Origin of the sequence: Streptomyces sp. NPDC048002 (assembly GCF_040653275.1) — a bacterium.
Classification (GTDB): Bacteria; Actinomycetota; Actinomycetes; order Streptomycetales; family Streptomycetaceae; genus Streptomyces.
The window spans coordinates 1-111910 of the sequence record NZ_JBEZNL010000026.1; the positions used below are offsets into that span (position 1 = coordinate 1).

Here is a 111910-nt window from a genome sequence, read left to right on the forward strand (position 1 = left end):
CATCAGCAGCAGCCGGCTGTCCTGGGCCAGCGCGCGGGCCAGGGCGACCCGCTGGCGCATCCCGCCCGACAGCTCGTGCACCCGCTTGCCGTACGAGCCCTTCAACCGGACCAGTTCCAGCAGGCGTTCGGCTTCCGGGCGCCGCTCGGTCTTGGGAACGCCCCTGAGTTTGAGGGCGAGTTCGATGTTCTTGCCCGCGGTCAGCCACGGGAACAGCGCGTGCTCCTGGAACATCAGCGCCGGGCGTCCGTCGGTGCTGATGGTGCCCGCGCTGGGCTGGTCCAGACCGGCGACCAGGTTGAGCAGTGTGGACTTTCCGCAGCCGGAGGCTCCCAGGAGGGTGACGAACTCGCCGGGGGCGACGTCGAGGGAGATGTCGTCGAGGACGAGCTGCTGTCCGGCGGGGCCGGCGAAGGACTTCGAGACGTGCTCGATACGCGCGGCGAACGTCGTCGCCGTCCCGTCCTCGGCAGCCTTGGCGATCGTGGTGGCCATGGTCGTCACCTCCTGGGAACTCAACGGTTTGCTACTTGGCGCCGAGACCGGCGTCGTCGACCTCGTCCTTGCCCTCGGCCTTGAGGACCTTGTTCAGCGGGGCGAGGTCGTAGATGCCGTTCAGGTCGGGCTCCTCCAGCAGACCGGCCTTCACCGCGTGCGCCGCCTCGGTGTCGAGGGTCGCGGCCAGCGGGTCGTCGAGGAAGGTGATCGACTCCCAGGCCGGGGCGATGACCTCGGCGGGCAGCGCCTTGCCGGACAGCTTCTCCAGGGCCTTGTTGGCGGACGCCCTGGCCTCGTCCGGGTTGGCGTTGATCCACTCGTTGGTCTTCACCGAGCCGCGCAGCACGGCCTCGACGACGTCCGGGTGCTCCTTGAGGAACGACTGGGACACGATGATGTTCGTGATCACGAACTTCTTGTCGGGCCACAGGTCACGCTCGTCCAGCAGCACCTTCGCGCCCTCGGCGACCAGCTTGGAGGCGGTCGGCTCCGGCACCCAGGCGCCGTCGATCGAACCGGCCTTGTAGGCGTCCGGGGTGATCTTGTTGTCGGTGCGGATCACGGAGACGTCGCCCTTGCCGCTCTCGGCGTCGACCTTCCAGCCCTGCTCCGCCGCCCAGTTGAGGAAGGCCACGTCCTGGGTGTTGCCCAGCTGGGGAGTGGCGATCTTCTTGCCCTTGACGTCCTTCAGGGACTTGATCTTCTCCGGGTTCACCACCAGCTTCACGCCGCCCGAGGCGGAGCCGGAGATGATCCTCAGGTTCTCGCCGTTGGCCTTGGTGTAGCCGTTGATGGAGGGGGAGGGGCCGATCCAGCCGATGTCGATGGAACCGGAGTTGAGTGCCTCGATCTCGGAGGGACCGGCGTTGAACGTGGAGGACTTGATCGTGGTGCCGCCGAGCTCCTTCTGCAGGAGGCCCTCCTGCACGCCCACCAGGGCCGTGGCGTGCGTGAGGTTCGGGAAGTAGCCGATCCGGACCTCGTCGGTGGAGAGCTTCTCGGCGTCCGCGGCGACCTTGGCCGGCTGGTCGTCGTCGTTGGAGTCGGAACCGTAGCCGCAAGCGGTGAGCAGGAGCGGGAGGGCCGCTATGGCGGCGAGGGCGCGCAGGGTCTTGAGCGGTCTTGCGGCAGACACGGAGGTGTCCTCTCAGGGTTCGGTGGATCGTGAGTGCGCGAGCGGGCGCCCGCGCCTCCGGACATGGCCGTGGGGAGGTGCGGGGTGCCGCTGCGTGATGCGAAGAAGGGACCGGCAGGCGGGCGAAGTGCCTCAGACGGGGCGACAGATGGCGCTCGACGTGCGACGGAAGTCGATGTGGCGACGGGACGTCAGAAGGAGCGGGGACCGCTGCCCGCGGACGATCGATCTCATGGCCACCCCCACCGATTCCTAGTTTTCCTACCTGGTTGCTAGGGATCGTGGCAGAAGGTGACGCCGACCCCAAGGGCCCTTTCATATGATGGACGAACTGATCTCACATGTCGGGATCAGGTGGCTGCGGGCGGCCCTTGTGGCTGGTGGGGCGGCCAGTACGGCTCCACCGTCACGCGCGGCGGCGCACGGAAGGACAGCGGGCCGAGGAGCGGATCGTCGGGCCCAGACGCGGGGCATGCGGGTGCCGCCGCATCCGCACACCGGGCTCCAGACGGTGAGCTGGCTCTTCAGCGGTGAGATCGAGCACCGCGACAGCCTGGGCACCCACGCCTTCGTACGGCCCGGCGAGATGAACCTCATGACGGGCGGGCACGGCATCGCCCACTCCGAGGTCTCGACCCCGGACACCACCGTCCTGCACGGCGTCCAGCTGTGGGTCGCCCTGCCCGAGGAGCACCGCGCCACCGCACGCGACTTCCAGCACCACGTGCCCGAACCGCTCCGGACCGACGGCGCCGAGATCCGGGTCTTCCTCGGCTCCCTCGCCTCGGTCACCTCGCCGGTGCGGACCTTCACCCCGCTGCTCGGCGCCGAGATCGTCCTCGCGCCGCGCGCCTCCCTCACCCTCCCCGTCGACCCGGACTTCGAGCACGGGCTCCTCGTGGACAGCGGCGACGTAGGCCTGTCCGGCACCACGCTGCGCCCGGCCGAGCTGGGCTACGTCGGGCCCGGGTCGGCCGTGCTCACCCTGGCGAACGAGTCGGACGCCCCGGCCCGGACGGTTCTGCTGGGCGGGGTCCCGTTCCGGGAGGAGATCGTCATGTGGTGGAACTTCGTCGGCCGCGGCCACGACGACATCGCGCGGGCCCGCGCGGAATGGGAGGCGGCCTCCGACCGCTTCGGCGAGGTCGACGGCTTCGCCGACGAGCGCATCCCGGCCCCCGCCCTGCCGAACGCCGTCATCCGGCCGCGCCGCAACCCTCCGCCGCGCTGACCGGCACCGCCCCGGAATAGAGCGGATCAAGGCCGCGTTGGCGCGTACGGTTGATGATTCAACCTCCAAGGACTCAGGATCCGACGCCGAGGGGTGAGGAATGACGACGAACGGCTTCGACGGCCACTTCGCCAACGAGTACCCGGCGCACGACGGAGTGGCGCCCGACCGCTGGGCCAGCGCGCTGCACCTGTTCGACAACGGTGCCGGGGTGGCGCACGAGGAGACCGCCCTGGAGCGCTGGGAGCGGGCCGGGCTCCTCTTCGACGCCAAGGACTACATCGGCGCCGCCCGCCTCCTCGCCGACGTCGTCGAGGAGGCCCCGGAGCAGACCGGCCCCCGGCTGCTGCTGGCGCGCGCCTACTACCACTCCGCGCAACTGCGCCGTGCCGAGGAGCAGCTGCGCCTGATCATCGACCGGGACCCGGTGGAGCACTACGCCCACCTGATGCTCGGCCGCACCCTGGAGCGCCAGGGCCGCCGTGACGAGGCGGCCCCCTGGCTGCGGATGGCCGCCGCGTTCTCCGGGGAACTGCCCGGCGAGCGCTGAGCGGGCAGGGTTGGGCGCGCGCCCGTACGAAGCGAGCGCGCGCTCAGCCGACCGGGTGGCCCGCGCCGTCCGTTTGTCCTGCCTGGCTGGAGAACTTGTTGAGGAACACGTTGTACCGGCCGTCGGGACGGAGCGTCAGCGTCGCCCCGTCCTGCCAGGTGCCGTTCTCCTCCCACCACTGGGAGCCGGCCGGGTCACCCTGGTTCTGGTGCACGTTGTGCATCCCGAGGTCGCCCTCGGGATCCTCGTCGAAGGGCTCCCCGAAGACGAGCACATGCTGCCCGTCCACCAGGATCGCCTCCAGCGCGGCGGCCGCGTCGACATTGGACCCCGCCTGCCAGGGCCGCGACCCGAACAGGTCCAGGAGGTCGGTCAGCCAGGCCGGTGGGCGGCGCTGGAACAGGACCCCGGAGCGGTCGACCAGGGCCGGATGCCGCAGGTAGTCCAGCGCTCCGGAGTCCGGCCCGGACACCAGGTCGTGGTAGCCCTGGACCAGGGCCGGGACCGGCCCGAGATCGACCGCGTCCAGGGCGAGCGTCTTCCACTGCACGCCCACATTCGACTTGTGGCTGTCGACGTCGATCGCGCAGTGGTAGCGCCCGGCGGGGGCGTCGACCTCCAGGTTGACGTGGAACCAGCGGCCCTGGCTGTCCGGCCGGTCCCGGAAGTGACGGTAGAGGGTTCCGGAGAGCACGCCGTAGCGTTCGAAAGGCATGCGGCCAGTGAAGCACCGGCCCGCCCGCCGCTCCCGCTCCGCCGGGCCGGACGGCCTCCAGGTCGCCCGATCGGCCAGGGCCTCCCCTTCGGACCGAACGTTCCGGCGCCGACCGGCGTCGAAGCGGTGACCGTGTCGAAGGGACTCCCACGATGACTGCCGTACCCCCGCGCGCCCGTGCCGCCGCCCTCCTCGCCAGTGCGCTTCTGATGACGACGGCGGGGTGCGACGACGACGGCGACGCCCCGTCGGCGACGATCGACAGGGCGTGGCAGGAGCCCGCCGCCTACACCTACACCCTGGAGTCGAGCGGGGGCGAACGCTCGCTGATCGGCACGTTCCGGGTGACGGTCCGCGACGGCGTGGTGGCCGAGGCGGAGGGCCTGGACGACAGCGCGCGCCGCCTGGTCGACCGCTCGCCCGACCAGGTCCCCACGATCGGCGACCTGCTGGACGAAGTGGAGCGGGCCAGGGAGGAGAACGCGGACCAGGCGGAGGTCGCCCACGCGGCCGACGGCCACCCCGAGCGCATCACCCTGGACTGGATGGAGAACGCGATCGACGACGAGGCGCTGTACGTCATCAGTGACTACACACCGGGCGCCGGGTGAGGCGCGGCCGGTCAACGCGCCGTCGGAGCGGGGCCGATGCCCCGCAGCTCCCGGACCGTCCCGCCCAACTTCTCCCGCAGCGGCCCCAGTTGCTCCCGCTCTGCACCGACCACCCAACGCGTGCCGACCAGATACGTCCCCCCGTAGACACTCGCCGAGTCCAGCCAGGTCTCCTTGAGGCGCTCCTCGGGGAACGTGGTGATCAGGAAGTCGGCCTCTTCGGTACGGCACACCCCCTGCCGCAACTCGTCGGCGTCGATGCGGATCTCGGCCTCGCAGCCGGTCAGGCCGGCGATCACCTCGACCTTCGCGGGGGCGACGACTCCGGCGGCCGGTGCGGCGGACACCTTCGACGCCTTCGGGGCGTCGGCCCGGTCGTCCGCGCCGTCGCCCCCGCAACCGGCGACGAGCGGTACGAGAGCCAGGAGCCCGACGGCCACCGCGTGCCGCGTCGACACCTCGTGGCCGGCGGATCTCCTCCGTCGCTGCTCGGGCATGCCACTCCACCCTGTCGTACTGCTCACTGTCGGCGGGGAGTACGGATACGGATCCGATGCCGTTCAGCGGCCGGGGAAACCCGTACCGTGAAAGTCGGTTGAGCTGCCGTCCGTCGTGCAGCAGGCTCTGCGGGCATGGAGTACTTCTGCTACCACCGCGACCGGCCCGGCTCCATGAGCCTGCGCGAGGCACTCCTGGAGGTCCACTGGTCCTACATGGACCGGTACGCGGAGCGGATGATCGCCCGCGGTCCGACCTTCGCCGACGACGGCGAGACCGCGAGCGGCAGCGTGCACATCCTCGACCTGCCCGATCCCGCCGCGGCCCGCGCGTTCGCCTTCGACGAGCCCAACCACCGGGCGGGCGTCTACCGGGACGTGCTGCTGCGGCGGTGGCGCAACCTGCTCGGACGCACCATGTGGGAGTTCCCCGGTGGCAGGACCGGCGGCAACCGCTACCTGGTCATCGGTCTCGGCGAGGGTCCCGCCGCCGACCTGACCCCGCCGGCCGAGCACACCGAACTCATCGCGTACGGGCCCCTGTTGTCCGACGACGGGGCCGCCTGGCTCGGCACCGCGGCACTGCTGCGCGCCCCCGACCCCGAAACGGCGCGGGCCGTGCTCACGGAGGACCGCTATGCCGCGATCGAGGTCCACGACTGGCAGTTCGGGGGCCGCGAGGAGTAGCCGTACGCGCGGCCCCGTCCCGTCACTCCGGATTCCGTACGACGTCCGCGACCCGGGCCTCCACGTCGCCGCGCGCCGCTCCCTGCTCCTTGGCGTACTCCGCGACGGAGGTATGCGCCTCCCGGGCCAGGTCGCGCCAGGCCCGCCAGGCCGTGTCGTACGTCTGCGTCTGCGTCTGCGACCAGCCGCCGACCTCGGCCGGGGGGCCGTACTGGGCACGCAGCTCCTCGACCCGGCGGTGCGCCAGGTCCGCGGCGCGCTGCTTCTCGATCAGTTCCTCGAAGGTATGGGGCACCCCACGAGCGTAAGAAGTCCGGCCGTGGCGCGCACGGCGAGGGCGCGGCGGCAGCCGGCTCACCGGAGTCGGAAGGCGCCGGGCGGAGCGCTACGATCACCGCCCATGGACTGGCTCGAACGCACCCGGAAGCTCAGGCAGTGGGCGAGGAACGGCACCCGGGCCCCGCACAAACCGCTGCTGCTCCTGTACGCGCTCGGCCGCTACCAGGAGGACGCCGCGGGCGATCTGCGGTACAGCGCGGTGGAGGCGGACCTCCAACGCCTGCTCACCGAGTACGGGCCGCCTCATCGGACGAGTCCCGCCTACCCGTTCCACCATCTGGTCAGCGACGGGGTGTGGGAGGTGCGCACGGACCGGGGGCCCGGCAGCCCCGGCACCGGTCTGCGCGAGTTGCGGGACTCCGGTGCCGCCGGGCGCCTCGCCCCCGACCTGAGAGCGGCCCTCGACCGTGACCCCGGCCTGCTCGGCCGGATGGCACGCGTTCTGCTCGACCAGCACTTCCCGCCCTCGCTGCACGGCGAGTTGTGCGAAGCGGTGGGTCTCGATCCCGACCCGGAGCCCCTCGCCACCGCACCCCCGTCGTCGGCCGCGCGACGACAACGCGACCGCCGCATGCGCGAGTCGGTGCTGACGGCCTACGAGTACCGGTGCGCCTTCTGCGGCTACGACGGCCGCTTCGGGGCGGTCCCGGTCGGACTTGAGGCCGCGCACGTGCGCTGGTGGGCGTTCGGCGGACCCGACGAGGTCGACAACGGACTGTGCCTGTGCTCCCTGCACCACAAGCTGTTCGACAAGGGCGTCCTGGGTGTCGGCGACGGCCGGCGCATCCTGGTGTCGCAGCGCTTCGTCGGCCACAGCGCGGCAGCCCGGGAGCAGGTCACGGCACTCGCCGGCCGCCCCCTGCTGGGCCCGCAGCCCGGCACCCGCCCCGTCGCGGACAGCCACCGGGACTGGCACACGGCCCAGGTCTTCCAGGGCAGCCCGCGCCCCGCCGCCCGCGCTGAGTGACGGAGAGGCCCGCTCGTTCCTCGTCAGGCCCCGGGAACGGCGCACCGGGGCCCCGGTGCCACGGCCGCCCGGATCCGGTACAGCACGCTCGGCCGCAACGGCCCCTCGGGCACCTCCGGATCGTCGAAGTCGTCGGCGGGATCGCGGGTCATCCCGATACGCCGCATGACGGCCCGCGAACGGAGGTTGGCGGCCGCGGTCACCGCGAGGACCTCGGTCAGGCCGAGGTGGCCGAGCCCGAAGGAGACCACGGCTCGGCCCGCCTCACTGGCGTACCCGTGCCCCCACGCCGACCGGGCCAGCCGCCAGCCGGCCTCCACGCCCGTGAACGGCATGCCCTCGTCCACGGGATCCAGCCCGGCGAAGCCGATGAACTCGCCGCTGTCCCGCACCTCCAGCGCCCACCACCCCCACCCCCGTCGCTCCAGGTCGGCCTCGGAGCGGGCGGCCGAGGCGTCGCTCCGCTCACGGGTGAGCAGCTCCGGGAAGTACCGGCGGACCTCGGGGTCGGCGTTGAGCGCGGCCCACGGCGCCAGATCGGACGCGCGCCACCGACGCAGCAACAGCCGGTCGGTTCGCAACTCGGCCGTCACCGGCACGCTCCCGGGCAGTACGGGCGGACGAAGGACTCCATGGTCGCGAGCATGCCGTACGTGCCTCGGTCGGCGACAACGGATTGTGGGCGGTGATCGAAAAGGGGTCGCGCGCCCGCCCACCCCGACGGATACCGTCCTGCCATGGTTCCTTCAGCCGAAACCGCGCCCACCCGGTCCCCCGTCACCGCGGACGACGTCGACCTCGCCGTACGGCTCGCCGTCGCCGCGCTTCGTGAGGCGCCGCCGGACGCCTGGGAGGCCAAGGCCGGTTCGCTGGAGTGGGACTGCTGGGAGACCGTCGAGCACCTCAGCGACGACCTGTTCGCCTACGCCGCCCAACTGGGCCCCGGAACGCCCCCCTTGGACGGCGAGGTGCCCTTCGTCTGGGAGAGCAGGCGGCCCGGAGGACCGGCCAACGCCGTCCACGCCGACCGCCAGGCGGGCGCGGCCGGACTGCTCCAGGTCCTGGAGGCGTGCGGCGCGCTGCTGGTCGCCATGGTGCGCACGACGCCGCCGCGGACCAGCGCGCACCATGTCTTCGGCGCCTCCGACCCCGAGGGCTTCGCCGCGATGGGGATCGTGGAGACGCTGGTGCACACGCACGACCTGGCGGAGGGACTCGGACTGACCTGGAGCCCGCCCGCCGGTCTCTGCTCACGGGTGCTCGCCCGGCTGTTCCCCGAAGCGCCCGCTTCCACGGACCCCTGGCCCACCCTCCTGTGGGCCACCGGACGCGCCGAACTCGCCGGGCACGGCCGCCTCACGACATGGCGCTGGGACGGCACGCCCCGGCCCTAGTTGGACGTATCTCCGCTGCTCACCTAGCGTTCGGCGCATGACAGAGCGACGCGCGATCCTCAGCGGTTCCCCCTTCGAGGAGCAGATCGGCTACGCCCGTGCGGTGGTGGACGGCGACTGGGTGCACGTGTCCGGGACCACCGGGTTCGACTACACCACGATGACCATCTCCGACGACGTGGCGGAACAGGCCGAGCAGTGCCTGCGCAACATCGGGGCCGCGCTGACCGAGGCGGGGTGCACCTTCGCCGACGTGGTCCGGGTCCGCTATCTCCTGCCCGAACGCGCGGACTTCGAGCCGTGCTGGCCGGTCCTGCGACGCCGCTTCGGCGACGTCCGCCCGGCCGCCACGATGCTCGTCTGCGGTCTGGCCGACCCCCGTATGAAGATCGAGATCGAGGTGTACGCACGACGACCGGCCGTCGATCAGGGCTAGTTGTGCGCGCGGCCCGTCCGATGCTGTACAGTGGATCTTGAGCCGCTCGCCGGAAACGACGAGCCTCGACCATGCGTTGGTGGTCCAAGGAAAGACGCCCCGCTTCCTGCGGGGAAATGCAGGTGCAAGGCCTGCCCGGCGCTCAAGAACAAGGCCCGCCCCCGACTCGGGGGCGGGCCTTGTGCGTTGCTCAAGCCTGGCGATGCAGGGGGCGGCCGTCTCAGCACACGGACGTTGGCGTGCCCGTCAGTTGTCGTCGCGGTCGGGCAGGGGGGAGTAGGCGGTCGCCCCTGGCGTTCTGCCCTCGGGCGGGTAGTCGCAGTCGATGCTGGAGATCTCGTAGTCGTCGCCCTCGCTCTGCTCCTGGTCGACGACCACAGCGGCCGTGCAGACCCGGCCGTGCTCGTCGGTGAACGTGACGATCTCGCTGTAGTCCGTGGGCGGACTGCATCCCGCCAGCAGCAGGACCGCCGCTCCCGCGGCCACCACCGTGCCGAGCCCCCACAGCCGTCTCATCCCGTGCCCCTCCCTGTCAGCTCGCGGCCCCCGTCAGTCGGGGCCGGGCGGGCCCACTTCGCCCGCCGGTCGGTGGGACGCCTCCTCGGCATCGGACAGTTCCTGCCGGATGCGTTCCCAGATCCGGTCGGGGGGCACGGTCGGCAGGTCCGACACCGACACGGCGGAGGCGGTCGTCACCACCCGCGTGATCCGGGCGAGTTCCTGCCGGCACGCCACGCACCGCGCGATGTGCCGCAGGGCGGCGTCGTGCTCGGCCGATGCCTCACCGCCCAGCGCCAGCTCCGCGAGCCGCGCGTGCTCGACGTGGGTCACCGTCCCCTCCGATCTCCTGTCAGGCAGGTCCCCTCTCCGGGCCCCGCGTGCCTCGCTCCCCAGTACGGGCGGCTCCTCAGCGCTCGACCGGCCGCGCCGTGACGAGGAGCTTCGACAGGCAGCCGCCCCGGTCGGGGACCAGGGGAGGGCCGCAGGCGGCAAGGGTGAGGACGGGGGCGCCGGTCGGGCTGAACACGGCAGGCGAGAGCCGCGCCTCGGGCACGGTGGTACGCGAGACGACCCGGTGGACGACGGGGTCCGCTCCCGCGCGCCGAACCTCGACGCGATCGCCGGGCCGTACGTCGGACAGGGCCGCGAACCCGCCCGGGGCGCCGGTCGCGGTGGCCGCGTGCCCGACCAGCACGGCCGAGCCCGACGGGCTGCCCGGGGCCGGGCCGAAGCGGTACCACCCGGCCGTCCCGGAGTCGTCGGGCACGGCGAGGGCTCCTTCCCCGGTGACGCCCACCGGGGAGACCCGGGCGTCCAGGCCGACCGCGTCGACCAGGATCCGTACGGGAGGAGGCGCCGACGGTGCCGCGGCGGCACCCCGGTCCGGGGCGCCGGCGGGCCGCGCGGCCCGCCCGGACGACGGAGGTGCCGCGAGCAGGGCCACCGCCGTCGCGGCCAGGGCCACGGTCACTCCCACGGCAGCGGCGGCCGCGAGGGTCGGACCCTCGCCGCGCGTTGGCGTGTCAGGCACGGCGGTCCGACAGTCGGCGCGCCACCAGGAACGTCAGCGTCACCGCACCGGCCGTGCCGGCCCAGGCGAGCCACTCGACGGGTGAGTTGGTGCCCAGGGCGGCTGGACCGCCACCCGCGTGGAGCGCCTTCGGGGAGGCGTCCGTGCCGCTGAACGTCTGCGTCTTCAGGGCCAGGTTGTCGTCCTCGGCGCTGCCCCAGGCGTAGACGACGTTGCTGGTGCCGTCCTTGAGGTTCAGATCGGCCGGTCCGATCGCCACGGTGTCGGTGCCGGCGAGCACGACGTCGGCGGAAACGGTGCCGGCGGCGACCTCGGTGGTGTCCTCCTTGGGGTTCTCCAGATCCTTGAACACCGCCTGTCCGTCCGCCCGGACGTCCACGGCGGGCGCGGCCGCCACATGGCGCACGGTCAGCCGGGACTTCCCGGCGTCGACCTTCGCCACGTCGTTGACGAACGCGGTCAGCTCGGGTGTGCCGTCGGCGGAGAGGTGGGCCGCCACGGTCGCGTTGGCGCCCGCGGGTACCTCGATCCGCTTCTCGACGGCGGGGGTGCCGTCGGGGCCCTCGCCGGCCTTGAAGACCTGGATGTCGTAGGTCCCCGCGTCGAGGGCCTGCGGTTCGGTGACCGAGCCCGGCTTGAAGTCGGTGAGCAGCTCGTCGCCGTTGGCGTAGACGTCCACGGTCAGGCCGGGCACGCCGTGGAAGACGGAGACCATGGCCTCGTCGTCCTCGGCGGCGGGGACCGCCAGTGCGGGCGCGGCCGTGCCGAGCGCCAGCGCGCAGGCGCCGGCCGTGGCCGCGAGGGTCAGGGTGGGCCGGGGGATCATGGTGATCATCCCTTCGAGGAGACCGCCCGCCGGACGCGGGGGTCATTCGTTCTTCCCGCGCGACGGCGCCGACGGATGCGCGACCGAGGCGCCGACGGTTGAGCCGACCGATGCGCGGACCGACGAGCCGACCGATGAGCCGGCCCGGGTCAGGCGGCCGCGGTGTCGACGCGGGACTGCTCCAGCGCGAGACGCAGCCGGTGCAGGCCGCGGCGGGCGTGGCTCTTGACGGTGCCCAGCGGCATGCCGGTCCGCTCCGCGATCTGGGTCTGGGTCAGGTCCTCGTAGAAGGCCAGGCCCAGCACCTCACGCTGCTGGCGCGGCAGCCGGGCGAGTTCGTCGAGCAGGACGATCCGGTCGAGGACGTCGTCGGGCGCGGAGACCTCGGGCCGCGGGCCGTCGGCCCGGTGGGCGGCGGCGTCGACCAGGTTCAGGCGCCGCGTCCGGGCGGCGAGCGCGTCAACGATCTTGCGGCGGGTGATGCCGACCAGCCAGGCCCCGAGCGGACCCCGCTCGGGGTGGAAACCGGCCCGGCCGCGCCAGGCGCCGATGAACACCTGCTGGGTGACGTCCTCCGCCTCGTGGGTGTCTCCCAGCGAGCGGGTGGCCATCGTGTGGACGAGCGCACCCCAGCGCCGGTAGATCGCCGCGAAGGCCTCCTCGTCGGCCGCGCGCAGGCCCCGGGCCAGTTCGTCCTCGTAGAGGGTCTCCGACAGCGGGGCGTTCACCTGCGGTCGCACCGGTGCGGTCGTAGTGGTGTGCGTGTTCATGGCCGGTTCCTCCTGCCATCGAAGTGCGGCGGGGACGGAAGGCCGTCCGGCGACGTCTGGGGTCCAGTCTTGGAAGCTGAAACGACGCAGACAACATGCGTCGGTTGTGCATCGCTTCACCGCCGTACACTGGGCGACATGGACACGTACCGGGTCGATGACCAGGACACGGACACGCAGGTCAGGCTCACGACGGGCGAGGTCGCCAGACGGCTCGGCGTGGCGCCGACCACCGTCCGCTCCTGGGACCGCCGCTACCGGCTCGGACCCGACGCGCACACCGGCGGCAAGCACCGCCGCTGGACGGCGGCCGACGTCGCCCGGCTGGAGCGCATGTGCGCCCTGACCGCGACCGGACTGGCCCCGGCCGAGGCCGCGCGGCTGGCCCTGATCGGAGAGCGGCCCGACCCCGCCCGGACCCGCCGCGAAACGGCTCCGCCGCGGCCCGTCCGGGACATCGGAGGTGGTCTGCAACTCGGGGACTCGCGCCAGGAGGCCAAGGGAGTCGCCCGCGCCGCCCTGCGCCTCGACGCGGTGGCGCTGGACGAACTGCTCGCGGCCGCGATCGAGGAACACGGGCTCATCGACGCCTGGACCGAGGTCGTCGTGCCCACGCTCCAGGCGGTCGGCCGCAAGTGGGAGCGGTCCGGCGAGCGGTACGTCGAGGTCGAGCACTTCCTGTCCTGGCACATCTCCGGGGTGCTGCGGCGGGTGGCGCCTCCCACGGTCGCCGACCGCCCGGGGGCGGTGACGCTGCTCGCCTGTGTACCGGGGGAGAACCACACCCTCCCGCTGGAGGTCCTCTCCGCCGCCCTCGCCCAACGCGGCATCCCGGTGCGGATGTTCGGCGGCGCCGTGCCCGTAGAGTCCCTGGTGGCCGCGGTGCGCAGGACCGGCCCGGCCGCGGTGGGCCTGTGGGCCCAGTCCCGCACCACGGCGAGCCGGCCGCTGGCCCAGCACGTCGCGGCCATGGAGTGGGGCGTGCGCGGTGCCCGCCGGAAACCGGTGGTGATGGCGCTCGGCCCCGGCTGGGCGGGCCAGACCGTGGCCGGACTGCGCCGCCCGACCGGCCTCGCCGAGGCCGTCGCCGCGGTGGAGGCACTGGTGCATCCGTGAGCGCGCGGTCCGCCGAAGGACCAGTGCGGGGCGGACACGGCGCCGGTGACCGCCGGTGGCGGAGGCGAGAGCGACGGAGCGGGGCGTGGACATCGACGGCGCGCGCGTGCTGGTGGCCGGAGCCACCGGCGAACTGGGCACGGCCCTGACCGACGAACTGATCCGGCGCGGAGCGCGCCCGGCCCTCGTCGGCCGCGGCCCGGACCGGCTGGCCGAGGCGGCCCGGCAGCGTCCCGGCGTTCCCACGGCGGTCTTCGACGCGTACGACCCGGAGTCCTGCGCGCGCACGGTGCACCGTGCCGCGGCCGAACTCGGGGGCCTCGACGCCGTCGTCACCGTGTTCGGGACCGTCGCCTTCGGCGCGGCGGACGAAACCGGCGACGAGGTGGCCGAGCACCTGATGGCGGTCAACTTCCTCGCGCCCGCCGCGTTCTTCCGCGCCGCGCTGGGCGTGCTGCCCCCGGGGTCGGTGATCGCCGCCGTCACCGGTGTGGTGGCCGAGCGGCCCCAGCCGGGGATGGCCGACTACAGCGCCTCCAAGGCGGCGCTCGGCGCCTGGCTGCACGCGGTGCGGCGGGAGGCGCGCGGGGCCGGGATCAGGGTCCTGGAGATCCGGCCCGGCCACCTGAACACCGGGTTCGCGCGGCGCGCCGTCGCCGGATCGCCACCGCCGCTGCCACCGGGAGGCGATCCGCTGCGGGTCATGGGGGCGGTCGTGGACGCGCTGGCCGACGACGCGGAACTGGTGCTGACCGCGCCGGACGGAACGCCCGTCGCCGAGCGGCGGGCGCGCTGAGCCCGCCGTCTCATGGCGGCCCGTCCCCGAGCCCGCCGTCTCATGGCGGCCCGTCCCCGAGCCTTCGCTCCTGTCGGCGGACCTCCGCCAGATCGCCGAGCCGGTCGAGCTGCCGCACCGCCTGGACCGTGCGGTGGTTGCGCGCGAGACGGCCTCGGTGCCGGTCGACGAAGGTCCAGTACCCCATCGTGTAAGGGCAGGCACGCTCACCGGTCCGGTCGCCGGGCCGGTGCGGACACGGACCGCACAGGTCGCTCATGCGGTTGAGGTAGGCGCCGCCGGTGGTGTACGGCTTCGTCGTCATCCGGCCGCCGTCGGCGTACTGGGACATGCCGATGACGTTGGGCACCATCACCCAGTCGTAGCCGTCGACGAAGTTGCGGTGGAACCAGTCCGTGACGGCGGCCGGGTCCCAGCCGCGCTGGAGGGCGTAGCTGCCCAGGACCAGCAGCCGCGGGATGTGGTGGGTCCAGCCGGTGTCCCGGACCTGGGCCAGGACGGTGCTCAGACAGCGGGCCCGGACGTCGTCCGCGTCGAGTTCGTCCCACCACGCGGGCAGCGGAGCGGTGTGGCCCAGTGCGTTGCTGTGCCGGTACTCCTCGCCGAAGTACCAGTACAGATGCCACACGTACTCGCGCCAGCCGGCGATCTGCCGGACGAAGCCCTCCACGCTGTTCAGCGGCGCCCGTCCGGCGCGCCACTCGGACTCCGCCCGTTCGACGCACTCGGAGGGGTCGAGCAGGCCGAGATTGAGCGCGGCGGAGAGCAGGCTGTGGCTCATGACGGGATCGGCGGCGAGCACCGCGTCCTCGTAGGGGCCGAACGTGCTCAGCCGGTGCTCCACGAAGCGCTTGAGCGCGGCCCTCGCCTCGGTCCGTGTCGCCGGGAAGAGGCGAGGTCCGTCCCGGCCGGTGAAGGAGACGTCGCCGTCCTTCTCCCAGCGGTCGAGGTCGTGGCGTACCTCCTCGTCGATCTCGTCCTCCTGCGGCCGGTAGGGGCGCGGGACGGGCAGGACGGGCGAGTCGCGGGGCGGGGGCCGCCGGTTGTCGTGGTCGAGGTTCCAGCGGCCGCCGGCCGGTTCGTCGCCGTCCATGAGCAGGTCGTGTCCGCGCCGCACCCAGCGGTAGAAGTCCTCCTGGCGCAGCCGCTGCCCGCCCCGCCCGTCCGCCCACGCGGCGAAGTCACCGACGGGCACCAGGAATCCGCGCGCGGCTCCGACGGTCACCCGGGGCAGGGAGCGCACCAGCCGCAGCGCGGCGTACGACGTGGGGTGATGGACCGTCAGCGCGTCCTTGCCCGCTCCACGGGCCAGACCCTCGCGGTAGGTGTCGGCGCGCACGTAGGTGACGCGGTCCCCGAGTTCCGCCGCCCGGTGCCGCATGGCGGAGAGCACGAGATGCGCCTTGGCGCGGTGGAAGCGGCGGCGCCGGAACACCGAGCGCGCCTCGATCATCAGCAGCGGCGTGTCGCGGGAGGGTCCGCCGTCGTCTGAGGGCCGCAGGAAGTGCGGCCCCAACTGGTCGCCGAAGAGCCAGTGCATGGCGTGGTCCTCCGTCAGCTCCGTCAGTCCCGTCAGCTCCGGCCGCGCGCCCGCTTGAACCGCTCCAGGCCGTCGCCGAGGTCGATCAGGCGCTTGGGGTAGTCGGCCCGCTCGTCCTCGGGCAGCCGCCACGGTTCGTGTACGGCGCCGCCCTTCACCTCGCCCAGCTCCGGCACCCAGCGCCGCACGTACGCGCCCTGCGGGTCGAACCGTTTGCCCTGGACGACCGGGTTGAGGACCCGGTTGGGCCGGGTGTCGGTGCCGGTGCCCGCGACCCACTGCCAGTTGAGCTGGTTGTTGACGACGTCACCGTCCACCAGCAGGTCCAGGAAGTGCCGGGCGCCGATCCGCCAGTCGACGTAGAGCGTCTTGCTGAGGAAGCTCGCAGCCAGCAGGCGGGCCCGGTTGTGCATCCAGCCCTCGTGCAGCAACTGCCGCATGGCCGCGTCGACGACCGGATAGCCGGTCCGTCCCTCCCGCCACGCGGCGATGTCCTCGGCCGCGTCCTCCTCGGACCGCCAACGGTCCTGCCGGGAGCGGTAGTCGGCCGCGGACGCGTCCGGCCGGGCGGCCAGTACCTGGTGGTGGAAGTCCCGCCAGCACAACTGCCGTACGAACGCCTCCCCGCCCGGGCCCGCGTGGGCGTGCCGGGCCCGGTGGACCAGCTCGACCGGTGAGAGCGTGCCGAAGTGCAGATGGGGCGAGAGCCGTGAGGTCGCGTCGCCCGCCATGTCGTCGTGCCGGTCCTCGTACTCCGCCAGGTGGCCGCGCGCCCACCGGGAGAGCCGCTCGCGGCCCGCGCTCTCCCCGCCGGTGGCGAGTCCCGGCGAGATGCCGTCCGACTCCTCGCGGACGGGCACCGGTTCGGAGTCCACCGAGTCGGGGACGCGCACGGTGCGCGGCGCCGGGCAGATGTCCCGCAGCCGCTCCTGCGACCAGCGCCGGAAGTACGGGGTGAAGACGGCGTAGTGGTCGGAACCGGCCGGGGTGACCGCGCCCGGGGCGACGGCGGTGGTCACCGTGTCGTGGACCCGCAGTTCCACGCCCTGCCGGCGCAGCCCCTCGCGCAGCCGCTCCTCCCGGCGGTGGGCGTATCCGGTGACCCCGGCGGCCATGTGCACCTCCGTCGCGCCGCACTCGGCGGCGACGGCGCGCACCTGGCGTACGACCGGGCCCGAGCGCACGACGAGCCGTCCGCCCCGGTCGCGCAGCGCCCCGTCGAGGTCGTTGAGGCAGTCGGCGAGGAAGGCGGCCCGGTTGGGCGCGTCGAACCCGGTCGCGTGGATCCCGGTGTCACGGACGAACAGCGGCACCACTTCGTCCGCCGACCGCAGCGCCGCGCGCAGCGGCGGATGGTCGTGCACGCGCAGGTCGGAGGTGAACAGGACGACCGCGACGGTCATGGGGGACTCCCTGAAGGGGCGATGCGGTAGCGAAACCTTCTATTGACGCACTCTTCGGATGTCGTGCGGCGGCCGGATGCGGGAGTCGCCCGCCGAACCCCCGCGCGGGCTCATGCCCTTGGCGGCGGCCTGGGTGATGTTGCGGGCCATGCCGCCGAAGACGATCGCGTGGAAGGGGGAGACGGCCCACCAGTAGGCGTGGCCGAGGAGACCGCGCGGGTGGAACAGCGCGCGCTGGCGGTAGCGGGTGCCGCCCCGGTCGTCGTCCTCCGCGTACATCTCCAGCCAGGCCAGGCCCGGCAGCCGCATCTCCGCCCGCAGACGGAGCAGATGCCCGGGTTCGATCTCCTCGACCCGCCAGAAGTCCAGCGAGTCGCCGACCCGCAGGCGTTCGGCGTCGCGCCGGCCCCGGCGCAGCCCGACACCGCCCACGAACCGGTCCAGCCAGCCGCGCACCGCCCAGGCGAGGGGGAAGGAGTACCAGCCGTTGTCCCCGCCGATGCCCTCGATCACCTTCCACAGCGCGGCGCGGGGCGCTTCGACCGGCAGGTGCCGTTCGTCCTCGTAGAGGCTGCCGCCGGCCCAGTCCGGGTCGGTGGGCAGCGGGTCGCTGGGCGCGCCGGGGACGGCGGCGGAGGACCAGCGGGTGGCGACCTGCGCGTCCCGTACCCGGCGCAGGGCCATGGCGAGGGCGTCGTCGAAGGGGAGCGGGCGGCCCGGCAGGTCGGGTACGTACCGGGCGATGTCGTGCTCGCGGCACACCACCTCGTGCCGCAGCGACTCCGTCAGCGGCCGGGCGAGGGAGGCGGGCACCGGCGTGACGAGTCCGACCCAGTGGCTGGACAGGCGGGGGGTGAGCACCGGGACCGGCACGATCACCCGGCGTCGCAGCCCGGCGACGGCGGCGTAACGGCACATCATCTCCCGGTAGGTGAGGACGTCCGGCCCGCCGATGTCGAACGTGCGGTCGACCTCGGGCGGGAGGTCGGCGCAGCCGACGAGGTAACGCAGCACGTCCCGCACGCCGATGGGCTGGGTGCGGGTGTGCACCCAGCTCGGGGTGACCATGACGGGCAGCCGTTCGGTCAGGTAGCGCAGCATCTCGAACGAGGCCGAGCCCGAGCCGATGACCACGGCGGCCCGCAGGACGGCGGCGGGCACCGGCGAGTCCAGGAAGATCCGCCCCACCTCGGCCCGGGAGCGCAGATGCGGTGAGAGGGAGTCCTCGGGGACGCCCTCGGGGGTGAGCCCGCCGAGGTAGACGATCCGGCGTACACCCGCGGCGTGCGCCTGCTCGGCGAAGACGCGGGCCGCGCGGCGGTCGGTCTCCTCGAAGTCCGTGCCGCTGCCCAGGGCGTGGACCAGGTAGTACGCGACCTCGACCCCACGCATGGCCGCCGCCACCGACTCCGCGTCCGTGACGTCGCCCTTGACCGTCTCGGCGTCGCCCGCCCAGGGGTGGTCGCGCAGTTTCCCGGGGGAGCGGGCCAGGCAGCGCACCTGGTGCCCGGCCTCCAGCAGTTCCGGTACCAGGCGCCCGCCGATGTATCCGGACGCCCCTGTCACCAGGCATCGCAGCGGCCGGCCGGCGCGCTGTCCGTCCGTACCCGTACTCATGAGCCTCCTCCACGCGGTCGGTCGGAATCGGTTTCGGTCCGGGGGCGGGGCGGCGGATGGCGCCGTCCCGACGTGTCTACTTCCGAGCGGGGGCCGCCGGTGGATGCGGGTCGGCGGGCTCGCGTGACCGTCCGGCCGCGACGCCGTCCGCGGATGTGCGGCACGCCGGGTAGCGGCCGTTCACCGGGTCGGTGCCGCGGGGTCGGCCGCCTGGTCGGCCCGGCCTCCCGCGCCGAGCAGTCCGGTGGCGGTGAACGGCTCCGCCGCGGCGAGGCGCGGCAGTTCGCGGCGCGACAGCAGGGTGACGACCGGCGGCATCGCGCCCCGTACCAGCTGGGTGGCCCGCAGCCAGCCGGGCACGTACACGGCGGGTCGGCGGCGCTCCACGGCCCCGACCAGACGGTCGGCCACGTACGACACGGGGTAGACCTTGCGGGCCGGTGGCGGCATGTGGCCGCGCAGTTCCCGCAGTACGGCGAACTCGTCGGCGTCGCGGACCATGTCGGTGTCGGTCCAGTTGATGTAGGCGATCCCCACGCCCACGTGCCGGTGGGCGACCTCGGCGCGCAGCGCGTGGGCGAAGGACTCGACGCCCGCCTTGGAGGCGCAGTAGGCGCTCATCATCGGCGCGGCCCCGATCGAGGCGAGCGAGGCGACCTGGAGGAAGTAGCCGCGGGCGTCGAGCAGGTCGGCCAGGAAGGTCCGCGCGGTGACGGCGCTGCCCACGAGGTTCACCTCGACGACCCGGCGCCACACCGCGAGATCGGCCTCCGCGAAGGGTCCGCCCTCGGCCACCCCGGCGTTGGCGACGACGACCGAGGGCGGCCCGAACCGGGCCCGGATCTCGGCGGCGGCGCGGAGCATGGCGCGTTCGTCGGTGACGTCGGCCTCCCAGCAGGCGGACTCGCCCGGCAGGGAGTCCCGGACCTCGGCGAGGGTGCGCTCCTCGCGGCCGAGCAGGGCGACCTTGGCGCCGCGCCTCGACAGCTCCCGGGCGAGCCCGGCCCCGAGGCCGCGCGCCGCGCCGGTCACGACGGCGGTACGGGAGTGCAGGGGGCTGCGGGTGACCGGCATGGGAGTTCCTCTCCACGAATGCGCTGGCCCGGCCCACGCTAGACGCGGACCGGGCCGTCGGCACTCCGGCGGGGGCCGGACCCCGGCTAGACCCGGTCGCCGACCGCCGACTCCGTGCTCGTGCGGCTCGGGGTACCGGCGCCCTTCTTCTCGCGCGCGAGGGCGCTGGGCCACCACGCCCGCGGGCCGACGTCGATCACCAGGGCGGGCACCAGCAGGGAGCGGACCACCAGGGTGTCCAGGAGCACCCCGAAGGCGACGATGAACGCGATCTGCACCAGGAAGGCCAGCGGGATGACCATCAGTGCCGCGAACGTCGCGGCGAGGACCACACCGGCCGAGGTGATCACCCCGCCGGTGGTGGTCAGCCCGCGCAGCACGCCCTGCCGGTTGCCGAGCACGAGGGCCTCCTCCCGCACCCGGGACATCAGGAAGATGTTGTAGTCCACGCCGAGCGCCACCAGGAACACGAAGCCGTACAGCGGTACCGAGGCGTCCGTGCCGCTGAAGCCCAGCAGGTGCTCGAAGACCAGAGCCGAGACGCCGAGCGTGGCGAGGAAGTTCAGCGCGACGGTCGCCACCAGCAGCACCGGGACCAGGACGGACCGCAGCAGGAGCATCAGGATCAGCAGGATGATGGCCAGCACGATCGGCACGATGACCGTGACGTCCCGGGAGGCGGTCTCCTGGGTGTCGTACTGCTGGGCCGTGTAACCGCCGACCAGGGCGTCCGCCCCGCTCACGGCGTGCACCCGGTCACGCAGCCGCTGCACGGTCTCCTTGGCGGCGTCGCTGTCCGCCGCGGCCTCCAGCGTCGCGTCGATACGGACCCGCCCGTCCACGACCAGCGGCTCCGCGCCGCCCGGCTGTCCGGAGGCGGAGACCGCGGCCGCCGAGGCGACCCCCGGCGTGTCCTCGGCCGCCTCGGTCACCTCGGCGGCGCGGTCGGCGTCGGCGATGACGACGGCCGGGTTTCCGGACCCGCCGGGGAAGTGCTCGCCTAGGGTCCGCTGAGCGGAGACCGACGGCGCGTCGTTGACGAAGATCTCGTCGAGCGGCACGCCCTTGGAGGACAGCGCGGGCGAGAAGGCCGCGAAGGCGGCGAGCACCAGGGCGGTCACGATCCAGGTCCGGCGCGGCCGGCGGTCCACCAGCGCGGCGACCCGGCGCCACACCCCGCTGCCGCCCTCCTCGGCGGGCTTCGCCCGGGACGGCCAGTAGGCGGCACGGCCCAGCAGCGCCAGCACCGCGGGCAGGAAGGTGAGCGTGGACAGGACGGCGCAGGCGATGCCGATCGCGCCGACCGGGCCCAGGGCGCGGTTGTTGGTGAGGTCGCTGGCGAGCAGCGCGAGCAGACCGAGGGCCACGGTGGCGGCGCTCGCGGTGATCGCGCCGAAGGAGCGGCGTACGGCGGCCAGGGCGGCCGCGGCCCGGTCGCCGCTCGCGGCGAGTTCCTCGCGGAAGCGCGCGGCGAGCAGCAGGGCGTAGTCGGTGGCCGCGCCGATCACCAGGATCGACAGGATGCCCTGGACCTGGCCGTCCACCCGGACGACGTCCCGGTCGGCCAGCCAGTAGACCACCGCGCAGGCCAGGCCCAGCGCGAAGACCGAACCCAGGATGATCAGGAAGGGCAGCAGCACGCTGCGGTAGACGAGCAGCAGGATGAGCAGGACCGCGCCCAGCGCCACGCCCAGCAGCAGGCCGTCGATGCCCGCGAACGCGTCGGAGAGGTCGGCCTGGCTCGCCGCCGGTCCCGCGAGCTGTGCCTCGGTACCGGTCACGCCCTCGGCCGCGGTGCGGATCTCGTCGAGCGCGGTGGGCAGTTCCTCGCCGAGGTCCGGACGCAGCTGGACGACGGCCTGCATCGCCAGGCCGTCCTCGGAGAGCAGGGCGGGGGAGGGCTCGCCGACGAGCCCCGGGTCCCCGGCGAGCGCCGCGACGGCGCGGGTCGCCTCGGCCCGCTGCTCCTCGCTGACGCGCTCCCCGTCGGCCGTCCAGACGACGATCGCGGGCAGGGTCTCGGACTGGTCGAACGCCTCCCGCGCCTTGAGCACTTGCGTGGACTCCGCGCTCTGCGGCAGGAAGGCGGCCTGGTCGTTGGTGGCGACCTCGCCGAGCTTGCCCGCGTAGGGGCCGAGTGTGCCGCCGACGCCGAGCCAGACGAGCAACAGGACGAGGGGCACCAGCCACCGGCCCCAGCGCGCTGCGATGTTCATGGACGTCCCAAGCTTCGGTGAAATGTGTCAATGACAAAGTATCTCAATCATCGAGCGACTTTATACTGGGGGTCATGAGCGCCCCCGGTACGCCCTCGCCGTCTCTTCTGGGAGAAGACCCGACAGGGTTGCAGTCCTTCGCCGTTCTGTTGCGCCGGATGAACGGCGAGTTCAACCGGATCGCCCAGGAGTTCGCGCAGGCGCACGGCCTGCATCTGACCGACGTCCAGGCGCTCATCGCGATCCTGGACGCCGACCCCGAGGACGGCCCCATGACGCCCGGCCGGCTGCGCCGGCAGCTCAACCTCACCTCCGGCGCCATGACCGCCTGCGTCGACCGGCTGGAACGGGCCGGACATGTGCGGCGGGTCCGGGCCGACGACGACCGCCGGGTGGTGCACCTCCACTACGCGGCGGCGGGCAAGCTCCTGGCCAGGGACTACTTCCGCCCGCTCGCCCACAGCACCGACCGGGCGCGCGGTCACTTCACGCACGAGGAACTGACGGTCGTCGTGCGCTTCCTGGCCGAGATGAACCGGGAGCTGGGCCTGCTCCGGCGGCTCCCCGAGGAGTAGGGCACCGAAGAAGAAGCCGAAACGCATCCGAATGCCCCGCACAGGTCGAAATGGGGGCATGAAGCTACGAGACGAACTCCCAGTCGACCACCACCTGGCGACCGTCTACCGCTACGGCGCCGGGTTCTGCGGTCTGGTGCTGCTCACCTTCGCCTGCCTCGGCTTCGCCGACGCCCTCAGCCCCTTCGACACCTCGGGCGACACCATCGTCGGCATGACCACCAACGTCGCGCTCAGCGTCGTCTCCGCCGTCGTGGGCGTCGCCCTGCTCGCCGGAGCCGTCATCGGCGGCAACTTCGCCTCCACCCTCAACATGGTGGTCGGCACGCTGTTCGTCCTGAGCGGCTTCGCCCACCTCTTCGTGCTGGACCGCCCCGCCAACTTCCTCGACTTCGGCATGACCAACGTGATCTTCAGCTTCGTCATGGGGCTGCTCATCGCGACCTTCGGCATGTACGGCCGGGTCTCCAGCAAGCTCCCGCCCGACAACCCCTACTGGCAGCGCAGGCACCCCGAACAGGCGGCCCGCCGGCCCCGGCCTGCGACCGCGCTCCCGTCAGCGGCGCCGGCGACCCCCGCCCTGGCCGAGTCGACGCCCGCCCCCGGCACCGCGCGCCGCCTCGGCAAGTGAGCGACGACCGCCTCACCGCCACCGACCGGCCCCGTGCCGAGGGACACTCGACGGTGCGGGCGCCGTGCGGCGCCGGCCGAGAAGGAGGCCACCGCTCCATGAGGCTGCTGCCGGATCTGGACCGGATCCGCGACCGGACGGGCGAGGCGATCTTCTCCCGCGTGGCGGGGCCCGAGGGCCCCGCCAACCGCGCGCGCATCCACGGAGCACCGGGACCGCGCTGGTTCGGCCCCGACCGGCCGGTGCGCCGGGTCCACGGGGACGCGTCGATGTTCACCGGCGGACTCGCCGCGCTGCTCCTGCAGTCCCTGCACCCCGCCGCCATGGCCGCCGTGTCGGCGCACTCCGGATTCCGCGGCGACCCCTGGGGACGGCTCCAGCGCACCAGCACCTTCCTCGCCGTCACCACGTACGGCCCCGCCGACAGCGCCCGGCGGGCCTGCGACCGGGTGCGGGCGGTGCACGAGGCGGTGCGCGGCACCACCGCCGACGGCCTGCCCTACCGGGCCTCGGACCCGCACCTGCTGTGCTGGGTGCACATCGCCGAGGTCGACTGCTTCCTGCGGGCCCACCAGCGCTACGGCGCCCGTCCCCTCGACGACGCCGGCCGCGACGGCTACGTCGCCGACATGGCCCGCATCGCGTCCGCCCTCGGCGTGCCCGACCCGCCGCGGGACCACGCGGCCCTCGTACGCCGGCTGGCCTCCTACCGCGACGAACTGCGCGGCACGCCCGAGGCCCGCGCCACCGCGCGCTTCCTCCTGCTGCGGCCCCCCGTCCCCTGGGCGGCCCGGCTGCCCTACGGGGTCCTGGCCGCGAACGCCGTCTCACTGCTGCCCGGTTGGGCCTCCCGGGAACTGGGCCTGCCCCGCGTCCCGCTCACCGAGGAGCTGTGCGTGCGACCGCTGGGCACGGCGGTGACCGCGGGCATCCGCTGGGCGATGGCACCCACCCGCCGGCGGGTACAAGCGGGTGACGTCACCGGGCCACCGCAGTAGCCGGACCCTGGTGAGGTAATGCATCCGCGGGGAACACGGCCGACGAAGACCGGGGGAGCCGTCGAGGTGCTGGAGAGGTGATCGTGTGTCCGCAGCGCGGGACTCCACGGATGTACTGGTGGTCGGAGCGGGAGTCGCGGGCCTGGCCTGCGCCCGGGACCTGCTCGACGCCGGAGTGGGCGTACGGGTCCTGGAGGCGTCCGACGACGTCGGAGGGCGGATGCGCGCCGACCGGGTCGACGGGTTCGTGGTGGACCGGGGGTTCCAGGTCTTCAACACCTCCTACCCGCAGGTCCGGCGCCGGATGGTGCTCCGGGACCTGAGGCTGCGCCCCTTCACTCCGGGCGTGCTGGTGCACGACCCGTCGGGCAGGCTGCGGTTCAGCGACCCCACCCGCCGCCCCGGCACCCTTCCCGACCTGCTCCCGGGACGCCTGGCGGGCGCCCGTGACATGGCGGCGCTGGGCGCGCTGTGCGCCCGGGACATGCTGGTCCCGACCCGCCTGCTCAAGCGCTCGGCGGACACCACCACCCGGACGGCGCTCGCCCAGGCCGGCATCTCCGAGGCGCTCGTGGAACGGTTCTTCCGGCCGTTCCTGTCGGGGGTGTTCCTGGAGGACGAACTGGTCACCTCCGGCCGGTTCTTCCACCTGGTCTGGCGGAGCATGCTGCGCGGCACCCTGTGCCTGCCGACGGACGGCGTCGGAGCGGTCCCGCACGCCCTGGCCACCGCGCTGCCCGCGGACACCGTCCGGCTGGAGACCCCCGTGGCCGGGCTCACCGACACGGGACTCCTCACCGCCGCCGGAGCGGAACTGCCCGCCCGCGCGGTGGTGGTGGCGACGGGACCCGGTCCGGTCGCCGAACTGCTGCCCGAGGTCGACCTCCCGGACTACCGGGTCGTGACGACGTACTCCCACGTCGCCCCCCGGTCCCCGCTGGGCGAGCCGACGCTGCTCGTGGACAGCCGGCGCCGCTTCCTCAACACCGTCGTCCTCAGCGACGTCGTACCGTCCTACGCCCCGGCGGGCCACGCGCTGATCGCCACCTCGGTCCTGGGGCACGACACCGAGGGCCGGGAGCGACAGGTGCGCGAGGCGCTGGGCGAGGCGTACGGCACGGGCACCGAGCACTGGGACCTGCTGACCGTCCGCACGGTCGTGGACGCCCTGCCCGCGATGGCCCCGCCCCTGCCGCTCAGCCGCACCACCCGGGTCGCCCCCGGCCGCTACGTCTGCGGTGACCACCGGGCCACCGGCTCGGTGCAGGGCGCGATGGCCTCCGGGGCGCGCGCCGCCCGCGAGGTGCTCCAGGACCTGCGGCGCTGAGGTCCGGTTCCGCCGGGTGCATCCGGCGGCCCCCTCCGCGGCGAACCACCCAGCGCGGGAGGGACAGGGCTCTCGTTCCGTGACGCCCCCGAGCCGGGGCGGGAGCCCGCCTCCTCCGGGGGGTGTCAGCGGGGGACCGACCGGACCTCGGCCCCGTCCGGCAGGGTCCCGACCACCTCCGGCAGACCGCCCCCGGAGTTGCGGGCGGCGAGGAACGGGCCGTCCGCGACCGCCTCCAGCGGTCCCGTCGCCTCGACCCGGACGACCGAGCGGCTGCCCGCCGCCAGGACGTACGGCTTGCCGGACGGTGACCGCCAGTCGATGTCGGCCACCACGTCCTGACCGAACCGGCTGCACTCGGCGGTGTCCTCCCGGACACCGGCCGACCGGGCGGCGCCCCCGCCCGGCCCCAGGAAGAGGTACTCCACGCGTCCCGGTCCCCGCCAGGTGTCGGCGCGGGCGCACACCCAGGTGGCGCCGCCCGCCCGCTCGGGCAGCTTCTGCTGGGCGAACACCCAGTGGTTCACCGCGCGAACGCCGTGTCCGCGCAGCCCGTCGAGCCGGCACGCGGACCGGGACCACCCCGCCAGGGCGTCCGGGCCGGTCGCCTCCCGGGGCGGGCGCGGCCGCTCGCCCGGTACGGGGGGCGGCATGTACGTCAGGTGCGCGGGCGACAGGCCGCCGAGGTCGGTCAGCAGGAACGCGTGGTCCTCCACGATGCGCGGCGAGGAACTCAGCTGCACCACGGGCCAGGTCCGGCAGTCGTCCCCGGGCGGCGGCACCGGGACCGGGTCGGTGAGGCCGCTCGCGGAACGGCCCAGCGCGACCGGCTCGGAGTCCGACGCGAGCAGGTCACGCGTGGCCGCCCCGGCGATCCAGGGGGCCAGCAGCAGCCGTACCGACCGCTCGCCGCGGGAGACGACGACCGCGGCGGCGGTCGTCACGTCCGCGCCGTCGGTCAGCGCGGAGACCAGTTCGGCGGTGCCCCCGCCGCGCGGCGGCTCGCTGTACCGCACGGTCGTCAGACCGTCGTGCAGGACGACCACGGCGCGCCCGTCGACGTCCCCGGCGTACAGCAGCCTGGGAGCCCGGCCGGTACCGCTCGCCGCCGCTCCCGGCTCCACCGAACGCCGCCCGGACCAGGAGGGATCCGCCCATGCCCGCAGCGCGCGCTCCAGCAGGGGCCGGTCCTCGGTCCTGCCGCCGCGCGCGGGCCAGGCCGTGAAGTCGACCCGCGCGGTGTCCGCCCAGGCGTCGGCGGGGGTCCGCACGAGCGCGTCGGCGTCGACCGCGGCGGCGGGCCCGGACCGGTCCCCGCCCGCGGTGGGGTGACGTCCGCCGTCCGGGAGGGAGAGCGCGACGCCCCCGGCGCACGCGGCGAGCACCACCGCGGTGATCGCGGTGCGTACCCGGTTCCGGCGGCGCAGCAGATCCGTCGGCCGGGCGTGCAGCAGGCACGGGTCGAACTCCGGCGCGAGCAGCGCGGTGGCCGGCACCTGGGCGGGCGGCACTCCGGAGCCGGCGACGCCTTCCGGCCCGGCGGGGTCTCCCCGCTCGACGAGGTGCCGCGCGGACCGGACGGCCGCCTCGGGATCCGTCACCCCGGCCGCCCGCAGCACCCGCGCCGCGCCGTCGTCGGGCAGCTCCTCCAGCACCAGGAGCGCGAAAGCCGCCCGCACCGGCCAGTCCGCCTCGGCCAGAGCGCGGTCCAGCACCATCTCCTCGGTGCCCCCGGACTGCGGGAAGACCCGCAGTCCCCACACGGCCGGCAGCAGCGGGAGCCCCGCCCGCCGGTCCCACGGCCGGGGAATCCGGCCGGGCCGGGCGTCCTGGGCCAGCGCGGCCCGCAACACCCGGGTGCGCAGGGCGCCGTACTCGGCCGAGGCGCCCTGTCCGGTGCCGCCCGGTCCGCGCTGGCCGGGCAGGACCAGCCTGCGGCGGGGCAGGGCCCGCTGCACGACACCGTGGGCGGCGAGGACCCGCCGGTGGCGGCCCAGGCCGCGGGGGAGAGTGACGTAGACCAGACGGACCAGCCGGGCGTAGTGCTCCATGAGCGCGGCCTCGGCGTGCTCCACATCGAGCGCGCGCGGGCGGCTGCCGGGGAGTGCGGGCCGACGCAGGGACATGTGGGTTCGCTCTTCCGGGGGATCGGGTGTGCTGTTCATACGGTCAAACGAGTGATCTTCGATGCCGTCACCCCCTTGTCGGAGGGCCGGCGCACGCGAGCAGGGATGACCCGGCCGGATAGGGGTAACCGGCCGGGACGAGGACCTTGCCGTGCGGCTAGGGCCTGGAACAGGCCCTAGGTCGCCGACCGACTCAGGAGGCAGTCGTGCCAGGCATGTTGGACAGGATCAAGCGGTTCAGCCGGACCCCGCAGGGGCGTCGTGCCGTCGAGGAGGTCCGCCGCGCCTCGGCCGACCCGCGGCGCCGTGCCCAGGCCCAGCGCCTGTTCGGCAAGTTGCGCGGAAGGCGCTGACGGCCCTGTGCCGTCGGATCGCTGATGTCCTGTCAAGGGGTGGGAGAACTCCCGGCTCACCCGGCCGGTTGCACCGGCCGGGCCCTTTGGTGGACGGTGGAACGGCCCTGTACTCGATCAGCAGGAAGGGGGATGGGCGCGCACCCCGCGCTCCCCTGCCTGTGATTCCTTCACCCACACCCGCCTCCGGGCCCGCGCCGGCCGTACAGCCGGGCGCGGCCTGGAACGGCGCACCCTGTCCGATCCTGGTGCTGGACCGTGACGCCGGCATCGTCGAACTCAACGACGCCGCCCGCAGACTGCTGGCCCATCCCGCCGACGGAGCCGAGGCCGGGCGTACCGGCGCGGCCGGACCCGGGCGCACCGCCCCCGAGTGGCTGTCCGCCGCGCACCTGAGGCTGCAGCGGCCCGGCGCCGAGGCCCGGCCCGCGAACCCCGTGGCCGGCGCGGTCGCCGAACGCTCCTTCAAGGCACACCCGACGCCCCGCCCCGGCGGGGAGGTCATGTGGTGGCTCATGGAGGACACCGATCTGCGGCTCGCCGAGCGGGCCCTGGAGGGCGCGCGGGCACGGTCCGCCGTCCTGACGGAGATCTCCACCGCCCTGCTCTCCTCGCTGAACGTCGACCGCTGCCTGGAGGTCACCGCGCGGATGGCCGCCGACCACCTCGCGGACGCGGCCGTCGTGGTCGCGCCGGCCCAGGGCCGCCGGTACCCGCTCACCCACGCCGAGCGCCACGGACCGGTCACCGGGAGCGTGCTGGAGATCGACCCCGACGTGGTCCCCGGACTCACCGAGGCGCTCCAGGGGTTCCCCCCGGTCCCCGCCCGGTGGATCAGCCCGGACGCCATTCCCGACTGGGCCGTCCCGCCCGGGTTCGCCGGCCCCATCGGCTCCGTGATCGTCACCCCGCTGCCGGGCCACGGATTCCCGGCCGGGGCGCTGATCCTGCTGCGGTCGGGCAGCCACCCCGCCTTCGACGAGGGCGAGGAGGTCTTCGCGCGGCTCTTCTCCGCCCGCGCCGGAGCCGCGCTCTCCGCGGCCCGTCTCTACACCGAGCAGTCCGCCATCACGACCGCGCTGATGCGCGAACTCCTCCCGCCGACCCTGCGCCATGTGCACGGCGTGGGATACGCGGGCCGGTACCGCGCCTCCCGCGACCACGAACGCGTCGGCGGCGACTTCTACGACGTCCATCCCGGCGCCGACCCGGCCCAGGAGTCGTTCGCGGTGCTCGGTGACGTCTCCGGCAAGGGTCTTGAGGCCGCCGTGCTCACCGGCAAGATCCGCAGCGTCCTCCAGGCGCTGCTGCCGCTCTCCCGCGACCACCAGAAGGTCCTCGGCCTCCTCAACGACGCCCTCCTCAACTCCCACAGCGCCCGTTTCGCCACCCTGACCCTGGCGTCCGCACGCCAGCGGGCGGGGCTGGTCCACCTCCGGCTGACCAGCGCCGGTCATCTGCCGCCGCTGATCGTGCGCCGCGACGGGACGGTCGAGGAGGCCGACACGCGGGGCCAGTTGATCGGCGCGATCCCCGACGTCACCGCGCACACCGCGCGGGTCGCCCTGGCCCCCGGCGAGACCTGCCTGCTCTACACCGACGGCATCACCGAGGCGCGCGGCGGCCCGCTGGGCGACGAGATGTACGGCGAACGCCGGCTGCGCACGGCGCTGCGGGACTGCGCGCGCATGCCCCCCGAGGCGGTGGTCGAGCGCGTGCACATGCTGGCCGACCAGTGGCTGGGCGGCCGGCACCACGACGACATGGCGACCCTCGCCATCACCCACCCGGCGAGCAGCCGGAGCCCGCTGACCCTGGTCGCGGGCGGCACCACCCGCTCCGGCACCGCCGGACACGGGAGCAGGGAGAGCACAGCATGACGGAAACGGCAGTCGCGGACCAGGAGATCCTGGCGCTGCGGGACAGACTGTGGGCGGCGGCGCTGGACGCCGACGAGGCCGGCGCGGTGGACGTCGTCACCTCGGCCGCCCGGGACGGATGGTCCCCGGAGTCCCTTCTCCTGGACGTCGTCGCCGGGGTGCAGCGCAGGGTCGGCGAGGAGTGGGCCGGCAACCGGATCACCGTGGCCGACGAGCACGCGGTCACCGCCGTCAACGACCGGGCCGTGGCGGCGCTGTCCCGCCGCCTGCCCCGCCCGGGCGGCGACCGGCCCCGGGTCACCGTCGCCTGCGTCGACGGGGAGTGGCACGCCCTGCCCGCCCGACTGGTGGCGGAGACCCTGCGCTGGCGCGGCCGGGACGTGGACTTCCTCGGCGCCCACGTGCCGACCGCCCACCTCATCAGCCATCTGCACGCGAACCGGCCCGAGGCGGTGCTGCTCTCCGCGTCGATCCCCACCCATCTGCCCGCGGCCCACGCCGCCCTGACGGCGATTCAGTCGATCGGGGTGCCGGTCGTCGTCGGCGGGGCCGCGTTCGGTCCGGACGGCCGACAGGCCCGGGTGCTGCACGCGGACGCCTGGGCCGGGGACGCGCGCGGCGCGGCCGAACTCCTCGACGCCGGAGTGGAGCCCTCGTACGCCTCCGCCGCCGCCCGCCAGCAGATCGACGACCTGCCGCATCTCACCGACCAGGAGTACACCCTCATCACCCGCAACCGGCCCGCCCTGGTGAAACAGACGCTGCACGGTCTGGAGGAGAGATATCCGCCCATGCGGTCGTACAGCCCCGACCAGTACGACCGCACCGCCGAGGACATCGGGCACGTGCTCGACTTCCTCGCCACGGCCCTGTACTTCGACGACCGGGACATCTTCCAGCGGTTCGTCACCTGGACCGGGCAGATCCTGACCGTGCGACGGGTGCCCGCGGCCTCGCTGGGTCTGGCGCTGAGCGTGCTCGCGGCCCAGCTGCACGAATTCCCGCGGGCCGAGAGCTTCCTGAGCGAAGCCGCCCGGTCCTTCGACACGCTGCCCGACCTGCCCGCATCCGGTACAGGAACACTCGCATGAGCACGCACACCTCCCTGAGCGTCGCCACCCGCGCCACAGGCCCGCACGCCCTCGTCGTCGCGGTCGGGGGCGACCTCGACTACGACACCGGTGACACCTTCCTCACTCTCGTGGCCTGCGCGCTCGACACCCACGCCAGGGAGCACGGACCGACCCTGCGCCACCTCCATCTGGACTGTGCCGACCTGGGTCTGGTCGACTCCGTGGGCCTGTCCGCGCTGCTGATGCTGCGCCGGCGCACCCACCCCGCCGGGATCGCCCTGCACCTGGACAACCGTCCCCTGCAACTGGCCCGTCTGCTGGACATCACCGGGACCGGCGGGTATCTCACCGAGTCCCGGGCCCCGAGCGCGCCGGGCGAGGGCTGGGAGGCGGACGGTCCCGGCAGCGCGACCGTGACCTGACGGCGCCCGTGACCGGGTCCGTCGCCGCTGCGGGCCCCGTTGTCAGTGGCGTACACCAGAATGCGGCGCAGCAAGATCAACACCCCACCCGTTCGGCGTGGTCGGTGTCCCCCGCCCCCGCTTGGAAAGGCCGTGCACATGCCGCTCACCCAGCCTTCCGTGCCGGACACCACCCGCTCATCCGGCCTTCCGGGCCGTCCGCGCCGCCGCACCGGCCCGGTCACGGGCCCGGTGGCCGACGTGCTGCACGTCGTGTCGGACCCCCGCACCCCGGTGTTCGTCACCGCGTACACGGGCGGGCGGCTCCGCTACGGCTACTGGCGGCAGGCCGACCCGGCGGCGGGCACCGGCGGCTGCTACGTCGCCCTGCCGACGGACGTGTGCGAGGAGCTGCGCGCGGCCGGCCGTATCGTCCTCGGCACCCCCGTCACCGATCCGGGCAAGACGACCTACCGGGTCGGCGTCCCGCTCGAAACGGCGCGGACGGTGCGGCCGGCGACGACGCGGACGGCGGGTCAAGCGGCCCGCGTGCCGGGTCGGGCCGCCTGATCCGGTCGGCCCGACCACACCTGACCCGCCCTGACCCGGCCGCATTCGCGATGAGCAACCTTCGGTTGCGTATCGAGGCCGAGTGCTCTACCGTTACATGCAACCAAAGGTTGCGCACGGCTGGAGAGCGGCATGGAGTACGGCAGCATCGAGCGGGAGATCCACATCGCGGCCACGCCCGAGGTGGTCTACGAAGTCGTCAGCAAGCCCGAACACCTGCGTGAGTGGTGGCCGGACGAAGCCGACCTCGTCCCCGAGCCCGGCGCGACCGGGACGATCACCTTCGGCGACCCGGCCACGCCCGAGGGGCACCTGGTGCCCGTCACCGTGATCGAGGCCGACCCGCCCCGCCGCTTCACCTTCCGCTGGGTGTACGACGCGGACCAGGGCGCCGCGCCCGACAACTCGCTGCTGGTGACCTTCGAACTCGTGCCCTCCGGCACCGGCACCCTGCTCCGCTTCTCGGAGACGGGATTCCGGGAGAAGGGCTGGGAGGCCGCCGTACTGGAGGAGCAGTACCGCGACCACGTCAACGGCTGGAACCACTTCCTGCCCCGCCTGGTCACCTACGTCGACAAGCTGGTGTCGACCCGATGAGCGTCACCGTCGACGACGAGCTGTGGTCGGCCGTGGGGGACCCCACCCGGCGGCGGATGCTCGACCTGCTGCTGGCCGAGGGCGGGGGAACGGCGACCACACTCAGCGGCCGCCTCCCCGTGACGCGGCAGGCGGTCGCCAAGCACCTCGGGGTGCTGCACCGGGTCGGCCTGGTCCACGCCACGCCGTCCGGACGCGAGCGCCGCTACGAGGTGGACGAGACGCAACTCGCCCGCGCGGTGGCCCAGTTGTCGGCCGTCGGGGCCACCTGGGACGCCCGGTTGCAGCGCATCAAGCGGATCGCCGAGGCGATTCAACGCAGTCAGGAGAGCTGACCGGCGGCGCCCGCACCCGGGCGCCCGGTCCGAGAGAGAGGGAACGAGATGGTGGACATCCTGCACAGGATCGGCGTCACATCGCCCCCGGGCGAGGTCTACACCGCCCTGACGACGATCGACGGACTGGCCGGCTGGTGGACGCGGGACACCGAGGGTGACAGCGAAGTCGGCGGAGTGATCCGCTTCCGCTTCCTGCCCGGCGGGTTCGACATGAAGGTGCTGGAGGCCGCGCCGGCCGAGCGGGTGGTCTGGGAAGTGGTCGACGGACCCGAGGAGTGGATCGGCACCCGGGTCGTCTTCGACCTGAAGCAGGAGGACGACTTCACGATCGTGCTCTTCCGGCACGAGGGCTGGCGGGAGCAGGTGGAGTTCATGAACCACTGCTCCACGAAGTGGGCGATCTACCTGATGAGCCTGAAGAAGCTCGTCGAGACGGGCAAGGGCGAGCCCTCGCCGGACGACGTGATGATCAGCAACTGGCACTAGCGGAGGACGGATCGGGCCGACCCCTCGTCAAGGGGTCGGCCCGGTACGTCATTCGGCGCGGTGCCTCACTCGGCACGGATGTCGTCCACGTGCACGACACCGGTGGTCGCCGCGTCGGAGCCGTGCCCCAGGTACAGATTGAACGTCGCCACCTCGGCCAGGTGCGCGGCGTCGAGCACAGCCCCCGCGTGGGAGGTGTCCCAGGGCGCGGGCGCGAACTCCGCGAAGGGCGCGGTGATCTCCTTGCCCTCGGTGTCGGACAGGGGGGTGTTGTACTCGAAGTACACCCCGTCCGCGACGATCTGGAGCGTCGCGCCGTTCCCCGAGCCGTCCCCGCGCAGCCACAGCTTCAGTGCCCCGAAGGCCGACCAGTCCGCGTCGACGGGCTTGCCGATGCCGGTGTAGGAGGCCCCGGAGAAGTCGTACGCGTAGGCCAGCCCGTAGGTCCCCGCCGCCTTGTGCTCGGTCGACAGGGTGGTGGTGTTGGCGTTGACGTGGCTGTACGCCTCGCTCAGGGTCACGTCGTCCCCGGCGTACCCCTCGAAGTCGTCGACCCACCCGGCCGGCGGCGCGGCCACCTCGCCGAGGAGCACCACGGCCGAGTCGGTGAGGGTCTCGCCGCCGACCCGCGCGGTGACGGTCAGGGTGACGGAGCGGTTGTCCAGCGAGAGCGGGTCGATCCGCCACACGGCCGAGTGGAAGCCGTCGGCGTCGAGCCGCAGCGGCTTCGCCGCCCCGCCGTTCACGGAGTAACTGACCTTGGCTGACTTCGCGTTGGTGAGCCGCACCCGTACCGTCGTCTCGGTCGTCGTCACGCGCTGCCGGTCGGTGGGCGTGACCAGGTGCAGGAAGGGGTCGTTCCGCACGGCGCCGGTGCGGGCGGTGAACACCCCGCTCAGGTCCTTCGCGAAGACGGAGTACGGGTCGGCGTGGAAGTCGACGAAGTCGGGCAGCATGGTGTGCCCGGTGTACGGGACGTAGGCGCGGGTGCTGCCGCCGAAGTTGGCCCAGGTGAGCATGGATGTCACCTGGCGGGCCAGGGGGTCGGCCTCGATGGCGGCGAGCAGCTGCGTGAACCACTGCGGGTTGCGGCCCTCGGTGCCGGACTCGCCGAACTCGGTGAAGGCGACGGCCTTGCCTCGCTCGTTCGCCTGCTCCACCACCATGGCGAGGTCCGTGACCAGCCCGTCCAGGTACGACTCCGAACCCGCCGAACTGTCGTACGAGTCGTAGCCGAGGACGTCGACGAACTCGTCGCCCGGGTAGGTCCGCAGGTAGCCGGTCGGGTCGCCGCCGAAGGCGGAGTTGGGAGAGTACGAGTACAGCAGGTTGTGCACCTGGCGGGTGTCGCGCAGGTACTCGACGGTGTAGCGGAACACCTCGATGTACTCGGCGGAGGTGGTGTGCCCGGCGCCCCACCAGAACCAGCCGCCGTTGTTCTCGTGGAAGGGCCGGAAGACGACCGGGATCGGGGTGCCGTCGGGGCGGCGGGCGCCCTTGACGGCCGCCGCGATGCGGTCGAGGAAGGCGTTGAAGTCCGCGTGCTTCGAACCGCCGGGCAGGATCTGGCGGACGACCCGGCCGGAGGTGTCGTAGAAGGTCCCGCCGGTCACGAAGTTCGGCAGGTGGGCGCTGAGGGTGTTGATGCCGCCGCGGGCGTCGCCCTTCTGGAGGGACCAGGTGAGCGCCGCGATGTTCTTCTTCACGGAGGCGTCCTCGGCCCCGGGGTTCTCCTTGCCCTCCAGGATCAGGGTGTCCCAGCCGAAGAGGGCGGGGTAGTCGCCGACGGCCGCTCTGGTGTCGGACGCCTTCCCGTCGGGCGTGGTGAAGGTGAATCCGTGGGTGAGGTCGTGCTGGTGGCCGAAGAGGATGCCCCGGCCCTGCTGACGCTTGAGGAAGGCGAACAGGGAGCGGGTGGCGGGGGTGGCTCGGTCGTCCACGAGCCGCACCGGCGTCGGCCGTCCCGCCGGGACCGAGGAGGGCGCGGCCGCCGCGGTCCCGGGCAGCGCGGCGGCCGAGGCCAGTGCCACCGCGGCACCGATGAGGACGAATTCACGACGGTTCGGGGGAGTGGTGGGCATGGGTGCGCGGCTCCTTCGCATGCGAGACAACGTTGTCAACGGGCTCTCTGCGGCTCGGCCCGGGTGGCGTGATGAGGTGCGGCATGTGTCGTGCGTGAGAGATGGAAGCATCAACCGGTTAAGTGGTCAATGTTGTCGGCGTAATTTGCATCAAGCTGGTGTTCAAAGGGTGTCGATGCCTTCTGTGACTCCCTGGCTGACAAGCCAGGAGCTAAATCGGTTTACCATGGAGGGGTTTCGAGCGGGAAGGGTGGGGCGGGTTGCCCGGGTGGGCCAGACGCCGCCCCGGCGCCGCGCCTTCGGCCGCCCGTGTCCTCTTTTCTGAGAGTCTGTCAGTGAATGTGCCCTTTCGTGGCACGGGATCCATCTGTGAAGGGGTGCACTTGAACGCGGTGAACCGGAGCCGGGTGACGAGGACCGCCGCAGGTTTCTCGGCCGTGGCGCTTCTGCTGCTGACGGCCTGCGAGGTGCCGGGCGTGTACCGGCCCGCCCGGCCGGCCACGGGCGGGCCGTACACGTTCTACGTGAGCCCCGACGGTGACGACGCCAACGACGGGATGTCGGCGGCCAAGCCCTGGCGGACCCTCGACCACGCCAACGGCGTCGGCTTCCGGCCCGGTGACCGACTGCGCCTGGAGGGAGGCGCGCGGTTCCGCGGCAGCATCACCCTGGAGGGGGACGAGGCGGGCAACGCCCGGAACCCGGTCGTGATCGAGTCCTACGGCACCGGCCGCGCCACGATCGCCCCGCGGGGTCGGTCCGCCATCACCGTCCACGACACCGCCGGGGTGGAGATCAGGAACCTCTCGCTGGTCGGCGACCGCAAGGCCCTGCGTGAGGGGGTGGGCATCTCCGTCCGCACCGCTCTGCGTGGCACCGACCGGCTCTCCCACATCCGCATCGCGAACGTGGAGGCGAGCGGCTTCCAGAACGGCATCAGCCTGGGCGCGGAGAAGGGCGCGGTGTCGGGCTTCAGCGACGTGCGGATCTCCGACGTCTCGGTGCACCACAACCTCGAAAGCGGACTCGCCTTCTACGGCCCCGTCTTCGACGGGGAGCGCCCCGCCTACGCGCACGAGGGACTGCGCATCGAGCGGGTGAAGGCGTATGCCAACGCCGGTGACCCGCAGAGCGCCGATCGCAACACCGGCAGCGGCATCACGCTCGGGAGCGTCCGGGACGCCCGGGTCACGCACTCGGTGGCGCACGACAACGGCTCCCGTTCGGCCGCCGACGCGGAGGAGGGCCCGGAGGGCATCTGGGTCTACGACTCCACCGGGGTGGTGCTGGAGCACAACAGGTCGTACCGCAACCGCACCGGTTCGCGTGTCGACGGCGGTGGCTTCGGTCTCGACAACAACGTGTCCTCCTCCGTCGTGCAGTACAACATCGCGTACGGCAACGACGGCCCCGGTTTCCTGGTCTACTCCGGGCAGCCGACCGGCGCCCACCGGGACAACGTCGTCCGCTTCAACATGAGCTGGGACGACGCGCGCAAGCTGCCCGAGTACGGCGGCATCGTCGCCTACGGCACCCGGCTGGCCGATCTGGCGATCCACCACAACACGGTCGTCATGCGGACCGCCGACCTCCCCTCGGCGGCGGAGGCGAGGATGCGGCCCCCGGCGATGCGCCTGCGGGACGGCATGCGGGGCGTGCGAGTCGAGAACAACATCCTCGCCACCGACGGCGGGCCGCTGGTCGCCGGAGAGTCGGCGTACGCCCCCGACCGGATCCGGCTCCAGGGCAACAACTACTACAGCACCGGTCCCTGGACGCTGGAGTGGGGTCCGGAGCGCTTCGGCTCACTGGACACGTGGCGCGCGGGTTCCGGGCAGGAAGTGCACGCGGGCAGGCCGACGGGCAGCGACGACGACCTGTGTCTGAGCGGTCTGGTGGTCCGGGTCCCGGACTGGGCCGACGCCCGGAACCTGGCCCCCCGTTGTGCGGGCCGCACCACCGTCGCCCTCGGCCCGCCGGCCTCTTCCCTCGGCCTCGGCGGCAGCGACTACTTCGGCAACCGGATCCCGACCACGCCCTTCGTCGGAGCCGCGCGGCCCGGCACCGGACTCCGCACGGCTTCGCCCTGTGCCGCGGACCGCGGGTCCCGAACACAGGGCGAAGTGGTGTGCGACGGCGCGGCTATGAGCCGACCGCCGGCGACACCGGTGCCGTCGGCGAGGTGAGGTGGGCCGCGTGACCGGTGGGTGAGGCGAGGTGGGCCGCGTGACCGGTGGGTGAGGCGATCGTGGTGCGCAGCGGCTCCGTCGACTGCGGGGCGGGCAGCCGGTCCGACGGCGTCGGCCGGCCGAGCGCCTTCACGGTCCAGCCGGCGGCCCGCCACGCCTCGTGCCCGAGGGCATTGCGGGCGTCGAGGACGAGCCGCTTCGCCACCACCCCGGCCAGGTCGGACGGGTCCACGTCACGGTAGTGGTCCCACTCCGTCAGGAGCAGCACGAGGTCGGCCCCGGCACAGGTGGCGCGCAGATCCGCACCGCAGTCCAGGTACGGGTGGGCCAGCCGGGCGTTCGCCGAGCCCACCGGATCGTGGACGCGGACCTCGGCGCCCTCCCGGTGCAGTGCCGCGGCCACGGCCAGCGCCGGGGAGTCGCGCACGTCGTCGCTGTCCGGCTTGAAGGTGGCGCCCAGCACGGCGATCCGGCGGCCGGTGAACCCACCGCCGGCCATCTGGCGGGCCAGCGCGACGGTCCGGGTCCGCTGCCGTTCGTTGATCTCGTCGACTCGTTGCAGAAGGTCGACCACCGGAGGGACACCCAACTCCTGGGCGCGCGCCGCGAACGCCCGGATGTCCTTGGGCAGGCACCCGCCGCCGAAGCCCAGTCCTGCCCGCAGGAACCGCCGGCCGATACGGGTGTCGTGGCCGAGCGCGTCGGCGAGGGTGACGACGTCCGCGCCCACCGCGTCGCAGATCTCGGCCATCGCGTTGATGAAGGAGATCTTCGTGGCGAGGAAGGAGTTGGCCGCGACCTTCACCAGCTCGGCGGTGCTCGGGTCGGTACTGATGTACGGCACGCCCGCCGCCAGCATGGGGGCGTACACCTCGCGCAGGGCGGCGTCCGCTTCCGGACCGGTCGCGCCCACGACGATGCGATCCGGGCGCAGGGTGTCCTCGACCGCGAAGCCCTCCCGCAGGAACTCGGGGTTCCAGGCTGTCTCCACCCGGACCCCGTCCGGCACGAGGGCCGCGATGCGAGCGGACAGGCGGGCGGTCGTGCCCACAGGCACGGTGGACTTCCCGACCATCAGGCAGTCCGTCGTCAGATGGGGCGCGAGTCCGTCGACGACTGCGTCCACGTAGCGCAGATCGGCGGCTTTCGAGCCGGCGCGCTGCGGTGTGCCCACGCACACGAAGTGGACCTCACCGTGTTCGGCGGCCTCACGCAGATCGGTCGTGAAGCGCAGGCGACCGGAGGAGAGGGCGCGGGTCAGTACGTCGCCGAAGCCCGGTTCGTGGAAGGGAGGTCTGCCCTCGGCGAGGGCCCCGACCTTCTCGGCGTCGACGTCCACGCCGAGCACGTCGTGCCCGATGTCCGCCATGCACGCGGCGTGCACAGCTCCGAGGTATCCCGTACCGATGACGGTCAACCGCATGCGGTGTTCTCCTGTCTTGGGGCAGAGAGGGAGCGGACCGGCTCACGGGCACCCGTCAGGGGGCGTAGCCGTGCGGGTTCCGCTGCTGGAAGTTCCAGGCGTCGCGGCACATCGCGGCCAGGTCGCGTCGGGCGGTCCAGCCCCAGCTCGCCGCGGCCTTCGCCGGGTCGGCGACGAGTTCGGCGACGTCGCCGGGGCGCCGCCCGGTGACGCGGTAGGGGACGGACCGGCCGGTGACCTCCTCGAAGGTCCGCACGAGGTCGAGGACGGACGCGCCGCGGCCGGTGCCGAGGTTGAAGACCCGCATACCGGGCTCGTCGTCGATGTGGTCGAGGGCGGCCCGGTGACCGTCGGCGACGTCCACGACATGGAGGTAGTCGCGGATGCCCGTGCCGTCGGGGGTCGGGTAGTCGTCGCCGAAGACGCTGAGTTCGTCCCGCCGGCCCACGGCGATCTGGGTGAGGAACGGCATGATGTTGTTCGGCACACCGCGCGGGTCCTCACCGAGTTCCCCGTCGGGGTGCGCCCCGGCGGGGTTGAAGTACCGCAGCGCCAGCACCCGGAGTTCGGGGACGTGCCGGCACAGGTCCGCGAGGATCCGCTCGCAGGTCCACTTGGTGGTGGCGTACGGATTGGTGGGCGCGGCCGGGGAGTCCTCGGTCAGGGGGACGGTCGTGGCGTCGCCGTAGATCGAGCAGGACGAGGAGAAGACCAGCCGGTGCACCCCGTGGTCCCGCATCGCCGACACCAGGGTCGTGGTGCCCCCGACGTTGATGTCGTAGTAGGTGACGGGGATCCGGACCGACTCGCCGACGGCCTTCTTCGCGGCGAAGTGGATCACCGCGTCGATCGGGTGGGCGGCGAAGACGGCGTCGAGCGCCCGGCGGTCCCGTACGTCGGCGACATGGGCCGCGGCGACCGGACGGCCGGCGGTCTTCGCGACGCGTTCGAGGACCTCGGGGCAGCTGTTGGAATGGTCGTCGACCACGACGACCTCGTGGCCGGCGCGGAGGAGTTCGACACAGGTGTGGCTGCCGATGAAGCCGGCGCCACCGGTGACCAGGATCGTCCGGGGCACGGGGAACCTCATTTCTCGATCGGCCGCGAGGGCCGTCACCAGGCGTAGAAGCCGGTGAGATAGGTGGGGAAGACGAAGATCGCGAGGCCCAGCGGGAGCAGCGCCAGCACCCCGGCCGTCAGCGGCAGCGCCGCGGTGCCCAGGGCGCGGAGGACGGAGGCGCCCGTGGCGCGCCTGGTCTCGCGGATGTGCAGGGCGCCGACGGCGAGCGTCACGGCGGCGTAGGAGGCGGCGCCGAGGATGCACAGGAAGACGTAGCCGACGGCGGGACCGCGGAACTGGCCCACGAGGGACGAGCACGACAGGAAGAGCGTGATCAGCAGGTACGGGGCGACCGTGCGCAGCGGCAGCGGTTCGAGCCCGGCGCGCTTCTTCGGCGTGACCTTGAAGGTGACCTGACGCGGGCGGAGTTTCTGGAGGACCGCGGCCAGCACGCCCCACGCCACGTACGGCCAGCGGGAGAGCCCGAACAGCCAGATCTCCCAGCTGAGGATCGGGGCGTCCTTGGGGCGCAGCAGACCGCGTCGGCGGCACAGCAGCGTGAGCAGGATCAGCCAGACCGACATGCTCCAGAAGTGTCCGAGGAACTCCAGGTAGTTGACGTCGATCCAGGGCGCGCCCGTGACGGCGGCGATCGGCGGCAGGAGGATGCCCATGATCGTGGCCACCGCCAGGAGCGGGTAGTACAGCAGCGCCGCCGCGAAGCGGATGCGCAGCTTCGGGGACATCCGGGAGAGGTGCCGCGGCAGCATGCCCAGCAGCATGACGGCCAGGCTGCGGGACCACTGGAACTCCTGCGTGATCATCGCGCCGAAGGTGAGCGGGCCCTCCCCGTGCGCCTCGGCGTCGATGGCGAACGCGCCCTGCCAGCCGGCCGAGTTGAGCAGGAAGGTGGTCGAGAAGTCCTCGGCCAGTTCGGGCCCGAGACCGCCGATGTCGCGGAGGGCCTGGGTGCGCACGGCGTAGTGCGAGCCGATGCAGACGGGGGCGAGCCCGGCGGAGTGGCCGAGCTGCACCGGGCCGTGGAACATCCCCTCCCGGTGGAGCCGGCCGCGCGCCGCCCAGGACTCGGCGGCGTTGGAGTCGCAGATGCTGGGCGCGGCCACGTAGCCGACGGCGGGGTCGGCGAAGGGGCGGACGACCTCGGTGAGATAGCCGTGCGTCGGCACGTGATCGCAGTCGAGCTGGGCGACGACGTCGTAGCGGGCGTAGCCCCAGTGGTCGTAGAAGAAGGCGAGGTTGCCCTCCTTGCAGCGGGTGCGCCGGGGCCACTCGGCCCGGTGGTAGTCGGCGCGGCCGCGGCGGCAGGAGACGTTGACGCCGTGGCCGCGGCACCAGTCGAGGATCTCCTGGGTGGGGTCCTCGTCGCACAGCCACACGTCGTAGGCGTGCGGGAAGTCCTGGTCGAGCATCGCCTCCAGGGTGGTACGGGCGATGTCCCAGCCCTCGGAGGGGGCGCGGGTGACCACGAAGGCGGTGCGCAGCGCGGGTACCGCGACGGCGGGGTCGAAACGGCGGATGCGCAGCAGCGCCACGAGGAAGTGGACCGGGAGGTAGGTCAGATACAGCAGCAGGGCGCTGTTGATGACCAGACCGAGCCAGCCGATGCGGTGCGAGGGTTGGAGCCACCAGACCCAGAACCACACCAGACAGGCGGCCCAGCCCAGGGAGAGCAGCACCACCAGCACGCGGTCGAGGCGTGAGAAGGCGCGCGGGAAGCAGGAGGGGCGGACGGTGAGGCCGCGCGGGGGCCGCGCGAGGACCGGGCCGTCCGGGCCGATGGACGCGACGGCGCCCCCGGACAGGTAGCGGATCTGTTCGCCGAGGGTGCCCCAGTCCTTGGCGGCGCCGGGAGCGGGGGCGGGGTGCTGAGGGCTCTGGACGGTGGCGGTCCCGTGGACGGGACCCTGCTCCAACGAGGTCATGGCGGAGGCTTCTCCAGGCGGCGCGGGCGTCGGGCCGTCAGGCGCGGGGGCGGGAGGCGGGGAGGGGGCCGGGGCCGGGGGTGGTGGCGGCCCCGGCGGGGATCAGCTTCCTGAGCCGGAGGGCCGCGCGGTCACGGACGCGACACCGGTGGCCGCGGTGGCCGGGCCGGGGATGGTCTGCGGGGCGCCCGTCGGGGCCGCGGCGGGCAGCGGGATGGTCTCTTCCTGGCCGCCACGGATCGCGGCGGCCGAGACGCCGAGCCGGTCCGGGCCGGCGCCGAAGTGGGCGATGGTCCGGCGCAGGCCCTCGGTGATGCCGATCTCCGGCTGCCAGTCCAGTGCCTCGCGGGCGCGGGTGATCACCGGACGGCGGCGGACCGGGTCGTCCACGGGCAGCGGATGGTGGTGCACCTCGGAGGAGGAGCCGGTCATCTCGCGCACCATGTCGGCTAGCTCGCCGACGGTGTGCTCGACCGGATTGCCGAGGTTGAAGGGGCCCAGCTCGCGGGAGTCGAGGAGGGCGACGAGTCCGCGGACCAGATCGTCCACGTAGCAGAAGCTGCGGGTCTGGGTGCCGTCGCCGTAGATGGTGAGCGGTTCGCCGGTGAGGGCCTGGGTGATGAAGCTGGACACCACCCGGCCGTCGTGGGGCCGCATCCGCGGACCGTAGGTGTTGAAGATCCGGGCGATGCCGACGTCGACGCCGTGAGTGCGGCGGTACGCGGCGGAGACCGCCTCGGCGTAGCGCTTGGCCTCGTCGTAGACGCTGCGCGGCCCGATGGAGTTGACGTTGCCCCAGTACCCCTCCTCCTGGGGGTGGACCAGCGGGTCGCCGTAGATCTCGCTGGTGGAGGCGAGGACGAAGCGGGCGTTGTGGCGCAGGGCCAGGCGCAGGGCGTTCTCGGTGCCGCGGCTGCCCACGGCGAGGGTCTCCAGCGGCTGACGCAGATAGTCCGGAGGGGAGGCAGGGGACGCGAGGTGGGCCACGGCGTCGACGTGGCCGGTCACCTCCAGCGACACGCTGACATCGGCGTGCTGGAACTCGAAGTCGGGGTCGGACAGCAGAGGTGCGATGTTCTCGGGGTCGCCCGTCGAGAAATTGTCGAGGCACACCACCGAGTCACCGCGGCGCAACAGCGCCTCGCACAGGTGAGACCCAAGGAAACCACCGCCACCGGTCACGGCAACGCGCATCTGTTTCTCCAGGAATGGGGAGGCGAAAGGGCCTGACGGCCGACTTCGCCGGAAGGCGGACCGAGCGCGCTCGGAATTTGTATGACGAGGTTATGGGCGTACTTGGTGAATTCTGTGGAGGTGAATCGATGACTGGGCTGTTCGGCCGCTGGTGTGCCGGGTGCGGGGATGGCTGTGCCGGCCAGTTCTGGAACTCGCCCATGCCGAATGGGCCACCTCTTCCGGTGTCACACGTATGTGTGAAAGGCGGGCGGGTGCGGCTGCGGCCCCGGGAATGCCTCGGCGGGGTGCCGTGTTGAGAGGCATGTCTGGCATGTTCGAGTCAATGGGCTCGCATGGCGGAGGAAGGGAGTCCCCCATGGCACGCGGTACGGCACGGCCCGTGGTGAAGCTCAGGTCGACGGCGGGCACCGGCGTCACCTATGGCACCCGCAAGAGCCGCCTCAACGACCCCGACCGGTTGGTCCTGCGCAAGTACGACCCGGTCGCCGGCACCCACGTCCTCTTCCGAGAGGAACGCTGACGCCCGCCTCCCGCCAACCGGCGGTGGAGGCCGTGAAGAAAGGACATCGCATGAAGCCCGGAATCCATCCCGTCTCCCGTCCGGTCGTCTTCCGGGACCGTGCGGCGGGGTACGCCCTGCTGACCCGGTCCACCCTCGACGCCCGACGGACGGTCGAGTGGGAGGACGGCGCCACCTATCCGGTGGTCGACGTCGAGATCTCGTCGGCGAGCCACCCGTTCTACACGGGGACCTCGCGCGTCGTGGACACCGCGGGCCGCGTGGAGCGCTTCGAACGGCGCTACGGCCGGACGGGCACCGCCCGCGCCTGACGGCGGCCCCGCCGTGATGTCGAAAGGAGACCCGGATGAAGGTGCGCAAGTCGTTGCGCTCGCTGAAGGCCAGGCCCGGCGCCCAGGTGGTGCGCCGACGGGGCGTGACCTTCGTGATCAACAAGAAGGAGCCGCGGTTCAAGGCCCGCCAGGGCTGACCCTCCGGTTCCGGCGGCCCGGTGCCCGCGCTCGCCGCGGGTGCCGGGCCGTTCAGCCGTCGAGGCGCTCGGTGTACGCCTCGGCGGTGGGCGCCGGGAGCCGGGCGGTCGCGCCCGCCGACCAGAAGCCGGCCGTGCCGGGGACGGCCGTCACGTCGTTGACGGCCGGAGTGGGTGCGGTACCGCTCGGGCCGCGGACCACCGTCCAGCCGTCGCCCTCGCGGCGCAGATAGGCGCAGACGCTCTGGTCCTGGAAGTCCGAGCCGGAGATCCACGCGGCGCGGCCCTCGGCGTCGCCCGCGATGCCGGTCAGGCTGCCGAGCGTGAAGCCCGCATCGACCCGCGTCCAGGCACTGCCGTCCCAGCGGCTCAGCGAGGGGTTGCCGGGGCGGCCGGGCGGCCCCCCGATACCCGCCTCGGTGCCCACCGCCCAGACGCAGTCGGCCTGTTCCGGGTGGACGTCGGCGATGCCCAGGCGCAGTCCCGGAACCGCCGGCAGCACCGTCCACGCGCCGTCCCACCGCGCCACCAGGCCGGACCAGCCGCCGCCGTTGGACTGGTCCCCGCAGACCCACACCTCACCGGGCGACCGCGTCACGACCCGGTAGAGGTGCACGCCCGCCACGGGCAGCGGGTCCAGCCACCGCCATCGCCCCCCGGACCGGCGCAACAGCCCGACCGCTCCCTCCCGGCTCCCGCAGGCCCACACCCGCCGGTCCGGCCCCACCGCCACCGCGGTCAGCCGCACGCCCGGCTCGGCCCACCCGGGAAACGTGACCTCGTGCCAGGCGGTCCCGTTCCAGCGCAGCAACGGGCTGGACTCCTCGGCCTGCTCGCCCACGCTCCATGCGGCGGCCGGCCCGGCGGCGGCCACATCATGCAGCCGGGTGTGACGGAGGTGGGACAGGTCCGACTTCGTCCAGCCTTCGCCGTCCCACACCATGGCCAGCGGACGCGACCCCGCCGCCCCCGCGAACTCCTCCTCGCCGACGGCCCACGCCCGTGACGGCCCGAGCGCGGAGATCCTGCGCAGCAGGGCGGGCGGCGTGCTCCCGGGGGCCGGCACCGGCCGCCAGCCCTGGGCGCCCGGTCCCGGGGCAAGGGGCGTGCCGGCCCGCGTGGGGGGAGTCACGGCCCGCGCCGGGGGAGTGACGAGTCCGGACGGATCCGGACCCAGGCCGAGCGCGGCGAGTGTGCCGACGGCCCCGGCCACGAAGCGCCTACGTCTCACGGGCAGGTCCTCCCAGAGGAATCCGGTGCAGGGGAGGGACCACCGTGGAGCAGACCGGCAGAGAGGTCTAGATAGGCGCGTCACAAAGGACGCGGTGACGGACCCTTCAGGACAGCGGGACCCTTCAGGACAGCGGGACCCTTCAGGACAGCGGGACCCTTCAGGACGGCGGGACCCTTCAGGGCAGCGGTGACGAGCGCCTGAGGAAGCCGTGACGGGTGCCTCCGGACAGGGCGTGGCACGCGCGGCGCGACCTGCGTTCAGGTCTGTTCCGGCTGCTCGCCCCGGCGGCGGACCATCTCGTTGATCCAGGCCGGTGCGAACGGGGACGTGCAGCCCCGGGGAGTCGGGTAGTCCTTCAGTACCTCCAGGCGCTCCCCGATGGCGAGGGCGCGGGCCCGGTGCTCGGCGTGCTCGATGCCGATCTGGGCCAGGCAGTGGTTCATCGCCCATTGGAGCCGGTCCGGGGCGTCCTTCAGCTCCGCCTCGATGACGTCGAGCAGTCCGGGCAGGTCCAGGCCCTCGGGCCGCTTCGCCACGCGCTCCGTGGTCAGCGCCCAGCCGGCGCTCGCGACCACCGGGTCCGGATCGGCCGTCCAGGTCACCCGCACCTCCTCGGCGTGCGGATTCTTCTTCACCACGTAGTTCACGAGCCAGTCGTGCACCTTCGGCGCGCGGGCCTGACGCAGCATGCCGTCCAGCTCGTCCCGCTCGAACGCCCTGGGCCGGCAGATCAGCAGCGCCAGCAGCCGGGCCGCGGTGTCGTCCGTCTCCCAGAGCCCACGGGCCAGGTCCTGCTGGGTCTTCAGGCGTTTGGCGACGGCACGCAGCTTGCCCAGGTTCACCCCGTGGTCGTCCCCGTGCCGCTCGTTCGCCGCGCGGGCCCTGGGGTCCTCCAGCGCGGCCAGCTCGGTCATCACCTCGGCGACCGTCGTCCCGGCACTGTTCGTCGCGGCCACCTCGGCCTCCTGTCGTCGCTCGCGTGGTCCTGAAGTGCGGGCATCACCCTACGCCGGACCCGGCGTCCGTCACCCCCCAGGCGCTGGCGAGTTCCACCGCCGCGCCGGTCGACGCCGGGGCGGCCTCAAGGGACTGGCTCACGGGCTGTCACCTCACCGGTGCCCGTACCCGAAGCGTGGACCCGTACAAACGCACATGCGAGGTAAGTGGTTGCAGCGTGCAGATCATGCGATGTGACAAGGGTGTTTTGCCTCGCACCTGCGGCATTATCATCGGGACATGCCGCGTCCGTTGAGGACCTGAGGGAGTGGACCCGTGATGACCCGTTCCATGCGCCGGACACGTCGGACACTGCAGGTGGCCGGGGCAGGCGCCGCAGCGCTGCTGGCCCTGAGCGCGTGCTCGTCGTCCGACTCCGACTCCTCCGCGAAGTCGGACGCCACGGCGTCGGACTCCGCTTCGGACAAGCTCTCCGGTGAGGTGACCGTCTTCGCGGCCGCCTCCCTCAAGGAGAGCTTCGAGACGCTGGGCGAGCAGTTCGAGCAGGAGCACCCGGGCACGAAGGTCACCTTCAGCTTCGGCGGCAGCGACGCGCTCGCCGCGAGCATCACCGGCGGCGCCCCGGCCGACGTGTTCGCCTCGGCCAGCCCCAAGACGATGAAGATCGTCACGGACGCGGGCGACGCCGCGGGCACCCCCACCACCTTCGTCCGCAACGAGCTGGAGATCGCGACCCTGCCGGGCAACCCCGACCAGGTCGCCTCCCTGAAGGACCTTACCGACGAGGACCTGAAGGTCGTGCTCTGCGACGAGGCGGTCCCGTGCGGTGCCGCCGCCCGGAAGGCCCTCGACGCGAGCGAGTTGAAGCTCACGCCGGTCTCCTACGAGGAGGACGTCAAGTCCGCCCTCAACAAGGTGGTGCTGAAGGAGGCCGACGCCGCCGTCGTGTACAAGACCGATGTGAAGGCCGCCGGTGACAAGGTGGAGGGCGTGGAGTTCCCCGAGTCCGCCGACGCCATCAACGACTACCCGATCACCCTGCTGAAGGAGTCGCAGAACGCCGAGGCCGCCGAGGCGTTCATCGCCCTCGTCCAGTCCGCCGAGGGTCGGAAGGCGCTGACCGAGGCCGGATTCCTCGCACCGTGACCTCTCCTTTCCCTTCCCCTTCCCCTTCTCCGTCGCCCTCCCCGCCCCCGTCCCCGGACAAGGCCGGCGCCGCCCTGAATGGTGGTCCGCGGCGCCGCCGCCGCGCCGGGCGCCGCGGATCCGTTCCGCTGCCGCTGCTGCTGCCCGCGCTGATCGGGCTGGCCTTCCTGGTCGTCCCGCTGGTCGCCCTGCTGATCCGGGCGCCCTGGAGCAGCATGCCCGAGCTGCTGACCAGCACCGAGGTGTGGCAGGCCCTCCAGCTCTCCCTCGTCTGCGCCACGGCGGCGACCGCGGTGAGCCTGGTCCTCGGGGTGCCGCTGGCCTGGCTGCTGGCCCGCGTAGAGTTCCCGGGCCGCGGTCTCGTACGGGCCCTGGTCACCCTCCCGCTGGTCCTGCCGCCCGTGGTCGGAGGCGTGGCGCTGCTGATGGCCCTCGGCCGCAACGGAGTCGTGGGGCAGTGGCTCGACGACTGGTTCGGCGTGACCCTGCCCTTCACCACGGCCGGTGTGGTGGTGGCGGAGGCGTTCGTCGCCATGCCGTTCCTCGTCATCAGCGTGGAGGGCACCCTGCGCGCCGCCGACCCGCGCTACGAGGAGGCCGCCATGACCCTCGGCGCCTCCCGCTTCACCGCGTTCCGCCGGGTCACCCTGCCCCTGATCGCCCCCGGTGTCGCCGCCGGCGCCGTCCTCGCCTGGGCACGCGCGCTGGGGGAGTTCGGGGCGACCATCACCTTCGCCGGCAACTTCCCCGGCCGCACCCAGACCATGCCGCTCGCCGTCTACCTCGCCCTGCAGAGCGACCCGGAGGCGGCCATCGCCCTCAGCCTGGTCCTGCTCGCCGTGTCCGTCGCGGTGCTGGCGGGGCTGCGTGACCGTTGGATGACCGCCTCATGACCGAGCCCCCGCAGACCGCCGCCGCCCACCCCCGGGACGGCGAGGGACTCGACGCCCGGCTCCTCGTCGACCGGGGTTCCTTCCGGCTCGACGTGTCCCTGCGCGCGGCACCCGGCGATGTCGTCGCCCTCCTCGGCCCCAACGGCGCGGGCAAGACGACCGCGCTCCGGGCGCTGGCCGGTCTCGTTCCGCTGTCCGACGGGCATCTGCGGCTGGACGGCACCGACCTGGAGGGGCTGCCCACCGAAGCCCGCCCGGTCGGCGTCGTCTTCCAGGACTACCTGCTCTTCCCGCACCTCTCGGCCCTGGACAACGTGGCCTTCGGGCCGCGCTGTCACGGAGCGGGCCGCGCCGAGGCCCGCGCCGAGGCCGCCGGCTGGCTGGGACGCATGGGGCTCGCGGAACACGCCGCGAGCAAGCCGCGCAGGCTCTCCGGCGGCCAGGCCCAGCGCGTCGCCCTCGCGCGGGCGCTCGCCACCCGTCCGCGGCTGCTGCTGCTCGACGAGCCGCTCGCCGCCCTCGACGCCCGCACCCGTCTCGAAGTGCGCGCCCAACTCCGCCGTCATCTGGCCGACTTCGAGGCGGTCGCCGTACTCGTCACGCACGACCCGCTCGACGCGATGGTCCTCGCCGACCATCTGGTGGTCATCGAGGACGGGCGCAGCGTCCAGGAGGGAACGCCCTCCGACATCGCCCGTCACCCGCGCACCGACTACATCGCCCACCTGGTCGGGCTCAACCTCTACCGGGGCGAGGCGACGGGGCATGCCGTCCGGGTCGGCGGTGGGCCGGTGATCACCACCACCGAGGAGCTGACCGGGCCGGTCTTCGTGGCTTTCGCGCCGAGCGCCGTCACCCTCCACCGCGACCGCCCCAGTGGCACCAGCGCCCGCAACCTCTGGCGCTGCGAGGTGACCGGCCTGGAGACCCACGGCGACCAGATCCGCGCCGCCCTCGGCGGTGAACTGGCCCTCGCCGCCGACCTGACCACCATCGCCGCCGCCGAACTCGACCTGCATCCCGGTGCCGAGGTCTGGGCGACCGTGAAGGCGGCCCAGACCCACGCCTACCCCGCCTGAACCCGTATGGGGCGGCTCAGGCACCCGCCGCGGGCGCGGTGAGCAGGGAGTCGTCCTCGGGGCGGGCCCCGGGCAGCCGATGGCGGGCGGCCACCAGCGCGGTGTCGATGTCACGGGTCCCGGTGGACACGCACAGGGTGTAGGCCACGTCGTCCATGCGCCTGCGTACCTCCGGGCTGCCCGCCTGGGCGTGCAGCGCGTTCAGGGTCTCGTACTGCTCGATCAGGTTCCTCAGCACGGCGGGGTGTGCCATCAGCACGGAGAGCCTCCTGGTCGTCACTGTTCGCTGGCGTCACTCACCGACGCATGTGCCCCGTCCTCCCGCGCGCATGCGTCGGAATCCGAGGGGCCGAACGAGGGGTGGCCGGATTCGAACGACGGGGCCAGGCACGTCCACGGCCTGCCGGGAATCGTTCCGCCGACGGACAAGATCGGCTCACGTACGGCCAGTAACGGACATATGGGGGTACATGGTTGCCGGGTGCGCTGAGATGAGCCGAGCAAAGTTGCCGATGGTGAACTCCGGGGGCGGGCATGGACGGGAACGCCGAGGCGGCACTCCCCACCGAGGAGCGGTTCCGAGGGCTGCTGGACGCGGCGCCGGACGCGATGGTGATCGTGGACGACGCCGGCATCATCAACCTGGTCAACGTGCAGACGGAGACCCTCTTCGGCTACCGGCGCGAGGAACTCCTGGGCCGCGCCGTGGAGATGCTGGTGCCGGACCGCTTCCGCGCCCACCACGCGCTGCACCGCTCGGGCTACTCCGACACCCGCCAGGTGCGCCCGATGGGCGCCGGACTCGATCTGTACGGGCTGCGCAAGGACGGCACCGAGTTCCCGGTGGAGATCAGCCTCAGTCCCCTGGAGACCGCGGAGGGGCTCTTCGTCTCGGCCGCGGTCCGGGACGTCAGCGAGCGCAAGGCGGCCGAGGAGCGGTTCCGGGGGCTGCTGGAGGCGGCGCCGGACGCGATGGTGATCGTCGACGACGCCGGGACCATCAAGCTCGTCAACGCGCAGACGGAGACCCTGTTCGGGCACCGGCGCGACGAACTCCTCGGCCGTCCGGTCGAGATGCTCATCCCCGGCCGCTTCCGCGCCCACCACTCCCTGCACCGCGCCGACTACTCCAGCGCCCGCCAGGTACGTCCGATGGGCGCCGGGCTGCAACTGCACGGGTTGCGCAAGGACGGCACCGAGTTCCCGGTGGAGATCAGCCTCAGCCCCCTGGAGACCGCGGACGGTGTCCTCGTCTCCGCCGCCGTGCGCGACGTGAGCGAACGCAAGGCGGCCGAGGCCCGGATCAACGAACTCGCCGCGTTCGTGGAGTCCTCGCAGGACGCCATCCTGGCCGCGACCCTCGACGGGCACATCACCTACTGGAACGCCGCGGCGCAGCGGCTGTACGGCCATACCGCCGCCGAGGTGATGGGCCGCCATGTCAGCCTGCTCGCGCCGCCCGGGCACGCCGCCGAGGTCGAGCTGCTGCTCGACGGGCTGCGCAAGGGCGAGAAGGTCGAGCACTTCGAGACCCTGCGCGTGACCAGGGCGGGCCGCCTGCTCGACGTCGACGTCACCCTCTGGCCCACCCACGCCCCCGACGGCACGGTGATCGGCGCCTGCGCCATCGTGCGGGACATCAGCGACCGCAAGCGGGCCGAGGCGGAGCTGACCGCGCTGTACGAGCAGCAGCGGCATGTCGCGCTCACCCTCCAGCGCAGCCTGATGGGCACGCCGCCCGCGGTCCCCGGCCTGGTGACCGCCAGCCGCTACCGGCCGGCCACCCAGGGCGCCGGGGTGGGCGGAGACTGGTTCGACCTCATCCCGCTCGGCGCCGGCCGGGTCGGGGTGCTCATCGGCGACGTCATGGGCCGGGGCATCGAAGCGGCGGCCGTCATGGGCCAGTTGCGTTCCGCGGCGCACGCCCTGGCCAAGACGGGCATGCAGCCCCGCCAGCTGATGCAGGCGCTGGACAGCTGTGTCGCCGACCTGGACGTGCCCGACCAACTCGTCACCTGCTGCTACCTGGTGATCGCCGCCGACGACGGCGAGGTCACCGTCTGCTCCGCCGGACACCTCCCCATCCTCATAGCCACCCCGGGGGAGGGGGTGCGCAGCCTCCCGGCGCCCGTCAACACCCCGCTCGGGGTGGGCGGGGTGCTCTTCCAGCAGTCCCAGGCCCTGATTCCGCCCGGGGCGACGCTCGTCCTCTACACCGACGGGCTCATCGAGACGCCGGGCAGTGACATCGGGGACCAGCTCGGCGTGCTGACCACCGCGCTCGACGGGCTGTTCGGCGCCGAGGCACCGGGCCTGGAGGCCGTCGCCGACCATGTCCTCGCCGCACTGCTGCCGGACGCGGACGGCTACAACGACGACGTGACGCTTCTGCTCACCCAGTTGCCCGCGGCTCCGCTGGCGAGCGTCACCACCCATCTGCCCGCCGTCCCCACCTCGGTGCACGAGGGCCGGTCCTTCCTCGGCAAGGCCCTCTCCTCCTGGGGCTGCACCGAAACCGCCGACGACGCGAGGCTGTTGCTCTCCGAGGTGCTCACCAACGCCGTCCAGCACGCCCAGGGCCCCATCGGCGTCAGGCTGCACCGCACCAGCACCGACCTCACGGTCGAGGTGAGCGACCGCAGCTCCCAGCTTCCCAAGCCCCGCCCGGCCGGCGAGGACGAGGAATCCGGACGCGGACTGATCCTCGTCCAGACCCTCACCCACAGCTGGGGGGTTCGACCCACGGACGAGGGCAAGACCATCTGGTTCACGCTGAAGCTGTGAACCGCGCGGTCGTGCCGGACTCGTCCGCCGGGCGTCACGGCTGTGGCACCCGGCGGACGGCGTCCCGTCAGCTCTCGGGCATCAGCACGGTGTCGATGATGTACACGTTGGCGTTGGCGGTCTTCACGTTGCCGCAGACCACCTTCGCCGAGTCGTTGACCGTGTACGACTCGTCCGAGCCCGCGGTGGTCACCTCCGACTTCTCCAGGGTCTCGAACGTGCCCTTCTCCAGGTCCGCGGGGGCCAGCTTCTGGCCCACCACGTGGTAGGTGAGGATCTTCGTCAGCTGGGCCTTGTCGTTGAGGACGGCGTCCAGGGTCTCCTTGGGGATCTTCGCGAACGCGTCGTTGGTCGGCGCGAACACCGTGATGTTCTCCGCGTTGTTGAGCGTGTCGACCAGACCGGCCTTCTTGACCGCCGTCACCAGGGTCGACAGCGCGGGGTTGTTGGACGCGGCCGTGGCCACGGGGTCCTGGGCCATGCCGTCGAACGAGCCGGCGCCGTCCTCGGGCACCGAGGAACAGGCGGGGCCGAAGGGCTCGTCCGCCGGGGACGCGCTGGAACCGGCCATGCTGTCGTCCGACGCGGTCGCCGAGGCGGACGCCTTGCCGGTGGACTCCGCCCCCGCGGAGTCGCCGCCGTCGTCCGAGCAGGCGCTGAGCGCCAGCGGAAGCACGGCGGCCACGGACACGGTCATCGCGATACGGCGGATACGGGTGTTCATGGTGTTTCTCCTGTGGGTTGACGCAGCGGACGCTGCGGGTCTGTGGGTGGGGGAAAGTGGCTTCGGGGGTCCGGCCTCGGGGTCCGGGCTCGGGAGTTCGGGGGCCCGGGTCCGGGCCCGGGTTCGGGGGTGCGGTTCAGTCCACGGACACCACGACCGAGTGGCGGCCGGTGGCCCCGTCGGGGACCGTGCGGGCCCGTCGCGCGGTCTGCACCGCTCCGGTGCGGTCCGTGGCGCGCACGGTGAGGGTGTGGCTGCCCCTGGTGGCCTGCCAGGGGAAGGACCACTGGCGCCAGGTGTCGCGGGAGTTCTCGGCGGCGAGCCGTGCCTCCTGCCAGGGGCCGTCGTCGACGCGCACCTCGACCTTGTCGATCCCGCGGTGCTGGGCCCAGGCGACCCCGGCGACCATGACGGTGCCCGCGGCGGGGCGCGCGAACGGCTTGGGGGTGTCGATGCGGGACTGTGTCTTCACCGGCGCCCTGCGCGCCCAGGAGCGCTTGACCCAGTAGGCGTCGTAGGCGTCGAACGTGGTGAGTTCGAGGTCCTCGATCCATTTGCAGGCCGAGACATATCCGTACAGGCCCGGCACCACCATGCGGACCGGGAACCCGTGTTCAAAGGGGAGCGGCTCGCCGTTCATGCCGTAGGCGAGCAGCGCGTCACGGCCGTCCATGACGTCCTCGACCGGGCTGCCGATCGTCATGCCGTCCACCGAGCGGGCCACCAGCTGATCGGCGGGACCCCGCCGTGAGGGTGGGCGGACGCCGCACTCGGCCAGCAGATCGGCCAGGCGCACCCCGAGCCAGCGGGCGGTGCCGACGTACGGGCCGCCCACCTCGTTGGAGACACAGGTCAGCGTGATGTCGCGTTCGACCGACTCCCGCCGGAGCAGGTCGTCGAAGGTGAGCGTGACCGGACGCGTGACGCCCCGGCCGTGGATGCGCAGCCGCCAGGCGTCGACGTCCACCTTGGGCACCACCAGAGCGGTGTCCACCCGGTAGAAGTCCTCGTTCGGCGTCGTGAAGGAGCTGACCCCGGCGATCCGCAGCCGCGCGCCCTTGGGTACGGCCGGGGCGGGGGAGCCGGGCGACGGGAGGACCAGGTCCGCGCGGGAGGCCACCGCGTCCCGGCCGCTCGCCCCCTTCAGAGCCCGCCCGAGCGCACCCGCTCCGGCCGCCGCGAGAGCGACCGCGCCCGCCACCAGGACGAACCCGCGCCGGTCCCGGCCCCCGTCCGGTGCGGCGGGGCCGTCTGCCACCGGCTCCTCGGAGCCGAGGCGCCCGGCGAGCAGGAACAGCACCGCCGCCCCGACGAGCGCTCCGACGGCCGAGGGGAGCGCGTCGGTGAGCCCCACCGAGTCCGGCCTGCCGGTCGCCGCCAGCGCGCCGACCGCACCGAAGAGCAGCACACCGGCGGATCCCGCCCGCCGGTGACGCAGGGCGAGAACGCCCAGACCGAGAGCGAACAGCGCGAGTACGGCGAGGATCCCGGATTGCAGCACCAATTTGTCGTCGCTGCCGAAATTCCTGATCGCCCAGTCCTTCACCGCGGCCGGGGTGCGATCGATCGCGGCACCGCCGACCGCCACCACCGGACCGGATTGCGGTCGCACCCCCGCCGACACCAGCTCGGCGACGGCGAGCGCCGTGAATCCCGCCAGCGCGCCGCTGAGCGCGCCCAGCAGGACCCTCGCCCAACTCCTGGGATTCCGTGGCTTCTTCTCGTGATCCGTCACGTGGGGAATCCGGCACCGTCCCCGGGCCGGATTGGTCGATCACCCGAACGGACGGAATCGGATTCCCGACCAATCCGCACCCGCAACGGCAACGGATGAAAACTCTGTCTCCGCAGGCCATCCGATCCCGGTGTTCGCGACGAATCACAGATGAGAGCACAAGGGACTGATGCGTTATGCGACGCGCGTACGGCAGCGCCTTCGGACTGCAAACGACCTGTCTGAGCCGGGTGCGCGGGGATGTCCGCGAGCAGCTGGTCCAGTGGGGCCGGACCGACATCGCCGACGATGCCGCTCTGGTCACCAGTGAACTGCTGACCAACGCCCGCCTGCACGGCATGCCCCCGGTACGCCTCGCGCTGACCCTCCGGGGCGGGGCCGGCGACCGCGACCGGCGCCTGCGGATCGAGGTCACCGACGACGGGCCCGCCTTCAACACCGACCTCGTCCGGGCCCGGTGGCGGCACCCCTCGGCGGATCTGTGCGGGGGAGGCCGCGGGCTCCTCCTCGTCGACGCCCTCTGCACGGGCTGGGGCGACCGGCCGCTCGACCGGGGCCACACCGTCTGGGCCGAGCTGCCGTGCGGAGCGGGCCGGTGATCACCTTCGGCCCGGCACGGTGACCACAGGCGGGCCCCGGGCATCCCGGGGTGCATCCGCCCGTACGTCCGCGCAGGAAGATCCCCGCCGGGCCAATCCGCTCCCGGCGCGGCCTCGGATTACCCCCGAGATCCGCAGCCACGGACCACAGGGAGGACTCGCATGTCAGGTGTGCCAGGGAGCGTGCGCCGGGAGAGCCAGGACGGGCCGGCCGACGACCGGCCGGCCGACGACCGGCCGCGCGCCGCCGTGATAGGCAGCGGCGTGGCCGGACTGACCGCGGCGTACGTGCTCGGCCGGACCCACCACGTCACCCTCTACGAGGCCGACGACCGGCTCGGCGGTCACGCGCACACCCACGACCTCACGTCCTCCGACGGGTCCGGCCATCGGGTCGACTCCGGTTTCATCGTGCACAACCGGCGCACCTACCCCCACCTGCTGCGCCTCTTCGACGAACTCGGGGTCCCCACCCAGGAGTCGGAGATGAGCATGTCCGTACGCTGCGAGGGCTGCGGACTGGAGTACGCGGGCGCCCGCGGACCCGCCGGTCTGTTCGCCCGGCCCCGCAACGCCCTGCGCGGCACCTACCTGCGCATGCTCAGGGAAGTGCCCGCCTTCCACCGCGCCGCCCGCCGGGAGTTGGAGGCGCCGACCGGCACCGCCGCCACCCTCGGCGACTTCCTCGACCGGGAGGGCTTCAGCCCCTACTTCCGCACCCACTTCATGACCCCGGTCGTCTCGGCCGTCTGGTCCTGCGACACGACGACCGCCCTGGACTACCCGGCCGTCTACCTGTTCCGCTTCCTGAAGCACCACGGGATGCTCTCGGTGCAGGGATCCCCGACCTGGCGCACCGTCACGGGAGGTTCCCGCACCTACGTGGACCGCGTCGCCGCCCGCCTCGACGCGGTACGGCGAGCCGCCCCGGTCCGCGCGCTGCGGCGGCACCCCGACGGCGCCGACGTCACCACCGAGGACGGCACCACCGCGTCCTACGCCTCCGTCGTCGTCGCCACCCACCCCGACCAGGCCCTGAACCTCCTCGCGGACGCCACCCCGGCGGAGAAGGAACTGCTCGGCGCGTTCCGCTACTCCCGCAACACCACCCTGCTGCACACCGACACCGGCCTGCTGCCCCGCGCGCGGGGCGCCCGCGCCTCCTGGAACTACCTGATGCCGTCCTGCGACGCGGGCGCCGACCGGGTCCGCGTCAGCTACGACATGAACCGGCTCCAGCGCCTCGACGCCCCGGAGACCTTCGTCGTCTCCCTCGGCGCCGAGGACCGGGTGGCACCGGACAAGGTGCTGGCCCGCATGGTCTACGAACACCCCGTGTACACGCCCGCGTCGGTCGCCGCCCAGCAGCGGCTGCCCGAACTCAACACCTCCGTCACCGCGTTCGCCGGCGCCTACCACGGCTGGGGGTTCCACGAGGACGGCTGCCGCTCCGGCGTGGCGGCCGCGGCCGCGCTGGGGGTGCGCTGGTGACCCCGCCCGCCCTGTACCCCTGCACGATCCGCCATGTGCGCACCGTGCCGAAGCGGTACGCGCTGCGGCACCGCACGTACATGTGGCTGCTCGACCCGGACCGCCCGCCCCGGCTGCCGCGCCCGCTGCGGCCCCTGGCGCGGTTCGAGGCCCGCGACCACTTCGGCGGCGGCCACCCGACGATCCGCGCCGGACTCGACGCCTTCCTCGCCTCCCGAGGGGTGCACCTGGCGGGCGGCCCCGTCGTGATGCTCACCCACGCGCGCGTCCTCGGCCACGTCTTCAACCCGCTCACCCTGTACTGGTGCCACGACCCCGACGGCGTCCGGCGCTGCGTCGTCGCCGAGGTCCACAACACCTACGGCGGACGCCACTGCTACCTGCTGGTCCCGGACGCCTCCGGCACCGCCCGCACCGCCAAGGAGTTCTACGTCTCGCCCTTCTTCCCCGTCGACGGCCGCTACCGCATGCGCCTGCCGCCGCCCGACGACCGGCTCGACCTCAGCGTGCACCTGGAACGCGAGGGCGGCAGGCCCTTCACCGCGACCGTGCACGGCACGCGACGGGACGTGACCCGCGGGACGCTGCTGGGGCTCGCCCTGCGCCACCCCTGGTCCACCCTCGCCGTGTCCGCGGCCATCCGCTTCCACGGCATCCGCCTCTATCTGCGCGGGCTGCCCGTCCAGCCCCGCCCCGCACACCGTCCCCAGGACGCCATGACCTCCCCGGAGAACGTGACATGACGACAGTCGAGCCCCGGTCCACCGACGCGGTGCCGTTCGTGACGCGGGCCGTGGACCCGGCCCGCTGGCCCGACGTGGCCGCGCCCCCCGCGGCGTCCCGGGCCCGGACCGCTCTCACCGAGGCCGTCATACGCCGGGCCCTGCACCGCCTGCCGCTGCACGTCAGGTTCCCCGACGGCAGCGCCCTCGGCCGGGGCGGACCCGCCCTGGACGTCCATGACGCGCGGTCCTGGTACGGCCGCATCGGCAGCCGGGGCCTGATCGGCTTCGGGGAGTCCTACATGGCGGGCGAGTGGGACGCCCCCGACCCGGTCGCCGCCCTGACCGTGCTCGCCGGACACGCCGCCGAGCTGGTGCCGCGGCCGCTGCAGCGGCTCCGGTCGGTGTGGGCGCAGCGCCAGCCGTGGGAGCAGCGCAACACACCCGACGGCTCCCGGGACAACATCAGCCACCACTACGACCTGTCGAACGAGCTGTTCGCCCTCTTCCTCGACGACACCCTCAGCTACTCCGCCGCCCTCTTCCGGGGCTTCCCCGCCACCTGGGACCTGCTCCCCGCCGCCCAGCACCGCAAGATCGACCGGCTGCTGGACCTCGCGGAGGTGGAGGCGGGGACGAGGGTGCTGGAGATCGGCACCGGCTGGGGCGAACTCGCGCTCCGGGCCGCCGCGCGCGGCGCCCACGTCACCTCCCTGACCCTCTCGCGCGAACAGCGCGACCTCGCCCGCCGACGGATCGCGGCGGCCGGCCTCACCGACCGCGTCGACGTCGAACTGTGCGACTACCGGGAGGCCCGGGGGACCTACGACGCGATCGTCAGCGTCGAGATGGTCGAGGCCGTCGGCGCCGAGTTCTGGCCCGACTACTTCCGCACCCTCGACGACCGGCTCGCCCCGGGCGGCCGGGCCGCCCTCCAGGCCATCACCATGCCCCACGAACGGATGCTGGCCAGCCGCACCACGTACACCTGGATCCAGAAGTACATCTTCCCCGGCGGGCTGCTGCCCTCCGTCGAGGCGGTCGCCGACACCGTACGGCTGCACACCGGGCTGACCGTCGCCCGCCGGGACGCCTACGGCGCGCACTACGCCGAGACGCTCCGGCTGTGGCGCGAACGGTTCACCGCACGCGCGGACGAGGTGGAGGCGCTCGGCTTCGACGAGACCTTCCGCCGGATGTGGACCTTCTACCTCGCCTACTCCGAGGCCGGATTCCGCTCCGGCTACCTCGACGTCCAGCAGTACCTGCTCACCAAGGAGCGTTCCCCCCGATGACCACCACCCGACGCCCCGGCGCGGCGCACCGGCTCGCCGAACTCGCCGAGACCGCCCTCGGCGGACCGCTCCCGGTGGGGCTGGCCGCCTGGGACGGCAGCCGGACCGGACCGCCCGAGGGCCCCGCGGTCGTCGTACGGACCCGCCGCGCCCTGCGCCGCCTGCTCTGGGAACCCGGCGAACTGGGCCTGGCCCAGGCCTACGTCACGGGCGACCTCGACATCGAGGGCGACCTCGGCGAGGGGCTGCGCACCCTGTGGGCCACCGCCCGCGAGCGAGGGGCCCGGCCACCCCGGCTCACCGCCGCCGACCGCGCGCGGGCCGTCCGCACCGCCGCCCTGCTCGGCGCCGTCGGCCCGCGCCCCGCCCCGCCGGCCTCCCAGGCACGGCTCCGCGGCGGCCTGCACAGCAAGGCCCGCGACCGGGCCGCGATCAGCCACCACTACGACCTGTCGAACGCCTTCTACCGGCTGCTCCTCGACGAGACCATGGCCTACTCGTGCGGCTACTGGGCGAGCGACAAGCCCGAGTTCACCCCGGCCGACGCGCAGCGCGCCAAACTGGAACTGATCTGCCGCAAGCTCGCCCTGATGCCCGGCGCCCGGCTGCTCGACATCGGCTGCGGCTGGGGCTCCCTCACCCTGTACGCGGCCGAACGGCACGGGGTGCAGGTCACCGCCGTCACCCTGGCCCGCGAACAGGCCGAGTACGTCCGCGAGCAGGTGCGCGCACGCGGCCTGAACGACCGGGTCGACGTCGAGTGCCGCGACTACCGGGACATCGACGGCGGCCTCTACGACGCGGTCGCCACGGTGGAGATGGGCGAGCACGTCGGGGACGCCGAGTACCCGGCGTTCGCCGCCGCCCTGCACCGGCTGGTCCGGCCCCGGGGCCGGGTGCTCGTGCAGCAGATGTCCCGCGGGGCCACCGCGCCCGGGGGCGGGGCGTTCATCGAGGCGTACATCGCGCCCGACATGCACATGCGGCCGCTCGGGGACACGGTGGCCCTGCTGGAGGGGGGCGGTCTGGAGGTGCGGTCGGTGGAGTCGCTGCGCGAGCACTACGTGCGCACGGTCACGGCCTGGCACCGGACCCTCGAAGAGCGCTGGGCGGACGTCGTGGCGCTGGTCGGCGAGGAGACCGCCCGGGTGTGGCGGCTGTACCTGGTCGGTGGCGCGCTGGCCTTCGAGGAGCGCCGGATGGGCGTCGACCAGATCCTCGCCGTGCGGCCCACGGCGGACGGGCGGGGCGGAATGCCCGCGAGCCCGCACCAGGACTGGTATGACGGGCTGGACCGGCTGTGAACGGCTACCCCTGGGCCGAGTTCGGGGTCGGTCTCGCCTGGTCGGCGGCGGCCGCGCTGGCCGTCATGCTGATCACCTTCGGCGTCGCCGTGCGCAAGGGCCTGCACCGGATCGTCGACGTCGCGTGGGGCCTCGGCTTCACCGCCGTCGCCGTGGTGACGTTCGTGGTCTCGGCGGACAGCGGTGACACCGGCCGCCGCCTGCTGGTGACCGCGCTGACGGCCGTCTGGGGCGTACGGCTCGCCGCGCACATCGCCCGCCGCGGACGCGGACACGGCGAGGACCCGCGCTACGAGGCGATGCTGTCCAGGGCACCGGGCAGCAGGAACCTTTACGCACTGCGGATGGTCTACCTGCTCCAGGGCGCGCTGGTGTGGCTGGTGTCGCTGCCGGTCCAGGCCGCGCAGTACATCCCCGGAGAACTGGGGGCGGTCGCGGCGGCCGGCGCCTGCGTCTGGGCGGTGGGCCTGGCCTTCGAGGCGGTGGGCGACTTCCAACTGGCCCGCTTCAAGGCCGATCCCGCCAACCGGGGCCGGATCATGGACCGCGGGCTCTGGCGCTACACCCGGCACCCCAACTACTTCGGCGACTTCTGTGTGTGGTGGGGACTGTTCCTGATCACCTGCGACTCGCTCGCCGCGGCGTCGGTGAGCCTGGTGTCCCCGGTGGTGATGACCCTGCTGCTGACCAAGGGCAGCGGGCAGCGGCTGCTGGAACGCCACATGTCCGACCGCCCGGGATACGCCGCGTACGTGGCCCGCACGAGCGGCTTCTTCCCCCGGCCGCCCCGGCGGACGGAATCGTCCGGCTGATGCGCGACGGAAACCCCGCCCGGCGATCGCCGGGCGGGGTTTCCGTCGCGATGACCGCACGCTCAGGCGGGGAGGGGCAGCTGGGCCACCGGCGTGGACGTGGGCTGCTCGGAGCCGCCCGCCGGCTCCACCGTCACGCCCATGCCGGACGCGTCGTCGACCGGGCCCTCCATCAGGACGGCCTGGTCAGCGCGGCCGGGATCCATCAGTCCGGCGGGCCGCATCGTGCCGTCGTCCTCGAACCACAGCTGGTACACCTTGCCCTCGGGCGGCGACGCCATCCCGGAGGCCAGGAACACGGCCCTGTCCTGCCCGCGGGAGACGACCACCGTGCCGGTGGCCCCGCCCGCCAGCTCCGCGGCCCGGGTCCGGGCGTCCGGCGCGGACAGCACGGCCGCGATCTCGCCCGCGCCCTGCTCGGCTCGGCGCGCCCGCTCCACGGCGTCCTCGGCGCGCTGGTGCTGCCACACCGCCGTACCCCCGAACGCGGCCGCAGCGGCGAGGCAGGCGGCCAGCGCCCACCGGGACAGCGGGCGGGCCCGCCGAACCGTACGGCCCGAGCGGCGCAGCGGCGTCGCGCCGGGTGTCTCCTGGCGTACGCCGGTGACCCGCCGCAGCACCCGCTCCCGCAGCTCCGGGCGGGGCGTCACGGAGACGGCGAGGCCCAGCCGGGCGGCCGTGGCCGACAGCTCGGCGGCCTCCTGCGCGCACGCCTCGCACCCGGACAGATGCCGCTCGAACGCCTCGCGCTCCTCGTCGGACAGCGCGTGCAGGGCGTAGGCGCCCGTCATGGTGTGCAGATCTGCGCCGATCACGCGGTCACCCCCAGGCAGTCGCGCAGCCGGATGAGTCCGTCGCGCAGGCGGGTCTTGACGGTGCCCAGCGGAAGCGCCAGCGCCTCCGCCACTTCTCGGTAGGTCAGGCCGCGGTAGTAGGCCAGGGTGACCGCCTGCCGCTGGATCTCGGTCAGGGTGCGCAGACAGCGCCGTACCTGCTCCCGTTCCAGACGGGCCTCCACCTGCTCGGTCACCTCGTCGTACTCGGGGGTCCGCTCCAGCAGGGCCGCCTTGTGGTCCCGCGCCGCCGCGGCCTCCACCGACCTGACCCGGTCCACGGCACGGCGGTGCGCGAGGGTCAGGATCCAGTTGATCGCCGTCCCCCGGTCGGGCCGGTACCGGGGAGCGGTGCGCCAGACCTCCACCAGGACCTCCTGGGTCACCTCCTCGGACTGGGCCTGGTCGCGCAGGACGGCGCGCACCACTCCCAGCACCGGACCGGCCACGGTGTCGTACACCGAGGCGAACGCCTGCTCGTCACCGAGGGCCACGCGGCCCACCAGTTCCTGCAGGTCGGGTCCGGCGGAAGGGTTTCTGCCGATATGTACGGCTTCTTTCACGGGGGTCCTCCGTGGTCGGGACTTCTCCGGACGTAATCCGGTCCCCGACCGGCCGCGGATTGGTCTCGGTGACAATGAAATCGCAGGTGGGGCCCGAGAGCCCGGCCCGCCGACCGTGCGCTGTACAGTCGGCCGACCGATCCGGCGGCCGGACGGCCACGAATCACCGGTGCGAGGACGCCACCGCACCGGACGAGGAGCACGCATGACGCGGCACACGGAAGAGAGCATCCCGGACACCTCCGGCCCGGCCGGCACCGCGCTCGTCACACGCAGGGCCCCGGCCGCCCCGCGCGCCGCCGTACTGTTCCTGCACGGCGGGCGCGCCGACAGCCGCGCCCCGTCCCGGCCGTGGCATCCGGCACCGCTGCGGATGCGGCCCTTCGTCCGCGCCGCCTCCTCGGCCCTGCGCGCCGAGGACGTCCTGGTCGGCGAGGTCCGCTACCGCGTCCGCGGCTGGAACGGCGCCGACGCCGACCCCCTGCACGACGCCCGGCGCGCGCTGGAGGAACTAACCCGGATCGCCGGGGACGTCCCGGTCGTCCTCGTCGGCCACTCCATGGGCGGCCGCACCGCCCTGCGGGCCGCGCGGGCACCCCAGGTCAGGGCGATCCTGGCCCTGGCACCGTGGTGCCCCGAGGGCGAACCGGTGGCCCACCTCCGGGACAAGGACGTCACCGTGCTGCACGGCGACCGCGACCGGGTCACCGACCCGCACGCGTCCGCCGCCTTCGTACGTCACGCCCGTGCGGCGGGGGCCCGCGCGGACTTCGTCACGATGACGGGCGGCGACCACGCGATGCTCCGCCGCGGCCGTGACTGGCACCGCGACGTCACCGCGATCACCCTCGCCCTGCTCCCGCCCCGCCCGACGGCTGCCTGATCCCACCGCCGGGGAAGGCCGGCGGCGAATCGCGCGGACGGCCGGTGGTCGGTGGCGAGCGGTGTGGACGGCCGGTGGTCGGTGGCGAGCGGTGTGGACGGCCGGTGGTCGGTGGCGAGCCGTGCGGGCGCCGCGCGCGGAGAATGGGGGTATGCCGTCGCTGGAGTCCGCCGCCCGGTTCGCCGAGGAACAGGTCGGCCCGGCGCTCGACTCGCCGCAGGCGCGCCTCGCCGTGATGCGCCGCCTCTACACCGGCCCGCACGGGCGGGAACGCCTGCGGCTGCCCTACCGACGCGCGGGAACCGCCTTCATGAACTGGCAGATCCGGCGCGGTCTCCTGCGGCCCCCCGACGGCCCCTCGCCCGGCAGCCCCTGGTGGCGTGCCGTCAACGAGCGGCTGCTCCACGACGGATGGGAGGCCCTGGGACTCTGCGTCGGCCTGCCCGGGACACCCAGCGCGCCGAGCGTGGCCGCCGCGGTCGAGTTCATCCGCGCCCCGAGCCCCCGCGCCTGGTACCGCGCGCACAACGCCGGCGTCGTCGCCGCCTACCTGGAGCATCGCGAACTCGCGGCGGCGGAGAGCCGTACGGAGCGGTTCTTCATGAACGTCGTCCTGCTGCGCGTGCTGTACGCGCACGCGCTGGTCGCCGCGCCCCGGCTGGCCCTCGGCGGTCTGGGACCGGCCGCCCCGCTGCTCGGCGACCCCAGGCTCGGCATGACGGGGATCTTCCTCTCGATCTCCCGGATCCTGCCGGACCGCTATCCGCTGGGCGACGACGTGGAGAGCTACGTCGCCCGCGAACACGGCTTCGGTCGGCTGCTGGACCACGGTGTCATCACCCCTCGGCTGCGGCCGCTGTACGCGTGGTCGGCACGGGCGCTGGCCGAACCCCGCCTGCCCGAACTGCTGGACGACGGGATTCCGGTCTACAACTGGCCGGCCCGGGACAGGGCGCCCTGGCGGCCGGAGCCGTCGGCGCTGGTGCGTGCCGTGCGCAGAGGGCTGCCCGCGCGGGCCTGAAGAGGGCGGACGAGGGTCAGACGTGCGCGAGGAGCCGGTCCAACGGGGCCGGTACGTCCTGGAGGTCCAGGTGCGCGACGAGGGCCTGCGCGTAGAGGGCCTTACGGCCGCTGTGGGTGCCCATGAAGCGGCGCAACTGGTGTTCCACGGGCCGTTCCCGCTGGGCCGGCTGGCCGCGGAAGGTGTGGAAGGGGCGTGCCTCGCCCTGCGCCTCGATGACCTGCCGCACTTCGTCGGCGCCGAGGGCGCGGATCAGTTCGTCCTCCAGGTCGGCGACGCACACATGGAAGCCGAGCCGCTCCAGGTCGGCCCGGTCGAGGTCGGAGCCGATGCCGACGCGTTCGAGATGACGCCGGAAGTGCCGCTCCTCGCCGATGTCGCAGAGTCCGGCGAGGGGGAGGCCGAGGCCCTGGGGGCCGCAGACGTCCAGGAAGTGCCCGATGTTCGTCGCGCCGCCCAGCGGCACCACGGCGACACCCTCCGCGCCGAGGTCGCGGCCCCGGCGCGCGGCCAGCGCCTCCAGCGCGACCTGGTCACTGGCCCCCTCGACGAGCACGACCGTGCGCACCCCGCCGGACAGCTCACGCGCCGCTCCGGCGGCCGTCGCCGCCCGCGCTCCGCCGGCCGCCCAGGCGGCCACCGCGACGCGGAATCGCCTCAACTCGTCCACGCGACCTCACTTCCCGCCTTCATCGTGGCACGGCCGGGAGAGCGTTCGCACATGTGTTTTCCGGTGGGGTGAGCGCTGTGCGAAACGACGAGCGGGCAGGTTCCGGCCCGCGGAAGCGGTGCCCGGGGCCGATGATGAGGTGCCGGACGAAGGAGACGCCATGAGAGAGCGCGCAGGCAGGGTCACCAGCGACCTGACCATCTCGGCCGACGGGTACTCCGCCGGGCTCAACCAGACGGAGAAGCGGCCGTTCGGTGACGACGGCGGCGACGGCACGGGCGAGCGGCTGCACGCCTGGATGTTCGAGGCGCCCGACGAGAACCGGCCCGAGATCGAACGGATGGCGGCCGCCCAGGCGTACATCATGGGAAGGAACATGTTCGGCCCGGTCCGCGGCCCCTGGGACCGCCCCTGGAACGGCTGGTGGGGCGACGAACCACCCTTCCACGCACCGGTGTTCGTCCTCACCCACCACGCGCGCGACCCCCAGCCCATGGAGGGCGGCACCACCTACCACTTCGTCACCGACGGAATCGAGTCGGCCCTGGCGCGGGCGCGAGCGGCGGCGGCCGGCGGCGACGTCGCGATCCAGGGCGGCGCCACCACCGTCAACCAGTACCTCACCGCCGGCCTGATCGACGAACTCCGCCTGCACATCGCCCCGTTCACCCTCGGCGCCGGAACACGCCTCTTCGCGGGCGTCCCGCCCCTGAAGCTTCGGCAGACCGAGTCACGCGCCACCGGCCTGGTCACCCATGTGACCTATCGGGTGCTGTCCTGAGGCGATCCGGTGGCGTGACGCCTCCCGCCCGGTCGCGGGCGTTGAGGTAGGCGTCGAGTTCGGCCGCGCCGCTCAGCATCGAGCGGGCGCGGGTCGCCAGGCGGGCGTGCCAGTCGTCCAGCACGGAGCGCAGCGGCTCCAGGCCGCCGGCCGCGCGCACCTGCCTGAGGAGCGGCTCGATCTGCTCCAACAGGTGCCCTCCGCGACGGAGTTGATGGGTGAGCCGGGCGTCGCGCACGTCGGCGTCGGCGTAGACGCGATAGCCGGTCCGCGGGTCGCGGCGCGGCCGTACGAGACCGGCGCGCTCCCAGGCGCGCAGGGTCGCGGGCCGGATGCCGAGCCGGTGGGCCAGCGGCCCGATGAACGTGGCTCCGGGTGACGGCGAGGTCTCCGATGGGCCGGCCTCCGGTGGGCCGGCGGCTTCCAGGTCGCGCAGGGCGTTCTCGACGGTGTCGAGGGTGCGACGGTCGTCGAGGAGCTGTGCGTGGCTCTCGTCGACAAGACGGAACGCCTCCTTGGTCCCGCCCCCGTTCACGGCCCGCATGATCGCCGCTGCCGTCCCGTGTCCGTGCCCGGGGACGAGGGCGAGGAACGCGTCCAGGGCGCGGACGTGCAAGGGGGAGTAGGTGCGGTACCCGTGGGGTGTGCGCTCGGCGGCGGGAAGGATGCCCGCCTCCTCGTAGTTCCGGACCGCCTGGGTGGACAGACCGTGCCGACGGGCCAGGTCGATCGGCCTCAGCGCATCGGTTTGAAGGTTCTGTCCCATGAACCCAAGGTACAGCGGTCCTCTAGCACTCAAAGTCTCAATCGAGCCTTCAACGATAGCTTCGAAGGTATGGCTACTGGTATCAAGGACACCACGCGGGCCGTCGACGCGGCTGGCCTCATCCGACTGCTCCGCGCCCGACCCCGACTGCTCGCGCTGGGCGAGCCCACGCACGGCGACGGCACCCTGCTGACCCTGCGCAACGATCTCTTCCGCCAGCTCGTGCAGGAGGAGGGCTACCGGACCATCGCGATCGAGAGTGACTGCCTGCGCGCGGCGACCGTGGACGACTACGTCACCTCGGGCACGGGCAGCCTCGACGAGGCCATGGAGCGCGGGTTCGGCCACGGCTGGGGCGCCTGGGCGGGCAACCGTGAACTCGTCTCATGGATGCGGGAGTTCAACGAGGGCCGCCCCGCCTCCGACCGACTGCGCTTCGCCGGGTTCGACGGCCCCCTGGAGATCACCGCCGCCGAGAGCCCCCGGCAGTCGCTCACCCTCCTCCACCGCTACCTCGCCGCCCACGTGGACGCGGACCTCCTGCCCTGCACCACCGACACCCTCGACCGCCTGATCGGCCCCGACGACCGCTGGACCGAGCCCGCCGCGATGAGGCACCCCGAACGTTCCGTGGGACGCACCCCAGAGGCCCGGGAACTGCGCCTGCTCGCTGACGAGTTGAAGGAGCTGCTCGACGAGCTGACCCCGCACCTGCTCACCGCCGCCCCGCGCGCCCACTGGCACCGGGCCCGCCTCCACGCCCGCACCGCCACGGGCCTGTTGCGCTACCACCACTGGATGGCCGACGGCTCACCCGCCCGTATGACCCGGCTGCTCGGGGTGCGCGACCGGATGATGGCCGGGAACCTCCTCGCGCTGGCCGAGCGCGGCCCGGTTCTCGTCCACGCCCACAACGCGCACCTCCAGCGCTGGCGGAGCGACATGCGGACGGACATGGGCCCGGTGCGGTGGTGGAGCGCCGGGGCGCTGGTCGGAGCCCGCCTCGGCGCGGAGTACGCGCACGTCGCGACCGGGCTCGGAACCATCCGGCACCAGGGGGTGGACACCCCGCCGCCGGACACCCTGGAAGGGCACCTGTACGCCCTGTCCGAGGACCGCCTGCTCCTCGATCCGCCCGGCCTGGCCGCCGCCCTCTCGGACGCGTCGCCCGAACCCCGCACCTCCCCCTGGTTCGGCTACGCCCCGCTGGACCCGTGCCACTTGAGGGACGTCGACGCCCTGGTGTTCGTCCGGGACGTGGTCGAGAACTGAGGGGCGGGGCCCTCGGCGGCGCCGCCCGGTTTCAGGGTCCGGGCCGGTCCGCGGGTCAGCTGAAAGCGCGCTGTGGCCGTGGTGAAAGCCGGCCGCCGCAAGCTCTGCGTCACAAGGAAAGCGACGCCGCCCCCCGGACCGGGGGACGGCGCCCGACGCAGAGGGAGTACCCCATCATGACCGTCACCCTGACCGACCAGGCGAAGAACACCCTGCGCACCGCCGCCTACGGCGCCGTCTCCCTGATGGCCGCCGCCGACGTCGCCGGTTCGCCGCACAAGGCCGCCACGCAGGGCTCGATCGCCCTCGCCTCGGCGACCGGCCCGGTCGGGCACGTACTCGCCGAGAAGTCGAGGATCGAGGACCTCGGCGGCCGTTCCGTGGCCGAACTCGCCGACCGGGTGCTGCCCGCCCTGACCGAGGCGATGAGCCTGCTGACGAAGCAGGACCCGGCGGAGGCCGGCGACTTCCGCACCTCCGTCCTGGTCGCGGTCGAGGCCGCCGCCCACGCGGGCAAGGGCGAGCCCGGCCCTGTCCTCGCGGACATGACCCGCAAGATCACCGGCGCCCTCGACGCCGCTTGACGGGACACCGGGGACGGGGATTCCTCGCCCCGCCCCCGAAGGAACCGGACCCGGCGGCGTGGTCACCGACCGCGCCACCGGGTCCTGCCCCGCCGGGTCCTGCCTCGTCGCCCTGCCCGTCGGTTCCTATCCCGCGCGGCGCGCCCCGGGCCCCGGTCGTACCGAGACCTCCCGGGGCGCGAGGGCCGCGTGTTCCTCGGCGCACTCGACGACGACCCTGACCTGCCCGCCGCAGTCGGTGTGGCGTACGTCCAGGACCGGGCCCTCGGGGTCCGCGGCGTGCGTCTCGCCCCACTGACGGAGGGCGATGAGGACGGGCCACAGGTCCCAGCCCTTGCGGGTGAGCCGGTACTCGTTCCGGGAGCGGCTGCCGGGCTCCCGGTAGGGCACCGTCGTCAGGACACCGGACGCGGTCAGCTTGCGGAGCCGGTCGCTCAGCACCGCCTCCGAGAGTCCGATGTGGCGGTGGAACTCGTCGAACCGCCGTACGCCGTTGACCGCGTCGCGCAGGATCAGCAGCGTCCACTTCTCGCCGACCAGGTCGAGCGTGCGCTGGACGGGACAGTTCTCCGTGCTGATCTCAAGCCACTCCATACCCCCATGCTAGGGCGCTGGCTTTTTCTTTGACAGTCAGCCGCACGGCCAGCTAGCTTCGATCGGAGAAGCCAGCGGGGAGGAACGCGGAACCATGGGACGGACACGTACGTACGAGTGGGAAGACCCCTCGATCACCGCCACCGCCGTGGGGAGTGCCTCGGGCCTCGACCTGCTGCGGGAGATGCTCGCGGGCCGGCTGCCCGTACCGCCCATCGCGGCCACGCTCGACTTCACCCTCGACGAGGTGGACGAGGGCAGGGCCGTCTTCTCGATGACCCCGGGCGAGGAGCACTACAACCCGATCGGCAGCGTCCACGGCGGTGTCTACGCCACCCTGCTCGACTCCGCGGCGGGATGCGCCGTGCAGTCCACCCTGCCGCCGGGCATGGGCTACACCTCGCTCGACCTCACCGTGAAGTTCCTCAAGCGGATCACCTCCGACACCGGCAGGGTCCGGGCCGTCGGAACCGTCGTCAGCCGGGGGCGCCAGACCGCGTTCGCCGAGGCCCGGCTCCTCGACGGGCGCGACCGCCTGCTGGCCCATGCCACCAGCAGCTGCATGATCTTCCCGGTGCCCGCCTCGAAGCCCTGAGCGGCCGGGGTCACGTCGTTCGACGCGCGGGTGACGCCGTTCACCTGAAATCGCGCACGGTCGAATGGATCTCCGTAAAGGGTATTTGCTCTGTTCAGGCGTGTTTGCCAAGTTTTTCGCGCACCATGAATCAGTCATGACCGTGAACCCGCCCTCCGAGTCCCGCCGCACGGCGGTGCCGAGGGCGGGTTTTCTCATGGAGTCCCGCCGCAGCCGTCAGCAGGCGTGTCACTCGCGGGCGAGGGCCGGTCGGACCCATCCCGGGTCGCGCTCGCCACCGGATCCCGTCCGCGTCGTTACCCCTGCTGATTCCCCGCGTATTTCGGAGACCGTATGAACGCGCTGCGCATCGATGTCGTCCACCCTCGTGAGCTCCGCCCCAGGGACCTCGACCAGTGGAACGAACTGCGGACGGCGACCGCCGTCGAGGCCAACCCCTTCATGGCCGCGGAGTTCACCCAGGCCATGGGCCGGGTGCGGCCCGACACCCAGGTCGCGACGGTGCGCCGCAAGGGGGAGGCCGTCGGTTTCTTCCCCTACCAGCGAGGCCGATGGGGGCACGGGCGGGCGGTCGGTCTCGGAGTCTCCGACTGCCAGGGCGCGGTGCTGTGCCCCGACACCGAACTGGACGCCATGCACCTGATGCGGGCCTGCTCCTTGCACGCCTGGGAGTTCAACCACCTGGAGAGCGGACAGAGCCTCTTCCTGCCGTACGCGACGGGCCGGTTCGCCTCACCGGTCATCGATCTGACGGACGGATTCGCGTCGTACGAGAACCATCTGCGCACCCACTCGCGCAGCTTCCTGAAGGCCGCGCGCGCCCAGGAGCGCCGCATGACCCGGCAACTCGGGCCGCTGCGCTTCGTCTTCGACGATCACAACCCCGACGCCCTGCGCGCCCTGCTGGAGTGGAAGTCCGCCCAGTACCGGCGCACCGGACGGCGCGACCCGCTGGCCCAGCCCTGGATCACCGAGCTGATCGATCTTCTGGGGGCCACCCGTTCCCCGGCCTGCTCGGGCACCCTCTCCGTGCTCTACGCGGCGGACCGCCCGGTCGCCGCCCACTTCGGGCTCCGCTCCCGCACGGTCTTCTCCTGCTGGTTCCCCTCCTACGACCGGGCCGTGGCCGCCTTCTCCCCGGGCCGTGTGCTCTACCTGCGCATGATCGAGGCCGCCGCCGAGGCGGGCATCGGCCTCTTCGACTTCGGCCGGGGCGACGCCGCGTACAAGAACTCCTTCAAGACCGGGGACCTCCTGGTCCACGAGGGGGCACTGCGCACCACCGGCCCCCGGGCCGCCCTGCACTGGATCCGCCGCGAGCCGAACCGTGCCGCGCACCGCTTCGTACGGGACCACCCCGCGCTGAGGAAGGCGGCCCTGCGGACCGTCGATTCGTTCGGAAAACTGCGGGAACGTTGCCTGACGCGGCACTAGCGTGACTCGGGGCCGGCTGCGAAGGTACCCGGCCCCGAGTCGGTCCTATGGCCGGAACTCGCATCCCGTTCCGGGCCGGACGACCTGGGGTCCAGTGCCTTGTCACTGCGGTGAGTGCGCCTGTATAACGTTGTAAAATTTGCGGGGACCCGGCGCACGGCCCATGCCGGCGATCCCGTAACCGCACCGGCCGCACTGGCCCGGACGCTGGGAAGGGAATGCCGTGCGGGTCAGCCTCAAGGACGTCGCCGCGCACGCGGGGGTCTCCATCAAGACCGTCTCCAACGTGGTGAACAACTATCAGCACGTCACGCCGGCCATGCGGGAGCGCGTCCAGCGGTCCATCGACGCGCTCGGCTACCGGCCCAACCTCGCCGCCCGGCACCTGCGCAAGGGGCGCACCGGGATCATCGCGCTCGCCCTGCCCGAACTCGGCAACCCCTACTTCGCCGAACTCGCCGCCGCCGTCATAGACACCGCCGCCGCGCACGACTACATCGTGCTCCTGGACCACACCGGCGGCCGGCGCGAACAGGAGATCCTGGTCAGCCAGGGCTTCCGGGCCAGGGTCATCGACGGGCTCATCCTCAGCCCCATCGAGCTGGAGACCGAGGACCTGCGCGACCAGACCGAGAACGTCCCGCTGGTGCTGCTCGGCGAGCGGGACTACGACCTGCCCTACGACCACATCGCCATCGACAACGTGGCCGCGGCGCGCGCGGCGGTCCGGCACCTCGTCGCCCTGGGGCGGCGGGAGGTGGCGTTCATCGGCGCGCGCCGCGGGCGCAGCGAGCCCGCCCAACTACGGGTGCGGGGCTGGCAGGAGGAACTCGTCGCGGCCGGACTCCCCTCCGACGAGGGGCTGGTGGCCGCCACCGACGGCTGGGGCCACGCGGACGGCGCCGCGGCCATGGCCCGCATCCTGGAGTCGGGGCGCCGCCCGGACGCGGTCTTCGCCTACAACGACCCCATGGCCATCGGCGCGATGAGGGTGCTCCACGAACGCGGGCTCAGGGTGCCCGAGGACGTCGCTGTCGTCGGCTTCGACGACGTGGTGGAGGGGCGCTTCGGCGCGGTGACGCTGACCTCCGTGTCGCCCGACAAGGAAGCCATCGGCAGGCTCGCCGTCGAGTCCGTGCTGGCCCGGCTCGGCGGCGGGGAACCGCCGGAGCCGCGACGCGTGTGGGCCGACTACCGCCTGGTGGAGCGGGAGAGCACGCTGGGGCGAGCGGCACCGGGCCGGGAGCCGCGGGACTGAACCGGGCGGGACGCGTTCGCGAGGATTCCGACGTCGGAGGGTGAGCGACCCCTTTCGGCGCGCTGTGAGGGCTTCAACTCCCTCTTTCTGGACCGGTTTTGTCATGGCGCCCCTATATCGCCGACGGCCAGGCTTCCCGCATACGCCCTTGCGTCGGCGTGAACGACCTTGCGCCTTCGACGTGTCCGGACTCGTTCGGCGTAACAGGCATGCCCAAAGCGGACGTTGGCCCATGCGCCGGTCCGTGCCTCTCGACTGAGTCCTGTGCACAGGGGCTTTACAGCATCCTTCCAACGATGTAAAAACCTCTGTGCGGCGGGCCGAACGACCGTTCCCGCCGGGGGAGAAGCGCCACCCTGCTCGACTTCAACTCGGTTCAACGCACGGCTTCTTGCTCGGACTCCTGCTAGTTCACCACCTCCCCAGTTCCCTTTCAGCGTCGCCCGGATCGGGGTCACCATGCAGCGCAGCACTCACCGTCGTCGTCTCCTCGCCCGTCCTGTGGTCGTCTCCCTGGCCGCCGCGGTGGTCCTGACCGCCACCTCCTGCACGAAGTCGGAGGACGACGCGTCGAGCGACCCGGCGTCCTCCGCTGCCGCGGCGGGCGCCGAACAGAAGGTCGCCTCGCCCGCCCCGGGCGGCCAGACCTGCACCGTCGACGCCTACGGTGCCGAGAAGATCGACCTCAAGAACGCCACCGTCGGCTTCTCCCAGTCGGAGAAGGAGGCCAACCCGTTCCGCATCGCCGAGACGCAGTCCATCAAGGACGAGGCCGGCAAGCGCGGCGTCAAGCTCCTCACGGCCAACGCGCAGTCTCAGTTCTCCAAGCAGATCAGCGATGTCCAGGACCTGCTGGCCAAGGGCGCCGACCTGCTCATCATCGCCCCGCTGAACTCCGACGGCTGGGACCCGGTCCTCCAGGCCGCGGCCGCCAAGAAGGTCCCCATCGTCACCATCGACCGCAAGATCAACGCCACGGCCTGCGAGGACTACGTCTCCTTCATCGCCTCCGACTTCGTCGAGCAGGGCCGCCGGGCCGCCGACCGGATGACCGAGGCGACCGGCGGCAAGGGCGAGGTGGCGATCCTGCTCGGAGCGGCCGGCAACAACGTCACCACCGAGCGCACCAAGGGCTTCAAGGACCGGATCGCCGAGAAGGCCCCGGACCTGAAGGTCGTGTTCGAGCAGACCGGTGACTTCGCCCGCGAGAAGGGCCAGCAGGTCACCGAACAGCTCATCCAGTCCAAGCCCGGGATCAAGGGCATCTACGCCGAGAACGACGAGATGGGCCTCGGTGCCGTCGCCGCGCTGAAGGGCGCGGGCAAGAAGGCGGGCGACGTCAAGATCGTCACGGTGGACGGTACCCGCAACGCCGTCCAGGGCATCGTGGACGGCTGGATCAGCGGCGTCATCGAGTCCAACCCGCGGTTCGGGCCGCTGGCCTTCCAGACCCTGGACACCTTCACCCAGGGTGAGGAAGTCGCGCAGGACATCGTTATCGAGGACGGCGCCTACGACGAGGCCAACGCGAAGAGCGACATCGGCAAGGCGTACTGATCCGCCCGGGGGCCCGGTCCGCCGGGCCCCCTCCGCCCCGCGCAATCCCTTCCTCGCACCCTGGAGGCACAGGTGGCACCCCCCGCCGAAGTCCTCGCCGTCCGCGGACTGAGCAAGTCCTTCCCCGGCGTCCGGGCCCTGGACGACGTGGACCTCACCCTGCACGCCGGTGAGGTCCACGCCCTGATCGGCGAGAACGGCGCCGGCAAGTCGACCCTGATCAAACTCCTGACCGGCGTGTACCGGCCCGACGCCGGCGAGATCCGCTTCCAGGGACGCGAAGTCTCCTTCGCCACCCCGCTGGAGGCGCAGAAGGCCGGGATCTCCACCATCTACCAGGAGGTCAACCTCATCCCGCTGCTCAGCGTCGCCCGCAACCTGTTCCTGGGCCGCGAGCCGCGCAACCGGTTCGGCGTGCTGGACATGGGCCGGATGAACCGGGAGGCCGAGGAGACCCTGCGCGGCTACGGCGTCCGCGTGGACGTCCGCAGACCTCTGCGCAGCCTGGGCGTCGGCGCCCAGCAGATGGTGGCCCTGGCCCGCGCCGTCGCCACCGACGCCCGGATCGTGGTCATGGACGAACCGACCTCCTCGCTCGAACCCCGCGAGGTGGAGACCCTGTTCAGCGTCATCAGGGGCCTGCGCGACGCGGGGATCGCCGTCGTCTACGTCAGCCACCGCCTGGACGAGCTGTACGCGGTGTGCGACACCGTCACCGTGCTGCGGGACGGCCGTCGCGTCCACCACGGCGAACTGGCCCGCCTCGACCGGCTCGCGCTGGTGTCGACCATGCTCGGCCGCGACCTCGGCGAGGTCCGCGCGGAGGGCCTGACCAAGTTCACCGGCGACCACGGCGCCCAGGACGGCGAACCAGTGCTCCAGGCACAGAATTTGACGGTCGCTCAGCACCTGCACGGCGTGTCGGTCAGCATCCGGCCCGGGGAGGTCGTCGGACTCGGCGGCCTGCTCGGCTCCGGCCGCACCGAGACGGCGAAGGCCATCGCCGGTGCCCTGCCGCCCCGTACGGGCAGCGTCGTCGTCGCCGGGGTGCCGCTGCGCGCGGGCTCCACGCCGGCCGCGATCCGGGCCGGCATCAGCCTGCTGCCCGAGGACCGCAAGAGCGAGGGCATCGTGCCGGGCCTGTCGGTGCGCGAGAACATCGCCCTCGCCGTACTGCCCCGGCTGTCCCGCTTCGGCATGGTCTCCGAGTCCAAGGTGGACGCGGTCGTCGACACCTTCGTCCAGCGGCTGCGCATCAAGGCGTCCTCGCCGCACCAGAAGGTAGGCGAACTCTCCGGCGGCAACCAGCAGAAGGTGCTGCTGGCCCGCTGGCTCGCGATGAACCCCAAGGTGCTCCTGCTCGACGAACCCACCCGGGGCATCGACGTGGGCGCCAAGGCCGAGGTGCAAAAACTCGTCGACGAACTGGCCGCCGACGGCCTCGGCGTCCTGCTCATCTCCTCCGACCTGGAGGAACTCATCGAAGGGTCCGACCGCGTGGTCGTGCTGAAGGACGGCGCCGTCGTCGGCGAGTTGAGCGGCGACGACGTCACCGAGGAGAAGCTGATGCGGACCATCGCCGGCGGCGACCCCGCGCGGGACGCCACCGAGGAGGCCGCCACCCATGGCTGAAGCCGCCCTGCGGACCGTCCCGTTGGACAAGGACCGCCTGCTGCACTGGCTCCAGGCGTACGGCGTCTACGCGGGCGTCGCCGTGCTGATGGTCGTCAACGTCCTGATCACCCCGCACTTCCTGACCGCCGAGAACTTCCGCACCCAGGCCGTCCAGGTCGCCCCGGTCATCATCGTCGCCCTCGGCATGGCCCTGGTCATCGGCACCGAGGGCGTCGACCTGTCCGTCGGCGCCGTGATGGCGCTGGCCGCCTCCGTCACCGCCCTCTACCTCGGCTACGGCCTGCTGCCCGCCCTGCTCGCGGTCGCCCTGTTCGCCGCCGCTGTCGGACTGGCCAACGGAGCGCTGGTGGCGCTGATCGGCGTCCAGCCCATCGTCGCCACCCTGGCGCTCATGGTCGGCGGCCGGGGACTGGCCCTGGTGCTGCTCCCGCAGCTGGAGGACCTGCGCAACCCGTCCCTGGCCTCCCTCGGCTCGGGCGACGTCCTGGGCTTCCCCTACCTGATCCTGATCGCCACGGCCCTGGCCCTGCTGGTCGCGTTCGTGGTGCGCCGCACCACCTTCGGACGCCGGCTCCTGGCGATCGGCGACAGCCGCCCCGCCGCCCAGCTCGCCGGACTCCCCGTACGCCGCGTCCTGATCATCGTCTACGTCGTCAGCGCGCTGCTCGCCGCCGTCGCCGGCGTGCTGGCCACCGCACGCCTCCAGGCCAGCGACCCGACCTCACTGGGCAACCTGATGGAACTCTCCGCCATCACCGCGGTGGTGGTCGGCGGCACCCCGCTGACCGGCGGCCGCGTCAACATCGCCGGAACCGTGGCCGGAGCCGTACTGATCCAGCTCCTGACCGCCACGCTCATCAAGCACGACCTGCCGCCGTCGTGGACACAGATCGCGCAGGCCGTGGTGATCGTCGCCGCGGTCTACGCGGCCCGGGGACGAGGGAAGCGATGACCGCCACCAAGACGGACACACCCATGACCATCCCGAACGCCGCACAGCGGGCGCAGGACACCGGGCCGAAGGGTTCCGCCCGCTCCGAGCGGCTGACCGCGCTGGTCCAGCAGCACGGCGCGCTGGCCGTCCTGGTCCTGGTCTCGCTGGTGGCGTCGTTCTCCTTCGACTCCTTCGCCACGACCGACAACTTCACCAACATGGCGACCAGTTCGGCCTTCCTGGCGATTGTCGCCCTCGGTATGACCTTCGTCATCATCACCGGCGGCATCGACCTCTCCGTCGGCTCGCTCTTCGCCCTCGGCGGAGTCCTCGCCGCCTGGGGATCACGGCACGGCACCCTGGTCGCCCTCCTGCTGCCGCTCGCCGTGTGCGGGCTCATCGGCGTCGTCAACGGGCTGCTCGTCGCCCGCTCCCGGCTCGCCCCCTTCATCGTCACCCTCGCCGCGATGCTGGGGGCGCGCGGCCTGATGCTGGCGCTGACCGACGAGGGCGCCGACACCTACCTCATCGGCAAGGGCTCCTTCCTCGCCGAACTGGGCCAGGGCACCACCCTCGGCCTCGGCAACCCGGTGTGGATCACGCTGGCCCTGTTCGCGGCGGGCGCCCTCGTCCTGCGCCGGACCCGCTTCGGACAGCACGTGTACGCCGTCGGCGGCAACGAGGACGCGGCGGCCCTGATGGGCGCCCCCGTGGCCCGGACCAAGATCCTCGTCTACGCCCTGTCCGCACTGCTCGCCGGACTGGCCGGAGCGCTCAACGCGGCCTGGCTGGCGTCCGGCGTGACCATCCTCGGCAACGGCATGGAGCTGGAGGCCATCTCCGCCGTCGTCATCGGCGGCACCCTGCTCACCGGCGGACTCGGCTTCGTCAGCGGCTCACTCGTCGGGGTGCTGCTCCTGAAGGTCATCCAGAACGTCATCAACCAGATCGGCTCCCTCGACTCCTCCTACCAACAGGTCGTCAGCGGAGCCTTCCTGGCCGTCGTCGTCATCGCCCAGACCTGGCTGGGCCGCAGACGGCAACTGATGTGACAGACCCCGGACACGGCGGCAGGGCCCCACGGCCCCGCCGCCGCTGCCGGTTCCAGGCGGTCGGACGCTCGCGCGACGGCCGCCTTTCGCACGCGCACGTCTCCCACTCCACAACCCAAGGAGTCACGATGCGTCGAGTACCCGCACGCGGTGGGCCGTTGGACTGGCTCAGACGGCCGGCCCGTCGCGCGGCCACCGCACTGGCCGCGCTCGCCCTGTTCGCCGGGACGGCACTGACGGCCACCGGCACCGCGGCCGCCGCCCCGCAGGCGTGGACGCCCAAGCCCTCGCCGATGACCACCCCCTGGACCGGCCAGGTCCCCGTCGACACCCCGCTGCCGGAGTACCCCCGCCCGCAGCTGACCCGCCCCGACTGGGCCAACCTCAACGGCATCTGGGACTTCGCGATCACCTCCGCCGACGCTGGCCAGCCCGCCTCCTTCACCGAGCAGATCCGGGTGCCGTTCGTCGCGGAGTCCGCGCTCTCCGGCATCCAGCGCCGGATCACCCAGAACGACAAGCTCTGGTATAAGCGCACGTTCACCGTCCCCGCGGGCTGGAACGGACGCCGCGTCCAGCTGAACTTCGGCGCCAGTGACTGGCGTACCACGGTGTGGGTCAACGGGCGGCAGGCCGGAGCCGCGCACAGCGGCGGCTTCGACGCCTTCTCCCACGACATCACCGACCTGCTGAACGGCGGCACCAACACCCTGGTCGTCTCGGTCTGGGACCCGACCGAGACCGGCGGCCAGGCCGTCGGCAAGCAGCGCATCCGCGATGTCGCCCCGCACCCCGGCGGCGGCATCTTCTACACCGCAGCCTCGGGCATCTGGCAGACGGTGTGGCTGGAGCCGACGGCGGCCGCCCGCGTCGCCCGGCTCGACATGGTCCCGGATCCGGTCAACGGCCGGCTGAAGGTCACCGTCCGCGGCACCGGGACCAGCGGTCACCAGGCCCGCGTCACGGTCTCCTCGGGCGGTACCACGGTCGGCACGGCCACGGGAGCGGTCGGCGCCGAGTTCACGGTGCCCGTGCCGAGTCCGCGCCTGTGGACCCCCGACGACCCGTTCCTCTACGACATCAAGGTCGACCTGCTCTCCGGTACCACCGTCGTCGACTCCGTCGGCAGCTACACCGGCATGCGCACCATCGGCCTCGCCAGCGTCGGAGGCCACCAACGACCGGTCCTCAACGGCAAGTTCGTCTTCCAGACCGGCACCCTAGACCAGGGCTACTGGCCCGACGGCATCTACACCGCGCCCACCGACGCGGCGCTCCGGTACGACCTCCAGAAGCACAAGGACCTGGGCTTCAACATGGTCCGCAAGCACATCAAGGTGGAGCCGCAACGCTGGTTCTACTGGGCCGACCGGCTCGGTCTGCTGGTCTGGCAGGACATGCCGTCGATGGACCTGCGCACCCCGGACAGCGGCGCCCGCGTCCAGTGGGAGGCCGAGTACGACCGCGTCATCGACCAGCACCGCAGCTCGCCCTCCCTGGTGGTGTGGGTCAACCAGAACGAGGGCTGGGGACAGTACGACCAGGCCCGCATCGCCGACAAGGTCAAGGCGTACGACCCGTCCCGGCTGGTCGACAACATGAGCGGCGTCAACTGCTGCGGCTCCGTCGACGGCGGCAACGGCGACCTCGTCGACGACCATGTCTACGTGGGCCCGGGCACCACCGTGCCCAGTGCGACCCGAGCCGCCGTGCTGGGCGAGTTCGGCGGGCTGGGGCTGAAGGTCCCGGGCCACGAGTGGTACCCCGGCGGCGGCTTCAGCTACGAGGACCAGGCGAGCACCGCCCACCTCAACAACCGGTTCGTCGGCCTGCTGGACGCCATCCGGCAGGTACGGATGCCACGGGGGCTGTCCGCGTCCGTCTACACCGAGATCACCGACGTGGAGAACGAGGCCAACGGACTGCTCACCTACGACCGTCAGGTGGTCAAGGTCGACGAGGCCAGGGTACGGGCCGCCAACCGGGCCCTGATCGACGCGTCCCGGGGCACCACCACCCCGATCACCCTGCCCACCGGCCTCAAGTCCCTGCGCGTCACCACACCCGGCTACACCGACCGCTACGTCCGCCACCGGGACGGCGCCGTCTTCACCGAGGTCGTCGGCGCCGGCGGTGACGCCCTGCTGAAGAACGACGCCACCTGGCGAATAGTCCCCGGCCTGGCCAACAACACCTGCTACAGCTTCGAGTCCCGCAACTACCCCGGCCAGTACCTCCGCCACCGCGAGTACCGCGTCTACAAGGAGGCCGGCACGGGCGACCTGTTCCGCGCCGACGCCACCTTCTGTCCGGTGCCGGGCGCCAACGGGGGAGTGAGACTGTCCGCCTACAACTTCCCCGAGCAGTATCTGCGCCACTACAACGCCGAGTTGTGGCTGGCGACCCCGGGCGGTTCGCACACCTACGACAGCCCCGCCCTGTTCGCCGAGGACACGACCTGGTCGGTGGAGGCGCCCTGGGCTCCGTAGAGCGCGGGCGGCCCCCATGACAGCGGTCCCTGTGCCGGGAGCGAACTCCCGGCACAGGGACCGTACTCGTGTCCGCCGCCGGTCAGGGCTTCTCGGCGGTGTGGAGCGCGGCCACCTCCTCGTCGGTGAGGGCCTTGTCGACGGCGTGGACCTCGTCCACCGCGCCGTTCCAGAAGTCGACGTTCGCACCGTCCCAGTGGGCCCGGCCCACGGTCAGCGGGCCGGTGCTCGCGAGGGCGGCTCCGCCGGTGGCGGTCGCCGCGAGCCGACCGTCGACGTACAGCCGGATCGTGTTGTCGGTGGCGTCCCGGACCCCGGTGAGGTGGTACCAGCGGCCCGTCTCCGCCGTGACGGCGACCTGGGCGCGGCGCTCGCCGGGGGTGCTGAAGGCGAAGGTGCCGTGTCCGTACTGGAGATAGAAGGAGTTGGCCGTGGCGCGGGAGTCCTGGCTGACCGCGGTGGCGTAGTTCCCGGGCAGTTGGTCCAGGCGGACCCAGGCGGCCACCGAGTAGCTGCCCGAGGTGTCCAGGACGGGTCCGGCGGTCTCGGCGTACTGCTTCTGACCGTCGAACTTCAGCGCGGTGCCGCTGACGCCGGGAATCCAGGTGGCGCCCTCGCGCACGGTGAGCGGCCGGTCCCCGGGTCCCTGGTCCCGGGCGGTGGTGCCGCTGCCCTCGTCCAGCTTCCAGCGGCCGCCACCGGTCAGGGGCTGCGATCCGGCGGCGGCGCCCGCCGCGATCACCTTGAGGTTGATCTCACGGACCCTGGCCGGGTCCACCTTGATCTCCCGACGGTCGTACGTGTACAGGCCGTTGAGCTCGTTCTCCAGATCGGTGATCTGGGTGTACACCGAGCCGGACAGCTCGGCGCCGGCCTGGGCGAGGTAGTACCGCTCGGTGTTCTCGACGTACTTGCGGGTCAGTTCCTCCTTGGTGGTGACACCGCTGTAGATCACGGTCGGCGCGCCGGGCCACATGTGCCCCGGGGCGCGGAGGGTGAACCCGCCGTGCTCACCGTCCATGGCGGCCCGCTTCTCGTCCGGGAAGGCGGGGTCGGTGTTGTTGTAGTCGTGGTGGTCGATGATGTCGCCCTTGCCGGAATCGCCTTTGGAGTTGCAGCAGTTGACCCCGCTGTGGGCGTTGACGACCCGGGAGGGGTCGGCCGCCCGCACGGCCTCGGTGATCCGGCCGGTCTCCTCGCGGTTCCACTCGCCCCAGCCCTCGTTGAAGACGATCCAGCCGATGACGGAGGGCGAGTTGTGGTGCTGCCGCATCATCTCCCGGCCCTGGTCGACGAAGGCCTTCTGGCCGGTCTCGTCGGTGAGGTTGCCGGAGACGAAGTCCTGCCAGACCAGCAGGCCCAGTTTGTCGGCGTGGTAGAACCAGCGGGCCGGCTCCACCTTGATGTGTTTGCGGACCGCGTTGAAGCCGAGCTTCTTGTGCGCCTTGAGGTCAAAGGCGAGGGCGTCGTCGGTCGGCGCGGTGTAGAGGCCGTCCGGCCAGAAGCCCTGGTCCAGGGTGGCCAGTGAGTAGATCGGTTCGCCGTTGAGGACGAGCTTGTTGAAGCCGCCGACCTTCTCGATGCCGACCTCGCGCATGCCGAAGTAGCTGTCGACGCGGTCGGTGGACCGGCCGTCGGTGAGGGTGACGTCGAGGTCGTAGAGGTAGGGGTCGTCCGGGCTCCACAGGTGCTGCCGGGCCACGGGCAGGGTCAGTGTCCCGTCGGCCGGACCGCTCACCCGGCCGACGACCTTGCCGCGGGCGTCGCGGGCCACGGCCTCGACGCGGGCCGCGGGTGAGGCCTCGGACGAGTCGACGGTCACCGCGAGGGTGCCGGTGTCGATGTCCGGGGTGGTGACTACGTTGTCAATGGACGCGGCGGCGACCGGTTCCATCCACACGGTCTGCCAGATGCCGGAGGTCTGGGTGTAGAAGATGCCGCCCGGGTTCGTCGACTGCTTGCCCATGGGCTGGTTGGCGCCGCCGGTGTCGGTGACCGCGACGACGATCTCCTGCGGGCCGCTGCCCTTGAGCGCGTCCGTGATGTCGGCGCTGAAGGCGTTGTAGCCGCCGATGTGTTCGGCGACCTTCGTGCCGTTGACGTACACCCGGGCCCGGTAGTCCACGGCGCCGAAGTTGAGCTTGAGGCGGTTGGCGCGGTCGCCGGTGCCCACCTTCCAGCCCTTGGGCACCTCGACGAGCCTGCGGTAGAACATGTGGTCCTCGTGCCGCTCCAGACCCGACAGCTGGGACTCGACCGGGTAGGGGACGGTGATCCTCTCGTCGAGGTCCTTGCCGAACACCGGTTCCTCGCCCGCCTCGGCGGCGCCGAACTGCCAGGGTCCGTTGAGGTTCTTCCACTGGGAGCGCACCTGCTGCGGCCGCGGGTACTCCGGCAGCGGGTGCTTCTTGTCGACCTTGTCGCCCCAGGGGGTGGTGAGACGGTGGGCCGAGGCGTTCTCCGCGTAGCGGATGAGCTTCGGCACGGGCTCGCCGCCGACGGTCAGTCCGCCTTCGCCGTCGTAGGAGACCCTGACCAGCTGGTTCTTCTGGATCGGCTCGGCGAGCGTGACGAGCGCCGAACGGGCGTCGCCGGGGTACTGCCGGACCGACGCGATGGGCATCGCGGTGGTGTCCGCCTCCGCCTTGAGGTGGTCCTTGACCGCCCGGAGACCGCCGACCCCGCCGTCGAAGCGCAGGCGCAGCCGCTTGCCGTCCGCGGCCACGGACGGCTCGACCGGGTACACCTCGAAGTCGGACGGCGGGGTGAACGCCGACATCGGTACGAGCTGCTTGGGCAGGTCCGGCGTCGACCAGCGCAGGTACATGTTGGCGCCGCCGGTGTCCTGGAACATCTCCAGGCGGAAGTCGTGCTCCTCACCCGCGGTCAGCCGTACCGGGGTGCTCGTCTGCTCGCGGTCCCAGTCGCCCACCCAGTGGTCGATGACGGGTTCGCCGTCGATGTAGAGGCGGAAGCCGTTGTCGCCGATGGCGTGGAAGGTGTAGTCACCGGTGGCCGGCGCCGTGATGCGTCCGGTCCACCGTGCCGTGGTGTGTTCCGTTCGTCCCGTCAACTCCTCGAAGGTGCTGGTGAGTCCGGAGAAGTTGATCTGAGGGTCGAGGAGGGTGCCGCCGAGTTCGGCGAAGTCGCGGGCGCCGGGCGCCGACATGCCGAAGTACTCGCCCTTCAGTCCGTGCGTCTGCACGGCGGTCTGGGCGGCCGAGGGTGCTGAGGCGGCGGCCGGCAGCTCAGCGGCGGTGGCGGTGGGCATCAGTCCCATCGGGGGGAGGGTGAGAGCGGCCGCGGTGAGCAGCGCCCACCATCCGGCTCCGGGGCGGGTGCGGTGTCGTGTCATCGAACCTTTCCTCGTGCCGAGACCAGCGCCGGACGGGGACGGCCGGCGCGGTCTTTTCAACGTTGGAAATCCTGTGACAGCGGTATGACAGCACGGGCCCCGGGGGCTGTCCAGACCTCGCGCACCACTCCGTTGAGCGAACGTCACATGACGGTCCGTCAGTCCTTCTGAATGTGCGCCGATTTACTCGGGCGGTTCGTCAGACCGTCTCGGCGCTGATGTCGTCCGAGCGGGCCACGAAGCGGGCGGCACCGTCCCGCACCCGGTAGAGGAACGCGCCCGCGTCCTGGACCGTCTCGAAGAACCAGGAGTCGGCGTCGTAGCTCATCCTGCGGGTGATGCCCTGCCAGGGGCCGCGCAGCAGTACCGAACGGAGCGAGGAGCGCGGGTCGTCGCCCGCCCCGGCCAGACCGTGGGCGACGAAGCGGACGGCGTCGTAGGCCTCGGCGGCCCAGGGCGCCGGTGCCGTGCCGTACCGGTCGCGGTGGGCCGCCGTGAACGCCTTGACCCGGGGGTCGGCGACGGCGTCGGTGTACCCCGTGCCGATCCACCAGCCCTCCGCCTCCGCGAGGAAGCGCGCCCCGAGGACGTGCTCGTCGGCCACACAGGGGCCGCGGTAGCCCGCCTCCCGCAGGGCACGGGCGCACGAAGCGGCCCGGTCGGGATTGACCCCGGCGAACACCACCGCGTCGTCGTCCCGGTCCGCGATCCGCCGGGCCACCGTGTCGAAGTCCTCGTCCGCGGCGACCTCTTCCACGGTCGCGGCGCCGTCGAGCTTCTTGTGCACGACGATGATCCGGACGGTGCGGATGCTCTCCTCGGCGTCCTCGCGATCGTGGATCACGGTGGTGCGCCGAGGCTTCACCACCCGGTTCAGGTAGCGCAGGATCGCCGGCGGGCCCGCGGTCCTGGTCGACCGCATCAGCAGCGTCGTGGTCACATTGACGCTGTCCAGCTCGTTGGTGTCGGCCCGGGTGACCAGCTGGCCCAACTGCCCCCGCGTACACGCCTCCATCGCCGCGGGCGCGGTCGTGTTGGTACCGGCCCCGATCACGGCCAGCACCTTCTGATCGGCGGCGAGCCGGGCCGCCGAGGCCGCCGCCCCCTCGGCCGTACCCGCGTCGTCGGCCGTGCGCAGTACCAGGTCGAACGTACGGCGCTCGTCGGCGTTGTGCTCGCTCACCGCCAGCCGGGCCCCCCGCTCATGGGCCGTGAACACCTCGTCGGACCGGTCGCCGAGCAGGGCGACCACCCGGCGGGGCAGCGTGCCGCCGCCTGTCGCGCCCGTCGCCCCGGCGCGCCCCCAGCGCCACCAGCCGCCCACGCTCGCCGCACCGACGCCCAGGACGGCGCCGCCCGCCGCCAGCACCCTGCGCCGGGACGTCGCAGCGCGCTCCGCGGGACCCGCCACCGTGCCCAGGTCGCCGGCGAACGGCGGCCCGTCGGTCACGGTCAACTGCGGCACCGGCAGGTCCAGCACCCGCGCCGCCCGCACCGCCACCAGAGCGGGCACGCCCTCCGGCAGCCAGACCCGCTCCTCGAACCGGCCGAACAGAGAACGGAGTTCGCCGATCGTCGGGCGGTCGTCGGGATCCTTCGCCAGGCAGCGCCCCACGATCCCGGTGAGTTCGTCGGGGACGCCCGTCAGATCCGGCTCCTCGTGCACCGTCCGGTACAGGACACCGGCCGCCCCGCCCGTGCCGAACACCGGCCGCCCCGTGGCCGCGTGAGCCAGGACGCAGCCCAGTGAGAAGACGTCGCTGGGCGGCCCCACCGTGCGGCCGCGGGCCTGCTCGGGCGAGAGATAGCCGGGCGACCCGACGACCGACCCGTCCGTGGTGAGCGCCGTCACCCCGACCGCGCGGGCGATACCGAAGTCGATCAGCCGCGGGCCGTCGGAGGCCAGCAGGATGTTCGCCGGCTTCACGTCCCGGTGGACGAGCCCGCACGCGTGCACGCCCTCCAGCGACTCGGCCAGCGCCGCGCCCAGACAGCGCAGCTGCGCCGCCCGCCACGGACCGTGCACCGCCACCGCCTCCGCGAGCGAGGGGCCCGGCACGTACGCGGTGACCAGCCACGGGGAGCGGGCCTCGGCGTCGGCCGCCAGGACCGGCACCGTCCAGCGGGCGCGCAGCCGTGCCGCCAGCTCCGTCTCGCGGAGGAAGCGGGCCCGGAACCCGGGGTCGTCGGCGTGCTCGGAGCGGATCGACTTCAGCGCGCACCACGTGCCGTGCGGGGAGCGCGCCAGGTAGACCACGCCCATCCCGCCCGCGCCGAGCCGTGCCGCCAGCCGGTACTCGCTGATCATGGACGGGTCGGACGGCAGCAGCCGATCCATGCCGGGGACACCTCCTTCGGTCTGTCGGCCGGGCCTGGCGTCGCGGGGTGCCGCGGCGCCGGTTCGGCACCGGCGCGGGACGGTTCCGCCTCGGCCCTCAGCTCTCGGTGCCGTTCGCGGCCTGAAGCTCGGCGAGCGAGCCGAGTTGGCGGAACCGTCCGCCCCGCACCTCGTGCACATAGGTGCTGGTCATCCACTCGTCCCCGTCACTGGTGAACTCGTGGTAGTTGCCGAAGGAGTAAGTCCGGTCCATTCCCTGGTACTTGACCTTCGCCATCCGCTCGCCGAGTTCGGCCCGCGCGGGCCGGGAGCCGGACTTGGCGGGCACGGTGCGCGCGAACTCACCGAGCAGCAGACGCACCGAGTCGTACGCCTCCGCGGCGTGCGGTTCCGGCGCCGCCTTGTACCGGGCTCGCCAGGCGGCGGTGAAGTCCCGCGCCGCCTTGGTCCGCACCTGGGAGGGATCGGCCGCGGAGTCGACCGCGTACCAGCCCTCGCCCGCGGCACCCGTCAGACTCGGGAACTCCGAGCCGTACAGCAGGTGCTGCATCCATCGCGGCCCCTCGAACCCGGCCGAGGCCAGTTGCTTCGCCGCGGTGACGGTGTTCTCCAGCGGGCCGAGGTAGGCGAAGGCCGTCACGCCGGAGGCGAGCAGCTCCCGGATCGCCCCGGGGCCGTCGTCGGTGCCCTCGGCCACGACCCGGGGCACCACCTCGCCGCCCAGCGTGTCCCGCCACTGCCGTACGAGCAGCGACGCCTGGTCCTGGATGGTCGTGCCGCCGGCCCGGTCGAGCACCACGCCGAGGCGCCCGAGCTGCCCGCTGATCAGGGCGTGCAGGGCGATCCAGCCGCCGAGGGCGATGTGCGCCATGCCGGTCTGGAACGACGAGTTGGGCGAGGTGACGAAGTAGTCCTGCTGGCCGGTGCTGCTCGACACATGGGTCAGTCCGGCCTGCCCGTAGACCTGTGCCGCCGCCCGCATGGGCAGTTCGGCGACCGGTCCGAGCACGGCCACCACGTCACGGTCCGCCGTGAACCGGCGCGCCACGTCCTGTGCGCCGGCCGCGTCCCCGCGGTCGCTCAGCACCCGCACCTTCAGGTCGTAGGCGCGCTTCCGCTCGGCGTTGTGCTGGGCCACGGCGAGTTGTGCCGCGCGTTCGCTGACCCGGCTGACCGCCTCGGTCGAGTCGGAGACGTGCACGCCGAGGACGTACACCGGGCGGCCGGCGGTCTTCGGCGGGTCGTCCTCGTCGCCGTCGGCGAGCAGCGCGGCCACGCCTCCGCCGCCCGCGGCGAGCAGCAACGCCCCGCCGGCCAGCAGTAGTCGGCGCCGGCTCGGCCGACTGGCCGAGGCGTCCTCGGGTCCGCCGCGGGCCGTGGCGCCGGTGCCGGGGGTGTCGACCTCGGTGGGTTCGATGTCGGGCAGTGCGAGCCCCTCGGCGGAGCGCGCGGCGATCATGCGGGCGACCGCGTCGGGGAGGTGAACGGAGCTGTCCCAGTCCGCGAGTTGATGCTCGCGGCGCGAATCCGAGCCGTCCTCAGGGGGCGCAGTGGCCGCCGATGGCCCACTGCCGGAGACGGCGTCGCTCGGCACCGCGTCCTCGGACTCGGTGTGCCTCGACATGGCCTCGTCACCCAGCAGTTGGCGAAGTTCCGCCGCCGTGGGCCGGTCCGCGGGCTCCTTCGACAGGCAGCGGGCGACCAGTTCCCGGGAGCCGTCCGCGATGCCGTCGAGTTCGGGCTCGTCATGGACGGTCCGGTACAGCAGGGCCTCCGGGGCGCCGGTACCGAACGGCGGGCGGCCGGTGAGCGCGTAGGCGAGGACACCGCCCAGGGAGAACACGTCGCTCGCCGCGGTCGCGGCCTGGCCGCGTGCCTGTTCGGGGGAGAGGAAACCCGGGCTGCCGACGACCATGCCGGACGCGGTCAGCGCGGTGTCGTCCTCGGAACGAGCCACACCGAAGTCGATCAGCCTGGGCCCGTCCAGCGCCAGCAGCACATTGCCCGGCTTGACGTCCCGGTGGACCAGTCCGGCCGCGTGCAGGTCCGTGACCGCGTCGGCCAGCAGGCGGCCGAGGGCGTGCGCCGTCACCGGGGGCAGCGGGCCGTGTTCGGCGACGGCCTCGACCAGTGAGGGGCCTGGCACGAACGCGGTCGCCAGCCACGGCTCCTGCGCCTCCGCGTCCGCACCGAGCACCGGCACCACCCAGCGGTTGGTCACCCGCCGGGCCAGGTCGGCCTCGCGTGCGAAGCGGGCGCGGAAGTCGGGGTCACCGGCGCTCTCACCGCGGATGACCTTCACGGCGGCGAGCGTGCCGGCGTCGTCGCGGCCCAGGTAGACCACACCCATGCCGCCCGCCCCGAGCCGCCGCAGCAGTCGGAACCCGGCGATACGGGACGGGTCGGCGGGCCTCAGCGGTTCACTCATCGCGAAGCCTCCGCGTCCTCGTCGCTGTCGCTGCCGGTGTCGTCCTTACTGCCGGACGTGCCGCCGGACGTGCCGCCGGAGGTGCCGCCGGACGTGCCGCCGTCCTTGGCGGACGAGCCGCCGATGCTGTCGATCTCGGCGGCCGTGTAGGCCACTCCCTGGGCCACGTCGGACGCGACGGCGCTCGCCTCCTCCTCGCTGTGGCCCACGCCGATCCGGTCCGTCGCGGCCACCGTGATCGGGCCGAGGCGGTACTTGAACCAGTCGAAGGGCAGGGCGCCCTTCGTCCCGTCCACCAGGTACTCCCCGCTCTCCACCAGGTCGTCGTCGGTGACCCCGTTGCGGCCCTCGGCGAAGGGGTCGGCCCGCGAGTACAGGCCGCGCACCCGTTCCGTGGCGTTGAGCCGCTGGTCAGGGCAGCGCATCGCCTCCTCCAGGGAGACCGCCATGTCCCGGCGGGCGGCCTTGGTGTTCTCGTGGACGGTCACGGTGAGGGACACCTGCACCGGCCCCTTCTTCCCGGTCCCCGGTAACACGAGCCGCCTGGTGAGGCTGGCCAGCACCGAGTCGGGCAGTGGCTCCCGCTGCCAGACGCAGTTCTCGTCCAGCACGGCCCACTCCGACGGGTCGCTCTCGTACGGCTGCGCCTTGCGGAATCCGGAACCGAAGTTGTCCGGCCGCACGTTCAGCCCCCGGACGAAGGCGACCGCCTCGGACCGGGTGCGTGGCGCCAGATCCTCCGCCATCGTGTACGGCTCGTCCTCGGTGACGGCGGCGGCCGAGGGCGAGGGACTGGCACCGCCCGCCGGACCCGAAGCGCCGCTCGACTTCCCCTTCCCCGGCTCGGCGGAGTCCCCGTCCGCCCCGCCCGTACACCCGGCCAGCAGCAGTGTCCCCGCCACTGCCGCCACGACCGGTCTCCACTCGGCCATCGCTGCCCCCCCACCCGTAAGGATGTGCTCCCGCCGCCCGGCGGTCACGTATGGCAAGCAGTCTGGCGCACCGGACCACTCCCGAACACCAACTCGACTCGTCTGCAACGGACTTGGCACAAGGAAGGCCGAACCGCGACATCGCCCGGGGTGTGGTTCAGGTCTCACCGGACTGCTCGACGTCACATTCCGGGGCGTCGGACTCCTCTCAGCCAGCACACGACAGCAGAGGAGTCATCACGATGAGGATCACGATCTTCGGCGCCAACGGCCCGACCGGACGTCAGGTCACCGAGCAGGCGCTCGCCGACGGGCACACGGTCACCGCCGTCACCCGCCGTCCCGAGGAGTACCCGCTGAGCGGTTCCCGGCTGCGGGTGTTCGGCGCGGACGTGCACGACCCCGCGGCCGTGGAACACGCCGTGGCCGGGCGGGACGCGGTCATCTCGGCCCTCGGGGTCCCCTTCGCCCGCCGGCCGGTCACCGTCTACTCCGAGGGGATCACCCACATCGCGCAGGCGATGACGAAGCACGAGGTCAGGCGCCTGGTCTGCGTCAGTTCGACCGTGCTGTTCGGCGTGCCGGCGCCCGGCGAGACCTTCCTCTTCCGCAAGGTGCTGGAACCCGCCATCGAGCGGACCCTCGGACGCACCGTGTACGAGGACATGCGGCGGATGGAGGGCGTCGTGCGCGAGACCGACCACCTGTGGACGGTGGTCCGCCCCGCCGGCCTCTTCGACACCGACGCCGTCAGCGACTACGAGGTCGGCACCTCGCGCCTGCCCGGACGGTTCACCTCGCGCGCGGACCTGGCGCACGCGCTGCTGCGCGAGGTGACCGGTGAGGGGCATGTACGCGCCTTCGTCGACGTACGTACCACCCAAGGCGTCCCGAGCCTGATCGACCTGTTCAGGAAGGAGGCGTTCGGCGGGAAGAAGTGAGCCCCGCGACGACCGCCTCCCGCCCTCCCAACGGCAGCGCGCGGCGAATCCGCCGGCCGCCGGCCGCCGGCCCCGAGCAGAACGACGCCTTCGCCGCGCCGTACCGGGAGAGCCTTCCGTCCACGAACCAGGTGGTGTCGGGCGGGAAGTCGAAGGTGCCGTCGTCGATGCCGTCCCAGCCGTAGCGGAAGTCGAGGTTGATGTAGGCGACGGAACGGATCACACCCGAGAGGTCGTGCTCACCGGGAAGGTTCGGGATCGGCCCGCGGTAGTCGATGAGCGAGAACAGCCGCTTCACCCAGAGGTCACCGAGCCGCTGTTCCAGACCGTCGGTGGTGGCGCCGTCGGCGGTGAAGTTCATCATGCCCGCCTCGGAGAGCACGACCGGCCTCGCCATACCCGGCGACGTCAGCGTCGTCGGCTTCGACGACCTCCCGGTCGCCCGGTGGACCCACCCGGCCCTGACCACCGTGCGCCAGCCGCTCCAGGACATGGCCTCCAGGGCGGCCAACATTCTGCTGCGCGTCATCGACGGCGAGGCCGCCGACCAGCTCCCCCTGGAACTCGCCACCCAGTTGGTGGTGCGGGGCAGCACCGCCCCCGTGAAGGGCGGTCCCCGAGATCAGTAGACGTCGCGGACGTAGCGCTTGTCCGCGGCCAGCCGCCTGACGTACGCGGCCGCCTCCTCCGGACCCAGCCCGCCGTGCGTGGTGGCGATGTCCTTGAGCGCCTGGTCGACGTCCTTGGCCATCCGGCCCGCGTCGCCGCAGACGTAGAAGTGGGCCCCGTCCTGGAGCCACTGCCACAGGCGGGGACCGTGCTCGCGCATCCGGTCCTGGACGTAGACCTTGTTGCGCTGGTCGCGGGAGAAGGCGAGGTCGAGCCGGTCGAGATGGCCCGACGCGCGGTGCGCCTCCAGGTCCTCCCGGTAGTAGAAGTCGGTGGCCTGGCGCTGTTCGCCGAAGAAGAGCCAGTTGGGGCCGGTGTGTCCGCGGGCCCGGCGGTCCTCCAGGAAGCCGACGAACGGCGCGACACCGGTACCGGGCCCCACCATGATCATGGGGGTGGCCGGGTCGGCCGGCGGGCGGAACTGCGGCGACCGCTGGACGAAGACCTGCACGGGACCGTCGTCCGCGTGGTCGGCGAGGTACGTCGAACACACCCCGAGCCGGTCCCGGCCGAGGTCGCCCGGGTAACGGACGACGGAGACGGTGAGCCGGACCTCGCCCGGATGCGCGAGAGGGCTGGAGGAGATGGAGTACAGACGCGGCTGGAGGCGCTTGAGGACGGTCGCCCACTCCGCCGCCGAGGCCCGGACCGGGAACTCGGCGACGACATCGGCCGCCTGACGCCCCCAGCACCACTGGGCGAGCGCGTCCTTGTTGTCGGGGCGCAGCAGCCGCTTGAGGGCGTGGCTGCCGGTGCGTTCCGTGACGAACCTGAGCAGGTCGGTGCTGATGCGGGCGATGTCGAGCCGGGTGCGCAGGGCCTCCTCCAGGGGGACCGCGGCGCCGTCGCCGAGGGGGACGGGCTCGTCCGGGTCGAGCCCGGTCAGCGCCAGCCATTCGGCGACCAGGGGCGCGCCGTTGACGGGCCACACCCCGAGGGCGTCCCCGGCCTCGTAGGCCAGTTCACCGTCGCGGGTGTCGAAGGCGAACTGCCGTACCTCCTTCTGCGAACCGGGCAGGCTCAGCAGCCGGTTGCCGACCAGAAGGGTGGAGAAGGGGGAGGACCTGGTGTACTCGGCCGGGGTGGGCGCCCACGTCGGGGCGGGGGCGGTGCCCGCGGTCACCGGCCGCCGGTCCCCGGCCGCGGTCAGGGCGGTCACGACCTGGGCGAGCCAGCGCCCGGCGGGCTCCACGAAGTCGGGTTCGCAGTCGGCGCGTTGGACGATCCGGGAGGCGCCCAGCGCTTCGAGGCGTTCGTCCAGCCGGCGGCCGTAGCCGCAGAAGTCGTCGTAGCTGGAGTCCCCGAGGGCGAGGACGGCGTAGCGGACGCCCTCCAGCCGCGCCGCGTCCGGCGCCGACAGCGCCTGCCAGAAGTCGGCGCCGTTGTCCGGCGCGTCTCCGTCGCCGAAGGTCGAGGTGACGAACAGGACGTCGGTGTCCGCGGTGAGGTGCGCGGGGGAGACGTCCGCCATGGGCAGCACCTCGGCGGTCCGGCCCGTCGCGGCGAGCCGCGAGGCGGTGGTGCCGGCGAACTCCTCGGCGTTGCCGGTCTGCGAGGCCCACAGGACCAGCAGGCGCCGGGTGGGTACGGCGGCGGAGGCATCCGGCGCTTCTGCTTCAGCGGGCGGGGTGGGCGGCGCTCCGGTCCCGGCTCCGGTCCCCGTCCCGGCGCGGGTCCCGGCTCCGGTCCCGGTCCGGGAGAACATGCCCGCGAGGACTCCGTCCACCCACTGGGCGTGGTCCGGGGTGAAGGGCGCGTCCGGCGGCAGGACGGGGACCCGTCCGTCGGGCGGGGCGAGGGCCAGCCCGGTCAGGTAGCCGGAGAGGTAACGGCGTTCGGGCGCCGCGAGGGCGGCGGGGGCGAGGTCGCCGATGCCGAACAGCCCGGCGAGGGCGTGGACGGGGGAGCCGTCCGGAGTCGGGGCAGGGGCAGCCTGGGCCGGGTTCGCGGAAGCCGTCTCCGTAACGGGTTCCGGGCGGACCGCGGGTATCGGTGCGGCCGTCTTCGCGAGGGCGACGGCGCAGACCTTCAACTCCGGCTGGAAGGAGAGCGGGTCCACGGCGTCGTTGGTGAGGGCGTTGATGCTGAGGTATTCGCCGAAGAGGTCGTTCCAGTGGAACGGGGCGAAGCAGGTGCCGGGGCCGACCCGGTCGGTGACCTGGACGGGCAGTACGGCCCGGCCGCGGCGGGAGGCGACCTCCAGGTGGTCTCCGTCGGCGACGCCGAGAGCACGCGCGTCCTCGGGGTTGACCTCGACGAACGGACCGGGGTTGAGCTTGTTCAGCTTGGCCACTTTGCCGGTCTTGGTCAGGGTGTGCCACTGGTGCTGGAGCCGGCCGGTGTTGAGGACGAACGGGAAGTCGTCGTCGGGGAGTTCGGCGGCCGGGAGGTGGGGCCGGGCGAAGAACCGGGCCCGGCCGCTCGGCGTCGGGAACACCAGCCGGGGGCGGGTGCCGTCGGCCCGCTCCAACAGGGTCTGGCTGACACCGTCGTTGAGGTAGCGGATCGGATTGCGGTCCGGCCCTTCCGCGGTGGGCGCGGGCCACTGCACGGGCATGGCCCGCAGCCGCTCGTAGGTCACTCCGCGCAGGTCCCAGCCGGTCTGGGGGTTCCACGCCTGCTTCAGCTCCTCGAAGACCTCCTCCGCCGAGCCGTACGTGAACGCCTCCGCGAAGCCCATCTCACAGGCCACCCGGGCGATCAACTGCCAGTCGGGCAGCGCCTGTCCGGGCGGGTCGACGACGCCCTGGACGAGGGTGAGATTCCGCTCCGAGTTGATCATGACGCCGTCGGACTCCGCCCAGAGGGTGGCGGGCAGGACGACATCCGCGTAGGAGTTGGTCTCGGTCTCGGCGAACACGTCCTGGGTGACGACGAGTTCGACCGCCTCCAGACCGGCGATGACGGTCCTGCGGTTGGCGACGGAGGCGACCGGGTTCGTGCAGATGATCCAGCAGGCCTTGATGTCGCCCGCGGCCATCCGCTCGAACATCTCGACGGTGCCGCGGCCCGCCTCGGCGCGCAGGGAGCCCTCGGGGATGTTCCACATGTCCTCGACGAACGCGCGTTCCGAGTCGACGAGGACGGACCGCTGGCCGGGCAGCCCCGGCCCCATGTACCCCATCTCCCGGCCGCCCATGGCGTTGGGCTGGCCGGTGAGCGAGAACGGGCCCGACCCCGGGCGGCAGATGGCGCCGGTCGCCAGGTGCAGGTTGACCAGGGCGTTGGTGTTCCAGGTGCCGTGCGTGGACTGGTTCAGGCCCATGGTCCAGCAGCTCATCCACTCGCCGGCCTCGCCGATCCACCGCGCCGCCTGCCGGATGTCGTCCTCCGGGATGCCGGTGATCTCCGCGACCTTCGCCGGAGGGTAGTCGGCGAGGAAGGCGGGCATGTCCTCCCAGCCCTCCGTGAACTCGCCCATGAACCGCTCGTCGGTGTGGCCGTCCTCGACCAGCAGGTGCAGCAGTCCGTTGAGGAGCGCGAGATCGGTGCCCGGCCTGATCCGCAGGAACAGGTCCGCCTTGTCGGCGGTGGCGTTGCGGCGCGGGTCGACCACGATCAGCTTCGCCCCGGCCGACTTCACCCGGTCCATCATGCGCAGGAACAGGATCGGGTGGCAGTCCGCCATGTTGGCGCCGATGACGAGGAAGACATCGGCGCGGTCGAAGTCCTCGTACGAGCCGGGCGGCCCGTCGGCGCCCAGGGAGAGTTTGTAGCCGGTGCCGGCCGAGGCCATGCACAGCCGGGAGTTCGACTCGATCTGCGTGGTGCGGACGAAACCCTTGGCGAGCTTGTTCGCCAGGTACTGGGCCTCCAGGGACATCTGGCCGGAGACGTAGAAGGCGAGCGCGTCGGGTCCGTGCTCGTCCAGGACGGCCCGCAGCCGCCCCGCGACCGCGCCGATCGCCTCGTCCACGTCGGTCCCGGTGGGCTGGGCTCCGCGCTCGGCGCGCACCAGGGCCGTCGACAGCCGTCCGGGAGCGGCCATCATGTCCGCGCTGGTGGACCCCTTGGTGCACAGGCGCCCGAAGTTGGTGGGGTGTTCCTTGTCCCCGGTCGTCCGGGCCGCCCGGCGCCGTCCGTCGACCGGGTTCCGCTCGATGTCGAGGACGATGCCGCAGCCGACCCCGCAGTACGAACACACGGTGCGGACGCTGCCGTCCTTCGAGCCAGCTGCCACGAAATCCACCCCGTCGCGTGTGTAGCGTCCTGAGCCGGGACCTCCCCGACCGCGGCGGGGTTCCCCTCCCCAGAACGTTAGGAAGATCGAATTACCGGCCCGTCACACGCCGGGATCTTGCGGGGTTACACCGCCCGCACACCTCGTAACGGGGCAATGTGAGACTTCACGGCGCCGACCGCGGCCGGTCCAGCTCACCGCCGATGGCCTCGCGCAGCGCCTCGTGCCCGGCACCGAGCCGGAACCGCTCGTCACGCCACCGGTCGCGCGGATAGCCCCACACGGGTCCACTCCGCAGCTCGGCCGGTTCCCAGTCGTAGCGCGGCCAGACGTGGGCGTGCAGAAAGGGGTCGGTGTTGCCGAGGATCTCCAGATTGACCCGGCGGAACCCGGGGTCCAGCCGTGCGCAGGCCCGCTCGACGGCTTCGCCGAGCCGCTCCATGTCCGACAGGAAGGCCAGCCGCCGGTCCCGGGGCAGGTCCGACAGCCGGTCCACCCCGGGCCGGTCCACGAGCAGGACCGAGTACCCGGGCAGGAACTGGACGTCGCCGATCACGGCGAACCCGGCGTCCAGCCGCCGCAGCACCGTCGGGTTCCCGCCCCGCAGGGCGGCCCCGATCCGGTCCGACCGCCAGTCACCGTCCACCGCCCCAACCTACCCGCACGCGATCACCGACGAAGCCCCGCGGGCCGCTGCCCGGGAGTGGGACGCGGACCGCGCGGGGTTAGCCTGGCCCACATGGTCTCGACAGTGCAGAACATGGCGATCGACTGCGCGGATCCCTATGAACTGGCCCTCTTCTGGAGCAAGGTGACCGGCGGTCCACTGGACCCGGAGGACGGACCGGGCGCGCGGGAAACGCAGGTCTCGCTCGGCGACGGTCGTCCGGTGCTGTACTTCAACCAGGTGCCCGAGCCCAAACACGGCAAGAACCGGCTCCACCTGTGTCTGCGCCCCGAGACGACCCGTGAAGAAGAGGTGCGGCGGCTGCTGGGAATCGGCGCCACCCTCGTCGGCGACCACCGCAACCCCGACGGCACGGGCTGGGCGGTGCTCGCCGACCCGGAGGGCAACGAGTTCTGCGTCCTGCGCAGCGCCTCGGACCGGGCTGCCGGGACGGGGGCCTGAGGCGCGGAGCCGTTCAGCCGTTCACCCCGAAGCGGCCGGGCGGGCGCCGCGATTGAGGGCGACCGCGCGCAGGAAGGCGTCGGCGAACGTGTCGCACACCTCCTCGATGGGCGGATACGGCACACCGGGGACCTGCTCCCCGGCCGGCCGGAGGAGCAGGTGCAGAGCGAGCGGGCTCGTCATCTGCTGGAGCAGGAGCAGCGGAGGAAGATCAAGGATCCGGCCCGCCGCCGCCTCGTCACTGAGCCACTTCCCGACACCCTGGAACAGCCGCGGGAGGACGCGCCGGACGAGGACCTGTACGGAGGCGTCGTGAGGTCGCGCGAGGATCTCGGCGAGGACGGCGGGAAAGACACGGGGTTCATGAGTGAGCGCGGCGGCCAGGGAGACGTAGATCTTCCGGACCGTCGTCTCCAGATCCCCGGAGTGCGCCGCCACGACCGCCTCGATGTCCACCAGCGGGCTGTGGCGTTCGAAGATGGCCAGGAGCATCTCGTCCCGGCCTCCGAACGCGGCGTAGAGGCTGTGCACCGAGCAGGCCGCCGCCGCGGCGACACGCTCCAGGGACAGCGCGGCCAGACCGTTCTCGCTGATCAGCCGGGCCCCGGCCTCGATGGCGCGGTCCCTCACCGGGCGCTGGCCGCCCGGGTCGACGCCGGCCGCCCGCACGGCCTCGTCGAGGGCCTGCCGGCCGCCACCGAGGCGGCGCAGCAGGGTACTTCGGGAGATCCCGGCCTCCTGGGCCACCGCCTGCAAGGGCACGTCGCCGACCGCGACGGAGCGGGCCCTGGCGGCCCGCAGCGCCGCGTCGACCAGGTCGGCCGGTACGGGGGCGGGGCGTTGTTGCTGCGGCACTCGAATCGACCGTCCCTTTCCTGGTACCGGCCCGTCCAAGGGAGCTGCCGGGCCCAGGCCAGGTAATCACCTCGCGGCGCCCGCCGCCCAATCGCCGTCCGCGTGGTCAGACGACTGCTTCCTCGGGGCTCGCGGTGACCGGCGCCGGTGTGCCGGTCCTCCCGGCCCTTCGCCGGCCGGCCAGCGCGGCGAGGCACAGGGCGAGCAGTACCCAGGCGGAGAGGACGAGTACGGGCGTCATGGCCCCGGTGCCGTCGAAGTAGGCGTTGGCGCGCAGCAGGCTTCCCGTCGCGCCCGGCGGCAGGAGCTGCCCCAGTTCGGCCCAGCCGGAGGGGAGCCAGTGCGGGCCGGTGGGGAGTCCCGAGAGCGGGTTGCCGAGGAACATGACCACCGCTCCGCCCAGTGCGAAGCCGGGCATGCCCCACAGGGCGTGGAGTCCGAGCATCGTGCCGGAGAGCGCGGTGATCCCGAGGGCGAGTCCGAGCGAGGTGACCCCGTAGCCGCCGTCCAGCGAGCCGGTGCCGAACTGGAGGAGGGCCGTGATCGCGGCGCCCGCGGCGACGGCGTAGAGGAGGACGCCGAGGAGCCGGGTGCGCAGCCCGGCGCGGCCCGGGAAGAGGGTGCTCAGGGCGACGACGGGGAGGATGCCGCCGAAGACGATCGGCATGGCCGCGGCGGTGAGGCCGGAGCCGCGGGGGTCGTCCTCGGTGAAGGGCACCAGATCGTGCACGGTCGCCTCGGTGTGCTGCTGGGCGGCGAGGGTGTTGCCGAGGGTGGTCACGGCCGCGGCCGTGGTCGAACCGCCGGCCGAGGCGACGTAGACGTCGATGCCCTCGGAGGCGAGTGCGACGCCTCCGGTGATGTCCCGGTCGTGCACGGCTGCCGCGATGGCGTCGGCGTCCTCGTAGACGCGGACGTCCCACTCGTCGTCGCCGAGCTTCGCCTCCAGCGCCTGGGTGAACTGCGCGGGTCCGGCCGCGCCGACCGGGACCTCGTGCGGGCCGCTGTGGACGGAGGGCAGGGCGAAGGCGCACAGCATCACCGTGACCAGGGCGGCCAGGCCCAGGACGAGCGCGGCGAGTTTCCGCCCCGCTCCGGTGGCCGGGGCGGGGGAGGTCGCGTCAGGCATCAAAGGCCGTTTCTGTCGGCCGCGTCCCGGTTCTGCGCAGGGGCGGCGATCAATGTCTGATACGCGATTACAGGGTACGTGTATGCGTGTGTCAAGTTTCTGGCCGGGTGTGCGCCGCTGTCCCGCGACTGGCGCACCGTGCCGTGCGCCGCTCCCGTCACCGGTGCAGCCTGTGGTCATGGCCGTCGCGCAACCGATCGTGATCTACCCGCCGGCAGTGGACGGTGGCCGCCGCGTCCGGGTGGCCGAACACTTCGTGGGCATGGCGTACGGGTTGCTCGACATCGTCGAGTTCCTGCGCCTGGCCGGCCTGGAGGACGCCGATGACGACTGGGTGCGCCGGTCCGAACTGATCGAGTGGCGGGGTGGCGGGCCGGGTTCCTGGCGGAGCTGAGGAACGGACCGGAAGCCGGCCGGTACCGGCCCAGGTGCAGGGGAGACGGCGGACGGAACCGCGGTGGCCGGGGATTCGCCGTCGGGCCGGACCGCCTCGTCCCCGGTGGGGGCGGATAGGGTCGGCAGCGTGACGACCAGGAGCAGGCAATCCCCCGACGGCTCGCGGGCGGCCGCCGCTGCCGCCGCGTTCCTCAACACGCAGGAGATCACCACGACGGACTGCCGTGGCTGCGGCGCCGAGGTGTCGGGTGTGAACGGCCGCTACGCCTGCGGTGTCTGCGGGTGGGCCAACCACTGGTCCGAGGGGCACAACCGGTTGCCGGGTGCCGAGGAGGACCCGGACACCCGGGCCTGAGCGGAGGCCCTTCGCCCAGGTCCGGGGGCACTGTCAGTGGTGCGGCATACGATCCGGACATGCGAGCTTCAGGAACCTTCAAAGTCGCCGCCTTCACCCCGGCGTCCGTGCCCGTCGCCGCGATCGAGACGGCGCTGCCCGTCGGTGTCGCCACCATGGAGAAGGAGTTCGAGGGCGAGATCGTCGGCCGCTCCGCCACCTTGTTCACCTCGGCGTTCGATCCGAACGGCGGGACGGGGACGTACATCGCGATGGAGTCCTTCACCGGGACACTCCAGGAGCGGGCGGGCGCCTTCAACTTCGCGCACGCCGCGACGACCCTGGGGGAGGGAAGACAGGCCGAGTACTTCGTGATCGTGCCGACGAGCGGAACGGGCGAGCTGACCGGCATCACGGGCACGGGCGGTCTCGCGGTCGAGCCCGACGGCACCCACCGGATCTGGTTCGACTACGAATTCGGAGACGCGGTGTAGGCCGACGCGCCGCTAGGGTGGCCCGATGGTGTCGATCAAGAAGTTTCAGGTGACCTACGACTGCGCGGATCCCGTCCGCGTCGGCCGCTTCTGGTGCGAGGTGCTGGGGTACGTGCCGCCGGCGGCCCCCGAGGGGTTCGACACCTGGGACGAGTTCGACCGCGCGCAGGCGCCCGAGGACCGGGGTTCGTGGTTCGCCGCCAGTGATCCCACGGGGGTCGGCCCGCGCCTCTACTTCCAGCGGGTTCCCGAGGGCAAGGTCGTCAAGAACCGGGTGCACCTCGACGTACGGGTCGGCACCGGGCTCGTGGGGGAGGAGCGCCTCGCGGTCCTGGAGGCCGAGTGCGCACGGCTGGTCGCGCTCGGCGCGGTGCGCGGGAAGCTGCTCCTCGCCGACGAGGAGAACGAGTCGTGCCAGAACATGCAGGACGTGGAGGGCAACGAGTTCTGCCTCGACTGAGGGCGCCCCTCGACGGGGTGGCCGCGTCGCACCGTTCGTTCGTCGTCGTGCCGATGTGAGCCCCCCGTGCTTCCGCCTGCTGCCGGAAATCACCCGTTCCGGTGAGGGTTCGAGCGGTCCCGGGCTCAACACCGCGCCATAATCGGTGACTTGTGATCGGTGCGGTGAGACGCAGACTGAGGGAGTGACCGGGGTGAACCGGGCGGGGGAGACGACACGTCGTGGTGGCGGCGGTCGGCACGCGGTGGTCGTGGGTGGAGGGCTGGCGGGGATGCTCGCGGCCCATGTACTGGCCGGGTTCGCCGACCGGGTGACCGTGGTGGAGCGGGACCGGCTTCCGAAGGACGAGGAGCCGCGTCCGGGAGTGCCGCAGGGGCGCCATCCGCACGTGCTCCTCCAGGGCGGCCAGAAGGCGTTGGAAGCGCTGCTCCCCGGATTCACCGAGGAGTTGGCGGCGGCCGGGGCGCCCCGGGTGGGCATGCCCTCCGACCTGGTGCTCTGGCAGAACGGCCGCTGGTTCCGGCGGCTGCCCGCGACGACGCACATCTTCACCGGCTCCCGTGCCCAGTTGGAGGGCCTGGTGCGGCGGCGGGTCCTCGCCGACCCGGCGATCGAGACGGTCGAGGGCACCGATGTCGTCGGGCTGCTCGGCGACGCCCGGCGGGTGCGCGGGGTGCTGCTGCGGGACCGGTCCGCGGAGGGGCGCGGGAAGGAACGGGAACTGGAGGCGGACCTCGTCGTCGACGCCTCCGGCGGCGGCACCAAGGCCCCGCAGTGGCTGACCGGCATCGGGGCGCCGCCCCCGCACGAGGAGACCATCGACACCGGCCTCGCCTACGCCTCCCGCGTGTACCGCGGCCCGGCCGGCGTCCTCGGCACCGACACGGCCGGGTACTACGTCTATCCGAACCCCGACCAGGTCCACGCCGGGGGAGCGCTGCCCCTGGAGGACGGCAGCCACCTGGTGATCGTCTCCGGGCTGCGAGGTGACGAACCGCCCACGGCGGAGGCCGAGTTCGAGCAGTACCTCAAGCGACTGCCGCACCCCCTGCTGCACCGCTGGCTCCAGGAGGCCGAACCGCTCTCGGCCCCGTTCGGCTTCCGCCGGACCGGCAACGTCCGCCGCCGCTACGACCTTCCGGGCGCCGCCCCGGCCGGGTTCCTGGCCACCGGGGACGCGCTGTGCACGTTCAACCCGATCTACGGGCAGGGCATGGCGGTGGCCGCGATGAACGCGCTCGCCCTGCGCGACAGCCTGACCGACCGGCGCCGGGTGCCCTCCACGCGGCGCGTGCAACGGGCGCTCCTCACGGCCTCGCGGCAGGCGTGGGACATCTCCGCCGGAGCGGACCGCGCGATGCCCGGCGCGACGGGCAACGCGGTCGCCGGAGCCCTCGCCGACCGGGCCGCCGGCTGGTACCTGGGGCGGGTTCAGGAACGCGCCCCGGGCGACCCCGTGGTCGGCCGAGCCTTCCGCGCGGTGCTGACCCTCTCCGAGCCGGTCGGCGCCCTGTTCGCGGCGCCCGTCGCCCGGGCGGTGCTCTTCGGTCCGCCCGCACCTACCCCGGCCGATCCGCAGCCGGACCCGGAGCGCTGAGCGGGGAGGGGCGGCCCGCGGTCTCCCGCCGCCCGCCCCTCCGCTAGCCTCACCGCATGCCGCTGACCCTTGACCAACTGGCCGGGTACGTCGAACGGGACCTGGACGCCGATCTGTCCCGCTGGTTCGCCGGCGAACCGGGCACCGGGATACCCGAGTCGACCCGCCCGGTCGACCCGTTCCTCGCCCGGCTGCCGAAGGCCTCCGCGACCGCGCTGGCCGCCTTCGACCGGCGGGTCCGCTCGGGAGCCGTGCCCGAGGCCCTCGACATCCACGACTGGTGCTACGGCTTCGACTTCGCCGCCAACGACTGCCGGATCCTCGACTCCGACTACGCGACGGAGCTCTCGGACGACGACGTCTGGTCCATCGGCGCCGACGGCGGCGGCAACTACTACGTGGTCCTCGCCGACGGCCGGGTCGCGGTGTGGTTCCACGAGGAGGAAGTCATCGAGGCCCACACCCGGTTCGACAACCTCGACGTCTTCGTGTGGTCGCTCGTCCGCTACCACGCCGTACGCGCCGGCGCCCTCACCCTGGGGGAGGTCGAGGCCGACTTCCGCGCCCTCGGCCAGCCCGGCGCCCTCGCCCCGGAACTGGGCCTGCTGGCGTCCCTGAAGTGAGCGGAAGAGCCCACCCCGGCGTAGATTCACATATGTGACTGGTGAGGGTAGGTTTTCAGCCAGTGGCTCACGGGGACTCGGCTGGTGACCTGGCGGAGGTGGGCAGATGAGCGGTGCCGAGAAAGTCAAGGCAAAGGCCGAGCAGGTGGTCGGCAAGACCGTGCGCAAGGCGGCTCACGCGGTGCACAAGGAGACCCTCGCGGCGAAGGGCGCCGCCCTTGAGACTCGGGGCAGGTTGCGTGGCGAGAAGGAGAGGGCCAAAGACACCTTCAAGGGCTGATGAGGGACACCGGCGCAGGGAGGCCCGCGGTGGACCCGGCCGCTGCCTCAGGCCCCGAAGGGCTCGCGCGACACCGTTGGCTGCGCCTCTGCGCGGCCTCCCTTCTCCTTGTGCTCGCCGTACTGCTGACACCCGTCAGCGTCATCGCCACCTGGGTGAACTCGCAGGTCAACGATGTCGACCGCTATGTGCAGACCGTCTCCCCGCTCGCGCGGGACCCCGCCGTGCAGAACCTGCTGACCGACCGGGTCACCGAGAGCCTCGTCAAGGAGATCGACGTGCGCGCGATCACCGACGCGCTCGCCGACACCCTGGACGACCGCGACGCGCCCGACTTCCTCGTCAAGGCGGCCCGCGAGTGGGACGAACAGCTCAAGGACGGACTGACGGCGGGCATCCGCCTCGGGGTCGAGAAGGTGGTGACGAGCGCGGCCTTCGCCCAGGCCTGGGACAGCATCAACCGCGGCGCGCACAACGCGGCGACGAACATCCTCACCGGGGACGGGAACGGAGCACTCGCGGTCAAGGGCGACACCATCACCCTGAACGTCGGCGCGGTCATCGATCAACTGCAGAAACAGCTGATCGGTACGACGCTCGTCCCGGCGGACAGCATTCCCGGCGCCGACAAGTCGATCGTGCTCGTCCGCAACGAGAACCTCAGCGAGGCGCAGGCCGGTGCCCGCTGGCTCAGCGCCCTCGGCCCCTGGCTGCCCCTGACGCTGGTCGTGCTCGGCGGACTGGGCGTCTGGGCGGCACCGAACCGCAGAATCGCACTGGTGGCCGGTGCCATCGGCGCGGGCGTCATGATGTGCGGGCTCCTGATCGCCCTCACCGTCGCACGCCAGATCTGCCTCAACGCGGTCACCGGCGCGGAGGCGCAGCAGGCCGCGGCGGCCGCCTACGACACCCTGGTCAGATTCCTCCGGCAGGCCGCTCTCACCGCACTGGTGACGGCCCTGATCGTCGCGATCGCCGGATACCTGTGCGGACCGGGCCGCGGCGCGGTCGCCACGCGCTCGGCCGCGTCCCGCGGCACCGAAAGCGCGGGACGCGCCCTCGCCCGGGCCGGGATGACGACCGGGCCCGTCGGGCCCTGGCTGCGCACGCACCGGCCGCTCACCACCGGCGTCGTCATCGGCGCCGGTGGGCTCATCCTCCTCCTGTGGAACTACCCCACTCCGGGCGCCGTGGCCCTGCTGCTCCTGCTGGTCCTCGTCGTGCTGGCGATCCTCGGCATCCTCGGGGCGGCGGACGAGAAGGACCGCCGATTACGGCCCCCGGCCCCCAGGCACAGGGCCCCCGTCCCTCCGGCCCCGGCCCTCCGGCCCCGTCCCTCCGGCCCCGGCCCCCCGGACCTCAGCCGGGGCGACGCGGGCCGACGACTCAGCGCCGCGCGGCCGAGGCCAGCTCCCTGAACCGGTTCCACTCCACCCGCGGTCGTTCCAGTCCGCGCCGCTCCAGGTAGCGGTCCGTCGCACGCCTGGTCCGGCGCAGCACCTTGACCGCGTCACTGGGGCGGCCCGACCCCATCGGCTCCACCACCTTCGCCGGCACCAGCAGCCAACCGTCCCCGTTCCGGCGCAGTTCCCCCTGGACCAGCGCGTTGTGCATGTGGTTGAGGAGTTCGTCGTGCCGGTGCACCAGCAGTGAGGCCGGACCCGGTGTCGCCGCGCAGTCCCCGGGCACCTCGACGGCGAAACCGCCGTCCACCGCCGCCGTGGACGTCCTCGCGAGCACAGGGGCCCCCTCCGGGTCGCGGGCGGCCAGGACGGCCGAGGCGAACCGGGCGAGCTGCGCCGCGCCGAGCGGTCCGCCGGTACCCGCCGGGGATGCGGGACGCGGTCGCAGCGGAGGCCGGACGATCACCTGCTCCGGCGTGACGGTGATCAGCAACCGCAGGTAGTACCAGCTCATCAGCGGACGCATGGGACGGGACAGGTAGGCCCGGCTGTGCGGCTGCCGCTCGAAGAGCGTCCGCCAGTAGTCCTCGGCGCCCTCCGGCCCCGCCATGATCTCGTCGGGACAGGTGGCGCGGCCGCCGACGAAGATCTGCGGTGCCTCGGACAGTCCGCTCCCGGTGGGGTCGGAGAAGAGCAGGGCGACCCGGCCGTCCCGGCGCACGTTCAGCGCCTTCTGGGCGAAGGCGAGGGACGTGGTCACGAGGAGCGTCCCGTCCTCGTTCCGGCGCGCGGCGGTGGGCCAGGCCAGGGGTGTGCCGTTGCGGGCGAGTGTGACGAACTCGCAGGTGCGGTAGGCGTCCAGGACGCCCACTGGGGCCGTCGACAGTACGGTCATGGCTCTACTCCCCGTCCAGCGGGCCACGGAGGGCGCGGCAGGCGGAGGCGTACTGGCGCCGCCCGAGCGTCCTCCACAGCAGCCGGCCCAGCAGCGGGGTCCTGCTCAGGAAGTACTGCCGCTCCTCGGGTGTGGCGTCCTCCAGGATGGCACCGAGCGCCACCAGCATCTGGCTTCTGGGGATGCCCTCCAGGCCCCGCCGGCCGAGGAGGTCCCACTCGGCGACGGTGACATGCTCGGCTACGAGCGGAAGCAGCAACTCCTCCTCGGCGTCGAGGTGTTCGAGGAGAGCGACCCGGTGTGCCTCCAGGGCCAGGGCCAGTTCCTCCCCGGCGATCGGATCCGCGGCCCGCTCCCACTCCGGCAGCCACTGCGCCGCGGCCGACAGGGTCCCGTCGATCCGCTGGTGCTGCTCCTCCATCCGCGCGACCAGGGCCTCGTCGTGCGCGGCGCGGTCCCGGAGCCGCGGCCACAGCAACTCGTCCTCCAGGCTGTGGTGATGATGCAGTCCGGCCACGTACTGCCGCAGGTGCCCGGCGACGAACCGGGCCCGCTCGGCACCGCCGTCGGGCACGGCACGGACCAGACGGGGCAGGAGCGCCGACTCGCGGCGGAAGACACGGTGCACCACGACCATCTCATGGGTGTGGGGCCGCTGGGAGGATGCTGACGGTTCGGTGATACGGCTGGCAGACACGCGTACTTGCTCCAACTGCGGTGACGACGACAAGGGGAGTGGCGTACTCCCCGCCCCACACCCTGTCTCCCGTGTCTTGGCGTCGACTTGGAGCCTGTGGCCGGGCGGGTGCGGAAGCCGTCGGCGTCGGCGTTTAGCGTCTGTTCACGGACCGTCACCGCGCAAGGGGTAGATTCCCTCGCCGTGCTGCGTATTCGAGTCCTGGGGTCGCTGAGCGCCGAGTTCGACGGCAGGACCGTCGAACTCGGGCCGCCGCAACAGCGTGCCGTGCTCGCCCTCCTGGTCGCCGCCCGCGGCCGGGTCGTTCCCGTCGACCGGGTCATGGACGGCCTGTGGGTGACGACGCCCCCGGCGAAGGCGTCGGCGTCGCTGTACGCCTACGTCTCGAACCTGCGCCGGGTGCTGGAGCCCGGACGGCCGCCGCGCAGCCCCGCGACCGTGCTGGTCACCGCGCCGCCCGGGTACGCGCTGCGGCTGGACCCGGACGCCGTGGACGCCTGGCGGTTCGAGACGCTGGTGGGCCGTGCCCGGGGTGCCGCTCCGGAGGACGAACGGGGTCTGCTGGCGGAGGCGTTGCGCTGCTGGCGGGGCCCGGCGTTCGCGGAGCACGCGGACACCGACTGGGCCGGCCCCGAGGCGGCCCGGCTGACGGAACTGCACGCCCAGGCCCGCGAGTTGGCCGTCGCGGCCGATCTGCGCACCCAGCGCGCCGCGCGGGCCGCCGCGGACGCCGAACTCCTCACCGCGGAGCACCCCTTGCGGGAGGAGGGCTGGCGGCTGCTGGCCCTCGCCCAGTGGGCCTGCGGCCGCCAGGCACACGCCCTGGCCACCCTGCGCCGGGCCGCGCGGCTGCTGCGTGACGAACTCGGCTGCGAACCGGGCCCGGCCCTGGCCGTTCTGGAACACGCGATACTGACGCGGCGCCACGAGGTGCTGAACTCCGCGCTCGCCGTCCCGGCAGGCCCCGCCCCTGGAGGCGAACTGCCCGGGGCACGTACGCCCGACCGGCCCACTCCGCCCGACCGACCCACTCCGCCGCACCCGCCCACCGACCCGGAACCCGCCACCGACCCGGAACCCGCCGCCGTCCCGCAACCCGCCCCCGTCACGGACCCGTTCGTCGGCGAGCGGCCCCCGTGGCGCGACCTCTTCGTCGGCAGGGCCACCGAACTCCGCACCGCCGACGCCGTGGCGCAGGCGGCCCGGGACAGGGGAGCCACGCTGGTCGTCACCGGGGAACCCGGCGCGGGGAAGTCCGCGTTCGTCGCCCACCTCGCCGGCCGCCTGCGCTCCTCCGGCTGGACCGTCCTCGTCGGCCGCTGCCCCGAGTTCGACGGTGCGCCGCCCGCCTGGGCATGGACCCAACTGCTCGGCGAACTGGCCCGCGAGCGACCGCCGGAGCGTCCCGACGAACTGGCGGCCCTGCTGACCGACCCCGACGGCTCCGCCGCCGCGGCACCCTCCGACGACGCCGTCACCGGTCGGTTCCGGATGCACCGGGCGGCCGCCGAGTGGCTGCGCGCCGCGGCTTCGGCCGCCCCGCTGGCCGTGGTGGTCGAGGACCTGCACCGCGCCGACAGCGAGACGCTGGCGCTGCTGGAGACGGCCGCCGCCGTCACCGGAGTGCCACTGCTGACCATGGGCACGTACCGGCCCGCCGAAGTCGGCGAACACCTCCTGAAGACCCTCGCCCACCTCGCTCCGCGCGTCCCGCACCGCATCGCGCTGGGCGGCCTGCCCGAGCGGGACGTGGCCACGGTCGTGCAGGCGGTCTGCGGCGACACCGTGGACGCCCAAACGGTCAGCGCGCTGGCCCGGCGCACCGGCGGCAACCCCTTCTACGTCCTGGAGAGCGCCCGCCTGCTGGCCGGTGAAGGCGCCCTCGCCGCCACCTCGGAGGTCCCGCACGGCGTACGGGACGTCCTGCGCCGCCGCCTCGCCCTGCTGCCCGAATCCGCCAGGACCGCCCTGCGCATCGCCGCCGTCGCCGGAATCGAGGCCGAGGTAGGCGTCCTCGCGGAGGCGGCCGGGACCGACGGGAGCGAGATACTCGACGGACTGGACGCGGCGCTGTCCGCGCACCTGCTCACCGCGCCGCGACCCGGCCGGGTCGCCTTCGAGCACGCCCTGGTCCGCGACACCGTGTACACGGACCTGCCCGGCGTCAGGCGGGCGCTCCTGCACGGCCGTATCGCCGACGTCCTGCGCCGCCGTCAGCCCGAGGACCCGGCGGCGCTCGCCCACCACTTCGCCCGCTCGGGCACCGCCGCGAACGCCCCCCTCGCCGTCGACTACGCCCTGCGCGCCGCCCGGGCCGCCGAGCGCCGCTACGCCCACGAGGTCGCGGTCGCCCTCATCGAGCAGGCCATCGACGTGCACTCCGCCGCGGCCGGACCACAGGCGGCTGCCGACCGGCCGGAGGAGACGGTCGCCCTGCTCGTCCGGCTGCTCGGCGCGCAGGTACGGGCCGGGTCGACGGACGCGGCCCGCCGCACCCGGCAACGCGCCGTCGAACTGGCCGAACGCGCCGGCCGCGGTGACCTGGTCGCCACCGTCTACGGCGCCTGGACCGAACCCTGCCCGTGGCCCAGCAGGCTGGCCGCCGCCGACGACCCCGCCGTCCTGCGCCGCATCGACGAACTCGCCCGCGACACCACCCTGGACGACGCCACGCGTGCCGGAGTGCTCCAGGCCCTCGCGGACGCGGTCGCCGCGACCGATCCGCGCCGCGCCGCCCACGCGGCCCGCACCCAACTGCTGCTGGCCCGCGAGGGCGGCGACCCCCGGTTGCTGGCGGCAGCCCTGATGACCTCGGCCAAGCTCCTCCCGCACGAGACGCGGGCCCCGCGGCGGACGCCTCTGGTCACCGAGTTGCGCGAACTCGCCCGCGCCCACGACCTCCCCGCCTACCGCTGGGCCGCCGAGCACCTCGGCGCCCAGAGCGCCGCCGTACGCAACGACCCGGCCGCCGTGCGCCGTCACACCGCGGAGGGGCAGGTCCTCGCGGGCCGCTACCGCATGGTGTGGGCGCAGGGTCTCAACACCGCGACCACCGCGATGCTGGCGGCCGTGTCGGGGCGCTTCGAAGAGGCCGAGACCCGTTACGCCGAGGCCGACGTGCTGCTGCAACGCGTCGGCACCCATCAGGCGCAGGGGCTGCGGACCCTGGCCGTGGCCACCATCCGGCTCACCCAGCGGCGCGCCGCCGAGATCGAGCCGATGATGCGCGCCGTCCACGAACGCGTCGGCGCCCCCGTCGGCGTGCTGATGGCGCTCATCCTCGCCCTGCTCGGCCGCCACGACGAGGCACGGGCCGTCGAACTGCCGCCGGAACCCGTCACCGACCACCTCTACGGCGTCGAACTCGACTTCCGCTCCCGGCTCGCCGTCCTCCAGCGGGACACCGAGGCCGCCCGACTGCTCGTCGGACATCTGCACCCGCTGCGGAAACAGTTCGGCGGCACCGCGGGCGCCGCCTACGCCACCCGCCCACTGGCGCACGCGCTGGCCGACCTCCACCGCCTCCTCGGCGAACCCGGGGAGGCCGCCGAGCACTACGCCCTCGCCGAACGCACCGCCCGCGCCTGGGACTCGGCCCACTGCGCCGAGGCCGCCGCCCGTGCGGCGGCGGAACTCGCCGAGGAGCGCGCCGGGCGGACCACGGTGTTGCCCTAGGCTGCTACCGGACTCTTCGAACAACGCGCCCACTCGCCGAAGTTGACTGCGCTTCAGCTCCAGGTGCGTGATCCCGGAACGGAGTTCGCCGGGCTTCCCCCGCTGGGCGGCATCACCGCACTCACCCTGCCGGGGCTGGACGGCGACGCCGACCTCGCCGGCCTCACCACGACCTTCCCGGCACTGAAGAGGGTGGTCCTGGGACCGGTGCCCGAGCACTCCACCCCGGACCTGACCCCACTGCACGCACTGCCGTGGCTGTCCGTCACGCTCGCCGCGGACGGACAGCCACCCCGGCTCAAAGGCCACGAAGTCCTCGGCGGACGCCTCCGGTTCACGACGACGGCCACGCTGTACCTGCGCTGAGGCGCACGAGGCCCCGGCTCAGAACGGCATCCGGCCACGGGCCCGCCGACCGGCGCCCCCGCTGCGGCCCATCGCCCGCGAGCTGGAGCTGAACGGCTTGCTCAGCAGCCGGCCGAGTATCCCGGGCGCCTTCGAACCGGCACGGGACCCCGCGCCGAGGCCGCGCTGGGCGCCGTTCTGCGGGTGACGGGACAGACGGGGCAGGAAGAACGCCAGCACGGCCAGGACCACGCAGGCGACGATGACAATGCCGATGACCATCTCGGACTCCAAGTGTCGTGGGTGGACAGGGCCTTTTGGCTCTGCACCACCGACTGCCCCGCCTGCCGACGCGCACACCCCCGACTCCGTCCCACGAGGGTGTGCGCGCCCGGGTCAGAGGCCGCTGACCTTGCCGCTCGCGGACAGCTCGTACACCAGGGTCACCGTGCGACGGCCGCCGGGCGGCAGGGCGACGTCCCAGCGGGCGATGCCCTCGTCGTCCAGCGCGTCCGGGGCGGGCGAACAGGCCTCCTTGCGCAGCCGTACCTCCACCGCCGAGACCTCGGAGACCGGGATCCGCTCCCGCAGAACGACCGTCCGCTCGCCCTCCGTCCGCGGCGCGGAGAACCGCGACAGGTGCAGCCGCACCGTGCGGGTGACCGTGGTCCGCTGGGTCATGCCGCCGGTCTCGCGGGACTCCTCCGTCTCCCGCACCACGCGGTAGTCGTCGTGGCTGCCGAAGGCGAGTTCGACCGGCGCGCCGGGAGCGGTGAAGTCCAGCGCGCCGCGGCCGCCGAACCCGCTGCCGCGCACCAGGTCCACGGGCCCGGCCAGCAGCGCGTGCCCCGACGCGTTGTCGAACCGCACCACCTGGGTGACCAGTTCGGACAGCTCGGGCGAGCAGGCGTACTCGCCGCTCGCGGGGGTCACGAAGGAGGACAGCGGCACCCGGTGGGCGCGGCCGTCGGAGGGCACGGAGACGGGTGCGGGGGACCGCAGCACCCTGGTCTCCCCGCCGTCGTCCACTCCGGGCAGGCCGAGCACCGGGGCGGGGCCCAGCTCGGCGATGTCCTCCTCGCGTACCTCGACCTCGACGGTGCGCCGCTCGGCGGGGGAGCGGTCGGTGAGCGTCAGCCGGTCCTCCGTGAGCCGCGGCGGCTCGTTGGCGAGGGCGGAGCGGGCCGTCGACAGGGTCAGACGCACGTCGGACCAGTCCTCGCCGGTGCGCTGCCAGACCATGGCGTCGGTCTCCAGCGTCACCGTGTCCCCGTCGAGCACGGCCCGGTAGGCGGGGCGCCACAGCGCGCAGGGCACGAGGTGGCTCAGCCGCAGCCGGGCGGGCCCGTCGCCGGTGGAGCGCAGGGTCACCTCGATGTGGCCGAGCAGCTCGGCGGGCCGCTGCTCGGACAGGACGAGGGCGTGCGCGGTCTCCCGCAACTCGCCGTCGAGCGCCGTCAGCCGGGCCTGTACCTGCCGCAACCGCTCACTGTGCTCGTCGCGTTCGGAGTCCACGCGGTCGAGTTCCTCGGCCCAGCGGGCCGTGTCCGACTCGCCCGAGCCGGCTCCCTCGCCGACCTCGCGCAGCAGATCCGTGGCGAGCCGGGCGAGGAGGTCCAGGCGGGCGCGCAGCCGGTCGGCCCGCTGCTCCAGCGTGAACCGCTCCCCCTCCAGGGCGTGCGCGCGCCGGCGCAGGTCGGAGTCGTCGGCGGTGGGCTGCGGACCATGCGGGGTCCAGGCCCGGACGATGCGGGCGTCGAGGACGCGGGCCCGGTCGCCGTCGACTTCGGCGTGGAGGGTGCGGTCGACCGCCAGCGCGCTGACCGGGCCGAGGCGCAGCCGCTGCGTGCCGGGGCGCAGGTCGAGGTCGACGGTCCGCTCGACCTGGGCGCGGTCCTCCAGGCAGGTGACGGCGGTGACGGGTGCGGGGATCAGTTCGGAATCCGTGGACATGGTGTGCCTCAGCTCCTGCGGTTGCCGCCGACCAGGGCCTTCGCGGCCGGGATACGGATCTCGTGGCCGCCGCGCAGGGCGACGGTGCCGCTGGGCGGCAGGTCGACCCGCCACAGGCGGGTGCCGGCCGCGTGCCGATCGGGTCCCAGGTCGTCGGGACGGGCCCAGTCGGCGCGTTCCTCGATCCGGACGTCCGGATCGGTGCTGACCGGCACCTGTTCGCGCACCTCGACGGAGACCGGCCGGGCGAGCCGGTTGGCGACCTCCACCTGGACGGTGTGCTCCAGCACCGTGACGTTGTTGCGCAGGCCCGCGGTGGACTCGTTGAGGTGGGTGCGCCGGGTGACCCGGATGCCCTCCGCCGGTCCGAGCCCCATCCGGCGCACGCCGCCCGGCGCGAGGGTGGGCAGGGCGGCCGTCAGCAGGAAGTCGTCGTCGACGGTGACCTCCACCGGGCCCGCCAGGAGCGCCTGGTCGGTGGCGTTGGACAGGACGAGCGTGCCGTACACCCGCTCCTCCACGGACGGGACGCACAGGTACTCGGTGCGCAGACCGACCGGGATCTCACCGATGGTGACCGTGTGCCAGACGCCGTCCGAGGGGATGTCCGCGCGGGCGTCGGCGTCGTAGCGGTGGTCGAAGGAGCCCGCCGACACGCGGGGTCGCACGGCGTGTCCGGGCAGCGGCAGCGAGGCCACCGCCTCGGCGCGGCGGCGGTACTCGACCGCCACCGGGTCGTGGGCCCTGCCCGGGAAGAGGCGGCCCCTGCGGTTCCTGGCCTCCTCGGGGCCGCTGAGGGCCAGGGCCGCGTAGTCGAGCTCGTCGCCGCTCGGCTGCGGCGGTCCGGTGACCGGGGCGGGCGGTGCCGGGGGAGGAGCCGCCGGTCCCGAGGGCGGTGGCGGTGCCGCGGCGGCCGGGGC

The 111910-nt window shown here is 72.9% G+C and carries 106 protein-coding genes and 2 pseudogenes; 61 read left to right on the top strand and 47 right to left on the bottom strand.

The window, feature by feature from the left end; all coding sequences use genetic code 11:
* The 3 genes from AB0E07_RS27000 to AB0E07_RS27010 all read right to left on the bottom strand — a co-directional run.
* On the bottom strand, positions 1–495 hold a 495-nt coding region (locus tag AB0E07_RS27000; protein ID WP_362257364.1), incomplete at its 3' end, for an ATP-binding cassette domain-containing protein.
* Positions 496–526: 31 nt separating this feature from the next.
* Positions 527–1633: an aliphatic sulfonate ABC transporter substrate-binding protein gene (locus AB0E07_RS27005; protein WP_362257367.1), complete on the bottom strand. Its 1107-nt coding sequence runs from the start codon at positions 1631–1633 to the stop codon at positions 527–529.
* A 132-nt stretch (positions 1634–1765) separates the two neighbouring features.
* Positions 1766–1867: a putative leader peptide gene (locus AB0E07_RS27010; RefSeq protein WP_362257370.1), complete on the bottom strand. Its 102-nt coding sequence runs from the start codon at positions 1865–1867 to the stop codon at positions 1766–1768.
* A gap of 223 nt (positions 1868–2090) precedes the next feature.
* Here AB0E07_RS27010 and AB0E07_RS27015 point away from each other — a divergent pair.
* Together AB0E07_RS27015 and AB0E07_RS27020 are read left to right on the top strand one after the other, a co-directional pair.
* A pseudogene (locus AB0E07_RS27015) lies at positions 2091–2864 on the top strand (pirin family protein); the annotation flags it as partial.
* Positions 2865–2964: 100 nt separating this feature from the next.
* A complete protein-coding gene (locus AB0E07_RS27020; protein ID WP_362257373.1) occupies positions 2965–3414 on the top strand; it encodes a tetratricopeptide repeat protein in 450 nt (149 codons plus the stop codon).
* Positions 3415–3457: 43 nt separating this feature from the next.
* Here AB0E07_RS27020 and AB0E07_RS27025 read toward each other — a convergent pair whose 3' ends face one another.
* Complete coding sequence (locus AB0E07_RS27025) at positions 3458–4129, bottom strand: DUF2278 family protein (protein ID WP_362257375.1); 672 nt, start codon at positions 4127–4129, stop codon at positions 3458–3460.
* Between the two features lie 152 nt (positions 4130–4281).
* Here AB0E07_RS27025 and AB0E07_RS27030 point away from each other — a divergent pair, with 152 nt between their 5' ends.
* The gene (locus AB0E07_RS27030) at positions 4282–4740 is read left to right on the top strand and encodes a DUF6174 domain-containing protein (RefSeq protein ID WP_362257378.1); all 459 of its coding nucleotides are present in this window, start codon (positions 4282–4284) and stop codon (positions 4738–4740) included.
* A gap of 11 nt (positions 4741–4751) precedes the next feature.
* Here AB0E07_RS27030 and AB0E07_RS27035 read toward each other — a convergent pair whose 3' ends face one another.
* A complete protein-coding gene (locus AB0E07_RS27035) occupies positions 4752–5237 on the bottom strand; it encodes a hypothetical protein (RefSeq protein WP_362257381.1) in 486 nt (161 codons plus the stop codon).
* A gap of 135 nt (positions 5238–5372) precedes the next feature.
* Between AB0E07_RS27035 and AB0E07_RS27040 the strand changes: the two genes are divergently transcribed.
* Positions 5373–5924: a YciI family protein gene (locus AB0E07_RS27040; RefSeq protein ID WP_362257384.1), complete on the top strand. Its 552-nt coding sequence runs from the start codon at positions 5373–5375 to the stop codon at positions 5922–5924.
* A gap of 22 nt (positions 5925–5946) precedes the next feature.
* Here the strand turns inward: AB0E07_RS27040 and AB0E07_RS27045 are convergent, their stop codons facing one another.
* Positions 5947–6219: a hypothetical protein gene (locus tag AB0E07_RS27045; protein ID WP_362257387.1), complete on the bottom strand. Its 273-nt coding sequence runs from the start codon at positions 6217–6219 to the stop codon at positions 5947–5949.
* Between the two features lie 105 nt (positions 6220–6324).
* On the opposite strand from AB0E07_RS27045, the gene AB0E07_RS27050 reads away from it, so the two are divergent.
* Positions 6325–7230: a phosphorothioated DNA-binding restriction endonuclease gene (locus AB0E07_RS27050; protein ID WP_362257390.1), complete on the top strand. Its 906-nt coding sequence runs from the start codon at positions 6325–6327 to the stop codon at positions 7228–7230.
* Between the two features lie 23 nt (positions 7231–7253).
* Here the strand turns inward: AB0E07_RS27050 and AB0E07_RS27055 are convergent, their stop codons facing one another.
* On the bottom strand, positions 7254–7823 hold the full coding sequence (locus AB0E07_RS27055; RefSeq protein WP_362257393.1) for a GNAT family N-acetyltransferase: 570 nt from the start codon (positions 7821–7823) through the stop codon (positions 7254–7256).
* A gap of 144 nt (positions 7824–7967) precedes the next feature.
* Between AB0E07_RS27055 and AB0E07_RS27060 the strand changes: the two genes are divergently transcribed.
* Entirely contained in the window at positions 7968–8624 is a 657-nt protein-coding gene (locus AB0E07_RS27060; RefSeq protein WP_362257396.1) for a hypothetical protein, read from the top strand.
* A 37-nt stretch (positions 8625–8661) separates the two neighbouring features.
* On the top strand, positions 8662–9060 hold the full coding sequence (locus tag AB0E07_RS27065) for a RidA family protein (RefSeq protein WP_362257399.1): 399 nt from the start codon (positions 8662–8664) through the stop codon (positions 9058–9060).
* Positions 9061–9306: 246 nt separating this feature from the next.
* Here the strand turns inward: AB0E07_RS27065 and AB0E07_RS27070 are convergent, their stop codons facing one another.
* The 5 genes from AB0E07_RS27070 to AB0E07_RS27090 form a co-directional block, all read right to left on the bottom strand.
* Positions 9307–9576 (bottom strand): hypothetical protein, encoded by a 270-nt coding sequence (locus tag AB0E07_RS27070; protein ID WP_362257402.1) that lies wholly within the window; start codon positions 9574–9576, stop codon positions 9307–9309.
* 33 nt (positions 9577–9609) lie between these two features.
* Complete coding sequence (locus tag AB0E07_RS27075) at positions 9610–9891, bottom strand: hypothetical protein (protein ID WP_362257404.1); 282 nt, start codon at positions 9889–9891, stop codon at positions 9610–9612.
* A gap of 76 nt (positions 9892–9967) precedes the next feature.
* Positions 9968–10591: a class F sortase gene (locus AB0E07_RS27080; RefSeq protein WP_362257407.1), complete on the bottom strand. Its 624-nt coding sequence runs from the start codon at positions 10589–10591 to the stop codon at positions 9968–9970.
* Positions 10584–11417 carry a DUF4397 domain-containing protein gene (locus AB0E07_RS27085; RefSeq protein ID WP_362257660.1) on the bottom strand — a complete coding sequence of 278 codons (834 nt, stop codon included), beginning with the start codon at positions 11415–11417 and terminating at the stop codon, positions 10584–10586. Before AB0E07_RS27085 ends, AB0E07_RS27080 begins: the two co-directional genes overlap by 8 nt.
* A 149-nt stretch (positions 11418–11566) precedes the next feature.
* Positions 11567–12187 (bottom strand): sigma-70 family RNA polymerase sigma factor, encoded by a 621-nt coding sequence (locus AB0E07_RS27090; RefSeq protein WP_362257410.1) that lies wholly within the window; start codon positions 12185–12187, stop codon positions 11567–11569.
* A 138-nt stretch (positions 12188–12325) separates the two neighbouring features.
* On the opposite strand from AB0E07_RS27090, the gene AB0E07_RS27095 reads away from it, so the two are divergent.
* A complete protein-coding gene (locus tag AB0E07_RS27095; RefSeq protein WP_362257413.1) occupies positions 12326–13303 on the top strand; it encodes a MerR family transcriptional regulator in 978 nt (325 codons plus the stop codon).
* A gap of 85 nt (positions 13304–13388) precedes the next feature.
* Positions 13389–14099 (top strand): SDR family oxidoreductase, encoded by a 711-nt coding sequence (locus tag AB0E07_RS27100; protein ID WP_362257416.1) that lies wholly within the window; start codon positions 13389–13391, stop codon positions 14097–14099.
* 40 nt (positions 14100–14139) lie between these two features.
* On the opposite strand, the gene AB0E07_RS27105 is transcribed toward AB0E07_RS27100, so the two are convergent.
* The 5 genes from AB0E07_RS27105 to AB0E07_RS27125 all read right to left on the bottom strand — a co-directional run bounded on the left by AB0E07_RS27105 (position 14140) and on the right by AB0E07_RS27125 (position 21949).
* On the bottom strand, positions 14140–15639 hold the full coding sequence (locus tag AB0E07_RS27105; RefSeq protein WP_362257419.1) for a cryptochrome/photolyase family protein: 1500 nt from the start codon (positions 15637–15639) through the stop codon (positions 14140–14142).
* A gap of 32 nt (positions 15640–15671) precedes the next feature.
* Positions 15672–17042 carry a deoxyribodipyrimidine photo-lyase gene (locus tag AB0E07_RS27110; RefSeq protein WP_362257422.1) on the bottom strand — a complete coding sequence of 457 codons (1371 nt, stop codon included), beginning with the start codon at positions 17040–17042 and terminating at the stop codon, positions 15672–15674.
* Between the two features lie 39 nt (positions 17043–17081).
* Positions 17082–18659 carry an SDR family oxidoreductase gene (locus AB0E07_RS27115; protein WP_362257425.1) on the bottom strand — a complete coding sequence of 526 codons (1578 nt, stop codon included), beginning with the start codon at positions 18657–18659 and terminating at the stop codon, positions 17082–17084.
* Positions 18660–18839: 180 nt separating this feature from the next.
* Positions 18840–19733, bottom strand: a complete 894-nt coding sequence (locus AB0E07_RS27120; protein WP_362257427.1) for an SDR family oxidoreductase — start codon at positions 19731–19733, stop codon at positions 18840–18842.
* A gap of 86 nt (positions 19734–19819) precedes the next feature.
* A complete protein-coding gene (locus tag AB0E07_RS27125; RefSeq protein ID WP_362257430.1) occupies positions 19820–21949 on the bottom strand; it encodes an MMPL family transporter in 2130 nt (709 codons plus the stop codon).
* Between the two features lie 74 nt (positions 21950–22023).
* Here AB0E07_RS27125 and AB0E07_RS27130 point away from each other — a divergent pair, with 74 nt between their 5' ends.
* From AB0E07_RS27130 to AB0E07_RS27145, 4 genes are all read left to right on the top strand, one after another.
* Complete coding sequence (locus AB0E07_RS27130) at positions 22024–22524, top strand: MarR family transcriptional regulator (protein WP_362257433.1); 501 nt, start codon at positions 22024–22026, stop codon at positions 22522–22524.
* Between the two features lie 58 nt (positions 22525–22582).
* On the top strand, positions 22583–23155 hold the full coding sequence (locus AB0E07_RS27135) for a DUF4383 domain-containing protein (protein WP_362257436.1): 573 nt from the start codon (positions 22583–22585) through the stop codon (positions 23153–23155).
* Between the two features lie 98 nt (positions 23156–23253).
* Positions 23254–24153 (top strand): oxygenase MpaB family protein, encoded by a 900-nt coding sequence (locus tag AB0E07_RS27140; RefSeq protein ID WP_362257439.1) that lies wholly within the window; start codon positions 23254–23256, stop codon positions 24151–24153.
* A gap of 85 nt (positions 24154–24238) precedes the next feature.
* Complete coding sequence (locus tag AB0E07_RS27145) at positions 24239–25480, top strand: NAD(P)/FAD-dependent oxidoreductase (RefSeq protein ID WP_362257442.1); 1242 nt, start codon at positions 24239–24241, stop codon at positions 25478–25480.
* Positions 25481–25605: 125 nt separating this feature from the next.
* Here AB0E07_RS27145 and AB0E07_RS27150 read toward each other — a convergent pair whose 3' ends face one another.
* Positions 25606–27606, bottom strand: a complete 2001-nt coding sequence (locus AB0E07_RS27150; RefSeq protein ID WP_362257445.1) for a hypothetical protein — start codon at positions 27604–27606, stop codon at positions 25606–25608.
* Between the two features lie 206 nt (positions 27607–27812).
* On the opposite strand from AB0E07_RS27150, the gene AB0E07_RS27155 reads away from it, so the two are divergent.
* From AB0E07_RS27155 to AB0E07_RS27190, 8 genes are all read left to right on the top strand, one after another.
* Positions 27813–27959 carry a hypothetical protein gene (locus tag AB0E07_RS27155; protein ID WP_362257448.1) on the top strand — a complete coding sequence of 49 codons (147 nt, stop codon included), beginning with the start codon at positions 27813–27815 and terminating at the stop codon, positions 27957–27959.
* 161 nt (positions 27960–28120) lie between these two features.
* Positions 28121–29839, top strand: coding sequence for a SpoIIE family protein phosphatase (locus AB0E07_RS27160; protein WP_362257451.1), 1719 nt, complete (start codon positions 28121–28123; stop codon positions 29837–29839).
* On the top strand, positions 29836–30930 hold the full coding sequence (locus AB0E07_RS27165) for a cobalamin B12-binding domain-containing protein (RefSeq protein ID WP_362257454.1): 1095 nt from the start codon (positions 29836–29838) through the stop codon (positions 30928–30930). The genes AB0E07_RS27160 and AB0E07_RS27165 overlap by 4 nt, the downstream gene beginning before the upstream one ends.
* Positions 30927–31334: an STAS domain-containing protein gene (locus tag AB0E07_RS27170; protein WP_362257457.1), complete on the top strand. Its 408-nt coding sequence runs from the start codon at positions 30927–30929 to the stop codon at positions 31332–31334. The genes AB0E07_RS27165 and AB0E07_RS27170 overlap by 4 nt, the downstream gene beginning before the upstream one ends.
* A 159-nt stretch (positions 31335–31493) precedes the next feature.
* Positions 31494–31883 (top strand): hypothetical protein, encoded by a 390-nt coding sequence (locus tag AB0E07_RS27175; RefSeq protein ID WP_362257460.1) that lies wholly within the window; start codon positions 31494–31496, stop codon positions 31881–31883.
* Positions 31884–32015: 132 nt separating this feature from the next.
* Positions 32016–32480 carry an SRPBCC family protein gene (locus AB0E07_RS27180; RefSeq protein ID WP_362257463.1) on the top strand — a complete coding sequence of 155 codons (465 nt, stop codon included), beginning with the start codon at positions 32016–32018 and terminating at the stop codon, positions 32478–32480.
* The gene (locus AB0E07_RS27185; RefSeq protein WP_362257465.1) at positions 32477–32815 is read left to right on the top strand and encodes a metalloregulator ArsR/SmtB family transcription factor; all 339 of its coding nucleotides are present in this window, start codon (positions 32477–32479) and stop codon (positions 32813–32815) included. Before AB0E07_RS27180 ends, AB0E07_RS27185 begins: the two co-directional genes overlap by 4 nt.
* 48 nt (positions 32816–32863) lie before the next feature.
* A complete protein-coding gene (locus AB0E07_RS27190; protein ID WP_362257469.1) occupies positions 32864–33304 on the top strand; it encodes an SRPBCC domain-containing protein in 441 nt (146 codons plus the stop codon).
* Positions 33305–33369: 65 nt separating this feature from the next.
* On the opposite strand, the gene AB0E07_RS27195 is transcribed toward AB0E07_RS27190, so the two are convergent.
* Positions 33370–35385 carry a glycosyl hydrolase gene (locus tag AB0E07_RS27195; protein ID WP_362257472.1) on the bottom strand — a complete coding sequence of 672 codons (2016 nt, stop codon included), beginning with the start codon at positions 35383–35385 and terminating at the stop codon, positions 33370–33372.
* Positions 35386–35822: 437 nt separating this feature from the next.
* Between AB0E07_RS27195 and AB0E07_RS27200 the strand changes: the two genes are divergently transcribed.
* The gene (locus tag AB0E07_RS27200; protein WP_362257474.1) at positions 35823–37571 is read left to right on the top strand and encodes a right-handed parallel beta-helix repeat-containing protein; all 1749 of its coding nucleotides are present in this window, start codon (positions 35823–35825) and stop codon (positions 37569–37571) included.
* Here the strand turns inward: AB0E07_RS27200 and AB0E07_RS27205 are convergent.
* The 4 genes from AB0E07_RS27205 to AB0E07_RS27220 form a co-directional block, all read right to left on the bottom strand.
* Positions 37528–38997, bottom strand: a complete 1470-nt coding sequence (locus AB0E07_RS27205; RefSeq protein WP_362257477.1) for a UDP-glucose/GDP-mannose dehydrogenase family protein — start codon at positions 38995–38997, stop codon at positions 37528–37530. The genes AB0E07_RS27200 and AB0E07_RS27205 overlap by 44 nt on opposite strands.
* A gap of 55 nt (positions 38998–39052) precedes the next feature.
* Positions 39053–40075: a UDP-glucose 4-epimerase GalE gene (galE, locus tag AB0E07_RS27210; RefSeq protein ID WP_362257480.1), complete on the bottom strand. Its 1023-nt coding sequence runs from the start codon at positions 40073–40075 to the stop codon at positions 39053–39055.
* Positions 40076–40110: 35 nt separating this feature from the next.
* Positions 40111–42000, bottom strand: coding sequence for a glycosyltransferase family 2 protein (locus tag AB0E07_RS27215; RefSeq protein ID WP_362257483.1), 1890 nt, complete (start codon positions 41998–42000; stop codon positions 40111–40113).
* A 102-nt stretch (positions 42001–42102) separates the two neighbouring features.
* Positions 42103–43194 carry a UDP-glucuronic acid decarboxylase family protein gene (locus AB0E07_RS27220; RefSeq protein WP_362257485.1) on the bottom strand — a complete coding sequence of 364 codons (1092 nt, stop codon included), beginning with the start codon at positions 43192–43194 and terminating at the stop codon, positions 42103–42105.
* Positions 43195–43552: 358 nt separating this feature from the next.
* On the opposite strand from AB0E07_RS27220, the gene rpmG reads away from it, so the two are divergent.
* The 3 genes from rpmG to ykgO are packed head-to-tail and all read left to right on the top strand — an operon-like array spanning position 43553 to position 44186.
* The gene (rpmG, locus tag AB0E07_RS27225) at positions 43553–43717 is read left to right on the top strand and encodes a 50S ribosomal protein L33 (RefSeq protein ID WP_362257488.1); all 165 of its coding nucleotides are present in this window, start codon (positions 43553–43555) and stop codon (positions 43715–43717) included.
* Positions 43718–43767: 50 nt separating this feature from the next.
* Positions 43768–44028 (top strand): type B 50S ribosomal protein L31, encoded by a 261-nt coding sequence (locus AB0E07_RS27230; protein ID WP_362257491.1) that lies wholly within the window; start codon positions 43768–43770, stop codon positions 44026–44028.
* Between the two features lie 35 nt (positions 44029–44063).
* The gene (ykgO, locus tag AB0E07_RS27235; RefSeq protein ID WP_055619862.1) at positions 44064–44186 is read left to right on the top strand and encodes a type B 50S ribosomal protein L36; all 123 of its coding nucleotides are present in this window, start codon (positions 44064–44066) and stop codon (positions 44184–44186) included.
* A 52-nt stretch (positions 44187–44238) separates the two neighbouring features.
* Here the strand turns inward: ykgO and AB0E07_RS27240 are convergent, their stop codons facing one another.
* A complete protein-coding gene (locus tag AB0E07_RS27240) occupies positions 44239–45417 on the bottom strand; it encodes a hypothetical protein (RefSeq protein WP_362257496.1) in 1179 nt (392 codons plus the stop codon).
* Between the two features lie 260 nt (positions 45418–45677).
* Positions 45678–46334, bottom strand: a complete 657-nt coding sequence (locus AB0E07_RS27245) for a DNA alkylation repair protein (protein ID WP_362257663.1) — start codon at positions 46332–46334, stop codon at positions 45678–45680.
* 361 nt (positions 46335–46695) lie between these two features.
* Here AB0E07_RS27245 and modA point away from each other — a divergent pair, with 361 nt between their 5' ends.
* From modA to AB0E07_RS27260, 3 genes are all read left to right on the top strand, one after another.
* Positions 46696–47523, top strand: coding sequence for a molybdate ABC transporter substrate-binding protein (modA, locus tag AB0E07_RS27250; protein ID WP_362257499.1), 828 nt, complete (start codon positions 46696–46698; stop codon positions 47521–47523).
* Positions 47524–47597: 74 nt separating this feature from the next.
* Positions 47598–48416 (top strand): molybdate ABC transporter permease subunit, encoded by an 819-nt coding sequence (gene modB, locus AB0E07_RS27255; RefSeq protein WP_362257665.1) that lies wholly within the window; start codon positions 47598–47600, stop codon positions 48414–48416.
* Complete coding sequence (locus tag AB0E07_RS27260; protein WP_362257502.1) at positions 48413–49495, top strand: ABC transporter ATP-binding protein; 1083 nt, start codon at positions 48413–48415, stop codon at positions 49493–49495. Before modB ends, AB0E07_RS27260 begins: the two co-directional genes overlap by 4 nt.
* A gap of 16 nt (positions 49496–49511) precedes the next feature.
* Here the strand turns inward: AB0E07_RS27260 and AB0E07_RS27265 are convergent, their stop codons facing one another.
* Complete coding sequence (locus AB0E07_RS27265) at positions 49512–49754, bottom strand: DUF5133 domain-containing protein (protein WP_362257505.1); 243 nt, start codon at positions 49752–49754, stop codon at positions 49512–49514.
* A gap of 275 nt (positions 49755–50029) precedes the next feature.
* On the opposite strand from AB0E07_RS27265, the gene AB0E07_RS27270 reads away from it, so the two are divergent.
* Entirely contained in the window at positions 50030–52279 is a 2250-nt protein-coding gene (locus tag AB0E07_RS27270; RefSeq protein WP_362257508.1) for a PAS domain S-box protein, read from the top strand.
* A 67-nt stretch (positions 52280–52346) separates the two neighbouring features.
* Here AB0E07_RS27270 and AB0E07_RS27275 read toward each other — a convergent pair whose 3' ends face one another.
* Positions 52347–53003, bottom strand: a complete 657-nt coding sequence (locus AB0E07_RS27275; protein WP_362257511.1) for a fasciclin domain-containing protein — start codon at positions 53001–53003, stop codon at positions 52347–52349.
* A 136-nt stretch (positions 53004–53139) separates the two neighbouring features.
* A complete protein-coding gene (locus AB0E07_RS27280) occupies positions 53140–54738 on the bottom strand; it encodes a sulfite oxidase (protein ID WP_362257514.1) in 1599 nt (532 codons plus the stop codon).
* Between the two features lie 176 nt (positions 54739–54914).
* Between AB0E07_RS27280 and AB0E07_RS27285 the strand changes: the two genes are divergently transcribed.
* The 6 genes from AB0E07_RS27285 (at position 54915) to AB0E07_RS27310 (ending at position 60961) form a co-directional block, all read left to right on the top strand.
* Complete coding sequence (locus AB0E07_RS27285) at positions 54915–55337, top strand: ATP-binding protein (RefSeq protein WP_362257517.1); 423 nt, start codon at positions 54915–54917, stop codon at positions 55335–55337.
* Positions 55338–55499: 162 nt separating this feature from the next.
* Positions 55500–56828, top strand: coding sequence for an FAD-dependent oxidoreductase (locus AB0E07_RS27290; RefSeq protein WP_362257520.1), 1329 nt, complete (start codon positions 55500–55502; stop codon positions 56826–56828).
* Complete coding sequence (locus AB0E07_RS27295) at positions 56825–57571, top strand: DUF1365 domain-containing protein (protein ID WP_362257523.1); 747 nt, start codon at positions 56825–56827, stop codon at positions 57569–57571. The genes AB0E07_RS27290 and AB0E07_RS27295 overlap by 4 nt, the downstream gene beginning before the upstream one ends.
* A complete protein-coding gene (locus AB0E07_RS27300) occupies positions 57568–58845 on the top strand; it encodes a cyclopropane-fatty-acyl-phospholipid synthase family protein (protein WP_362257526.1) in 1278 nt (425 codons plus the stop codon). The genes AB0E07_RS27295 and AB0E07_RS27300 overlap by 4 nt, the downstream gene beginning before the upstream one ends.
* The gene (locus AB0E07_RS27305) at positions 58842–60149 is read left to right on the top strand and encodes a cyclopropane-fatty-acyl-phospholipid synthase family protein (protein ID WP_362257529.1); all 1308 of its coding nucleotides are present in this window, start codon (positions 58842–58844) and stop codon (positions 60147–60149) included. Before AB0E07_RS27300 ends, AB0E07_RS27305 begins: the two co-directional genes overlap by 4 nt.
* A complete protein-coding gene (locus AB0E07_RS27310) occupies positions 60146–60961 on the top strand; it encodes a DUF1295 domain-containing protein (RefSeq protein ID WP_362257532.1) in 816 nt (271 codons plus the stop codon). Before AB0E07_RS27305 ends, AB0E07_RS27310 begins: the two co-directional genes overlap by 4 nt.
* Positions 60962–61023: 62 nt before the next feature.
* Here the strand turns inward: AB0E07_RS27310 and AB0E07_RS27315 are convergent, their stop codons facing one another.
* Together AB0E07_RS27315 and AB0E07_RS27320 are read right to left on the bottom strand one after the other, a co-directional pair.
* Positions 61024–61776, bottom strand: coding sequence for an anti-sigma factor (locus tag AB0E07_RS27315; protein ID WP_362257535.1), 753 nt, complete (start codon positions 61774–61776; stop codon positions 61024–61026).
* Positions 61773–62357 carry a sigma-70 family RNA polymerase sigma factor gene (locus AB0E07_RS27320; RefSeq protein WP_362257538.1) on the bottom strand — a complete coding sequence of 195 codons (585 nt, stop codon included), beginning with the start codon at positions 62355–62357 and terminating at the stop codon, positions 61773–61775. Before AB0E07_RS27320 ends, AB0E07_RS27315 begins: the two co-directional genes overlap by 4 nt.
* Before the next feature lie 205 nt (positions 62358–62562).
* On the opposite strand from AB0E07_RS27320, the gene AB0E07_RS27325 reads away from it, so the two are divergent.
* Both AB0E07_RS27325 and AB0E07_RS27330 read left to right on the top strand, forming a co-directional pair.
* Entirely contained in the window at positions 62563–63240 is a 678-nt protein-coding gene (locus tag AB0E07_RS27325; RefSeq protein WP_362257541.1) for an alpha/beta fold hydrolase, read from the top strand.
* A gap of 151 nt (positions 63241–63391) precedes the next feature.
* Positions 63392–64261, top strand: a complete 870-nt coding sequence (locus AB0E07_RS27330; RefSeq protein WP_362257544.1) for a hypothetical protein — start codon at positions 63392–63394, stop codon at positions 64259–64261.
* A 16-nt stretch (positions 64262–64277) separates the two neighbouring features.
* Here AB0E07_RS27330 and AB0E07_RS27335 read toward each other — a convergent pair whose 3' ends face one another.
* Entirely contained in the window at positions 64278–64931 is a 654-nt protein-coding gene (locus AB0E07_RS27335) for an ATP-dependent endonuclease (protein ID WP_362257547.1), read from the bottom strand.
* A 160-nt stretch (positions 64932–65091) separates the two neighbouring features.
* Between AB0E07_RS27335 and AB0E07_RS27340 the strand changes: the two genes are divergently transcribed.
* Entirely contained in the window at positions 65092–65712 is a 621-nt protein-coding gene (locus tag AB0E07_RS27340) for a dihydrofolate reductase family protein (RefSeq protein WP_362257549.1), read from the top strand.
* Here AB0E07_RS27340 and AB0E07_RS27345 read toward each other — a convergent pair.
* Positions 65681–66478, bottom strand: a complete 798-nt coding sequence (locus AB0E07_RS27345; protein ID WP_362257552.1) for a TioE family transcriptional regulator — start codon at positions 66476–66478, stop codon at positions 65681–65683. The two genes, AB0E07_RS27340 and AB0E07_RS27345, sit on opposite strands and share 32 nt — an antisense overlap.
* Positions 66479–66547: 69 nt before the next feature.
* Between AB0E07_RS27345 and AB0E07_RS27350 the strand changes: the two genes are divergently transcribed.
* Positions 66548–67750, top strand: a complete 1203-nt coding sequence (locus AB0E07_RS27350; RefSeq protein WP_362257555.1) for an erythromycin esterase family protein — start codon at positions 66548–66550, stop codon at positions 67748–67750.
* Positions 67751–67926: 176 nt separating this feature from the next.
* Positions 67927–68334, top strand: a complete 408-nt coding sequence (locus AB0E07_RS27355; RefSeq protein WP_362257558.1) for a hypothetical protein — start codon at positions 67927–67929, stop codon at positions 68332–68334.
* Positions 68335–68460: 126 nt separating this feature from the next.
* On the opposite strand, the gene AB0E07_RS27360 is transcribed toward AB0E07_RS27355, so the two are convergent.
* On the bottom strand, positions 68461–68928 hold the full coding sequence (locus AB0E07_RS27360) for a helix-turn-helix domain-containing protein (RefSeq protein ID WP_362257560.1): 468 nt from the start codon (positions 68926–68928) through the stop codon (positions 68461–68463).
* A gap of 94 nt (positions 68929–69022) precedes the next feature.
* On the opposite strand from AB0E07_RS27360, the gene AB0E07_RS27365 reads away from it, so the two are divergent.
* From AB0E07_RS27365 to AB0E07_RS27400, 8 genes are all read left to right on the top strand, one after another.
* Positions 69023–69523 (top strand): PaaI family thioesterase, encoded by a 501-nt coding sequence (locus tag AB0E07_RS27365; RefSeq protein WP_362257563.1) that lies wholly within the window; start codon positions 69023–69025, stop codon positions 69521–69523.
* 333 nt (positions 69524–69856) lie between these two features.
* Positions 69857–70957, top strand: coding sequence for a GNAT family N-acetyltransferase (locus AB0E07_RS27370; RefSeq protein ID WP_362257566.1), 1101 nt, complete (start codon positions 69857–69859; stop codon positions 70955–70957).
* Positions 70958–71180: 223 nt separating this feature from the next.
* Positions 71181–72215, top strand: coding sequence for a LacI family DNA-binding transcriptional regulator (locus AB0E07_RS27375; protein WP_362257569.1), 1035 nt, complete (start codon positions 71181–71183; stop codon positions 72213–72215).
* A 459-nt stretch (positions 72216–72674) separates the two neighbouring features.
* Positions 72675–73772 (top strand): ABC transporter substrate-binding protein, encoded by a 1098-nt coding sequence (locus AB0E07_RS27380; protein WP_362257572.1) that lies wholly within the window; start codon positions 72675–72677, stop codon positions 73770–73772.
* Positions 73773–73844: 72 nt separating this feature from the next.
* On the top strand, positions 73845–75404 hold the full coding sequence (locus AB0E07_RS27385) for a sugar ABC transporter ATP-binding protein (RefSeq protein ID WP_362257575.1): 1560 nt from the start codon (positions 73845–73847) through the stop codon (positions 75402–75404).
* Entirely contained in the window at positions 75397–76359 is a 963-nt protein-coding gene (locus AB0E07_RS27390) for an ABC transporter permease (RefSeq protein ID WP_362257578.1), read from the top strand. Before AB0E07_RS27385 ends, AB0E07_RS27390 begins: the two co-directional genes overlap by 8 nt.
* Positions 76356–77393 (top strand): ABC transporter permease, encoded by a 1038-nt coding sequence (locus tag AB0E07_RS27395; protein WP_362257581.1) that lies wholly within the window; start codon positions 76356–76358, stop codon positions 77391–77393. The genes AB0E07_RS27390 and AB0E07_RS27395 overlap by 4 nt, the downstream gene beginning before the upstream one ends.
* Before the next feature lie 128 nt (positions 77394–77521).
* Positions 77522–79882 carry an AbfB domain-containing protein gene (locus AB0E07_RS27400; RefSeq protein ID WP_362257584.1) on the top strand — a complete coding sequence of 787 codons (2361 nt, stop codon included), beginning with the start codon at positions 77522–77524 and terminating at the stop codon, positions 79880–79882.
* Positions 79883–79964: 82 nt separating this feature from the next.
* Here AB0E07_RS27400 and AB0E07_RS27405 read toward each other — a convergent pair whose 3' ends face one another.
* From AB0E07_RS27405 to AB0E07_RS27420, 4 genes are all read right to left on the bottom strand, one after another.
* Positions 79965–83237: a LamG-like jellyroll fold domain-containing protein gene (locus AB0E07_RS27405; RefSeq protein WP_362257587.1), complete on the bottom strand. Its 3273-nt coding sequence runs from the start codon at positions 83235–83237 to the stop codon at positions 79965–79967.
* A gap of 199 nt (positions 83238–83436) precedes the next feature.
* Positions 83437–85575, bottom strand: coding sequence for a bifunctional serine/threonine-protein kinase/ABC transporter substrate-binding protein (locus AB0E07_RS27410; RefSeq protein ID WP_362257590.1), 2139 nt, complete (start codon positions 85573–85575; stop codon positions 83437–83439).
* Positions 85576–85672: 97 nt separating this feature from the next.
* Positions 85673–88003: a bifunctional serine/threonine-protein kinase/ABC transporter substrate-binding protein gene (locus AB0E07_RS27415; protein ID WP_362257593.1), complete on the bottom strand. Its 2331-nt coding sequence runs from the start codon at positions 88001–88003 to the stop codon at positions 85673–85675.
* Entirely contained in the window at positions 88000–88935 is a 936-nt protein-coding gene (locus AB0E07_RS27420; RefSeq protein ID WP_362257596.1) for a hypothetical protein, read from the bottom strand. The genes AB0E07_RS27415 and AB0E07_RS27420 overlap by 4 nt, the downstream gene beginning before the upstream one ends.
* A 242-nt stretch (positions 88936–89177) precedes the next feature.
* Here AB0E07_RS27420 and AB0E07_RS27425 point away from each other — a divergent pair, with 242 nt between their 5' ends.
* Complete coding sequence (locus tag AB0E07_RS27425; protein ID WP_362257599.1) at positions 89178–89876, top strand: NAD(P)H-binding protein; 699 nt, start codon at positions 89178–89180, stop codon at positions 89874–89876.
* Here the strand turns inward: AB0E07_RS27425 and AB0E07_RS27430 are convergent.
* Positions 89845–90240, bottom strand: coding sequence for a hypothetical protein (locus tag AB0E07_RS27430; RefSeq protein ID WP_362257602.1), 396 nt, complete (start codon positions 90238–90240; stop codon positions 89845–89847). The two genes, AB0E07_RS27425 and AB0E07_RS27430, sit on opposite strands and share 32 nt — an antisense overlap.
* A 22-nt stretch (positions 90241–90262) precedes the next feature.
* On the opposite strand from AB0E07_RS27430, the pseudogene AB0E07_RS27435 reads away from it, so the two are divergent.
* Positions 90263–90505 (top strand): annotated as a pseudogene (locus tag AB0E07_RS27435) (substrate-binding domain-containing protein); the annotation flags it as partial.
* Here AB0E07_RS27435 and AB0E07_RS27440 read toward each other — a convergent pair.
* Both AB0E07_RS27440 and AB0E07_RS27445 read right to left on the bottom strand, forming a co-directional pair.
* Positions 90499–94725: a bifunctional nitrate reductase/sulfite reductase flavoprotein subunit alpha gene (locus AB0E07_RS27440; RefSeq protein WP_362257606.1), complete on the bottom strand. Its 4227-nt coding sequence runs from the start codon at positions 94723–94725 to the stop codon at positions 90499–90501. The pseudogene AB0E07_RS27435 and the gene AB0E07_RS27440 overlap by 7 nt on opposite strands.
* A gap of 166 nt (positions 94726–94891) precedes the next feature.
* Positions 94892–95371, bottom strand: coding sequence for a diadenosine tetraphosphate hydrolase (locus AB0E07_RS27445; protein WP_362257608.1), 480 nt, complete (start codon positions 95369–95371; stop codon positions 94892–94894).
* A 93-nt stretch (positions 95372–95464) separates the two neighbouring features.
* Between AB0E07_RS27445 and AB0E07_RS27450 the strand changes: the two genes are divergently transcribed.
* The gene (locus tag AB0E07_RS27450) at positions 95465–95854 is read left to right on the top strand and encodes a VOC family protein (protein WP_362257611.1); all 390 of its coding nucleotides are present in this window, start codon (positions 95465–95467) and stop codon (positions 95852–95854) included.
* Between the two features lie 21 nt (positions 95855–95875).
* On the opposite strand, the gene AB0E07_RS27455 is transcribed toward AB0E07_RS27450, so the two are convergent.
* Together AB0E07_RS27455 and AB0E07_RS27460 are read right to left on the bottom strand one after the other, a co-directional pair.
* Positions 95876–96709, bottom strand: coding sequence for a TetR family transcriptional regulator (locus tag AB0E07_RS27455; RefSeq protein WP_362257614.1), 834 nt, complete (start codon positions 96707–96709; stop codon positions 95876–95878).
* Between the two features lie 106 nt (positions 96710–96815).
* Positions 96816–97838, bottom strand: a complete 1023-nt coding sequence (locus AB0E07_RS27460; protein ID WP_362257618.1) for a hypothetical protein — start codon at positions 97836–97838, stop codon at positions 96816–96818.
* Between the two features lie 178 nt (positions 97839–98016).
* Here AB0E07_RS27460 and AB0E07_RS27465 point away from each other — a divergent pair, with 178 nt between their 5' ends.
* The 8 genes from AB0E07_RS27465 (at position 98017) to AB0E07_RS27500 (ending at position 103440) form a co-directional block, all read left to right on the top strand.
* A complete protein-coding gene (locus AB0E07_RS27465) occupies positions 98017–98232 on the top strand; it encodes a hypothetical protein (RefSeq protein ID WP_362257621.1) in 216 nt (71 codons plus the stop codon).
* Between the two features lie 129 nt (positions 98233–98361).
* On the top strand, positions 98362–98589 hold the full coding sequence (locus AB0E07_RS27470) for a hypothetical protein (protein ID WP_362257624.1): 228 nt from the start codon (positions 98362–98364) through the stop codon (positions 98587–98589).
* 59 nt (positions 98590–98648) lie between these two features.
* On the top strand, positions 98649–99062 hold the full coding sequence (locus AB0E07_RS27475) for a DUF3224 domain-containing protein (protein WP_362257627.1): 414 nt from the start codon (positions 98649–98651) through the stop codon (positions 99060–99062).
* Positions 99063–99087: 25 nt separating this feature from the next.
* Positions 99088–99522 (top strand): VOC family protein, encoded by a 435-nt coding sequence (locus AB0E07_RS27480; protein WP_362257629.1) that lies wholly within the window; start codon positions 99088–99090, stop codon positions 99520–99522.
* 250 nt (positions 99523–99772) lie between these two features.
* The gene (locus AB0E07_RS27485; protein ID WP_362257668.1) at positions 99773–101119 is read left to right on the top strand and encodes an FAD-dependent monooxygenase; all 1347 of its coding nucleotides are present in this window, start codon (positions 99773–99775) and stop codon (positions 101117–101119) included.
* Between the two features lie 56 nt (positions 101120–101175).
* Entirely contained in the window at positions 101176–101742 is a 567-nt protein-coding gene (locus AB0E07_RS27490) for a hypothetical protein (RefSeq protein ID WP_362257632.1), read from the top strand.
* Positions 101743–101848: 106 nt separating this feature from the next.
* Positions 101849–102022 (top strand): hypothetical protein, encoded by a 174-nt coding sequence (locus AB0E07_RS27495; protein WP_362257635.1) that lies wholly within the window; start codon positions 101849–101851, stop codon positions 102020–102022.
* Between the two features lie 29 nt (positions 102023–102051).
* Positions 102052–103440 carry a hypothetical protein gene (locus AB0E07_RS27500; protein ID WP_362257638.1) on the top strand — a complete coding sequence of 463 codons (1389 nt, stop codon included), beginning with the start codon at positions 102052–102054 and terminating at the stop codon, positions 103438–103440.
* Here the strand turns inward: AB0E07_RS27500 and AB0E07_RS27505 are convergent.
* Positions 103409–104320: a pyridoxamine 5'-phosphate oxidase family protein gene (locus tag AB0E07_RS27505; RefSeq protein ID WP_362257641.1), complete on the bottom strand. Its 912-nt coding sequence runs from the start codon at positions 104318–104320 to the stop codon at positions 103409–103411. The two genes, AB0E07_RS27500 and AB0E07_RS27505, sit on opposite strands and share 32 nt — an antisense overlap.
* Before the next feature lie 4 nt (positions 104321–104324).
* Positions 104325–105017 carry a hemerythrin domain-containing protein gene (locus tag AB0E07_RS27510; protein ID WP_362257644.1) on the bottom strand — a complete coding sequence of 231 codons (693 nt, stop codon included), beginning with the start codon at positions 105015–105017 and terminating at the stop codon, positions 104325–104327.
* A 183-nt stretch (positions 105018–105200) separates the two neighbouring features.
* On the opposite strand from AB0E07_RS27510, the gene AB0E07_RS27515 reads away from it, so the two are divergent.
* Positions 105201–108692: a BTAD domain-containing putative transcriptional regulator gene (locus tag AB0E07_RS27515; protein ID WP_362257646.1), complete on the top strand. Its 3492-nt coding sequence runs from the start codon at positions 105201–105203 to the stop codon at positions 108690–108692.
* A gap of 42 nt (positions 108693–108734) precedes the next feature.
* Positions 108735–109058 carry a hypothetical protein gene (locus tag AB0E07_RS27520; protein ID WP_362257648.1) on the top strand — a complete coding sequence of 108 codons (324 nt, stop codon included), beginning with the start codon at positions 108735–108737 and terminating at the stop codon, positions 109056–109058.
* 18 nt (positions 109059–109076) lie between these two features.
* On the opposite strand, the gene AB0E07_RS27525 is transcribed toward AB0E07_RS27520, so the two are convergent.
* From AB0E07_RS27525 to AB0E07_RS27535, 3 genes are all read right to left on the bottom strand, one after another.
* On the bottom strand, positions 109077–109319 hold the full coding sequence (locus tag AB0E07_RS27525; RefSeq protein ID WP_362257651.1) for a DUF6411 family protein: 243 nt from the start codon (positions 109317–109319) through the stop codon (positions 109077–109079).
* A gap of 114 nt (positions 109320–109433) precedes the next feature.
* On the bottom strand, positions 109434–110990 hold the full coding sequence (locus tag AB0E07_RS27530) for a mucoidy inhibitor MuiA family protein (RefSeq protein WP_362257654.1): 1557 nt from the start codon (positions 110988–110990) through the stop codon (positions 109434–109436).
* 8 nt (positions 110991–110998) lie between these two features.
* Positions 110999–111910 (bottom strand): DUF4139 domain-containing protein (locus tag AB0E07_RS27535; RefSeq protein WP_362257657.1); only part of this gene is annotated, 912 nt, incomplete at its 5' end.

Coding starts and splice junctions, on each gene's coding strand:
- AB0E07_RS27010 (WP_362257370.1), bottom strand. CDS start 1,867: ATGAGATCGATCGTCCGCGGGCAGCGGTCCCCGCTCCTTCTGACGTCC.
- AB0E07_RS27020 (WP_362257373.1), top strand. CDS start 2,965: ATGACGACGAACGGCTTCGACGGCCACTTCGCCAACGAGTACCCGGCG.
- AB0E07_RS27025 (WP_362257375.1), bottom strand. CDS start 4,129: ATGCCTTTCGAACGCTACGGCGTGCTCTCCGGAACCCTCTACCGTCAC.
- AB0E07_RS27030 (WP_362257378.1), top strand. CDS start 4,282: ATGACTGCCGTACCCCCGCGCGCCCGTGCCGCCGCCCTCCTCGCCAGT.
- AB0E07_RS27035 (WP_362257381.1), bottom strand. CDS start 5,237: ATGCCCGAGCAGCGACGGAGGAGATCCGCCGGCCACGAGGTGTCGACG.
- AB0E07_RS27040 (WP_362257384.1), top strand. CDS start 5,373: ATGGAGTACTTCTGCTACCACCGCGACCGGCCCGGCTCCATGAGCCTG.
- AB0E07_RS27050 (WP_362257390.1), top strand. CDS start 6,325: ATGGACTGGCTCGAACGCACCCGGAAGCTCAGGCAGTGGGCGAGGAAC.
- AB0E07_RS27060 (WP_362257396.1), top strand. CDS start 7,968: ATGGTTCCTTCAGCCGAAACCGCGCCCACCCGGTCCCCCGTCACCGCG.
- AB0E07_RS27065 (WP_362257399.1), top strand. CDS start 8,662: ATGACAGAGCGACGCGCGATCCTCAGCGGTTCCCCCTTCGAGGAGCAG.
- AB0E07_RS27070 (WP_362257402.1), bottom strand. CDS start 9,576: ATGAGACGGCTGTGGGGGCTCGGCACGGTGGTGGCCGCGGGAGCGGCG.
- AB0E07_RS27085 (WP_362257660.1), bottom strand. CDS start 11,417: ATGATCCCCCGGCCCACCCTGACCCTCGCGGCCACGGCCGGCGCCTGC.
- AB0E07_RS27090 (WP_362257410.1), bottom strand. CDS start 12,187: ATGAACACGCACACCACTACGACCGCACCGGTGCGACCGCAGGTGAAC.
- AB0E07_RS27095 (WP_362257413.1), top strand. CDS start 12,326: ATGGACACGTACCGGGTCGATGACCAGGACACGGACACGCAGGTCAGG.
- AB0E07_RS27105 (WP_362257419.1), bottom strand. CDS start 15,639: ATGCACTGGCTCTTCGGCGACCAGTTGGGGCCGCACTTCCTGCGGCCC.
- AB0E07_RS27110 (WP_362257422.1), bottom strand. CDS start 17,042: ATGACCGTCGCGGTCGTCCTGTTCACCTCCGACCTGCGCGTGCACGAC.
- AB0E07_RS27115 (WP_362257425.1), bottom strand. CDS start 18,659: ATGAGTACGGGTACGGACGGACAGCGCGCCGGCCGGCCGCTGCGATGC.
- AB0E07_RS27120 (WP_362257427.1), bottom strand. CDS start 19,733: ATGCCGGTCACCCGCAGCCCCCTGCACTCCCGTACCGCCGTCGTGACC.
- AB0E07_RS27125 (WP_362257430.1), bottom strand. CDS start 21,949: ATGAACATCGCAGCGCGCTGGGGCCGGTGGCTGGTGCCCCTCGTCCTG.
- AB0E07_RS27130 (WP_362257433.1), top strand. CDS start 22,024: ATGAGCGCCCCCGGTACGCCCTCGCCGTCTCTTCTGGGAGAAGACCCG.
- AB0E07_RS27135 (WP_362257436.1), top strand. CDS start 22,583: ATGAAGCTACGAGACGAACTCCCAGTCGACCACCACCTGGCGACCGTC.
- AB0E07_RS27140 (WP_362257439.1), top strand. CDS start 23,254: ATGAGGCTGCTGCCGGATCTGGACCGGATCCGCGACCGGACGGGCGAG.
- AB0E07_RS27150 (WP_362257445.1), bottom strand. CDS start 27,606: ATGTCCCTGCGTCGGCCCGCACTCCCCGGCAGCCGCCCGCGCGCGCTC.
- AB0E07_RS27165 (WP_362257454.1), top strand. CDS start 29,836: ATGACGGAAACGGCAGTCGCGGACCAGGAGATCCTGGCGCTGCGGGAC.
- AB0E07_RS27170 (WP_362257457.1), top strand. CDS start 30,927: ATGAGCACGCACACCTCCCTGAGCGTCGCCACCCGCGCCACAGGCCCG.
- AB0E07_RS27180 (WP_362257463.1), top strand. CDS start 32,016: ATGGAGTACGGCAGCATCGAGCGGGAGATCCACATCGCGGCCACGCCC.
- AB0E07_RS27185 (WP_362257465.1), top strand. CDS start 32,477: ATGAGCGTCACCGTCGACGACGAGCTGTGGTCGGCCGTGGGGGACCCC.
- AB0E07_RS27190 (WP_362257469.1), top strand. CDS start 32,864: ATGGTGGACATCCTGCACAGGATCGGCGTCACATCGCCCCCGGGCGAG.
- AB0E07_RS27195 (WP_362257472.1), bottom strand. CDS start 35,385: ATGCCCACCACTCCCCCGAACCGTCGTGAATTCGTCCTCATCGGTGCC.
- AB0E07_RS27205 (WP_362257477.1), bottom strand. CDS start 38,997: ATGCGGTTGACCGTCATCGGTACGGGATACCTCGGAGCTGTGCACGCC.
- AB0E07_RS27215 (WP_362257483.1), bottom strand. CDS start 42,000: ATGACCTCGTTGGAGCAGGGTCCCGTCCACGGGACCGCCACCGTCCAG.
- AB0E07_RS27220 (WP_362257485.1), bottom strand. CDS start 43,194: ATGCGCGTTGCCGTGACCGGTGGCGGTGGTTTCCTTGGGTCTCACCTG.
- rpmG (WP_362257488.1), top strand. CDS start 43,553: ATGGCACGCGGTACGGCACGGCCCGTGGTGAAGCTCAGGTCGACGGCG.
- AB0E07_RS27230 (WP_362257491.1), top strand. CDS start 43,768: ATGAAGCCCGGAATCCATCCCGTCTCCCGTCCGGTCGTCTTCCGGGAC.
- ykgO (WP_055619862.1), top strand. CDS start 44,064: ATGAAGGTGCGCAAGTCGTTGCGCTCGCTGAAGGCCAGGCCCGGCGCC.
- AB0E07_RS27245 (WP_362257663.1), bottom strand. CDS start 46,334: ATGACCGAGCTGGCCGCGCTGGAGGACCCCAGGGCCCGCGCGGCGAAC.
- modA (WP_362257499.1), top strand. CDS start 46,696: ATGACCCGTTCCATGCGCCGGACACGTCGGACACTGCAGGTGGCCGGG.
- AB0E07_RS27260 (WP_362257502.1), top strand. CDS start 48,413: ATGACCGAGCCCCCGCAGACCGCCGCCGCCCACCCCCGGGACGGCGAG.
- AB0E07_RS27270 (WP_362257508.1), top strand. CDS start 50,030: ATGGACGGGAACGCCGAGGCGGCACTCCCCACCGAGGAGCGGTTCCGA.
- AB0E07_RS27275 (WP_362257511.1), bottom strand. CDS start 53,003: ATGAACACCCGTATCCGCCGTATCGCGATGACCGTGTCCGTGGCCGCC.
- AB0E07_RS27285 (WP_362257517.1), top strand. CDS start 54,915: ATGCGACGCGCGTACGGCAGCGCCTTCGGACTGCAAACGACCTGTCTG.
- AB0E07_RS27290 (WP_362257520.1), top strand. CDS start 55,500: ATGTCAGGTGTGCCAGGGAGCGTGCGCCGGGAGAGCCAGGACGGGCCG.
- AB0E07_RS27300 (WP_362257526.1), top strand. CDS start 57,568: ATGACGACAGTCGAGCCCCGGTCCACCGACGCGGTGCCGTTCGTGACG.
- AB0E07_RS27305 (WP_362257529.1), top strand. CDS start 58,842: ATGACCACCACCCGACGCCCCGGCGCGGCGCACCGGCTCGCCGAACTC.
- AB0E07_RS27325 (WP_362257541.1), top strand. CDS start 62,563: ATGACGCGGCACACGGAAGAGAGCATCCCGGACACCTCCGGCCCGGCC.
- AB0E07_RS27330 (WP_362257544.1), top strand. CDS start 63,392: ATGCCGTCGCTGGAGTCCGCCGCCCGGTTCGCCGAGGAACAGGTCGGC.
- AB0E07_RS27340 (WP_362257549.1), top strand. CDS start 65,092: ATGAGAGAGCGCGCAGGCAGGGTCACCAGCGACCTGACCATCTCGGCC.
- AB0E07_RS27345 (WP_362257552.1), bottom strand. CDS start 66,478: ATGGGACAGAACCTTCAAACCGATGCGCTGAGGCCGATCGACCTGGCC.
- AB0E07_RS27350 (WP_362257555.1), top strand. CDS start 66,548: ATGGCTACTGGTATCAAGGACACCACGCGGGCCGTCGACGCGGCTGGC.
- AB0E07_RS27355 (WP_362257558.1), top strand. CDS start 67,927: ATGACCGTCACCCTGACCGACCAGGCGAAGAACACCCTGCGCACCGCC.
- AB0E07_RS27360 (WP_362257560.1), bottom strand. CDS start 68,928: ATGGAGTGGCTTGAGATCAGCACGGAGAACTGTCCCGTCCAGCGCACG.
- AB0E07_RS27365 (WP_362257563.1), top strand. CDS start 69,023: ATGGGACGGACACGTACGTACGAGTGGGAAGACCCCTCGATCACCGCC.
- AB0E07_RS27370 (WP_362257566.1), top strand. CDS start 69,857: ATGAACGCGCTGCGCATCGATGTCGTCCACCCTCGTGAGCTCCGCCCC.
- AB0E07_RS27380 (WP_362257572.1), top strand. CDS start 72,675: ATGCAGCGCAGCACTCACCGTCGTCGTCTCCTCGCCCGTCCTGTGGTC.
- AB0E07_RS27390 (WP_362257578.1), top strand. CDS start 75,397: ATGGCTGAAGCCGCCCTGCGGACCGTCCCGTTGGACAAGGACCGCCTG.
- AB0E07_RS27395 (WP_362257581.1), top strand. CDS start 76,356: ATGACCGCCACCAAGACGGACACACCCATGACCATCCCGAACGCCGCA.
- AB0E07_RS27400 (WP_362257584.1), top strand. CDS start 77,522: ATGCGTCGAGTACCCGCACGCGGTGGGCCGTTGGACTGGCTCAGACGG.
- AB0E07_RS27405 (WP_362257587.1), bottom strand. CDS start 83,237: ATGACACGACACCGCACCCGCCCCGGAGCCGGATGGTGGGCGCTGCTC.
- AB0E07_RS27410 (WP_362257590.1), bottom strand. CDS start 85,575: ATGGATCGGCTGCTGCCGTCCGACCCGTCCATGATCAGCGAGTACCGG.
- AB0E07_RS27415 (WP_362257593.1), bottom strand. CDS start 88,003: ATGAGTGAACCGCTGAGGCCCGCCGACCCGTCCCGTATCGCCGGGTTC.
- AB0E07_RS27420 (WP_362257596.1), bottom strand. CDS start 88,935: ATGGCCGAGTGGAGACCGGTCGTGGCGGCAGTGGCGGGGACACTGCTG.
- AB0E07_RS27425 (WP_362257599.1), top strand. CDS start 89,178: ATGAGGATCACGATCTTCGGCGCCAACGGCCCGACCGGACGTCAGGTC.
- AB0E07_RS27430 (WP_362257602.1), bottom strand. CDS start 90,240: ATGATGAACTTCACCGCCGACGGCGCCACCACCGACGGTCTGGAACAG.
- AB0E07_RS27450 (WP_362257611.1), top strand. CDS start 95,465: ATGGTCTCGACAGTGCAGAACATGGCGATCGACTGCGCGGATCCCTAT.
- AB0E07_RS27460 (WP_362257618.1), bottom strand. CDS start 97,838: ATGCCTGACGCGACCTCCCCCGCCCCGGCCACCGGAGCGGGGCGGAAA.
- AB0E07_RS27465 (WP_362257621.1), top strand. CDS start 98,017: ATGGCCGTCGCGCAACCGATCGTGATCTACCCGCCGGCAGTGGACGGT.
- AB0E07_RS27475 (WP_362257627.1), top strand. CDS start 98,649: ATGCGAGCTTCAGGAACCTTCAAAGTCGCCGCCTTCACCCCGGCGTCC.
- AB0E07_RS27480 (WP_362257629.1), top strand. CDS start 99,088: ATGGTGTCGATCAAGAAGTTTCAGGTGACCTACGACTGCGCGGATCCC.
- AB0E07_RS27490 (WP_362257632.1), top strand. CDS start 101,176: ATGCCGCTGACCCTTGACCAACTGGCCGGGTACGTCGAACGGGACCTG.
- AB0E07_RS27495 (WP_362257635.1), top strand. CDS start 101,849: ATGAGCGGTGCCGAGAAAGTCAAGGCAAAGGCCGAGCAGGTGGTCGGC.
- AB0E07_RS27505 (WP_362257641.1), bottom strand. CDS start 104,320: ATGACCGTACTGTCGACGGCCCCAGTGGGCGTCCTGGACGCCTACCGC.
- AB0E07_RS27525 (WP_362257651.1), bottom strand. CDS start 109,319: ATGGTCATCGGCATTGTCATCGTCGCCTGCGTGGTCCTGGCCGTGCTG.
- AB0E07_RS27530 (WP_362257654.1), bottom strand. CDS start 110,990: ATGTCCACGGATTCCGAACTGATCCCCGCACCCGTCACCGCCGTCACC.